This window comes from Sorangium sp. So ce128, from assembly GCF_051525245.1.
In the GTDB taxonomy this organism is placed as follows: domain Bacteria; phylum Myxococcota_A; class Polyangia; order Polyangiales; family Polyangiaceae; genus Sorangium; species Sorangium cellulosum_B.
The window spans coordinates 228,602-343,944 of the sequence record NZ_CP150313.1; the positions used below are offsets into that span (position 1 = coordinate 228,602).

The 115,343-nt window shown below is 72.3% G+C and carries 77 protein-coding genes, 2 pseudogenes and 1 riboswitch (2 of these 80 running past the window's edge); of the genes and pseudogenes, 29 read left to right on the top strand and 50 right to left on the bottom strand.

Annotated features, from left to right (window positions below):
• The 3 genes from WME82_RS00925 to WME82_RS00935 all read right to left on the bottom strand — a co-directional run.
• On the bottom strand, window positions 1–780 hold the 5' portion of the coding sequence (locus WME82_RS00925; RefSeq protein WP_438041281.1) for a PAS domain S-box protein. The gene continues 486 nt to the left of window position 1, outside the view; only the first 780 of its 1,266 coding nucleotides appear in the window; the start codon lies at window positions 778–780; its stop codon lies beyond the left edge, outside the window.
• Between the two features lie 234 nt (window positions 781–1,014).
• The gene (locus WME82_RS00930; protein WP_438041282.1) at window positions 1,015–1,770 is read right to left on the bottom strand and encodes a glutathione S-transferase; all 756 of its coding nucleotides are present in this window, start codon (window positions 1,768–1,770) and stop codon (window positions 1,015–1,017) included.
• A 102-nt stretch (window positions 1,771–1,872) separates the two neighbouring features.
• The gene (locus WME82_RS00935; protein ID WP_438041283.1) at window positions 1,873–5,013 is read right to left on the bottom strand and encodes a protein kinase domain-containing protein; all 3,141 of its coding nucleotides are present in this window, start codon (window positions 5,011–5,013) and stop codon (window positions 1,873–1,875) included.
• Between the two features lie 642 nt (window positions 5,014–5,655).
• Between WME82_RS00935 and WME82_RS00940 the strand changes: the two genes are divergently transcribed.
• Window positions 5,656–6,564, top strand: a complete 909-nt coding sequence (locus WME82_RS00940) for an MBL fold metallo-hydrolase (protein ID WP_438041284.1) — start codon at window positions 5,656–5,658, stop codon at window positions 6,562–6,564.
• A 60-nt stretch (window positions 6,565–6,624) separates the two neighbouring features.
• Here WME82_RS00940 and WME82_RS00945 read toward each other — a convergent pair whose 3' ends face one another.
• The gene (locus tag WME82_RS00945) at window positions 6,625–9,063 is read right to left on the bottom strand and encodes a PAS domain-containing protein (protein WP_438041285.1); all 2,439 of its coding nucleotides are present in this window, start codon (window positions 9,061–9,063) and stop codon (window positions 6,625–6,627) included.
• A 1,019-nt stretch (window positions 9,064–10,082) separates the two neighbouring features.
• Here WME82_RS00945 and WME82_RS00950 point away from each other — a divergent pair.
• From WME82_RS00950 to WME82_RS00960, 3 genes are all read left to right on the top strand, one after another.
• Window positions 10,083–11,003 carry a transposase gene (locus tag WME82_RS00950; protein WP_438045021.1) on the top strand — a complete coding sequence of 307 codons (921 nt, stop codon included), beginning with the start codon at window positions 10,083–10,085 and terminating at the stop codon, window positions 11,001–11,003.
• A gap of 377 nt (window positions 11,004–11,380) precedes the next feature.
• Window positions 11,381–12,589 carry an RCC1 domain-containing protein gene (locus tag WME82_RS00955; RefSeq protein ID WP_437859927.1) on the top strand — a complete coding sequence of 403 codons (1,209 nt, stop codon included), beginning with the start codon at window positions 11,381–11,383 and terminating at the stop codon, window positions 12,587–12,589.
• Window positions 12,590–12,615: 26 nt separating this feature from the next.
• Window positions 12,616–13,227 (top strand): hypothetical protein, encoded by a 612-nt coding sequence (locus WME82_RS00960; protein WP_438041286.1) that lies wholly within the window; start codon window positions 12,616–12,618, stop codon window positions 13,225–13,227.
• Between the two features lie 24 nt (window positions 13,228–13,251).
• On the opposite strand, the gene WME82_RS00965 is transcribed toward WME82_RS00960, so the two are convergent.
• Window positions 13,252–14,592, bottom strand: a complete 1,341-nt coding sequence (locus WME82_RS00965; protein ID WP_437859941.1) for a sigma-70 family RNA polymerase sigma factor — start codon at window positions 14,590–14,592, stop codon at window positions 13,252–13,254.
• Window positions 14,593–15,333: 741 nt separating this feature from the next.
• Between WME82_RS00965 and WME82_RS00970 the strand changes: the two genes are divergently transcribed.
• A complete protein-coding gene (locus WME82_RS00970) occupies window positions 15,334–15,693 on the top strand; it encodes an arsenate reductase family protein (protein WP_437743687.1) in 360 nt (119 codons plus the stop codon).
• 144 nt (window positions 15,694–15,837) lie between these two features.
• On the opposite strand, the gene WME82_RS00975 is transcribed toward WME82_RS00970, so the two are convergent.
• Window positions 15,838–16,482: a hypothetical protein gene (locus WME82_RS00975; protein ID WP_438041287.1), complete on the bottom strand. Its 645-nt coding sequence runs from the start codon at window positions 16,480–16,482 to the stop codon at window positions 15,838–15,840.
• Between the two features lie 162 nt (window positions 16,483–16,644).
• On the opposite strand from WME82_RS00975, the gene WME82_RS00980 reads away from it, so the two are divergent.
• Window positions 16,645–17,070 carry a hypothetical protein gene (locus WME82_RS00980; RefSeq protein WP_438041288.1) on the top strand — a complete coding sequence of 142 codons (426 nt, stop codon included), beginning with the start codon at window positions 16,645–16,647 and terminating at the stop codon, window positions 17,068–17,070.
• A gap of 170 nt (window positions 17,071–17,240) precedes the next feature.
• On the opposite strand, the gene WME82_RS00985 is transcribed toward WME82_RS00980, so the two are convergent.
• Window positions 17,241–18,128, bottom strand: coding sequence for a DUF4142 domain-containing protein (locus WME82_RS00985; protein WP_438041289.1), 888 nt, complete (start codon window positions 18,126–18,128; stop codon window positions 17,241–17,243).
• Between WME82_RS00985 and WME82_RS00990 the strand changes: the two genes are divergently transcribed.
• Window positions 18,018–18,560, top strand: coding sequence for a hypothetical protein (locus tag WME82_RS00990; RefSeq protein WP_438045035.1), 543 nt, complete (start codon window positions 18,018–18,020; stop codon window positions 18,558–18,560). The two genes, WME82_RS00985 and WME82_RS00990, sit on opposite strands and share 111 nt — an antisense overlap.
• A 510-nt stretch (window positions 18,561–19,070) precedes the next feature.
• Window positions 19,071–21,428, top strand: a complete 2,358-nt coding sequence (locus WME82_RS00995; protein WP_438041290.1) for an ATP-binding protein — start codon at window positions 19,071–19,073, stop codon at window positions 21,426–21,428.
• Between the two features lie 63 nt (window positions 21,429–21,491).
• Here the strand turns inward: WME82_RS00995 and WME82_RS01000 are convergent, their stop codons facing one another.
• The 5 genes from WME82_RS01000 to WME82_RS01020 all read right to left on the bottom strand — a co-directional run bounded on the left by WME82_RS01000 (window position 21,492) and on the right by WME82_RS01020 (window position 29,304).
• Window positions 21,492–22,712, bottom strand: coding sequence for an ABC transporter permease (locus WME82_RS01000; RefSeq protein WP_438041291.1), 1,221 nt, complete (start codon window positions 22,710–22,712; stop codon window positions 21,492–21,494).
• Window positions 22,713–22,830: 118 nt separating this feature from the next.
• The gene (locus tag WME82_RS01005; RefSeq protein WP_438041292.1) at window positions 22,831–26,451 is read right to left on the bottom strand and encodes a PD-(D/E)XK nuclease family protein; all 3,621 of its coding nucleotides are present in this window, start codon (window positions 26,449–26,451) and stop codon (window positions 22,831–22,833) included.
• 104 nt (window positions 26,452–26,555) lie between these two features.
• The gene (locus WME82_RS01010; protein ID WP_438041293.1) at window positions 26,556–27,410 is read right to left on the bottom strand and encodes a hypothetical protein; all 855 of its coding nucleotides are present in this window, start codon (window positions 27,408–27,410) and stop codon (window positions 26,556–26,558) included.
• The gene (locus WME82_RS01015; protein WP_438041294.1) at window positions 27,356–27,613 is read right to left on the bottom strand and encodes a hypothetical protein; all 258 of its coding nucleotides are present in this window, start codon (window positions 27,611–27,613) and stop codon (window positions 27,356–27,358) included. The genes WME82_RS01010 and WME82_RS01015 overlap by 55 nt, the downstream gene beginning before the upstream one ends.
• 242 nt (window positions 27,614–27,855) lie before the next feature.
• Entirely contained in the window at window positions 27,856–29,304 is a 1,449-nt protein-coding gene (locus tag WME82_RS01020) for a cytochrome P450 (RefSeq protein WP_438041295.1), read from the bottom strand.
• 562 nt (window positions 29,305–29,866) lie between these two features.
• Here WME82_RS01020 and WME82_RS01025 point away from each other — a divergent pair.
• Window positions 29,867–30,820: a S1 family peptidase gene (locus WME82_RS01025; RefSeq protein ID WP_438041296.1), complete on the top strand. Its 954-nt coding sequence runs from the start codon at window positions 29,867–29,869 to the stop codon at window positions 30,818–30,820.
• Window positions 30,821–30,875: 55 nt separating this feature from the next.
• Here the strand turns inward: WME82_RS01025 and WME82_RS01030 are convergent, their stop codons facing one another.
• The 7 genes from WME82_RS01030 to WME82_RS01060 form a co-directional block, all read right to left on the bottom strand.
• On the bottom strand, window positions 30,876–33,713 hold the full coding sequence (locus WME82_RS01030; protein ID WP_438041297.1) for a hypothetical protein: 2,838 nt from the start codon (window positions 33,711–33,713) through the stop codon (window positions 30,876–30,878).
• Window positions 33,714–33,994: 281 nt separating this feature from the next.
• Window positions 33,995–34,621, bottom strand: coding sequence for an L-2-amino-thiazoline-4-carboxylic acid hydrolase (locus tag WME82_RS01035; RefSeq protein WP_438041298.1), 627 nt, complete (start codon window positions 34,619–34,621; stop codon window positions 33,995–33,997).
• Between the two features lie 353 nt (window positions 34,622–34,974).
• The gene (locus WME82_RS01040) at window positions 34,975–36,204 is read right to left on the bottom strand and encodes a radical SAM protein (protein WP_438041299.1); all 1,230 of its coding nucleotides are present in this window, start codon (window positions 36,202–36,204) and stop codon (window positions 34,975–34,977) included.
• Between the two features lie 188 nt (window positions 36,205–36,392).
• Window positions 36,393–36,809 carry a GAF domain-containing protein gene (locus WME82_RS01045; protein WP_272097267.1) on the bottom strand — a complete coding sequence of 139 codons (417 nt, stop codon included), beginning with the start codon at window positions 36,807–36,809 and terminating at the stop codon, window positions 36,393–36,395.
• Window positions 36,810–36,876: 67 nt separating this feature from the next.
• Window positions 36,877–40,356 carry an ATP-binding protein gene (locus WME82_RS01050; RefSeq protein ID WP_438041300.1) on the bottom strand — a complete coding sequence of 1,160 codons (3,480 nt, stop codon included), beginning with the start codon at window positions 40,354–40,356 and terminating at the stop codon, window positions 36,877–36,879.
• Window positions 40,357–40,464: 108 nt separating this feature from the next.
• Entirely contained in the window at window positions 40,465–41,103 is a 639-nt protein-coding gene (locus tag WME82_RS01055; RefSeq protein WP_437743702.1) for a regulatory protein RecX, read from the bottom strand.
• 91 nt (window positions 41,104–41,194) lie between these two features.
• The gene (locus WME82_RS01060) at window positions 41,195–43,384 is read right to left on the bottom strand and encodes a DUF362 domain-containing protein (protein ID WP_438041301.1); all 2,190 of its coding nucleotides are present in this window, start codon (window positions 43,382–43,384) and stop codon (window positions 41,195–41,197) included.
• A gap of 363 nt (window positions 43,385–43,747) precedes the next feature.
• On the opposite strand from WME82_RS01060, the gene WME82_RS01065 reads away from it, so the two are divergent.
• Together WME82_RS01065 and WME82_RS01070 are read left to right on the top strand one after the other, a co-directional pair.
• Window positions 43,748–44,155 carry a hypothetical protein gene (locus WME82_RS01065; RefSeq protein WP_438041302.1) on the top strand — a complete coding sequence of 136 codons (408 nt, stop codon included), beginning with the start codon at window positions 43,748–43,750 and terminating at the stop codon, window positions 44,153–44,155.
• A 102-nt stretch (window positions 44,156–44,257) separates the two neighbouring features.
• Window positions 44,258–44,929 carry a hypothetical protein gene (locus WME82_RS01070; RefSeq protein ID WP_438041303.1) on the top strand — a complete coding sequence of 224 codons (672 nt, stop codon included), beginning with the start codon at window positions 44,258–44,260 and terminating at the stop codon, window positions 44,927–44,929.
• 31 nt (window positions 44,930–44,960) lie between these two features.
• Here the strand turns inward: WME82_RS01070 and WME82_RS01075 are convergent, their stop codons facing one another.
• The 8 genes from WME82_RS01075 to WME82_RS01110 form a co-directional block, all read right to left on the bottom strand.
• Window positions 44,961–46,523: a cobyric acid synthase gene (locus tag WME82_RS01075; RefSeq protein WP_438041304.1), complete on the bottom strand. Its 1,563-nt coding sequence runs from the start codon at window positions 46,521–46,523 to the stop codon at window positions 44,961–44,963.
• Window positions 46,520–47,458, bottom strand: coding sequence for an adenosylcobinamide-phosphate synthase CbiB (cbiB, locus tag WME82_RS01080; RefSeq protein ID WP_438041305.1), 939 nt, complete (start codon window positions 47,456–47,458; stop codon window positions 46,520–46,522). Before cbiB ends, WME82_RS01075 begins: the two co-directional genes overlap by 4 nt.
• Window positions 47,455–48,045: a bifunctional adenosylcobinamide kinase/adenosylcobinamide-phosphate guanylyltransferase gene (cobU, locus tag WME82_RS01085; RefSeq protein WP_437548783.1), complete on the bottom strand. Its 591-nt coding sequence runs from the start codon at window positions 48,043–48,045 to the stop codon at window positions 47,455–47,457. Before cobU ends, cbiB begins: the two co-directional genes overlap by 4 nt.
• The gene (locus WME82_RS01090) at window positions 48,042–49,535 is read right to left on the bottom strand and encodes a cobyrinate a,c-diamide synthase (RefSeq protein ID WP_438041306.1); all 1,494 of its coding nucleotides are present in this window, start codon (window positions 49,533–49,535) and stop codon (window positions 48,042–48,044) included. The genes cobU and WME82_RS01090 overlap by 4 nt, the downstream gene beginning before the upstream one ends.
• Window positions 49,535–50,086: a cob(I)yrinic acid a,c-diamide adenosyltransferase gene (gene cobO, locus WME82_RS01095; RefSeq protein ID WP_437743709.1), complete on the bottom strand. Its 552-nt coding sequence runs from the start codon at window positions 50,084–50,086 to the stop codon at window positions 49,535–49,537. The genes WME82_RS01090 and cobO overlap by 1 nt, the downstream gene beginning before the upstream one ends.
• Complete coding sequence (gene cobM, locus WME82_RS01100) at window positions 50,083–50,877, bottom strand: precorrin-4 C(11)-methyltransferase (RefSeq protein WP_438041307.1); 795 nt, start codon at window positions 50,875–50,877, stop codon at window positions 50,083–50,085. Before cobM ends, cobO begins: the two co-directional genes overlap by 4 nt.
• A gap of 235 nt (window positions 50,878–51,112) precedes the next feature.
• Window positions 51,113–54,022, bottom strand: a complete 2,910-nt coding sequence (locus tag WME82_RS01105) for a hypothetical protein (protein WP_438041308.1) — start codon at window positions 54,020–54,022, stop codon at window positions 51,113–51,115.
• 39 nt (window positions 54,023–54,061) lie between these two features.
• Window positions 54,062–55,990 carry a hypothetical protein gene (locus WME82_RS01110; protein WP_438041309.1) on the bottom strand — a complete coding sequence of 643 codons (1,929 nt, stop codon included), beginning with the start codon at window positions 55,988–55,990 and terminating at the stop codon, window positions 54,062–54,064.
• 512 nt (window positions 55,991–56,502) lie between these two features.
• Here WME82_RS01110 and WME82_RS01115 point away from each other — a divergent pair.
• Both WME82_RS01115 and WME82_RS01120 read left to right on the top strand, forming a co-directional pair.
• Window positions 56,503–58,344: a hypothetical protein gene (locus WME82_RS01115; RefSeq protein ID WP_438041310.1), complete on the top strand. Its 1,842-nt coding sequence runs from the start codon at window positions 56,503–56,505 to the stop codon at window positions 58,342–58,344.
• A gap of 34 nt (window positions 58,345–58,378) precedes the next feature.
• A complete protein-coding gene (locus WME82_RS01120; RefSeq protein WP_438041311.1) occupies window positions 58,379–61,288 on the top strand; it encodes a protein kinase domain-containing protein in 2,910 nt (969 codons plus the stop codon).
• Here WME82_RS01120 and WME82_RS01125 read toward each other — a convergent pair.
• The 3 genes from WME82_RS01125 to WME82_RS01135 all read right to left on the bottom strand — a co-directional run bounded on the left by WME82_RS01125 (window position 61,285) and on the right by WME82_RS01135 (window position 64,917).
• The gene (locus WME82_RS01125; RefSeq protein WP_438041312.1) at window positions 61,285–62,634 is read right to left on the bottom strand and encodes a formylglycine-generating enzyme family protein; all 1,350 of its coding nucleotides are present in this window, start codon (window positions 62,632–62,634) and stop codon (window positions 61,285–61,287) included. The two genes, WME82_RS01120 and WME82_RS01125, sit on opposite strands and share 4 nt — an antisense overlap.
• Window positions 62,635–62,781: 147 nt before the next feature.
• The gene (locus WME82_RS01130; RefSeq protein WP_438041313.1) at window positions 62,782–64,689 is read right to left on the bottom strand and encodes an FG-GAP repeat domain-containing protein; all 1,908 of its coding nucleotides are present in this window, start codon (window positions 64,687–64,689) and stop codon (window positions 62,782–62,784) included.
• A gap of 57 nt (window positions 64,690–64,746) precedes the next feature.
• Window positions 64,747–64,917 carry a hypothetical protein gene (locus WME82_RS01135; protein WP_437860041.1) on the bottom strand — a complete coding sequence of 57 codons (171 nt, stop codon included), beginning with the start codon at window positions 64,915–64,917 and terminating at the stop codon, window positions 64,747–64,749.
• A 119-nt stretch (window positions 64,918–65,036) separates the two neighbouring features.
• Here WME82_RS01135 and WME82_RS01140 point away from each other — a divergent pair, with 119 nt between their 5' ends.
• The 9 genes and pseudogenes from WME82_RS01140 to WME82_RS01180 all read left to right on the top strand — a co-directional run bounded on the left by WME82_RS01140 (window position 65,037) and on the right by WME82_RS01180 (window position 77,961).
• The gene (locus WME82_RS01140; protein WP_437860043.1) at window positions 65,037–65,270 is read left to right on the top strand and encodes a hypothetical protein; all 234 of its coding nucleotides are present in this window, start codon (window positions 65,037–65,039) and stop codon (window positions 65,268–65,270) included.
• A gap of 17 nt (window positions 65,271–65,287) precedes the next feature.
• Window positions 65,288–65,662 (top strand): annotated as a pseudogene (locus WME82_RS01145) (type II toxin-antitoxin system VapC family toxin); the annotation flags it as partial.
• A gap of 305 nt (window positions 65,663–65,967) precedes the next feature.
• On the top strand, window positions 65,968–67,725 hold the full coding sequence (locus WME82_RS01150; protein ID WP_438041314.1) for a sigma-54-dependent transcriptional regulator: 1,758 nt from the start codon (window positions 65,968–65,970) through the stop codon (window positions 67,723–67,725).
• A gap of 51 nt (window positions 67,726–67,776) precedes the next feature.
• Window positions 67,777–71,850, top strand: a complete 4,074-nt coding sequence (locus WME82_RS01155; RefSeq protein WP_438041315.1) for a TOMM system kinase/cyclase fusion protein — start codon at window positions 67,777–67,779, stop codon at window positions 71,848–71,850.
• The gene (locus tag WME82_RS01160) at window positions 71,850–72,698 is read left to right on the top strand and encodes a BMA_0021/BMA_0022 family TOMM bacteriocin (RefSeq protein ID WP_438041316.1); all 849 of its coding nucleotides are present in this window, start codon (window positions 71,850–71,852) and stop codon (window positions 72,696–72,698) included. Before WME82_RS01155 ends, WME82_RS01160 begins: the two co-directional genes overlap by 1 nt.
• Before the next feature lie 111 nt (window positions 72,699–72,809).
• Complete coding sequence (locus WME82_RS01165) at window positions 72,810–73,964, top strand: amidohydrolase family protein (protein WP_438041317.1); 1,155 nt, start codon at window positions 72,810–72,812, stop codon at window positions 73,962–73,964.
• Window positions 73,965–74,104: 140 nt separating this feature from the next.
• Entirely contained in the window at window positions 74,105–76,330 is a 2,226-nt protein-coding gene (locus tag WME82_RS01170; RefSeq protein WP_438041318.1) for a TOMM precursor leader peptide-binding protein, read from the top strand.
• Between the two features lie 26 nt (window positions 76,331–76,356).
• A complete protein-coding gene (locus WME82_RS01175; RefSeq protein ID WP_438041319.1) occupies window positions 76,357–77,178 on the top strand; it encodes an amidohydrolase family protein in 822 nt (273 codons plus the stop codon).
• Window positions 77,179–77,502: 324 nt separating this feature from the next.
• Window positions 77,503–77,961 (top strand): hypothetical protein, encoded by a 459-nt coding sequence (locus WME82_RS01180; protein WP_438041320.1) that lies wholly within the window; start codon window positions 77,503–77,505, stop codon window positions 77,959–77,961.
• 161 nt (window positions 77,962–78,122) lie between these two features.
• Here WME82_RS01180 and WME82_RS01185 read toward each other — a convergent pair whose 3' ends face one another.
• Window positions 78,123–78,407 carry a hypothetical protein gene (locus WME82_RS01185; protein ID WP_438041321.1) on the bottom strand — a complete coding sequence of 95 codons (285 nt, stop codon included), beginning with the start codon at window positions 78,405–78,407 and terminating at the stop codon, window positions 78,123–78,125.
• Between the two features lie 151 nt (window positions 78,408–78,558).
• Here WME82_RS01185 and WME82_RS01190 point away from each other — a divergent pair, with 151 nt between their 5' ends.
• From WME82_RS01190 to WME82_RS01200, 3 genes are all read left to right on the top strand, one after another.
• The gene (locus WME82_RS01190) at window positions 78,559–79,227 is read left to right on the top strand and encodes a YcaO-like family protein (protein ID WP_438041322.1); all 669 of its coding nucleotides are present in this window, start codon (window positions 78,559–78,561) and stop codon (window positions 79,225–79,227) included.
• 192 nt (window positions 79,228–79,419) lie between these two features.
• A complete protein-coding gene (locus tag WME82_RS01195) occupies window positions 79,420–79,707 on the top strand; it encodes a hypothetical protein (protein ID WP_438041323.1) in 288 nt (95 codons plus the stop codon).
• Window positions 79,708–79,842: 135 nt separating this feature from the next.
• A complete protein-coding gene (locus tag WME82_RS01200) occupies window positions 79,843–81,369 on the top strand; it encodes an RICIN domain-containing protein (RefSeq protein ID WP_438041324.1) in 1,527 nt (508 codons plus the stop codon).
• 277 nt (window positions 81,370–81,646) lie between these two features.
• On the opposite strand, the pseudogene cobJ reads toward WME82_RS01200, so the two are convergent.
• The 15 genes and pseudogenes from cobJ to WME82_RS01275 form a co-directional block, all read right to left on the bottom strand.
• Window positions 81,647–82,918, bottom strand: a pseudogene (cobJ, locus tag WME82_RS01205) (precorrin-3B C(17)-methyltransferase).
• Window positions 82,911–84,050, bottom strand: a complete 1,140-nt coding sequence (locus WME82_RS01210) for a cobalt-precorrin 5A hydrolase (RefSeq protein ID WP_438041325.1) — start codon at window positions 84,048–84,050, stop codon at window positions 82,911–82,913. The pseudogene cobJ and the gene WME82_RS01210 overlap by 8 nt, the downstream one beginning before the upstream one ends.
• Entirely contained in the window at window positions 84,047–84,847 is an 801-nt protein-coding gene (gene cobI, locus WME82_RS01215) for a precorrin-2 C(20)-methyltransferase (protein WP_438041326.1), read from the bottom strand. The genes WME82_RS01210 and cobI overlap by 4 nt, the downstream gene beginning before the upstream one ends.
• Window positions 84,844–86,181, bottom strand: a complete 1,338-nt coding sequence (cbiE, locus tag WME82_RS01220) for a precorrin-6y C5,15-methyltransferase (decarboxylating) subunit CbiE (RefSeq protein ID WP_438041327.1) — start codon at window positions 86,179–86,181, stop codon at window positions 84,844–84,846. The genes cobI and cbiE overlap by 4 nt, the downstream gene beginning before the upstream one ends.
• Complete coding sequence (locus WME82_RS01225; protein ID WP_438041328.1) at window positions 86,178–86,915, bottom strand: precorrin-8X methylmutase; 738 nt, start codon at window positions 86,913–86,915, stop codon at window positions 86,178–86,180. Before WME82_RS01225 ends, cbiE begins: the two co-directional genes overlap by 4 nt.
• A complete protein-coding gene (locus WME82_RS01230) occupies window positions 86,912–88,057 on the bottom strand; it encodes a cobalt-precorrin-5B (C(1))-methyltransferase (RefSeq protein ID WP_437914509.1) in 1,146 nt (381 codons plus the stop codon). The genes WME82_RS01225 and WME82_RS01230 overlap by 4 nt, the downstream gene beginning before the upstream one ends.
• A 17-nt stretch (window positions 88,058–88,074) precedes the next feature.
• Window positions 88,075–88,812: an FAD-dependent oxidoreductase gene (locus WME82_RS01235; protein ID WP_438041329.1), complete on the bottom strand. Its 738-nt coding sequence runs from the start codon at window positions 88,810–88,812 to the stop codon at window positions 88,075–88,077.
• 69 nt (window positions 88,813–88,881) lie between these two features.
• A complete protein-coding gene (locus WME82_RS01240) occupies window positions 88,882–89,256 on the bottom strand; it encodes a DUF3209 family protein (protein ID WP_438041330.1) in 375 nt (124 codons plus the stop codon).
• A gap of 23 nt (window positions 89,257–89,279) precedes the next feature.
• Window positions 89,280–90,467 (bottom strand): CbiX/SirB N-terminal domain-containing protein, encoded by a 1,188-nt coding sequence (locus tag WME82_RS01245; RefSeq protein ID WP_438041331.1) that lies wholly within the window; start codon window positions 90,465–90,467, stop codon window positions 89,280–89,282.
• Window positions 90,443–91,264 (bottom strand): energy-coupling factor ABC transporter ATP-binding protein, encoded by an 822-nt coding sequence (locus tag WME82_RS01250; protein WP_438041332.1) that lies wholly within the window; start codon window positions 91,262–91,264, stop codon window positions 90,443–90,445. The genes WME82_RS01245 and WME82_RS01250 overlap by 25 nt, the downstream gene beginning before the upstream one ends.
• Window positions 91,261–92,010 (bottom strand): CbiQ family ECF transporter T component, encoded by a 750-nt coding sequence (locus WME82_RS01255; protein WP_438041333.1) that lies wholly within the window; start codon window positions 92,008–92,010, stop codon window positions 91,261–91,263. Before WME82_RS01255 ends, WME82_RS01250 begins: the two co-directional genes overlap by 4 nt.
• On the bottom strand, window positions 92,000–92,341 hold the full coding sequence (locus tag WME82_RS01260) for a hypothetical protein (RefSeq protein WP_438041334.1): 342 nt from the start codon (window positions 92,339–92,341) through the stop codon (window positions 92,000–92,002). The genes WME82_RS01255 and WME82_RS01260 overlap by 11 nt, the downstream gene beginning before the upstream one ends.
• On the bottom strand, window positions 92,338–93,051 hold the full coding sequence (locus WME82_RS01265; RefSeq protein ID WP_437748147.1) for an energy-coupling factor ABC transporter permease: 714 nt from the start codon (window positions 93,049–93,051) through the stop codon (window positions 92,338–92,340). The genes WME82_RS01260 and WME82_RS01265 overlap by 4 nt, the downstream gene beginning before the upstream one ends.
• 98 nt (window positions 93,052–93,149) lie before the next feature.
• A riboswitch (cobalamin riboswitch) is annotated at window positions 93,150–93,357 on the bottom strand.
• A 906-nt stretch (window positions 93,358–94,263) separates the two neighbouring features.
• Window positions 94,264–95,091 (bottom strand): enoyl-CoA hydratase/isomerase family protein, encoded by an 828-nt coding sequence (locus WME82_RS01270; RefSeq protein ID WP_438041335.1) that lies wholly within the window; start codon window positions 95,089–95,091, stop codon window positions 94,264–94,266.
• 604 nt (window positions 95,092–95,695) lie between these two features.
• Entirely contained in the window at window positions 95,696–96,586 is an 891-nt protein-coding gene (locus WME82_RS01275; protein ID WP_437743751.1) for a 3-hydroxyacyl-CoA dehydrogenase family protein, read from the bottom strand.
• A gap of 251 nt (window positions 96,587–96,837) precedes the next feature.
• On the opposite strand from WME82_RS01275, the gene WME82_RS01280 reads away from it, so the two are divergent.
• From WME82_RS01280 to WME82_RS01290, 3 genes are all read left to right on the top strand, one after another.
• Complete coding sequence (locus WME82_RS01280) at window positions 96,838–108,057, top strand: tetratricopeptide repeat protein (RefSeq protein ID WP_438041336.1); 11,220 nt, start codon at window positions 96,838–96,840, stop codon at window positions 108,055–108,057.
• Between the two features lie 14 nt (window positions 108,058–108,071).
• Complete coding sequence (locus WME82_RS01285) at window positions 108,072–109,046, top strand: aminotransferase class IV (RefSeq protein ID WP_438041337.1); 975 nt, start codon at window positions 108,072–108,074, stop codon at window positions 109,044–109,046.
• Between the two features lie 152 nt (window positions 109,047–109,198).
• The gene (locus WME82_RS01290; protein ID WP_437860260.1) at window positions 109,199–110,032 is read left to right on the top strand and encodes a hypothetical protein; all 834 of its coding nucleotides are present in this window, start codon (window positions 109,199–109,201) and stop codon (window positions 110,030–110,032) included.
• A 113-nt stretch (window positions 110,033–110,145) separates the two neighbouring features.
• Here the strand turns inward: WME82_RS01290 and WME82_RS01295 are convergent, their stop codons facing one another.
• The 4 genes from WME82_RS01295 to WME82_RS01310 all read right to left on the bottom strand — a co-directional run bounded on the left by WME82_RS01295 (window position 110,146) and on the right by WME82_RS01310 (window position 113,993).
• The gene (locus WME82_RS01295) at window positions 110,146–112,419 is read right to left on the bottom strand and encodes a hypothetical protein (protein ID WP_438041338.1); all 2,274 of its coding nucleotides are present in this window, start codon (window positions 112,417–112,419) and stop codon (window positions 110,146–110,148) included.
• A gap of 54 nt (window positions 112,420–112,473) precedes the next feature.
• Window positions 112,474–112,860 carry a RidA family protein gene (locus tag WME82_RS01300; protein WP_437860280.1) on the bottom strand — a complete coding sequence of 129 codons (387 nt, stop codon included), beginning with the start codon at window positions 112,858–112,860 and terminating at the stop codon, window positions 112,474–112,476.
• 96 nt (window positions 112,861–112,956) lie between these two features.
• Complete coding sequence (gene recR / locus WME82_RS01305; RefSeq protein WP_438044850.1) at window positions 112,957–113,571, bottom strand: recombination mediator RecR; 615 nt, start codon at window positions 113,569–113,571, stop codon at window positions 112,957–112,959.
• 98 nt (window positions 113,572–113,669) lie between these two features.
• Complete coding sequence (locus tag WME82_RS01310; protein WP_437531181.1) at window positions 113,670–113,993, bottom strand: YbaB/EbfC family nucleoid-associated protein; 324 nt, start codon at window positions 113,991–113,993, stop codon at window positions 113,670–113,672.
• Window positions 113,994–114,383: 390 nt separating this feature from the next.
• On the opposite strand from WME82_RS01310, the gene dnaX reads away from it, so the two are divergent.
• On the top strand, window positions 114,384–115,343 hold the 5' end (the start) of the coding sequence (gene dnaX, locus WME82_RS01315; protein WP_438041339.1) for a DNA polymerase III subunit gamma/tau. The gene runs 1,458 nt beyond the window's last position; 960 of the gene's 2,418 nt are visible here — the first part of the coding sequence; it begins with the start codon at window positions 114,384–114,386; the stop codon falls past the right edge of the window.

The following is a 115,343-nucleotide window of genomic DNA, read 5'->3' on the forward strand; positions in this document are numbered from 1 at the left end:
GCGCTGGAGCGTCTCCCTGAGCTCGGCCTCCAGCCGCTTGAAGGGCGTGATGTCCCTGATCGCGATCGCGACACCGTCGCTCAGCGGGATGACCTGATGCTGGAGCCACCGGTCCTCGTGCCCTGGACTCTCGATCTGCTGCTCCTCGAGGAGCCTTTCGCCGGTCCGAAAGACGCGCGCGTACTTGTCCGGCTGGCCGAGGTGGCGCGCGGCGGGCGAGAGCTCGCTGAGCCGCTTGCCGACGATCTCCTCGCGGGGCATCGACATCCCCTCGACGGCCCTCTGGTTGGCGTCTGTGACCACGAAATCCACGAGCGTCCCGGCCTCGTCGAGCGCGCTCCGGAGCACGAAGAAGGCGTCCAGGCTCCCCTCGACCGCCGCCCGGAACCGGGACTCGGCCGCGAGCAGCGACTCCTCCGCGCGCTTGCGATCCGTGACGTCGCGAGCGACGAAATAGACGAGCTCCTCCTCCGGGTGAACCGACGAGTTCCACTCGATCCACCGGTAAGAGCCGTCGCGACACCTGTAGCGGTTCGTGAACGTCACGCTGCCGCTGCCGCCGAACACCTGCGCCGACTCGGCCAGCGTGCGCGCTCGATCGTCGGGGTGCACGAAGTCGATGAACGGCGTCGACAAGAGCTCTTCGCGAGAGAACCCGAGCGTGCGCTCCCACGCCTGGCCAATCCGCCTGAAGCGCCCGTCAAAACCGGCGGTGCCGATCAGATCCACGGACATCTCGAAGAAGCGGCCCACCTCGTCCGTTTGCCACGCTTGTTTCATGGTAAATTCCACCGCTACCAGATCCGGCGTCCATGATCGAGGCTTTGGCGCCACGCGAGGCCTGGCGCTGCGGACGCGCCTGCCAACGGTCGGGGGGTGCGCGCTGGACGACCGCGCTCCTGGTCAGTCGCCCTCAACGCCTGAAGGAGAGAGCTCCCCGATGGAGCGCATTGCCATGCTGGTTTCCCCGGGCTTCACCGCGCTCGAGATGCCGCGTTCGCCCGACCGGGCAGGTCAGCTCGTCCGGAAGGCGCGGTAGAGCTCGTCGCGCCACGCGACGAGGTCGTCGTAGCGATCGCGCAGGTCGGGGTCGGAGAAGCACCGGCGGCTGGCGGAGCCGAGCTTCAGCTGGGCGGGCGGCGCGACGTTCACGAGGACCTGGCTCATCGCGATATCCGCGAACGTGAAGCGGCCGAGGAGCGTCCGCGGCGCGTCTCCGGACGGCGCCGCCCGCGCGAGCGTCTCGCGGATCTCCTCCAGCACGGCGACCTGCGTTTGCCGGTGCGCCTCGCCGTCGGACTTGTCGCCGTCGTACTTGCGGAGGGTGCGGGCGACCCCCAGCGCTCCCAGCCGCGAGGCGAGGGGGCCGAGCGCGCGGCGGATCGGCCTCGGCGCCATCTCGGCGAGCGCCTCGTCGTCGGCCAGCATGCGCGTCAGCGCGCGGGCGCGCCCGGCCGCGAGGCCGCGCTCCGAAAGATCGATGAGCCGCGCGATGTCGGCCTCGTGCTCGACAGGGAACAGGGTCGGTCCCGCGCCGCGCCCGTCTGCCCAGCGCGCGATGTCGGCCGAGTCCCCGAGCACGCGCCCGTCGTCGGTGGTGAGCGCCGGCACCGAGACACGGCCCGTGAGCCGGCGGAGCTTCACCCGGAGCGCCGGCTCACCGATGAGCGGCTGGTAGTGCCGGAAGGTGTAGGGGACGCGCCGGACGTCGAGCGCCCAGCGAGCCTTCTCCGTCCAGGGCGAGAAAACGAGGCCAAGTAGCTCGGTCATGGCGCCGGCAGGCTACCACACACCGCCGCGCGCCTCCGGCCGATCGCTCGCGGGCCGAGGGCGCGGCCCGTCGGTGGGCCCTCGGGCTCACCGCGAGTGATCTCACGGGCAGGCGTCGTTCTCGTCGTTCTCGTCGTTCTCCACCCAGATCGACTCGGGATCGTCGAACCCCTTGAGCCGGAACGCGCCCGCTCGGCGGAAGTCCGCGCGCGACGGGTCGGGGAGCGCGGCGGCCGCGGAGCGCGAGAGCGTCACGCGGCCGGGGCGCGGCAGGCCGATCCCGGAGCTCGGCTCGTCCGCGCGATCCTCCTCGGTGACCGCCTCGATGCGGAAGAGCCGGTGGACCTCCGTGCCGATGACGTCGTGATCGCTCATGCGCACCCAGCCCCAGTGGACGACGAGGCGCAGCTGCGCGGGGTCGTCGACGGCGCGGCGGAGCACGCGGGCCGCGTCGACAGCGCGGGCCACGGTGGGATAGACCGCGAGGTACCCATCGCCGGTCCCCTTCAGCAGGCGCGGGTTCGTCGCCCCTCGGAGGGAGCCGCGGAGCCGGTGAAGGTGGTCGACAAAGCCGGTGTCGCCGATGCTGCGGATCATGTGGGTCGACCGGACGATGTCGATGAGCAGCATCGCCACCTCCACCCGGTCGGTCGGCTCCGTTTCCTCTCGCCGCTCGTCGGGGAAGAGCTCGAGGAGCGTGAGGTGGAGATCGTCCCAGTGGATTCGCTCGAGGTGCGCGCTGAGGCGGGCGAAGGTGGGGGAGGCGGCGATCGCCCGACGCGCGGCGTCGGGGCCCTCGCCGTCGGCGATCTCCGTCGCGAGGCGGTCGAGGAGGGAGAACACCGCCCCGCCGATCTCCTCGTCGGCGTCCGGGCGCCGGAAGAGCTCGCGCTGGACGTCGACCACGAGGTCCCAGTGGCGGGGCCAGGGCTCCCCGTGGCCGATGATCACGTGGCGAATCGCGTGGAACCGGCCGCCGCCGGGGAGCGGCTCGATCAACGCGCGGAGGGAAGGGTGGAGCAGGTAATACCGCGAGCGCGGCAGCTCGTGGCGCGAGCCGACGACGGCGTCGTGCGGCTGGCGAAAGCGCTGGACCTGGCGCTCGGCCCCCGGATCGGCGCCGAGCACCCCGAGGAGGCCGCACTCGAAGAGCTCGCGGAAAGGGTGGTAGACGTCGTCGGCCTCCCTGCCGTGGGCGTCGTAGAACGCGCGATCGACCTCATGAAACCTGCACCAGACCTCGACCACCTCGTCGTGGGTGAGGACGTCGCAGGGGAGGAGGCCGAGGAAGCGAGCCCGCTTGTCGCGGTGACAGAGCACCTCGAGGAAGACCCGCATCTCGTCGAAGATGTTGGCCACGAGGAGGCCGGCGCTGGTGCGCTGCACGATCTGCGTGAAGGTCCGCTCGTCGAGCGCCTTTCGGTTGCGCGAGATCTCCGAGGCGAGGATCACGAGGTCGCGCGGCCGCCCGAGGGTGTGGCGGTGGAGGAAGTCGAAGGTCGACTCGCCGCGGGCCGAGCGCCCCGCGCTCACCACGTCGAGGTGGATGAACTCGCGGAGCGGCAGCCGCTCGTAATAATACGTGAGCTTCTCGAGCAGCTCGAAGAGCTCGTGCTTGGCGTAGCGGAGCGTCGACGTCGCGCCGTAGAGGTTGGTCTTGATGTCGGACTCGTAGGCGGAGAACGCCTCTTCGCGGATGGTGGCGAAGATCTTGACGTGCCGGTTGGCGTTCATCAGATCCCACGCGGCCTCGAGCATCCCCGCTTGCATGTGGATCCACGCGGCCCGCGGGAGCCGCCGGAGCGCCTGATCGAGCTTGTCGATGAAGATGAAGACGCCGCTGTGGAGCGAGCGGAGCCGCCGCTCGAGCGGGCGCTCCATCGCGTCGACGACCTGGTTGATCTGGCGGACGGTCAGCGAGAGCAGCTCCTTCAGCACCATCGTCGGCTCGACCGGCCGGCCCTCCAGGAGCCCGCGCAGGCTCCGGGGGAGCGGCGCCAGATCCGCGGGATCGCCGGCGTCGGCGGCGGCGGACTGGTAGGAGACGATCGACATGCGGAAGCTGAAGCTCCAGAGCCGCTTGCACTCGTGGAGGCCCGACATGAGGTCGCTGCGGGTCTGATCGACGCTGGGCAGATCGCCCATCAGATCGAGGTACGGCCGCCCCTCCGGGATGAACTGCACGGCGGCGTGGCGGCGCTCGCGGCCGGTCGCCGCCAGGTAGATCTCGCTGAGGACCGAGCGCTTGTACGTGAGGAGGAGGGTCTTGCCGAGCCCCTTGCTCCCCGAGACAAAGTGCTTGTTGGCGCTGTCGAGGAACTCGCGGACCACGGCGTTCTTGAAGGTCAGGTCCTTGAGGGCGCCGATATCGATCTGGTTGGCGTCCGAGGCCCAGCTCTGGTTCGTGGGGGGTTCGGGCGGCGAGGGCCGGGGCAGGGGCAGGGGCGGCTCCGGCGGGCGCCCGGCGAGCGCCCGGAGCGCCTCGATGAGCTCGCGGGCGGAGGTGAACCGGCGGTCGAGGTCGCGGTGGATCGCCCGGGCGAACCAGGCGTCAAAGCCGCTCGGGACGTCTGCCAGGCGCGACGGCGGGGCCGGGACATCGAAGCAGATCTTGTGGACGAGCTCGAAGAGCGACTCGCCGCGGAAGGGCCGTTGCCCGGTCATGCACTCGTAGGCGATCACGCCGATCGACCAGAGGTCCGCGCGGAGGTCGACCCCACGGGCGTCGGCGATCTGCTCCGGGCTCATGTAGCTCACCGTGCCCAGGGTGGCGCCGGCGTCCGTCTGCGGGGATCCATGGGGGTCGAGCCCGAGGTCACCGAGCTTGACGATCCCGAAGTCGAGGACCTTGCAGAGCGGGCCATCGTCGTCCTCGACGAGGAAGACGTTGGCCGGCTTGATGTCGCGATGGATGATCTCCATGCGGTGGGCCTTGGCGATCGCGCTGCAGACATCGCCGAGGATCGCCGTCGTCACTTCATAGGAGAGCGGCCCGCGGGCGAGCCGCTGGGCCAGGTCCTCGCCGCGAAGGAGCTCCATGGCGATGTAGGGCACCTGCGTGGCTGCATCGACGTTGAACTCGAGGAGCTGCACGACGTTCTTGCTCCGCAGCCTCGCCGCTGTCTGCGCCTCGCGGAAGAAGCGGGCGCGCGCCCGCTCCGTGCCGACGATCGCCGGATCCATCAGCTTGAGCGCGACCGGCTCGCCGAGGCGAAGATCGGTTGCCCGGTAGACCCGGCCCATGCCTCCCTTCTTCAGGAGCTCGTCGATCCGAAAGTGCTGGCCGACGACATCCCCCGGGCCAACGCTCCTGGCCCCGGTCGAGTCGCTTCCGCGAGCGGATGGCTTGGTGGCCTGGTACGGACGGCGGGCACTCTCATCCGACATATCGCCCAGCGTACCAGCCTTGGCGCCTCAGGAAAACCTGCGCGCCTGCGCCTACCAGCTCGTCGCAACGCCGCCCCGGAAGTAGGGCTCCTGCTCGGGCGCTCGGGCGCGGGGAAGCGCGCGCCGCGGCGGAGCTCGGGTGGCGCGCGGTGGCGCTGGCGCGGACATGGGGGCGCTCCGGGTCAGGAAGTGTCCAGGCGCGGCACGAACGTCGAGGCGGCCCATCCCATCCAGCGCGCCTCCCGTGCGGGGCGCCTCCGCCCGTGGCAGGCGTCCGGTTTTCCGTCGTTTACGCCGTCCGGGGCCCGGAGATCGGCATACACCGTGCAATCACAGCGCCTCATGCGCTCCGGTGAGCCCTGGCTCTGGTCTTGTGATCTCCGGCGAGCGGGGCGCGATGAGCAGTTCGAGCGCACACCGCGCCGTGGGCTCGCGTCGGGGCCAGCTCGTCGAGCGGTCGTCGCGGGAGCAGGGTAGCCGCGAAGGGGGGATGCGTCCGTGCGAATCCATCATCTCAACTGCATCTCGACCTGTCCGGTCGGCGGCGCGCTGATGGACGGGCGGACCCTGGGGCTCCGCGGGCGGCTGACGTGCCATTGCTTGCTCCTCGAGACGGAGAGCGGCCTGGTCCTCGTGGACACCGGGCTTGGGCTGCTGGACGTCTCGATGGCGAGGAAGCGGCTCAGCCGGTTCTTCCTCTTCCTCGTGCGACCGGAGTTTCGCGCCGAGATGACCGCGCGCCGGCAGATCGAGCGCCTCGGCCTTCGACCCGAGGAGGTCCGCCATATCGTGCTCACCCACCTCGATTTCGACCATGCCGGAGGCCTCGACGACTTTCCTGGAGCGCAGGTCCATCTGCTCGCCGACGAGCGTGACGCCGCGGTCGCGCGGCGGACGCTCCTCGACCGGATGCGCTACCGGCCGGCTCAGTGGTCGACGCAGCCGAGCTGGATTGCCTACCCCTCGGGCGGCGGCGAGCGCTGGTTTGGCTTCGAGGGCGCGCGGCCGGTGGGTGGATTGAAGGACGAGGTGCTCTTCGTCCCGCTCATCGGTCACACGCTGGGCCACGCTGGCGTGGCTATCCGGAGCGACGGCGGCTGGCTGCTCCTCGCCGGCGACGCCTACTTCTATCACCGAGAGATGGACCCGGTTCGGCCGGCGTGCACGCCGGGTCTGCGTCTCTATCAGTTCATGATGGAGAAGGACCGCGGCGCGCGGCTCGAGAACCAGCGGCGGCTGCGCGCGCTGCGCGAGGAGCGCGGCCACGAGGTAAGGCTCGTGTGCTCTCATGACGTCGTGGAGTTCGAGCGCATCGCCGGACGAAGCCATGCTGTGCCGGCCGGTGCGGGGAGGGACGTGTCGGAGCCACCGCTGTGGACCCCCGCTCCGGTCGCGGGCGCGCGCTGACCGCGCACAGCAGGCCATCTCCGCTCGGTAGGCCGCCTCCGAGGGCCGGGCGGCTCGTGGCTACGTTGCATCCCGGCGCGGCGCCGCGCCCACCGGAAGCGTGAAATGGAACGTCGTGTGGCCCCCCTCGGGGCTCTCGACCCAGATCCGGCCGTCGTGGGCCTCGACCAGCCCCTTCGCGATGTACAGGCCGAGGCCGAGGCCGACCACGCGCTCCTCCTTCGCCTTTCCCCGGAAGAAGCGTTCAAACAGGAGCGGGAGGTCCCGGGCCGGGATCCCGCGGCCGCTGTTCCGGATGGAGATCTGCACCGCGTCGTCGCGCCGCTCCAGCGCCACCTGTATCGGCGTCTCGGGATCACCGTATTTCACGGCGTTGGAGATGAGATTGCTGAGCACCTGCTCGACGCGCCCGGCGTCCGCGTGCACGATCGGGATCTCCCCGCGGCTCTCGACGTCGACAACGCGCCCCTCGGTCTCGCTCTCCATCCGCTCGACGACCGCCTCCACGAGCGCGCGCAGGTCGATGGGGGCGCGCTCGATCGCGAGGCGACGCGACTCGATCTGGGAGATGTCCGTGAGATCGGAGACCATCCGCCCGAGCCGCTTGGCGCTCGCCAGGATGTGTCCCGCCCTCGTCTTCACCGCGGTCGTGACCTGGGGCTTCCGTTCGAGCTGGGTCGCGTAGCCGATGATCGTCGTCACGGGCTGCTTCAGGTCGTGCGCGACGACCGACGTCCACTCTTCCTTGAGCCGCTCGAGCTCCTTGAGCCGGGTGATGTCGTCGAAGACGACGACCGCGCCGAGCAGCTTGCCGTTCCCGTCGACGATGGGGCCAGCGCTCGCGAGCACCGCCAGCATGCTGCCGTCGGCGCGCCGGAGCGACAGCTCCCTCGAGCTCGTGACCTCGCCTCGCAGCGCGACCGCCGACGGCTGCTCCTCGTCCGTGAGCGGCTCCCCGTCGGGCAGGCACAGGCCCCATGCGCCCAAGGGCCCGGGCGGCGAGTCTGTCCCGGCGAGCTCCTGGGCGCGGCGATTCCGGGCGATCTGCGCGCCGGCCCGGTCGAGGAGGAGGATGCCGACAGGCGAGCGCTCGATGACCGCGTGGAGCCAGCGCCGCTCGGCCGCGAGCTGTCCTAGGAGCTGCTCGCGCTCCTCGTCGGCGAGCTTCTCCGTGGTGACGTCGCGCGAGATGCCGATCCCGGCGATCGGGTTTCCGTGCTCGTCGTGCTGGATCGTGATGTGGGTCGAGACCCAGCGGGTCCGGCCGCTCCTGTCGATGATCCGGAAGGTGAGCCGGCCGCCGGCCGCGGCCATGTGCTCGACGAACGCATGATAGCGCCCGACGTCCTCGGGATGGATCAGGGTGACGAACAGCTCGGGGTCCTCGTACCAGGCCGCGGGCGGATAGCCGGTGTGCTCGAGGACGGCGGGGTTGATGTACTCGTAGCCCCCCTCCGGGCCGAGCCGTATATGGAAGATGACGTCGCTCGCGTGCTCCGCGATCATCCGCAGGCGCTCCTCGCTGAGCCGCAAGGCGCGATCGGCGCGCCGCTGCTCGGTGACGTCGAGGGCCGTGCCGATCATCCGCAGCGGAGAGCCGTCCTCGGCGCGGATCACGTCCGCCTCGGTGTGGAGGGAGCGCTCTTCGCCGTTCGGGCGGACGATCCGGTAATCGACGCAATAGGGCAGGGTGCCCTGGAGCGCGAGGTCGACGGAGCGTATCACACCCTCGCGGTCCTCCGGGTGGATGCAGGCGAGGAACCGCTCGTACGTGAGCGCGCCGGCGTCGCGGGACAGGCCCAGCATCCGATAACACTCGTCGGACCAGAGCAGCTCGTTGCTCGGAATGTGCCAGTCCCAGTTGCCCAGCTTCGCCAACCTCTGCGCGCGGGCGAGGCTGTCCTCGCTCAGCCGGAGCGCGGCCTCCGTCTGCCTGGCTTCCGCGATCGTCGCGTGGAGCTGCTCGCGCGAGCGCTCGAGCTCGTGGTTCTCCCGCTCGAGCGCCTCGATCCGTGCGCGCTGGGCGTGCAGCTCGGGGGCGGTGAGCGCCATCCCGAAGAGGCTCGACAGGGCGCCCGCGATCTCGACCAGATCGGTCTGCGGGAGGGCGGGCTGCGCGGTGGCGCAGAGCAGCACCGCGCGCAGGGTGCCGGCGAAGGCGATGGGGATCGCGAACGCGCGGGTGCAGCCGCAGCGTCGGCGCAGATGGCCGGCGTCGAGGAGCGCGTCGGCGCTCTCGTCCTCGGGCGCGACCTGCGCGATGTTCAAGCGGGCGGCGGCGCCGGCGAGGCTCGGGGCGTCGAGCGGCAGGCGCCGGAGGGCGTCCAGCGAGCCCGCGCTGCCGCCCGCGCAGGCGACGAGCCCGAGCGTGTGCGGCACCTGCGCGACATCGTAGAGGCAGGCGATGTCGACGTGGAGGAGGCGCGCCGCCGCCGCCACGATCGCTTGCTGCGGACTGTCATCGCCGGCGCGCGAGAGGGCCGTCGACGCGTCGGCCACGGCGCGGGCGAGCGTGTCGCCCGACGCCGGCGGATCCCCGCGGTGTCGCTCCCTGGACGGTCCACCCCGTTCGGCTCCGCGCCCTCTGTCGTCGCTGTTCAATCCGCCCCTCGCGCCTTCTACCCGGATCCTGGTGGGCGCGAAGCGAGACTATCACGAGCCTCCGCGCCGCAACCTGGTTCACGAGCCTTCGCGCCGCAACCTGGTTCACGCGGCCGTCCAGGGCCCGGGCCGGTGCAGGCCGGCGGCGGCTCTGCCGCGCACGCGCTGGCTGAGGAGGACGCCGGGGAGGAAATGCGCGGCGGCCAGCGCGCTGGGGGGCGGCTACTGGGCGGCGTCGCCTCCTCGTGGCGAAGGCCAAGCGCCCCCGCACCTCTCGAAGTGCGTGGGCGATTTGCATACTGACGGCAACGTCTCATCGTCGCTGTAGGGGTCGAACGCCGTCGCGCGCACCCGGGCGTGCGGAGGTGGCCTACCTCGGTTGCGCCGCACAGGCGCGCGGGCTCTGGCTTCGTGATGGCCAATCACACCGGGACAGGGGCATTCCGGTGAACCATCGAGCCGAGAGCGGCGCTTCCACGCGGGGGTGCAGCGGCGCAACCCATGATTCACGCCATGCAGGAAGACCCCCGGCGTTTGCGCGGCGAGGTTCAGGTGGCTTTCATCCTCCCCCACTCAGAAGGGTCTTGGCGACCCGTCGATGCCATACGGCTGGGCGACATAGATGCGCAAGAGAAAACGTGAATTACAGTGCGAGTGTGAGCGTTGGGCGGACCCGACCCAGGTTGGTGACGCGGACCCGCGCGCGGACCCGACCCAGGTTGGCGGGGCGGATCCTGTGGACCGACCAGGTGCAGCGGATCCGATGCCGGTTGGCGGACTAACCGCAACCCAGGTTGGGCTAGTCGGCTCCAGCTCGGGTGGCGGCCCGCCAGGCGGCCGCCACCCACGAAGCTTGGTCGAGCCGCGAAATGATTGATGGAAATCCCTGGCACGGCGCTTGTCTTATTGCGCCTATCATGAGCCAGCCCCGCGAGATCGCTGCCGGAGCCACCTACCTCATCACCCGTCGCGTCTTGCGCCGGCACCTGCTCTTCCGCCCGGATGCGGCAATCACCCAGCTCCTGGTCTACGTCCTCGCGGTGTCGACCCGCCGTTACAGCATCGAGGTCCATGCGATCTGCGCCATGTCGACGCATCTGCACCTGGTCGTGACCGACTCGAGGGGCGTCCTGCCGCGGTTCTTGCAGTTCTTCCATCGCATCGTCGCGCTCGGCACGAAGGTGCTTCGCGGGTGGGAAGGCCCGGTATGGGACCACGAGGCCACGAGCGTGGTGCGGCTGCTGACGCGCGCTGCGGTGGTGGAGAAGATTGCTTACGTCATGGCGAATCCTGTCGCCGCTGGCCTGGTGCAGCATGCTCGCGAGTGGCCGGGCGCCAAGGTGGATGTGGACGAGCTCGGCCGCGGCGTGCTGCGCGCAGCACGGCCTTCGGTGTATCTCGACCCGGAAAACCCCCAGTGGCCCGAGGAAGCGACGGTCTCGCTCGCGCTGCCGCCGGCCATCGAGCAGGACAGCGCGGAGGGCTTTCGCCAGGACGTCTCTGCCGAGCTCGAGCGACACGAAGCGCGGGCCCGCGCGGAGGTGCAGCGGCGAGGACTTCGCTTCTTGGGCGCCGAGAGAGCCTGCGAGGTGTCCCCTCACGAGCGCGTGACGAGCTTCGAGCCGCTGCGCGACGGCAATCCGACGTTTGCGGTGGGTCGCGAGCAGGGAGATGCGTGGCGAGTCGCAGGTGCCGCTGTGCGTGCGTTTCGAGCGTCGTACCGTGCGGCGCTCGAGCGATGGCGTGCCGGCGTACGCAGCGCTGTATTCCCCGCGGGGACGTGGTGGATGCGCACGTTTCACGGCGCCAGCGTGGCCGACGTCGTGCTCACGGTGTAGAGCCACAGCGGTGGGGCGCTGCAGGGAGGTGGGCGGGACGGGCGAGGGCATCAGTGCCTTGTCGTGGGGCGCGTCCGTCTGGGACCGGCGGTGTACCCGTGCCTTCGTACCTCTGCAGGCGGTGCCGAACGCAGAGGAAGCGGCGTCAGGGGCAGAGTGCTGTACGCGATGGTTGGCCGAGCGGAATGATTCCTCTCGAAAGGTGGACCCATGGGATAGTCATTCCGGGGTGGGGTGCCGCAGCCCCCCGGCCGCAACGCAACCTGGCCGCATCGCAACGTAGGTCGGTCGTTTTCGGTCGTTTTCGCGTGCGGGGTGCGGCGCAACCTGGGTAGGGTCGTTTGGCCGTTCATGCAGGCACGCGCACGAGGCGAATGATGATCGGACGAAGAGGTCTCATCTCCCGACGGTGGGCGGCCGCCTCGCTGCTCATCACGGCGCCCCTCGCCGGTGGCTGCTCGGAGGACTACCACTTCACCCCCGTGCGCGTGAAGGCGCTCGAACCCGCGGCGCAGATCGTCGCCGGTGCCTACCATACCTGCGCGATTCTCAGGAACGGTAATACCGCGTGCTGGGGCGACAACGAAGCGGGCCAGCTTGGCGACGTTTCCATCGGCTCGCTGAGTACCTCCCCGAGGTGGGTCTCGCTCGCCGCGGACCCCGTGCGTCTCGCCGCTGGTCCGCGGCACACGTGCGCGCTGTTCGACGAGGGGAGGGTCAGGTGCTGGGGGGATGACGTGGGCGGCTCCCTCGGCGTCGTGCCGGCGGGCTGCGCCGACACTTCCGGGGGCGCGGACGTCGTGGCTGGTGGGCGTTGCCCGGTGCCACCGCGCGACGTGCCCGACCTGGAGGGCGTGGTTGAGCTCGCGGCCGGCGGGCTCGTGGAGGCGGATGACCCATCGCTCGGGTTCACGTGCGCCGTGCGCGGCGCCGACACCGTGGTCTGCTGGGGTGACAACCGGAGCCACCAGCTCGGCTCCGATCCCGAGACCGTCGTGAGGAGCGAGCCCGCGCTCGTCCTCGACCTGGGTGGGTTCCCGCTGCGCGGCGTGACGCGCGTCGCCGCCGGCGAAGCGCAGGCGTGCGCCCTCGACGCGCAGGGCGACGTGTGGTGCTGGGGAGACGGTGCCGCCGGAGCTGCCCGCAAGGAGGGCGTGCGCGGCGCGACCGACGTTGCGGTGGGCGGGCGCCACAGCTGCGCTGCCCTCGGCACGGGACAGGTGGCGTGCTGGGGTTGGAACCTCAACGGCCAGAGCGGCGGCGGGCCCATCGTCGACAGCGCCGACGAGGTTGTCGGCGTCACCCTCGTCGAGGGCGTTGCCGGTGCGAAGGCCGTCGTCGCCGGCGGGCGCCACAGCTGCGCGCTGCTCGACGACGGCGGCGTCGTGTGCTGGGGCTCCAACCAGAGCGGCCAGCTCGGCTCCGAGGAGGCCAACCTGGTCTCCGCGCCGGTGCAGGCGGCGCTCGACGTGCGCGCGGTCGCCCTCGCCGCCGGGCGAGAGCACACCTGCGCGCTCGACGAGGAGGGCGGGGTGTTCTGCTGGGGCAGCGACGGCCAAGGCCAGATCGGGACCGGGCGACAGTGACGCGCGCCGCGCGGTTGCTCGCGGCCGTGGCAGGGATGGCCGGCGCCCTCGCCCCTGGCGCTGCTCTCGCCGATCCGGTGCGGCCCTTTCAGATGGATCTCGCCTTCGGCGCGCGCGCGGGCAGCGGCGTACGGGTCTTCGAGGGCAGGCTGTTTCTCGGCTGGTGCGGGTCTACGGGCCCCGACAGCGCGTCGTGGGTCCCGTACTTCTCCGGGGGGCTCTCGGCGAGCGCAGGCTCGACCGACGTTGACGATCGCCGTGGCTTCGACGGCCAGGTGCGCGTCGCGCGCTACGCGCTCGGTCCCGAGCTCCGCGCCGGCTTTGCCGGCGAGAGCGGCACGATGAACCACTACGTTTATCTGGCCGTCGCGCCGGTCTACCTCTTCGCCGGGACGCTGAGCGACAGGCTCCCCGAGGCCGGTGGCGCGCTCGGCGCGCGCGCGGCCCTCGGCCTCGGCCTGCCCGTGAAGTGGCGCATGATCTTCGGGAGCCGGGACGAGCGGCTGTGCGACGGCAAGGACGATTGCCTGCTCGTCGACGCCCTGCTCTTCCTCGTCCCCAACCACGTCGAGCTCGCGTACGAGAACGCGGCCGGCTCGTCTCACCGGCTGGGCGGGGCGGTGGGGTACAGCTTCTGAAGCGCGCCGGCGCTTCCCGCGCCCTCACCCCTCGAGATAGGAGCCAAGCTCTCGCTGCCGCGAGCGCGTCCGGAGCTTCTCGAGCAGCTTCGCCTCGATCTGACGGATGCGCTCCCGCGTCAGCGAGAACGACTGCCCGATCTCCTCGAGCGTCTCGTCCTCGTTGCCGTCGAGGCCGAAGCGGCGCCGCAGGAGCTCGCGCTCACGCGGCTGCAGCGAGTCGAGCAGCTCGCGCGTCTGCTCGATCAGCCGGCGCCGGGCCAGCATGTCCGCGGGCGTGGGCTCGTCGTTGGCCAGCAGATCGCCGTACCGGGTATCGCCCTCCTCGCCGACGGGGGCGTCGAGGCTGAGCGGCTCGAGCGCGAGCTCGCTGATCACCCGCACCTTCTCCACGGTGAGGCCGCTGCGCTCCGCGATCTCCTCGACGGAAGGCTCGCGCCCCCGCTCCTGCACCAGATCTCGCCGGGCGCGCACCACCTGGCTCCGGATCGCGGTGAGGTGGACCGGCATCCGAACGGGCTTTCCCTGGTTGAGGATCGTCCGCTTGATCGCCTGCTTGATCCACCACGCGGCGTAGGTGCCGAAGCGGTGGCCGCGGCGGTACTCGAACTTGTCGGCGGCGCGGATCAGGCCGAGATTCCCCTCCTGCACGAGGTCCAGCAGCGGGACGCCGAAGCGCTGGTGCTCCCGCGCGATGGCGACCGCGAGCCGGAGGTTCGCCTGGACGAGCTCGGACTTCGCCTGCGCGACGGCGCGGCGCCCCCGGGCGATCGCCGCGATCGTGGCCTCGATCGCGGCGCGCTCCGCCTTGTCCGCCTCGGCCGCGGCTGCGCGAAGGCTCCGCTCGATGCGCTCCTCGAAGGTCGGATCGAGGCGCAGCTCGGCGAGGCCCGCGGCGAGGCCCGCGAGGGCGGTCTCCACGCCGTCCTCGGTGATCTGCCGGCCGAGGAGCGAGCGGGCGAGCGTGAGCAGCTCCGCGAGCCGCTTCGCGGAGGCGTCCGCCTCGGGATCACCCGCGTCGGCCTCGCACAGCAGATCCCGGAGGCTCAGCGCCCCGACCTGGACGTCCTCTGCCGTCGAGGCGAGCTCGCGCAGCGCGACGGGCGACCGGACCCACGCCTCGAAGCAGGCGAGCGCGCCCGCCTCGATACGACGGCCGATCGCGACCTCGCCCTCGCGCGTCAGCGGCTGGCTGCCGGCGAGCGACCGGAAGTAGAGCTCGGTCGCGCCGAGCGTGGCTTGCGCGCCGGTGGCCTTCGCGCGCCGAGCTGGCGCGCGCTCGCCCGCGCGTCCGCCCGCGGAAGCGATGGAAACGGGATGACTCGATTCGGACTCGCTCGTCGAGAGCGAGGGACGGAACCTCATTCAATGCGCTCCAGTGTTGCCGCTGCGTCGTACCCGACCGCGAAGGGTGTGAGGGGGCACGATCATCAATGCGCCTCGATATCCTAACCGCTGAGGACGTAAATAGGAAAACGAATCGACCGCCGACATGGCGCATTTCCACGGCGTTTTTCGGTGTTGCTGCCCCGCTCGGCGCGGCGCTTTCTCGTTGTCCTCGGATGGCGGCGCGCGCGTGTGCGTTGCCGGACGAGTGTACGTCGCCGGACGAGCGGATGCGTCCCTTTCGATCGCGCTGCGGGGCGGAGAAGCGGGCGTTGGAGGGCGCGACGTGAGGGCGCTGGCGGAGGGCCTCGTGAGGGGGCGCGCTCGAACCGACACGGGCGGCCTCGGAGGGGGCGGAGCGAGGTCGCGAGTTGCCGGGACCGTCCGGCGGGGCAGCGGGGCCGGTCGAGACCGGAGCGGGCGGCCTCGGAGGGGGAGCGAGGTCGCGATCTGTCTGGTGGAGCGGCCGCGACGGGGCGGGATCGATCCGAGACGGCAGCGGACGGCAACGTAGGTCGGAAGAATCGTAGGTCGGAAGAACCGACCCTTGCGCGCGGGGGCGCTGCTGCTGAGCCGCGCTTCGGGGCGATGCGCTTCGGGCACGACGCGGAGCGTCCTGCGCGCCGCTGGCCCTGCGCCGTCCGGGCAGCGGTTGCTATGCTCCACGCCCGCGCTGCCCTCCGGAGCGCGCAGTAGCCATTCGACCGAGGAGCGACGCGCATGATCCAGATCTTCGGCACGGCCAAGTGCAAGGCGACGCGGGCGGCGCAGCGGTTCTTCGCTGACCGGGGCATCAAGGTGCAGCTCGTCGATCTGCGCGAGAAGGGCCTCTCCAAGGGGGAGCTCGCGAGCGTAGCGCGCGCGGTGGGCGGCGTGCGCGTGCTTTACGACGCGGAGAGCGCGCGGGTGAAGGAGCGTGGCCTCCAGCACCTCGGCCCGAGCGATGCGCGGATCGCGGAGCTCCTCGTCGACGATCCGCTCCTGCTCCGCACGCCCATCGTGCGCGACGGGACGCGCGCCTGCGTGGGCGCGGCCGAGGCGACCTGGAAGGCCTTCGCCGATGCCGCGAAGGGTGGGTAGCGGGAGGGCGGACCAGGGATCGGGGGAGGCTGGGCCCGCGCGCGGGCCGAGGCGGCCCCGAAGGGAGCGCGGTCATGCCGCGACCCGCGTCGCCGCCTCGTCGCAGGTGCAAGCGCAACGTTTGTGCCAATGCCGAGGCGGCAGTCAGCGCTCGGGGCGCCTCTCCTCGACGTGGTGCCGTCGTCGCTCCACGCGATGCTTCTTCGCCGGCTTTGCCGGCTTTGCCGGAGTCGCCGGCCTGACCGAAGCCCCCGCCTTCACCGTAGCCCCTGCCCTGACCGAGGTTGCCGGCCTGACCGAGGTTGCCGGCCTGACCGAGGCCCCCGCCCTGACCGAGGCCCCCGCCCGGACCGTCGCTGCCGGCCTGACCGTGGTTGTGCGGTGCACGTGGTGATGGTGATGGTGATGGTGGCCGTGTCGCTCGAAGCCGACGCGGTAGCGGACCAGGGCGCGCGGCTCGTCGCGGTAGTAGACCCAGCCGTGGTGCGACGGGTAGTACCAGCGGCCGTCCACATAGTAGACGTAGGTCCCGCGGTAGTACACGCGCGGGTAGGTCTCGACGTGGACCGGCGCCGCTGCGATGTGAACGACCGGCTCCTCGTACACCGCGAACTCCTGGTACGTGACGGTCGCATGCGCCGGCGCAGCGGCCCTGGTGTGGACTTCTGCCGCGCACCCGGTCGCGCCGAGGAGCGCGAGCGCAACGAGCGCGGCCAGCACGGCGAGCCTGCTGCTGCGCTGCTGAGCGCGCGCCGCAGCTCTGGGGGAGGAAACATCGAGGACTGGCACGTTCATCTCCATGGGGGTTCACAGGAGCAACTGCGGTGCCACCCGGCGAAGGCGGAGCGCCGCCGCGTGGCGCTGCAGGGCGCCGCTCGCTGGTATAGCGCTTGCTGCCGTGCCGCGCATCGGCGCGACAGCGCCAGACTTGGATAAAGGAAGACGATCCCCATGAAACTTTCGAAGGTGCTCACCGGTCTCGCTGGCTGCGTCCTCGCCACTGCCTCGCTCACGGGGTGCATCGTCGTCGATCATGACGATGACCACGATCACCTCACGCGCGGCTCGCTCACCGTCGCCCTGACCATCGACGGCAGCGACGACCCGTGGGCGTGCTTCGATCACGACGTGAGCGGGATCGCGGTCAGCGTCGAGGACGAGGATGGCTTCCTCGTCCTCGACGCGGTGGGGGACTGCGATGATCTCGGCCTCACCATCGACGGCCTCTCCGAGGGGTACTATGACGTCGATGTCTGGCTCGTGGATTTCGACGGAGACGCGATGAGCGACATCGTGCGCGTCGAGAGCGTCGACGTGCTCGACGGCGCCGAGACGCTTGTGGAGGTTGATTTCCCGTGGACGTGGATCGACTCATGACGCGCGCGGCTCGCCTGAGCGACCGCGCGCACGCGCCTACTCGCCCGCGATCGCGGTCACGAGACCATGGGCGCGGTCATTGGATCGGGTAGGCGGGGTGGCGCTCGGGGAGCTCGGCGCTCGCGAAGGCCGCGAGCAGGCGCCGCCGCCCTGCGGGACATGAAGCCCTGTTACTGGGACTTCTGCGATTCCCCTTGCCGCTGCGCGTAGGCCTGGGGGCCTTGCTGCTGGCTGCGTTGCTGCTGGTCGCGTTGCTGCTGGCCGAGCTGGCCGGGCTGCATCTGGCTGACCTGTCCGCGTTGCTGCTGTCCGCGTTGCTGCTGGCCGAGCTGGGCGCCCTGCCGCTGGCCGGGCTGCATCTGGCTGACCTGTCCGCGTTGCTGCTGTCCGCGTTGCTGCTGGCCGAGCTGGGCGCCCTGCCGCTGGCCGGGCTGCATCTGGCTGACCTGTCCGCGTTGCTGCTGGCCGACCTGGATGCCCTGCTGCTGCTGGCCGACCTGGATGCCCTGCTGCTGGCCGACCTGGATGCCCTGCTGCTGGCCGGTTTGCGCCCAGCCGAACTGTCCGCGTTGCTGCTGGCCAGACTGGGTGCCTTCCTGCTGTCCGCGTTGCTGCTGGCCGCCTCCCTGCTGCTCGTGGAGCAGCAAGCAGAACAGCTGCTCGGCCTCCGTCAGGTGCTGCTCGACGTCCGCTCGCATCGCCTTCACGCTGGTTCGTATCCTGGCGTTCTCCGCGTTCGCGACGCCCGGCACGTCGAGGAGCTCGAGGGCGCGGCGATGGAAGGAGATCTGAGCCCAGATGAAGGCCGTGTCGAACTCGGCGCCTTCCTCCTCTTCCAGCGCTCCGCTCACCTCGGTCGAGCTCTCGTCGAGCTCCCGGCAGCGCGAGCACGACTCCATCCTGATACCTGAGCCCCTCGAGCCCGCGCCGAGCTGCTCGGACTGGGAGTGCTCCTCGACGATCTGCTCGGCGTAGCGCTTCACGTCCGGGGACTCGGCCTTGTCCAAGGCGATCTGCGACAGATCCACCTCCTTCTGGTGGATGAACGAGATCAGCATCGTGAGCTCAGCGTCCGACGGCTGCTGCGTCGCGCTGCGCTCTCCGCGGCCTCCCTGCCTGTCGCCCTGACTGCCGATCTGCCCGCGGCCCCCTTGCCTGCCGCCTTGATGGCCGGCCTGCTCGCCGCACATCTGCCTGTCGCCCGCGCGCTGGCCGCCGGCCCGTTCGCCGCCCTGTCTGCCGCCTTGATGACCGGGCTGCTCGCGGCCTCCCTGCCTGCCGCCGGCCTGCGCTCCACCGCCCCTCCCGGGCCCTCGCGCGCCGTCTCGGCCCGTCTGTCCGTGGCTCCTGCCGTCGGGGCCCGTGCCGGTCCGCTCTTGCCCATCCGCTCCATCGCGATTCGCCTCGGCGTCATCGTCGCTGCCCATGCAGCCGCCGGCCCCCGCGAGGACAAAGCTCCCAGCGAACATGATCGCCATGAGGCGACCTGAACGATTGCCCATCATTGCTTGCTCCTTGGCCGACACCGGCGCGCTGTCGCGCTCACCTGCCGGTTATCGGCCCCGAACATCTGGGTTCGGGAAGCGAGGATGGTGAGCGAGGTGGAGCCCTAAGCCTGCATCGTCATTTCCCCGAGCGCCCCTGCGCCCCCTGCGCGATCGCACCGAGAGTCGCAGTCCCGCTCGGCGTTGACCCAGACCCAGCCGGTGCGCAGCGGCCGGCCCGGCGCTCGACCTTGATCCCAAGGACCCGCTCGGGCACTCGCCCGCGCGACGGCGCGCCGCCGTCGGCGCCGTCCGCCCGCGCCTGCGCGGCGCCGGACAAGCTGCCAGGCGGCCGGATCGCCGCCAGGCAGCCGGGCATGCGCGCGCCGCGCGCTGAGGAACCCGCTCGGCCGGGTCGCGCCGCCTTCCGCCGCGCCATCGATGCGCGTAAGCTCCGGCGACGTCCGACCGAGCGCCGCCTCGGCCCTCTGCCGAGGCGCCGGTCGCCGTCATCCTATGAGAACCTCCGCGCACAACGGCCCGTCTCCCGGGCCCGCCGCCCGCGTCGATACGACGGACATCGAGGCCCTGAAGCGTGAGCTCGAGCGGCTCCGCGCCGTGGGGTCCCGGGATCGCGGGTGGCTCGACGCCGTGCTCGAGCACAGCCCGCACGGCGTCATCCTCTGCGACGCGTCCGGGAAGCTCGTCCTGCACAACCGGGCGGCGGAGCGCATCTGGGCCGGCAGCGCCTCGACCGAATCGATCAACGACTGGACGCTGTATCGCGCCTTCCACGAGGACGGCCGCCCGTACGAGGCGAAGGACTGGGCCATGGCCCGCGCGATGTCCGAACGGCAGGTCATCGAGAGCGAGGAGACCCGGATTCAGCGCTTCGACGGGACGTATGGCATGGTCCTCGGGAGCGCCGCGCCCATCATCGGACCTGGCGGCGAGCTCGAGGGCGGGATCTCGGTGTTCGCCGACATCTCGCGCCTCAAGCAGATCGAGGCCGAGCGCGGCGAGCTCGCCGCGCAGCTCACGAAGCGGGTCGAGGAGCTCGATCGCCGCGCCCGGCTCACCCAGGCGCTGCTCGCGGTCAGCACCGCGCTGAGCGGCGCCGTGACGGTCGAGCAGGTGTCCGCCGCCGTCGTGAGCGACATCCACCGGGTCCTCGGCGCCTCGACGACGATGATGTACACAGCGGATGAGGCGGCCGGCGTCGCGGCGCTCGTCGGCCACTCGGGCCTCGAAGAGCAGCGCACGAGCCCTTATGCGAGGGTGCCCCTCGACGCCCGACTGCCGCTCTCGGACGCGCTCCGGGAGCGCCGCCCCATCTGGGTGGACACGAGGCAAAGCCTGCTCGCCGCGTACCCCGAGCTCGCGGCCCTGCGGCCTGTCCGCGACGACGTGAAGGCGCTCGCCGTCCTGCCGATCGTCGCCCACGCGGCGCTGCTCGGCGGCCTCGCGTTCTCCTTCGCGAACGATCGGGCGTGGAGCCCCGAAGAGCGCGAGTTCCTGCTCAGCGTGGCGGCGCAGTGCGCGTCGGCGCTGGACAGGGCGCGCCTCCTCGAGCGGGAGCGCGAGGCCCGGGCGCGCGCGGAGATGCTCGCGGCGGAGCTCGAGCGGCAGCAGGCGACGCTCCGCCTCCTGAGCGAGGCGGGCGCCGCGCTCTCCGGCTCGCTCGACGTCGCGTCGCGGCTCACGCACCTGACCCACCTGGCGGTCCCCACCCTGGCCGACTGGTGCGCTGTCGACATGCTGAACGGCGATTCCATCGAGCGCGTGGCCGTCCACCACTGCGACCCCGCGAAGATCGAGCTCGCCGAGCGCCTCCGGGCGATGTCCCCGCCCCGGCCCGACGCCCCGGCGGGCGTGTCCGCCGTGATCCGCGCCGGTCGCTCCGAGTGGATGGCCGACATCCCGGACGCCGCCATCGAGTCCGCCGCGCTGAGCCCCGAGCACCTGCGCCTGATCCGGTCGCTCGGGCTGAGATCGTATGTCGTCGTCCCGCTCCGGGGGCGCGACCGGACCATCGGCGCGCTGACGCTGGTCCACGCGGAGTCGGGCCGCCGCTTCAGCCAGGCGGACGTCGCGCTCGCCGAGGAGCTTGCGAACCGCGTCGCCCTGCTGATCGACAACGCGAGGCGGTTCCAGGAGGCGCAATCGCTCATCCGCGCGCTGGAGCGGACCAACGCCGAGCTCGACCAGTTCGCGTACGTGACGAGCCACGACCTGAAGGCGCCCCTCCGGGGCATCGCGAGCCTCGCCCAGTGGATCGAGGAGGACCTCTCGGACAAGCTCACCGCGGACACGCGCCATCAGATGGAGCTCCTGCGCGGGCGCGTGCGGCGCATGGAGGCCTTGATCGAGGGGATCCTGGCCTACTCCCGCGCCACGAGGTTCCGCCAGAAGCCGGAGAGCGTCGACCTCGAGAGGCTGGCGAGGGAGGTGGTCGAGCTCATCGCCCCGAGGCCGCCCGCGCGGGTGACGCTCGACGTGCCGCCGGCGACCCTGCGGACCTACAGGGTGCCCTTGCAACAGGTGCTCATGAACCTCATCACGAACGGCCTCAAGCACGCGGGCCGCGAGGACGCGGCGGTCTCCGTGTCCGCCCGGGAGCAGGGCGACAGGGTCGAGGTCTCCGTGTCCGACAACGGGCCTGGGATCGCGCCAGCGTTCCAGGAGAAGGTGTGGGGGATGTTCCAGACGCTGCAGGCGAGGGACAAGGTGGAGAGCACGGGGATCGGCCTCGCCATCGTGCGAAAGATCGTGGAGAGCCGCGGCGGGCGGGCGTGGGTCGAGTCGGACGGCAAGAGCGGCGCGACGTTCCGGTTCACGTGGCCCAGGAGGGAAGAGGCGGAGGGCGCCGCGTAGCGGTCGCGCAGGCCGAGCTGCCCGGAAGGGTGCAATCAGCCGCGGGCGCAGGTGACGAGGTGCTCAGTTCGATGGCTTCGGCATCTGGAACACCACGGCTTCCTCTTCGGCTTCCAGGTCGTTGACGTTCCAGTAGATGGATCCGCAGTCGACGGCGATCTCGAAGAAGTACGGCTGCCCCGTCGCGAGGGTGATCATGTCCCCCTTGCCGAGGTGCGCCCTCCGCACCTCGCCTTGCCCCTCGCTGTTCATGTAAACGGTCCAGTAGACGAACTTGTCGTCCACCGCGAGCGACCTGGCGACGGCCTGCGTGTCGACCGTGGTGGTGAAGGGCGGGGCGCTCGGCGCCGCATCCGTCGCCTTCGACTGGACCGCGCCGGCGTTGTCGGTCACCCAGTGCACGACGCCGTTGGCGAGGACCAGCTCGGTCGGGTTGCCGTTCGTCTCCGCGAAGACCTCGGCGGTGTCGCCGAGCGGGTCCTTCGTCTTGCGCAGGATCTGGCTCGCCCAGTAGTTCGACCAATAGACGTGGGTCGCGTCGACGGCGACGCCGATCGGGCGGTCGGTGGAGGCGACCAGCTCGGCGACGGCCTGGCTGCCGTCGGCGTCGGGCCTGGCCTTGGCTCGCCAGATGGCCGCGGGCGACTCCGTTGCCCAGTAGATGCTGTCGCCGAAGGAGGCGATCCGGCCGTAGGCCGTGAGCGCCGGATCGCCATCCTGCAGCGGGACCTGCGCGATCCGGATCGGGCTGGAGCTCGGCGGCTCGATGGAGATCCCCAGCACGTCTCCGTTGCCCCAGTTGATCCAGGAGAGCTGCCCGCCCGAGTAGGTGACCCAGGCGGTGTCGCCGAACCCGTAGGTGCCCGGGAGCGTGCGCGCGGCCCCGCCGTCCTTCGGGATGGCGATGATGGCCTGGTTGTTGGCCAGGAGCACGAGATCCCGGGTGACCACCATGCCTTTCACGTTGGACCCGAGCTCCCCTTGCATTTGCGTCACCGGGCACTCCCCCACGGCGCAGTTCGACGGGGGGCACGAGGGCGTGCCCCCGGCGCTGCCGCCAGCGCCATCGCCACCGTCGCCGCCGGTTCCATCGCCGCCGTCGCCGCCGTCGCCGCCCGACGTCGTCTGGGCAGAGCCTCCGTCACCAGGTCCGGTGCTCGTCGTCGTCGAGGAAGCGGAGGAAGGCCCCTCCGTGCCAGGCTCGATGCCGAAAATGAGATTGCAACCGGTGCCCGTCGCCGCGAGCGCGAGCAGGGCGCAGGGCAAAGCGATCTTGCTGTGCATGATGGAGTGTATACATCCCCGGCCACGCCCGCGGCGATCGCGGGCCACTGTCCAGGGGCGACGCTTCCGTGCGACACCCGCGCTCACCAGGGGCGACGCTTCCGTGCGACACCCGCGCTCACGCGAGCCGGCGGAGCTGCTCCAGCCGCCGCCGCGGCTCGATGTCGCGCCGCTTGATCTTCCCGGTCCTGAGCTCCTCGTAGGGCCCGCACACCGGCCGGTAATCGCACTGCGCGCACGCCCCCTCCGCCGGCATCGGCAGGAGGGCCGCCTTGTCGATCGCGTCTCCGATGATCCCCGCCACCTGGGCGGCCGCGTCGCGCGCCCGCGCGTCCAGGTAGATCGGCACCTCCGTGAACCCGCCGGCGGAGGTGCAGTAATAGAGCCGCCCGGACTCGACCTGCGTGCCCGGAGGCATGAGCTTCTCCAGAGCGAGCGCGTAGAGGACCGGCTGGAGCGTGCCGCCGCCGCTCACGACCGCGTCGCGCGGCGCCCGCGCCTTGCCCGTCTTGTAGTCGGTCGCCCGCATCGCGCCCCACACGCTCCGCTCGACAAGGTCGATCGAGCCCCGGAGCCGGACGCCGCAGTCGAGCTCCACGGGCGCGTCCGAGCTCCCCGGATCGCGGGTGGCGAGGCGGCGTGGCAGCCCGAACGACAGCTCGAAATGGATCGGCTCCCAGTCGCGGTCCTCCGCGGCGCGCCGCAGCCACTCCCGGAGGTCGGCCCGCACCGACGCGATGCCGTCGTCCCAGACCCGCCGGATCGCCGGCGCGAGCTCGTCCGCGTAGCGCGCGGCGACGCGGTCGAGCGCCCGATCGAGCTCGGCCCGCGCCTCGTCGAGCGCTGGCAGGCCGAGCGGCAGCTTGCCTGCGTCGCGCAGGGCGACCAGCACCTCGTAGAGCACGTCGTGCACGAGCCGGCCGCGCTGGAGCGGGTCGAGCTCCTCGATCGCCTCGGGCGCCGGGCGCGGGGCGAGCTTGTGCACCGCGTAGAGGAAGAAGCGGTAAGGGCACGCGGCGAAGTGCTGGAGGGCGGTCGGCGAGAACGACCTGCGCCCGAACGCGTGCTTCGCGAGCGCCTCGCGCGCCTCCGCGATCGGCTTGAACAGCCCGTCGGCGCTCGTCCAGCCCGGGATCCAGCGCCGCGCGCGGAACCGGAGCGCCCGCGCGAGGTGGGGGTTGGCGTTGAGCAGGTAGCGCGCGGTGCCGACCGTCTGCGCCTCCGGCAGGCTGAAGAGCGTCTCGAGGAGCGCGAGGTCGTGCTCGGCCGCGTCGATGGCGTCCTCGGGCCGCGCGGGCGCGGGCCAGCCGATGCGCGCGGCGCCGCCCTGCTCGGCGCGGCGCTCGAGCTCCCCGAAGCCGGGCAGCCTGCCCTCGGCCGCGCGCAGGAGCTCGAGGCCGTAGAACGAAGGCACCCGAGGCCGGGACTGATCCATGTCCACGCGCGGGTACGACACGACGAGCCGCTGGCGGGCCGCGCCGACCGCGAGCCGGAGCGCGAGGCGCTCGCGCGCCACGCGGTCGTCGCTCGTGTCGAGGCCCGAGTCACCCCCGGCGATCGTCCGGCGCAGGGCGTCGCGGAGGATCGGGTCCTCGGTGACCTTCTGCGGGAAGATCCGCTCGGCGAGCCCGGGGACGAAGACCACGTCGAACGAGCGCCCGCGGGCGCCCTCGATGGGCGAGACGAAGAGGCGCCCGTCGCGGCGGGCGGCCGGGGGCAGCACGAGGTCGGTGAGGCGGCGCGCGAGGCAGAGGCGGATCTCGCCGAGGTCCACCGGGCCGACGTGCGCCATCGGCGCGAGCTCGGCGAGCACGGCGAGCACGCGCTCGGGCCGCCGGAGCGCGCGCGTCGCGAGGGCCGAGAGGCGGCGCTGCCACTCGCCGAAGGTCGCGCGCTCGCCCGGGCCGGGCAGCGCCGCGAGCAGCGGCAGCGCGAAGGCGCGGAGGGCCGAGAGGTCGGCGAGCGTCCGCGCGATGCGCGCGGCGTCGCGGTCCTCGGGGGCGCGGGAGAGCGAAAGCCGGAGCTCCCGCTCGAAGCCCGAGAGCCGCGCCTCCCACCGATCGAGCCCGCCGATCACCGCCGCGTCGACGAGGATGCGCTCCCAGCGCCGCGGGGCGCGCAGGGTGCCGTCGTGCACCGGGGCGTCGGGGCCCTGGGCTGTCGGATCGGGGGTCGGGGCCGTCGGATTGAGGTTTGAGGCTGTCGGATCGGGGTTTGGAGCTGTCGGATCGAGGTTTGGGGCTGTCGGATCGGGCCTCTGGACTGTCCGACCGGGGTTTGGGTTTGTCCGATCGGGGTTTGGGTTTGTCCGATCGGGGTTGGGGGCTGTCCGATTGGGGTTCTGGGCGGCCGGACTGAAGCTTTTCCCTGGCGGATCGAACCCGAGATCTTCCCCCGCCATGTCGTCGTCCGGAGGCGCCTCGTCGAAGCCGCCGCGCAGGAGCTCGGGGAAGAGGTCGTCGTCCGGCGGCACCCAGCGGTCGGCCTCGGGCGGGGCCGGCGGCGGCTCGCCCGCGGGCGTCGCGTCGGGGACCTGCCCGAGCGAGAGGTACTCCGCGAAGCGCGACGCCGACAGGTGCTCGGCGGCGCACGCGAGCAGCGCGAGCAGCGCGCGGCCCGCCGGGTCGGGCTGCACCGAGCCCTGCGCGAAGTGCGCAGGGATCCCGGCCCGGCGCAGCGCCTCGACGAGGTGCGCGCGGTACTGCTCGGGCGCGCGCAGGAGGATCGCCATCCGCTCGAACGGCACGCCGCGGGCGGCCTCGCGCAGCGCGATGCGCGCGAGCTCGACGCACTCCCGGCTCTCGCCGGGCGCGGAGAGGATCTCGACCTCGTCGCCGAGCCCGGGGGCCTCGTCGGTCAGCGGGTCGAACAGGTGCTCCTGCAGGCGGGCGAGCGAGGTGCTGGGCGCGACCGGCGGCGGCTCGTCGCCCGCGCCGTCGTCGGCGCCGTCGTCCACGCCATTGCCCGCGCCGGCGCCGTCGTGCGCGGCGGAGACCGCGGTCAGCGAGACCCGCCGCGGCGGCGATCGGAGCGCCGCCTGCAGGTGGCGCAGCGACGCGGCGTCGCCGGCCGGAACGGTGGCGAGCGCGTCCGGCGAGCGCGCGGCGACGGCCTCGAGGAGCTCGCGCTCCAGCGCGAACCGCACGGGCAGGTCGAGCAGGAGCATCGGCAGCCCGAGCAGCGGGTGGCGCGAGCGGGGGTCGCCGTCGTCCGCGGCCCGGGCGCGCTCGGCCGCGAGGCGCAGGACGATCGCGCGATCGGCGAGCCCCGCGTCGTCCAGGGCGGCGTCGAACGCGTGGGCGATGCGGTCGAGATCGGCCGGCGCGAGCGCGTCCGGCGCGACGCCGGAGAGCCGCGCCTCGTCGAGCGTCCGCGCGACGGCGCGCGGCAGCCCGGGTCGATCCGCGACGCGGGCGAAGCGGCCGAGCAGCCCGTCCTGCGCGAGCCCGTCGAGGGTGCGCGCGCAGAGGGCCTCGATGGCGAGCGGGCTGGCCGGAACGAGGCCGCGCTCGGCGAGCGCCGGCATCGCGAGCGCGGCGGCGAGGCGCCCCAGGGTCAGCCGGTGCCAGCCGAAGGTGGCGCGGCGGCCGCGGATCGACGCGCGGGCGAGCTCGCTCACGGCCTCGACCGAGGCGCCGACGAGGAGCACGCGCTCGGCGGGGCGCCGGCGGCGCAGCCAGCCCACGGCCCGATCGAGGCGGGCGGCGGCGCTGGGGGAGGTGATGACGGCGTGGGGCACGGGGTGGCTCGGGAGGCGGCGGAGGGCGATGGAGATTCGGTGGACGGCCCCGAAAGGGGTAAGGGGGATTAGCAGCTGGGCAGTCTGCCGCCGGCTGCCATCGCTCAGCTCAGGTCCGGGAGCACATCGGCGATCGATGCCGCGACGATGGCCCGTTCATGCCACCGTTCCAGGATCTCAGGATCCTTCTCGGCCAGGATGCGCTCACGCGCGGCGTCCGGCACGGCGATGCCGCGGACCCGGAGCGCGGTCAGCACGGCACGCGCCGCCTCCTCGGCGCGCCCCTGGGCGCGCCCCTCGTCACGACCTTCCTTCCGCTCCTCGGAGCGGAGCTTCTGCTCGTACTCCTTGAACCACGCCCGGATCTCTGCGCTCACATCGTCCTCCTCGTCGGTCGTCGGCTCCTGGATTCCGTGCCGGAAGTGTACCAGCAGCGGCGTGGCGACGCTCTTCTCCCAGGTATCGTCTGGCAGTGCCGCCAGATCCGTCAGCGCCTCGCGCAAGCGGCGGCCCGAGCCGAGCAGCCGCAGCAGCAGCGTTGTACGCGTCCGGGGCAGCTCCGCGAGCACCACCACGCGCATCACCAGGCCCGGTACGGCGTGGTAGACGCCGGCTTGCACCGGCTCGCACCGGTAGGCGTCGAGCACCGTTTCAGGACGCCCCGGGCTGATGACGACCAGCGCAGGGAAGGCGACCGCCGGTTGCGGTGGCGTGTCCGTGTCCTCGTCCGGCGCGACGGAGCGCGCTGCAGAGCGGGCGCGGCGCTCGAGCTCGTGATGCCACGTGAGCTGCTTGCGCAGGCAGTGCCGGATCTGACGCAGGCTCGGCGTGCCGTGGAACGGTTCGAATTTGTCGGCCGCACGAGATTTCCGGTCGGCTGTGGGGAATGAGCATGACGCGCAGCTCAGGGCCTTCCAGGCCAGTACCTGACGACCACGTGACAGTCGTCGACCTGCCACCCCTTGGCGGCATCCCAGCGCAGCTTGAACACCTCCCCGCTGGCGTCGAACTCGTCGTCGTATTCGCCCGCGTCGAGCTGCAGCAGCTCCGCGTCCGGGCCCGCGCGGCGGAAGGCCACCACCTGGAGCCGCGCGCTGTCGCCGGGCGAGTAGCGGAGCAAGGCCTCCGAGAACGCCCCGAGCTCCGTTAACGGTACTCCCACCTTGGTGCAGCCTCTCTTCGTGAACGGCTGCAGCTCCCCTAACTCCGGAAAGCCAGCGACGCGGACAGACGGCCTGAGAAACCATCCGAGCGCGAAGGAAACGACGGCGACACCGAGGACCAGGAGGTAGCGCAGCTTCGCGGCTTTGACAGAGGTATGCACGTCGTGTCCCGATGGGCTCAGGGCGTCTTTCTCGATGGGATCAACCCCAGCATGGCCCCGGAACGAGGCTCGATGGGGCGTCAGCGGCGGCGGGGGGTGAAGCGGACGAACAGCCCTTCCGGCTTCATCGTGAACCCGAGGAGCTCCTTCACGGGCCGCGCCGGGTCGACAAGCGATACATCGAAGTCGCGCGCGACCATGGCGCCCACCATGGCGCTCTCGACCATCGAGAGCGCGCGCCCGGGGCAGACCCGCGGGCCGCTGCCGAAGGCGAGGGCGGCGCGCGGGTCGTGCTTGCCGGCGCCCGCCGGCCGCGGGGTCAACCAGCGCTCGGGCATGAACGAGGCCGCGTCGTGGAAGTGCTCCTCCTTCAGGGCGATCTGCCGCGTCAGCAGGATCATCCGCGTCCCCGCCGCGAGCCGCAGCGAGCCGACCACCGTGTCCGCGCAGGCTTCCATGAACAGGATGGGCGCCGCGGACTTCAGGCGCAGCGTCTCCTGCGCCACCGCCCCGAGATAGCGCAGCCGCTGCGCGTGCTCCGGGCTCTCGGGCAGGTCCGCGTCGCCGAGCTCGGCGTCGACCTCGGCCCGCATCCGTGCTTGCACGTCCGGGCGCAGGGCCATGAAGTGGAGCATCCAGGCCATCGTGTCGGCCGTCGTGTCCTCCCCGGCGAGCAGCAGCGTGAGCACGTTGCCGAGCACCTCCTGCTCCGACAGCCGCGCCTTCGGGTCGTCGGCGTCGCGCGCCACGAGCAATGCCTCCAGCAGCGAGCGAGGCGCCGCGGCCCGCGCCGGATCCCTGTCGAGCTCCGCGCGCGTCGTCCGGAGGATGCCCAGCATCCGCGTGCGCACCTCCGAGAGCGCCTGATCGAGGGCCCGATCGGCGGGCAGCTTGACGTGCCGCCAGTACGGGAATGGCGCGAAGACGCGGCGGTTGAGCGCCGCGAAGACCGTCTCGAGCTGGTGCGACAGGGGGTCGGTGCCGCGCTCGATGAGGTTCATGTCGAGGCCGAACGCCACGGCGGTGGTGACATCCACCGTGTAACGGGCGAGGTCTCGGCGCGCGTCGACCGGCGCCCCCCGCGCGGCCGACGCGCGCCAGCGCTCCCGGAGCCGGCGGGTGATCGTGGAGAGCGTGCCGTGGCTCTCGCGCAGCTGCCCGGCGGTGAACGCGCTCATCACGAGCCGCCGCTGCCGCGTCCACTGGTCGCCCTCGGCCGAGAAGACGCCGCCGAAGCCCATCTCGTCGATGAGCTCCTGCAGCGGGCTCCAGCGGCGGAACTCCTTCGGCCTCTCGCGCAGGATGCGCTGGACGAGCTCGGCGCTGCCGACGACGACGACCGGCGTGCGGCCGAGCGAGAAGGTGTAGAGATCGCCATACCTGCGGTTCCAGCCCTCGAGCGTGAGGTGGAACTGGGTCGGCCGGATCTCGAGGAGGTTGCCGAGCAGCGGCAGCCTCCGGGGTCCCGGGAGCGTCGATAGATCGCGCATGCCCGCTGAAGGGGCGACTTCTGCTCTGGCGGTCTCCATGGTCTCCTCTCAGAGAGCGAAAGCGGTCAGCGCCGGCGCCGCCGCGGTCGAGGTGTAACGTAGCTCGTCCTGGCGTGTGCGTGGGCGCTCGCCGGCGCGCCGCCTTCGTCACGCGCCGGCATCGCGAGCACGGCGGCGAGGCGCCCCTGGGCGAGCGGGCGCGTGACGAAGGCGGCGCGCCGGCCGCGGATCGACGAGCGGGGGAGCTTGGTGGCGGCCGCTGCCCCGCCCCCGGTCCTCCGCTATCGTGGCATCGGAGAGCGCGCGATGGCCGCGACCGCGGCGCGATGGGCCGCGACCGCGGCGCCATGCCCTCTCCGGAGCGGGGCGAACGTCCGCGCGGTCCCTCCTGCGGTGCTCGCCCCGACGAGATCCCCCCGCTCGCGCGCCATTCCAGGACTCCCCGCCGCGCCCCGCGGCCGACTCGCGCGCTCGCCGAGCATGGCGCTGGCACTGCGCTTGTTATGCCCCCCGCGCGCCCGCGGGTCCGAGCGGCGCCGAACCGCGGGCGCCTCCGCAATCCGCCGCTCTGGACACCATTTCTGGACGGAAAGGTTGCAGTATGAAGAATGCCATCCCGATCGCGATCCTGTGCCTCGGCGGGCTCGGCTGCGCGGACGCACCTCCCGCGGGCGACGGCGAGCAGCCATTGCTCACGTCCCGGCAGCGCATCGTTGGAGGCGCTGTGGACACGACGCACGCCTATGTCGTGGGCGTGGGCAATCGGAGCCGGGCGTACTGCAGCGGGACCGTCATCTCGCGGCGCACCGTGATCACCGCGGGACACTGCCACGGCGCGCTCACGCGCGTCTTCTTCGGCCCGACCCTCGGGCGGCGGTCGGAGAGCGTGCGGATCGAGACGTCGCGGAGGCACCCCGCCTTCGATCCCGCAAGCCTCCAGAACGACCTTACCCTCCTCGAGCTGGAGAGCGACGCGCCCGTGCAGCCCGCGCCCCTCCTGCGCGAATCGATGGAGAATACCACCTGGTACGTCGGGCCGGACTACACCTTTGTCGGTTACGGTGTCTCCGACGGCGTCGCGGGGACGGGGTTCGGCATGCGCCGCGCCGTGACGTTCCCTATCGTGGCCGTCGGCCCCGCCCAGGTCGGCGGGACGCCGGGGACGATCGACGCGACCCAGTTCTATTACCAGGTCCCCGACATGAACACGTGCGCCGGCGACTCCGGAGGTCCGGCGTTCCTCGTGCGCGGGGGCGTCGAGCGCCACGCCGGCGTGACCTCGTTCGGCGACGACCCCTGCACGCTGGACGGGGTGCAGGCGCGCACCGATCTCGACCAGATATCTCAGTTCATCCAGCCGACGATCGACGAGTTCGAGGCGGACAACCCGTGCCGCGCGGACGGCCTCTGCGAGGCGGCGTGTGACGTCGGGCCCGAGATCGTCGACCCCGATTGCGCCGATCTCCACTGCGGCCAAGATGGGGTGTGCGCCCTCGCCTGCGCGTTCCCGGCCGACCCGGACTGCGCGCTCCGCGCCGGCGTGCAGGTGCGATGACGGGACAGGTGAGGGCCAGCGGGCGCCGGCCGCGCGCCGCGCCGCGAGGCGGAGCTCAGGGCGTGTCGGCCGGGTCCGCCGGGTCGCTGCCGGCGCTCCGCTCGTCGCCGTCGAGGAAGCCGTCCTCGTCGCGATCGAGGCCGATGCGGTAGCCGGAGCCCGGCGGCGTGCACGTGTAGGTCAGGGGTCGCCCCGTCGCGAGGGCGATCTGGCGGAGCACCGCGTCCGGGATCGGCGGCAGCGCCATCCGGTCGGCGACGAACTGCCCTGCTCCGGTGTGAAGGAAGCCGATCTCCTGCAAGGCCAGGTGGCTCTTCGCCACGAGATCACACTCGCCGGCGTCCGCCCTGGCGATCAGGAGATCGACGCGCGGATCGGCGGCGGCCTGGTTGCCGGTCGTGAGCGTGACCTGCTGGCCGACGATCGGCGCGACGTTCGAGTCGAAGGCGAGCAGGAACGACTCGAGCTGCCGGCGGACCGCGTCGCCCGCCGGCGAATCCGGCAGGCCGTTCGGGTTGTCCGGGAAGGTGCCGAACTGGTTGGTGAAGCCGGTGAACGGCGAGAAGCCCATCCCGCGGAAGAACCGGAACAGCGTGTCGAAGCTGCCGTCGTGCAGGAAGCCGAACCCCCGCACCTGGTCGCCCTTGGGATCGTTGTCGCCGGGCAGGATGCCGAACAGCGGGGCGGCCATCCCGAACATCCCGACCTTCTGGTACATGTTGCGCAGGTGCGGCGTCTTGATGAGCTGCGGCTGGAAGTCGAACGTCATGTTGCCGTTCGCTCCGAAGAATCCCGGCTTGTCGACGCCGGGATTGCCCTCCGGGTCGAGGACGTGACAGCCATTGCAGATGGCGGTGCCGTCCAGGTTGCCGCTCACGAAGGTGTCGCGCCCGGCCTGCTGATCCGGCGTGAGCGAGTTGTCCAGGCGGCGGATCGGGTTGGGCGGATAGGTCACCTGCAGGATGAAGTCCGCGAACGCCTCCATGGAGGCGGCCGGGATCGGGCCGCTCCGGCCGAGGAGGTCGGTGAAGCCGGCCTGGAACTTCATGAACGCGGCGCGCTCGTCGAACGAGCCGCTGTCCGGCTGCGCGGTGGGCGCGTCGTTGCCGCCGGTGCGATCGCCGCGCCAGTGCATGGGGCCGTGGTTGGCCATGCCGCGCAGGCTCTGGGTCGTTGTCGGGCCCTTCATCGGGTGGAACTCCTGGGGCATCGGCTGCTGCGTGAAGAGGTTGAGCAGCGGGCCGACGAAGGGGCCCGGGTTGGTCGTGACCGGCTCGTCCGGATTGCCGAGATCCCACCCGAGGCTGTCGAAGTCGCCGAAGATATGGCAGCTCGCGCACGAGGAGTCGCCGTGCGCCGAGCTCGTGCGCGCGTCATAGAGGAAGCTCCGGCCGAGCGCGACGCTCGGCGGCTCGGGGCTGTACATCGCGACGTGCGCTGTCTCGGCCCGGGTCGCGGTGTCGACGATCGAGATGGAGTTGTCGAAGCGGGTCAGCACGAACAGCTGGCCTCGCGCCTCGTCGAGCGCGAGCCCCGACGGGCCGCCGCCGCTCACCTCGATGTGGTCGGAAGCGTCGGGCACGAACGTGTCGCTCTCGAGCGCGGCCGTGCCGAGAACGCCGACCTTGCTCGACCCGAGCGCGGCCACGTAGAGCGTCGCGCCGTCGCTGGTGACGGCCATGTCGACCGGCTGGGCCAGGCTCGCCTCGCTCTCGGCGTTCGGCGTGGGGGCGCAGCAGGCCGAGTAATCGATGTGTTTGTTGAGGTGCCGCGGCGCGACGCGCGGGGGGGCGTTGCCGGGGCGGAGCACCGTGATCCGGCTCTCGTGGAGGTGGCCCCGCAGGCTCTGCCCCGCGAAGACGCCGGGGCCCTCGAACCGCTGCTCGTTCCGCGCGTCGGTGTTGGAGACGTAGACCTTCCCGTTCACCGGGTTGACGACCATGTTGAAGAGGATCGTCCCGACGCCGGTGAAATGGCCCGAGGGCCCGTCGATCGGCCGCGGGGGGTTCGCCATGGCGTTGATGGCGAACACGTCCTTGTCGGGCAGCGAGAGCCGCACCGTGTCGTCCCAGGTGCGGCCGAGCTCGTCGACCCAGTGCGCGCCGTCGAACTTCACGATGAGGCTGACCTCGGGCGCCGGGTCGCCGAACGCGTTGGTCATCGGGCCCGGCGAGCCGCCGTTCGCCGCGCCGCCGTCGGGCACGAGCAGCTCGGTGACGACGGTGCTCCGGTTGCCCGAGTGGAAGCCGGCGGCGTAGACGCGCGCGCCGTCGGGCGTGGCGGCGAGCGCGCGCGGCGTGTCGGTGAAGAGGGTGAGGATCGCGAGCGGCTCGCCGCCGAGCGACGAGCCCAGGTGGTTCGCGTCGAACACCCAGACGTCGGCCCGGCCCACGCCCGGCGTGGTGAGCTCGGGATCGTTCGGGTTGTTCTGGCCGCGGTGCGCCGCCGTGATGAACGCGCGGCGCCGCCCGGGGCCCGCAAATACGATGTCTCTCGGCTCATCGCCCACGAGCAGCGTGCGCTCGACGCGGCCGCCGTATCCGCCAGGGGACAGCTCGACGACGCTGACGCTGTCGGACAGGTGGTTCACGACCCACACCTCGGTGTCGCTCCGCGCCGCCACGGCGACCGGATCCAGCCCGACCGGTATCGAGCTCCGGTGGACCAGCGCGCCGTGATGGACGCGGAAGACCTCGAGGCGGCCATCCGGCGTGTTGAGCGCAAAGAGCAGGTTTCCGCTGGGAGCGAGCGCGAGCGGGCGCACCTGCCCGCTCTCGAAGAGCGTGGTTGACGGCTCGGCCAGGGCGGGGGCGCTGGCCGCGAGGACAAGAGACGACGCCGCGGCGGACAAAAGGCTGCCAGCGACCCTTCGCAGGGCGAACGGTGACTTCATATGACCTCCTCGAGAAAGCGACTTCAGGAGCGATCGGGGATCGAGTGATCATTCAACAACTAACACGGACACGCTCTTTGGGGATCCAGGAAAGAGCATTTATGTTTCAATGTTGAAATGCGCGCAGCGCACATCGTACACCGCCCCACGATCATGACCCTTTTCAGGGGTGCAGCGCGTCATGAGGAAAGCATTGAATGGCGACGCGCGCAGCCCACCGGCGCACCCGAGCGACGGGTGGTGAGCCCATGTGCGCTCTGCGCCGGCCGCGGAGCGCGACGTTACTTCTTCGCCGTCACGTACCGGAAGTCGCACCGCTCGGCGCCCGCGCCGAGGGTGCCCGTGCGGCGGAGCTCGACGCCGTGGAGCTCTTTCACCTTGAGGTCGTCGAGGCGGCAGATCATGGGGACGATCTCCGGCGCGCCGTGCCGTCGCGCGAACGCCACGATCGGGCACGCGCGCACGTCGAAGGCCAAGAGCGCGCCGGTGCCGCTGGCCTCGTCGAAGCGGATGCCCTCCGGCTCGTCCGCGCGCAGGCTCATCATGAGCAGGCTCCGCGCTGGTTTCAGCCGGAACATCACATCCATGGCGGCGCCGAGGAGCGGGCTCCGGTTCAGCTGCTTGCGGTAGAAGGCCAGCAGCATGTCCTCGGCGATGCGCAGGGCCGGCTCCCGATCCACGCCGAGGTCGTGCAGGAGCGCCTCGTAGATCGCGAGCACCGGCGGGCCGAGCTCGAAGAGCTTGCGATTCGTGCTGCTCCGGAACTGCGGCATCGTCGCCTCCAGCGCGAGATACCGCTGCTTGGCGTGCGTGTGGAGCTCCGCCGCACACGCTTCACCGAGCTCGCGAGTCGCGATGCCTCGGCCTTCCGCAAGGATCTGCGCGAGACGTTCGGACGGCGACGACATGGTGGAAATTTACCACATGCGGCGCCGCGGCAAGCCTCCTTGTGGGAGCTCTTGGATCGGAGTGGCCGGCTGAAGTGGCCTGCTGGCCGGCCAGTCGACTGGCCGGCCAGCAGGCCAGTCCGATCAGCGGGCGGAGCCTGTTCCAGCCGGCCTGTGCGGCCCGAGGGGCAGCGATGCTCCTGCGATCGGGGGAGTTCGGTAGGGACGCAATATGGCTCTGCCGGGATGTGCGGAGCACCGGACAGGGCGTCTGGTGAAATGAGGCAGAAACCTCTCAGCAACAGGCCCAGTCGGCTCCCGGGCGGCGATGCGCTCGCGGGCTCGGCAGGAGCCGGGCGTCCGCCTGTGCGGCGCTACGGCGCTGCCGGTCCCCACAGCCCGGGCACGCGCGTCCCGCAGGAAGGGCACGCGCCGCCGGAGAGGAGGACCTCCTGCGTCTCGTAGTTGAACCGCCGCACAACGACCTCGTGGCAGGCGGGGCAGCGTGTATGCGAGAGCTCACGGACACGGTCGGCCACGTTGCTGACGTAGACGTATTTCATCCCCCTCGCGTAGGCGACGCCCGCCACGTCCACGAGGAACGCCGGGTCGGTCGTCATGCGATCGCGCATCTTGTAACGCGGGTAGAAGGCGTTGAGGTGCCAGGGGATGTCGGGGTCGACCCCGGCGATCTCGGCGCCGAGGGCGCGGAGGCCGGCCGCCTTGTCGTTGAAGCCGGGGACGACGAGCGTCACGACCTCGACCCAGTAGCCGAGGCGCCGGGCCTCGCCGATCGCCGCGAGCACCGGCTCGACGCGGCCGCCGAGCGTCCGGTATTGATCCGCGCTCCACCCCTTCAGGTCGACGCGGAACACGTCGGCGACCGGGCGCATGTACGCGAGCGCCTCGGGCGTCGTGTTGCCATCCGAGATGAGCGCCGTGACGAGCCCCCGCCGCTGCGCCTCGGCGAAGACGGCGCGCGCCCACTCGGCGGTGATCATCGGCTCGTTGTAGGCGCTCGCGAGCACCCCGCAGCCCGCCGCGACGGCCGTCTCGACGAGATCAGCGGCGCTGATGTCGATGGGCTCGCCGTCGCCCTCCGGCTCGCGGAGGGCCTGGGAGACCTTCCAGTTCTGGCAATAAGGACAGCGCAGGTCGCACCCGAACATCCCGAAGGTGAGGGACCTCGCGCCGGGGCGCACATGGAAGATCGTGTTCGTCTCGACCGAGCGCACGTAATGGCGCGCGACGTAGCCGAACGGGACGCGCAGCTCGCCGTCCTTCTCGAAGCGGATCCCGCACGCGCCCGCGCGCCCCGGCGCGAGGACGCAGCGGTGCGCGCACGCGGTGCACCGGAGATACCCCGCCTCGGGACCGGGCTCGTAGAGCGCGCCCGGCACGGTGCGGCGGGCGAGCTTCGCCGTGAGGGGCTCGCCCATGGCGCCGCCCTCGCCAGGCCCGGCCGCGGCGCGCTCGCATGCGGGCTCGTTCGCGGCGCCGCGTACGAGGTCCTCCACGCGGACGTGCGGGCGGGCGTCCAGATCGCGCGCGTCGAGCGGAGCGTCGATCGCGGCTTTCGGGGCGCTGCGTCCGTTCGTCTCCATGGGAGAGCGGGCATCGCTAGCATCGCAGCCGCGAAAAACAAGGGCCTTGTGGTGCGGTGGCGTGGCGGTACAGCTGGGCAGCGGCGCTGCGGCGGGCAGCGGCGCGGTAGGACAGCGGCGCTGTGGCGAGCAGCGGTGCTGCGGCGCTGCGGCGGGCAGCGAGGTGGCCCGGCGCGGGAGCGCTCTTGTCAGGCCGGCAGCGCGCCAGCGCCCTGCGCGAGCCGATCGAGCTCGTCCTGACCGAGCTCGCGCTCGCCGGCGAACGCGATCCCCACGACGGCGCGCACGCTCGCGGAGGCGTCGCGCACGGGCAGCGCCACCGCCGCCTGCGCCGCGACCGCCCTGGCCCCGGGCCGCACGTCGCCGGACGTGTCCGTCTGCAGGTTGCACGTCTGCACGGGCTGGTCGCGCTCCCAGGCGAGCCCGGCCATCCCCTTGCCCCGCGGGACGCGGCGCGTGATCTCCTGCACCTTCTCGGGGATGTTCACGGCGGCGGCCAGCGCGAGCGCATCGCCCTCGACGAGGTGCACCGTGCCAGCGATACCCCCGTTGTCGGCGACGAAGCTCCGAAGCCACGGCTCCAACGACTCTCGGCGCGCATGCATGCTCGCACCTTCGGCCGTCGCGGGGCCTGCGTCAACCCGGGGCAGCTCGCGGGACGCGCCGGATTTGTCAGGCCTCGTCCTTCACCCGCTTGGGCCAGCGCACGATGAAGGTGGCTCCTGCGCCGGGGCGCGACGAGACGGACACGCTCCCTCCGCGGCTCTGCACGATCTTCTTCACGACGGAGAGCCCTATCCCGGTGCCTTCCACCTTGTCGCGCGACTCGAGCGTATGAAAGAGATCCCAGATGCGCTCGTGGTACTCGGGCGCGATGCCGGGCCCGTTGTCGCTCACGGCGAACTCGACGTAGGCACCGGCGTCCTCCCACGTCACCTCGACGCGCGCGTCGCTGCGGCGCGCGTGCTTCAGGGCGTTGCTGATGAGGTTCTGGAACACCTGCTGCATCGGGACGCGCTCCGCGGCGATCGTCGGCATCCCGGGCGCGATGTCGACCCGGGCCCCCTCGGGCGGCGAGAGCAGCTCGACGACCTCCGCGAGCAGATGGCCGGTGTCGACGCTGACCACGTCGCCGCGCAGGCGCCCTGCCCGCGAGTAATGGAGGATCCCGTCGATGAGCGCCTCGAGGCGGCGCACGCGCCCGCGCAGGAGGTGGATGTACTCCTGCGTCTCGCCGTCCAGCTTCCCCGCCAGCGACTCCTCGATCCACTCGGACAGGTTCGCGATCCCCCGGAGGGGCGCCTTGAGGTCGTGCGAGGCGACGTAAGCGAACTGGTCGAGCTCCTGGTTCGTCTTCGCGAGCGCTGCGATGAGCTCCTCTCGGTGCTGGCTCAGCTGCTCGATGCGGCGCCGCGCGAGCACCTGATCGGTGATCTCGAAGGCGACCACCATGACGCCCGAGACGGCGCCGGAGGGGTCGCGGATGGGCTGAGCGACGTAGTTGAAGACGGCCTCGTCCACCGCGCCGCCGCGCCGGACGGGGATGGTCAGCTCGGTCATGCGCAGCGGCTGGCCGGCCTTGAGCGCGCGGTCCAGCATCGCGATCGCCTCGTGCTCGCCGAGCTCAGGGAACGCCTCGCGCACGCTCTTCCCGACGAGATCCCGCCGGCCGACCATCTCGCAGTACGGCGGGTTCGCGACCTCGTAGCGGTGCTCGGGGCCGGCGAACACCGCGATGGGGACCGGCGCCTGCATGAAGAGGTCGTACAGCCGCTCGCGCTCGCGCTCGGCCGCTGCCCGCAATCGGGCGAGCTGGAGGTGCGTGGCGACGCGGGCGACGAGCTCGCGCGCGGAGAACGGCTTGGGGAGGTAGTCGTCCGCGCCCGCCTCGAGCCCCTCGACGCGCGACTCCTCCCCGGCGCGCGCGGAGAGCATGACGACCGGGACACCCCTCGTGCGCTCGTCCGCGCGCAGCGCGCGGAGCAGGCCGAAGCCGTCGAGGTTCGGCATCATCACGTCGGTGAGCACGAGATCCGGCGGGCTGCGGCGCGCCGACGCGAGCGCCTCGGCGCCGTCGGCGACGGCCTCGACCGTCCAGCGCTCGCGCAGCACCCGCCCGACGTACTCGCGCATATCGGCGTTGTCGTCCGCGAGGAGGACGCGCGCCGCCGGCCCGGCCTCGATCGCGGCGCCGTCGAACGACGTCCACGCCGCCGGGGCGAGGTGCTCGACGGCGTTATCTCCCTCTGCGCCGCGGGGCGAGTCGCCCTCTGCGCCGGGGGGCGGGTCACCCTTTGCGCCGGGGGGCGAGTCGCCCTCTGCGCGGGGCAGCCAGCGGAGCGCCTCCTGCACATAAGGCGCTGCGCCCGTCGTCGTCGACGCCAGCGTCCGCGCGGCGTTCACGCGGTCCTTCGGCAGGTGCCCGGCCCCGCGAGGCAGGGAGACCGTGAACGACGTCCCCACGGAGAGCTCGCTCGTGACGTGGATGGTCCCGCCGTGGAGGCGGACGAGCTCGTGGACGAGCGCGAGCCCGATCCCGGACCCCTCGTGCGTGCGGGATCGCGCGCCCTGGACCCGATGGAACCGCTTGAACAGGTGCGAGAGCTCCCGATCCGGGATGCCCGTCCCGGTGTCCCGCACGGTGAGGTCGGCGCGATCGCCGTGCGCGCGGAGCGCGATCGAGACCGTCCCCTCGAACGTGAACTTGAGCGCGTTCGAGAGGAGATTGAGAACGATCTTCTCCCACATGTCGTGATCGACGTAGATGGGCTCGGGCAGCGGCGGGCAATCGACCTCGAAGGCGAGCCCCGCGCGCTCCATCGCCGAGCGGAAGGCGCTCGCGAGATCCGCGGTGAGCGCAGAGAGATCGGTCGGCTCGTACGACGCCTGGATCCGGCCCGCCTCGATGCGCGAGAAGTCGAGCAGCGCGTTGACCAGCTTGAGGAGCCGGACCGCGTTGCGGTGCGCGGTCTCGAGATCCGCGCCCGACAGGCTCCGCTCCGCCGACGCGAGGGCGTCCTCGAGCGGCCCGAGCATCAGCGTGAGGGGCGTGCGGAACTCGTGGCTCACGTTGCTGAAGAACGTGGTCTTCGCGCGATCGAGCTCGGCGAGGGCCTCCGCCCGCCGCTTCTCCTCCTCGTACGCCTGCGCGTTCGCGATGCTGGCCGAGATCTGGCCGGCGACGAGGTGGAGGAAGCCGCGGTAATCGTCGTCGAAGAGGCGGAATGGATTCAGCCCGACGATCAGGACCCCGGCGCGCCCCGTCTCGCCCGAAGGGGAGATCGCGAGCGCGGCCGCCCGCGTCGGCGGCCTTTGCCATGCGCCGGTGGGGAGACCCCGGAGGTGAGTCGGTATCTCGACGACGCGGCAGGACTCGTGCTCTCGCAGCACCGCGGCGAGCGGCCACGGCGACTCGTCCGTGAGCGCGATCGTCTCGGGGGCCGCGGCGTGCCCCCGCTCGAACCCCGTGCTGCCCGCGAGCTGCACGCGCCGCCGGTCCGGGTCGACGACGTAGAGGAGCGCGAACGGGAGATCCTTCGCGTTGGTCGCGAGCGAGCTCGCGCTGCGCGCGCACACGTCTTCCCACGAGCGCCCGTGCGCGGTCCGCGCCGCGAGGTCGCGGAGGAGCGAGAGCTGCCGCTCTCCGAGGATTCGCCGCGTGTCGTCGGTATTGGCGCAGAGGATGCCGCCCGTGCCGCCCTGATCGTTCGGCACAGGGCTGTAGGAGAACGTGTAATACGTCTCCTCCTGGTAGCCGTTCCGCTCCATGATGAGGAGGAGCGCCTCGTCGTAGGTGCTCTCGTCGCGGCGCATCGCGGACGCGGCGCGCGGCCCGACCTGGCCCCAGATCTCGCGCCACACGACGGACGCGGGCTGCCCGAGCGCCTCGGGGTGCTTGCCGCCGACGATCGACTTGTAGGCGTCGTTGTACAGATTGATGAGCGAGTCGCCCCACCAGACGAACATCGGCTGGCGCGACGTCAGGACGATGCGCACGCACGTCTTGAGGCTCTGCGGCCACGACGAGACCGGCCCGAGCGGCGTCTTCGACCAGTCGATCGCGCGCATGCGCGCGCCCATCTCGCCTCCGCCGGCGAGGACCGCGCGAGCGTCCGCGCGATCCGGCGGCAGGCCATCCAGCTCGAGCGACATGGGCCCTTTGTAGCGTGCGGTGGGTGGCGGGAGAAGGGCAGAAAACAGGGCGTTTCGGCTGCTCAGGGGAGCCCGTACACCGCGGAGGGGCCGGCGCGCCGGCGCCGCTCACGGCGGCGCGTCGAGCACCGCGCGCAGCGCCCGGCGCGCCACGTCGGGCGAATAGCCCTGGCGCGCGAGGAAAGCATAGAGCTTCTGCCGTTGCTCCGCCGGAGCGAGCCCCGAGAGCGAGCGGAGCTTCTTGCGCGCCGCCCGCTCGGCCACGGCGGACTCGTCCGTTCCCTCCTCGGCCATGACCTGCCGTATGGCCGCGTCCGCCACGTCGCGCGAGACGCCTTTGCGGGCGAGGTCCTGCTCGATCCTGCGGCGCGACCGGGGCTTGCCCACGATGCCGGAGCGCGCCTTGGCCTCCGCGAAGCGCGCGTCGTCGAGCAGCCCGCTCGAGGTGAGGCGCTCGATCGCGGTCGTCACGTGCTCCCTGGGCTCGCCCTTCTCGATCAGGCGCTTCTCCAGCTCCCTGGCCGATCGCGCACGGAACGACAGGAGCCGCAGCGCCCGCTCGTAGGTCTTCTGCGCGGCCTCGCCGGCCTTTCGCGGCGGCTCTGCCGCGGCCCCGGGGCTCTCCTGGCCGGGGGTCAGGCCGGCGGCGGCCTGCTCGGGCACCGTGGCGAAGGGGACCCCATCCACCAGGATGACGACGTGGCCAGGCTTGTCAGGCGAGGGGGCGATTCCCGTGATGATCGGCATGCACGAGGGACGATGGCGCACCCCGCGCGGACCGCAAGCGCCAGCTCACCCCGCCTGCTCCCGGCCGCGGCGGGGCGCCCGCTGCCTTGTCTCACGGATCGAGCACGAGCACGCCAAACGCCTCGGGGACATGGAAGTTCGGCTTGCTCGTGCGGGGCGGGCTCCACGCGAGGTAATGCCGTGGGTCCTTGCCCTCCATCCGGTACAGGTTCATGGGCAGCCGCGCGTTCGGGGCGAGCGCGCCCACGATCCCCGGCGCCGCCAGCAGCGCCTCGATGACGGCCGTGCGCGCCTGCGCGTCCTGGCTCGTCGCGATCGTCGCGCCGCTCGACCACGCCGTGTCTTCCAGGCGCGCGTCGCGGTCGATGGCGATATCGAAGAAATGGCCGAACGGCCCGATCTCCACCTCGAAATACCGCCTTGGCGAGCCAGGGGCCGGCGTCAGGAAGAGCTCGATGCAATCCTCTTTATAAAGTCCCTTTCGCTCCGTGCCGACGGGCTTCGAGCGATCCGTGTTGAGCCCCGCGCTCGCGAGCTCGAAGAGCGCGTGGAGCCCTTGCTTCGACCAGAGGAAGCGCGCCCGCGTGGGGAACCCGGTGGGCTTGCCGGCATAGTCGGTGTCCCACTGCACGGCCTTCGCGCGGCTCCACGCCGCGTCGTCGGCCTTCCCGTCGAGCACGACCTGCTCTCCCGGCGGAAGAGGCGACGCGTGTGCCTCCGGCTTCGCGGGGCCTCCGTCCGACCCGCCGCCCTGCTCACCGCCGGGCGCCTTCTGCGAGGCCGGCGGCGCTGGATCGAGCCCCTTCGCGGTCCCGCCGGGCAAGGGCGCCTGTCCGGGCTCCCAGTCGAGCCGGAAGGGCGCCATCGCCTTGTAATGCACGGGCCTCGGGCTCTTCAGGAGATCTGCCCCGTCTCCCGTGATCGCCGTCGCCTTGAGATCCAGCCCGAAGCGCTTCGCCGCGGCGTCGATGAGCGGCGAGGTCCGGTGGCCGCCGAGCTCGCGCGCGAGCGCGGGGCTGTTCCAGACGCCGAGGAGCTCCGCCGCCACGCGGTCGACCCGCACCGGGTTCGTGCCGCCGATGGCCACCATCTCCGCCGTGGGGTAGAGGACCTGGAAGCCGTCTCCGCCCATCGCCGGCGCGCCGTCGCCGAGCACCGCGTCCGGCGCGGATATCTCGAGCACGTCGACCATGCGCTCGGCGAAGACGCGGAGCGACGATAAGTAAAGAGCTCTATCCTCCTGGCCAGCGGACTTCGTGTCCAGGTACGCCTTGAGCTCCCTGTGCATCCTCCACTTCTGCTTGTAGGCAGGCGCGCTGTCCGACAGCATGACCGTGCCCTGCATGCCCTTGATGCCGACGGAGATGACCGAGTACCGGTGCATCTTGAGCCGGGGGAGCGACAGGAAGAGCCCGTGGTCGAGGTGCTCTGCCAGCACCTTCGGCATCAGCAGTGTCGGGACGTGGGTTGTCTGGATGCCGCGGATGGCGAGGGGCTTTCCGGGCCTGTCCCCGGCGACGTCGTAGACCCCGTCGTCGTCCATCGCGACGAGCGCGGCGCCCTCCTCCGCGGCCATCGCCTCATAGCCGGTGCGCTGCGCGATGTCCTTCCAGAACTTGTGCGAGTGGCCGCAGCCCTCGGCGATCGTGATCTTCGTGTGTCCGCGCGCCTTGAGGCACTGGACGACGCCTCGAACGAACTCCGGCTGGGTGATCCGGCCGGTCACGCCGTCGTCGCCCTTCGACTTTGCAGGGTCCTTCACGCTGTCGAACCCGCAGATGTTCGGCTTGAGGAGCACGGGAGTCGCCGCGGGGCGCCTCGGCACCACCGCCTCGCAGATGCGCTTGCCGAGCTCGAGGGGACCCTGGCCGCGGAGCACGGTGACGGGCGAGTCGTCGGCCTTGATGCGCTCGACGTGCCGCTCCCTGAGGGCGGCGCCGTCGATGCTGTCCGACGCGATCACCGAGGGCCCGGCCTCGTACCGCTGCGACGCGCCCGCGACCACGTCGCTCGACGCGCTCGGCACCGCGGTCGGCACGGCCGGGTGCGCGGAGGCGGCGGCGAACGAGGAGGCGGCCTGTGCCGGCACGGGCGCCGGCGAGGACGCCGCCGCGTCGGGCGGCGGCTGCGCGGCGGCGGGGCCGCCGTCGCCGGGACCGCCGCCCGGCTGGGGTTGCCGGTCCCCGCAGCCCGAAAGGACGGCGAGCAGCGCCGGGAGCGACGCGATCGCGCGGGGAGCCCGCCGCGCCCGGCCGCCGTGGATCGTTCGTGCCCTGTTCATCCCGCGAGCACGATGGCGCGAAACGGCGGCGAGGAGAAGGCGCCACGAGACATCGTCGAAGCCAGGGCCTGCGCGGATGCCGGGTGGTGAGGGCGGCGCGGCCCCCACCTCGCCCCGCCGCCGGCGCCCGAATGAGCGCCTCGATGCGCGCTCGCCGGGGCGGCTCACGCCTTGCAGTGCGGGCGCGGAATGAGCGTTTGGCCTGTTCCTGGTTATGTTAAAATTGCTGTTCGTGCTGAAATTTTCGGGACTGCGGGGATGTTGTTCGCAGCGGCTCTTGTCGCCTGTGGCGGCGGTTCGAGCGGCGGGGGAGCTGGAGAGGGCGGGGGCGTAGAAGGGTACTCGGAGGCTCGGTCGACAGCGGTGTGCGAGGCCGCGTGCGACGTGTTCAGCGCCGGCTGCGCGCCGGAGAACTGCTCGATCGCGTGCTTCGTGGCGGTGGACCAGTACCCGACGGAGGCGTGTTTTGCCGAGTTCGACGCCTACCACGCCTGCCTGGCGGCCCAGGAGCCCGCGCAGCTCGCCTGCGGAGCAGACGAGAACTTCTTCGGTCCGTGGGCGCCGGCGTGCAGGCCGGAGTGGACGGCGTATTGGCAGTGCCGGAGGACCGGAGGCGCGGACTGCGCGGTGGTGGCCACGGACGTCGAGTCCTGCACCTACTTCGGCGACCCTCCGGACTGGGCGACGTGCAAGATAGGAAAGGAACCGCCCCCCGGGTGTGTACCGCTGACGAGCCTCGACTACTGTTGCCCGGAAGGTACGCTGCCGTGACAGCGCGATCAGGGGCTCCGCTTCGCTGCAAGCCATGACGCCTGCCGTGCTGTGCACGGCACGGTCGTGGAGGGGTCCTGTCTCGTTGCCATGGAGGATGCGATGAAATGGGTTTCTCGTGCGCGCTCGGCCGTGATCGTGACGACCCTGCTGGCGCTGTCCGCGTGCGGCGGCAGCGTCGACGACGAGGGAAACAGCAAGGAAGAAGGCCCCTCCTGCGGGCTGGTCGCGGCGTGCGGCGGCGACCCGACAGGGACGTGGACGATGGATGAGGCGTGCCTGGATCCCTCGATGTTCGAGGACCTCGACGAGGGGTGTGACGCGGAGATCGACATCAGCGGCATGGTGGTGAGCGGACGCGCCGAATTCCGGGCCGATAACACCCATGTCACGACCGTCACGCAGCAAGGGCCGATCGAGGTGGTGTACCCTGCGGCGTGCCTCGCGGCCGAGGACATCCCGATCACGTGCGCGCAGCTCAGCGTGAAAATGCAGCGGGCCGCGGCTGGGAAGGAGTCGCCCTTCACCTCGGTGGAGTGTGCTCATGCGGGCGCCGACTGCGCGTGTACGTTTGTCTTGGGGCGGATCACGACGACGTCGACGGGCACCTGGTCGGTCTCCGGCTCCATCTTGGCCATCGAGTCCGAGGGCGAGGAGCCCGAGGAGAACCCGTTCTGCGCGCAGGGATCCTCGTTCACGAGAGGCTTCCCGGTATCGGCGGGAGCGGACGCCTCGGGGCCCATCAAGCACTACATGAGGTTCACGAAGGAGTGAGCCGCGGCGAGCCCGGTCGTCGGGGCGCCGCTCAGCGCCGGTCGAGCCCCACGATGCGGTCGAGCAGCGCCCGGTCGAGGCTCGCCTCGACCGCCGTGGCGAGCCGGTCGTACTCCTCGTGCCGGCTCGGTATCGCCGGCTCGCCCGCGACCCTGGGGAGCCCCCTCCGCTCGCGCAGCGCCGCGAGGAGTGACCGCCGGAGCCCGTCGTTGTCGAGGATCCCGTGGATCATCGTGCCCACCACGGCGCCGTCCGCCGACACGGCCCCGTCGAGCGCCGGCTCGGCCTTGCCGCCCCTCGATCCGATCGCGAACGCCGCGGCCGCGCCGCCCACCCGCTCCACGCGGCCCATGTGGATCTCGTAGCCGGTCAGCTCTCCCGCGCCCTCGCCCTCGGCCTCTCCAGCGCTCGCCGCGCTCGCCGCCCCCAGGAACGAGCCGCCCGCGAGCCGCGCCCGCACCTGCGCCACCGTCTTGGTCCGCTCGAACCGCGTCCACACATCGAGCAGCCCGAGGCCCCGCGCCGCCGGCTCGGCCGACTCGACGCCTTCCGGATCCTCGATCGCCCCGCCGAGCATCTGGCAGCCGCCGCAGATCCCGAGCGTCCAGCCGCCCTGCCGGGCGCGCGCCGCGACCGCCTCCGCGAGGCCGCTCGCGCGCAGCCACGCGAGATCGGCCATCGTGCTCTTCGTCCCGGGGAGCACCACGAGGTCCGCATTCCCGATCTCGTCCGGCCGCTCGATGAACCGCACCACCACGCCGGGCTCGTGCTCCAGCGGCTCCACGTCGTCGTAATTCGATATCCGCGGCAGCCGGACCACCGCGATGTCGAGCTGCCCCGGGCCCGCGGGCCCCCGGCGCCGCCGGCCCTCCAGCGACACCGAGTCCTCGTCCGCGATGCGCAGCTGCTTCAGGTAAGGCACCACGCCGAGCACCGGGACGCCCGTCCGCGCCGTCAGCATGTCGAGCCCCGGCTCCAGCAGCTTGAGGTCGCCGCGGAACTTGTTGATCACGAACGCGGCCACGCGCGCGCGCTCGTCGGGATCGAGCAGCGCCATCGTGCCGACCAGCGCGGCGAACACGCCGCCTCGGTCGATGTCGCCGGCGAGCAGCACCGGCGCGTCGGCGACGCGCGCGACGTGCATGTTCACGATGTCGCGGTCCTTGAGGTTGATCTCCGCGGGGCTGCCCGCCCCCTCGATCACCACGACGTCGTGCGCCTCGCGCAGCCGCCCGAGCGAGCGGGCGATGATGTCCTTCAGCTCTCCCCGGTACGCGAAGTAGTCGCGCGCGTGCAGGCTGCCGATCGGCTTGCCGAGCACGATCACCTGGGAGCGGGAGTCGCCCTCGGGCTTGAGCAGCACCGGGTTCATGTCGACCGTCGGCGCGACGCGCGCCGCCTCGGCCTGCACCGCCTGCGCCCTTCCGATCTCGCCGCCGTCCAGGGTCGCGAACGAGTTCAGCGCCATGTTCTGCGACTTGAACGGCGCGACCCGGAGGCCCCGCCGCTGGAAGATGCGGCAGAGCGCCGTGCAGAGGAGGCTCTTGCCGACCGAGGACGCCGTGCCCTGGACCATCACCGTGAGCGCCGTCATCGGAAGAGCTCCTGTCCAAGGGACGCCGCCGCCAGGAGGGCCGCCGCGAGCCCGGCGAAGAGCAGCGCCGCGAGCAGCACGATCCGGCAGGCCTCGTCGATGAGCCCCCGCCGGAGCGGCTCCACGGGGTCGCCGAGGCGGTAGTGGCCGCGCTTCTCGAGCTCGACCCGGAGCAGCCCGGCCATCGCCGCCATGGGCCGGCCGGCGTTCGGGCTCTCGGTGAGGCCGCCGTCGCGCAGGAGCACGGCGAGGCCGCGGCGCGCGTCGGCGCCGCGGAGCCACCCGGCGGCGAGCAGGAAGAGCGCGGTGAGCCGCGCCGGCACGAAGTTCAGCGCGTCGTCGAGCCGCGCCGACGCCTTGCCGAGGTACTCGTAGCGGCCGTGGTAGCCGACCATCGCGTCGAGCGTGTTCACCGCGCGGTAGAAGAGCGCGCCCGGGAGCCCGAAGAGGGCGAAATAGAAGAGCGGCGCGACGAAGCTGTCCGACGCGTTCTCGGCGACCGACTCGACCGACGCGGCGACCAGCGCGGGCTCGTCGAGCTCCGACGGGTCGCGGCTGCAGAGGCTCCGCAGCGCGCCGCGGGCCGCGGGGAGATCGCCCGCCGCGAGGGCGTCGCGCACGCCGAAGGCCGCGTCGCGGAGCGCGCGGAGCGCGAAGGTGGGCTTCAGCAAGAGACCTGACAAAGCGAGCGCGAGGACGGGGTGCGGGGCGAGCAGCGCCGCGACGCCGGCGCCGAGCGCGGCGAAGAGGCAGGGGACGGCGAGGGCCATGAGCGCGCCCCAGAGGAGCTCCGCGGCGCGGCCGCCCGTGGGCGCGGCGCGCTTCAGGGCCTGGATCGCGGAGCCCATCCACACGACGGGGTGGACGGCGGCGGGGGGCTCGCCGCAGGCGAGGTCGAACGCGACCGCGACGAGCAGCGCGGCGGCGGCCGTCATCGCGCGTCCTCGCCGCCGCCGACGAGCGCGACCGGGCCGGGGCGCAGGCGCAGGATCGCGCCCATCACGGCCACGTAGAGCTCGCTGGCCGAGCGGCCGAGCCGCTGGTGCGCGCGCCCCGCGAGGTCGCGGAACGCCCGGCCGAGCCGGCTCTCCGGGACCACGCCCATGCCGACCTCGTTCGAGACGAGGACGACGTGCGGCGCCGCCGACTCGACCGCCGCGGCGAGCGCCTCGATGCGCTCCTCGATGGGCCCGAGCGCGCGGCCCTCGGTCTCGTCGCGGAGCAGCAGGTTCGACAGCCAGAGCGTGAGGCAGTCGACGACGACGACGTCGACGCCGGAGAGCGAGGCGATGCGCTCGGGGAGCGCGATCGGCTCCTCCACGGTGAGGAACGCGCCGCCTCGCTCGCGGACGTGCGCGTCGATGCGCGCCCGCATCTCGTCGTCGAACGGCTCGGCGGTCGCGATGAAGGCGCGGCGCTCGCCGAGCGAGCGCGCGAGGGAGAGCGCGAACGCGCTCTTGCCGGAGCGCACGCCGCCGCCGATGAGGGCGACCCGGCGCGGCGCCGTTCCCGGGCCGCTCATCGCGCGCGCTCCTTCCGGTGCGCGGCGGCGCTCGCGACGAGCCCCTCGGGGACGAGCGGGTTCGAGGCCCAGTGCGCGTGCACGTACGAGGCGAGGACGCTCCCCGCCCGGTACCCCTCGCGCGCGACCTGGCCGCCGCGCCGGCGCCGAACGGAGTAGGCGTGCTCGATCGGCAAGGGCGCGTGCTCGGCAGGCGGCGGCGCCTGCGCGGGCGGCGGCTCGGCGGGCGCCGCGGCCGGCTCGGCCGGCGCCGGCACAGCGCGCTGCGACGGGCGGAGCTCGGAGTAGCGGAACTGGTGCCCGCGGAAGCGGAGCCCCGCGCCGCCCAGGATCGTGCGCGCCTGCGTCTCGACCTCCACGTACCCGAGCGCCTGCAGCTTCTCGCACATCGCGGCCTCCGCGGGCACGAGCCCGACCATGGGGTGCGCGCGCCCGTCCAGCGTGCGGATCGCCTCGGCCAGGTACATGAGCCCGCCGCACTCGGCGTAGATCGGGCCCCCACGGCCGGCGAACGCGCGGATCTCGTCGCGAAGCGCGGCGTTTGCGGCCAGGCGCTCCGCGTGCACCTCGGGGTAGCCGCCCCCGAGGTAGAGCGCGTCGACGTCGGGCAAGCGCGCGTCGCGGATCGGCGAGAACCGCACGAGCTCGGCCCCGGCGGCCTCGAGGCGGCGCAGGTTGTCCGCGTAGTAGAAGTGGAAGGCCTCGTCGAACGCCACGCCGATGCGCGCCTGGCGCGGCGGCGCCGTCATGCTGGCCGCCGACGTCGTCGCTGCCACCTCCGGCACCGGCGGCGCCGCGCGCGCGATCTCGAGCAGCGCGTCGAGCCCGATCCACGCCTCGGCCTGCGCGCCCCAGTGGTCGAGGCGCTCCTCGGGGAGCGCGGCCTCGTCGGCCGTGCGCAGGCCGAGGTGGCGCTCGGGGAAGCGCTGCGCCTCGTCCCGCGGCAGGCCGCCGAGGACGGGCAGCGACCGGTTCACCTGCGCCTGCGCCTGTCGGAGGATGTCGAGGTGGCCGCGGCTGCCGACCTGGTTGCACACGACAGCGGCGACGCGCAGCGCCGGATCGAAGCCCGCGAAGCCCTGGACGAGCGCCGCGACGCTGCGGGCCATCCCGGACGCGTCGACCACGAGCGCGACCGGCGCCTCGAGCCACTTCGCGATCTCGGCGGTCGAGCCCTCCTCCCCGGTCGGGCTCGCCCCGTCGAACAGGCCCATCACCCCCTCGATCAGCGCGACGTCGGCGCCGGCGGCCTCCGCCGCGAACGTCGACAGGACCGCTTCCCGGCCCATCATCCAGCCGTCGAGGTTGTGCGATGTCCCGGCCACGGCGCGGGCGTGGTACGTCGGATCCAGGTAGTCGGGGCCGCACTTGAACAGCGCGACCTCGAGGCCGCGGGCGCGGAGCGCGCGCGCGATCGCCACCGTGGCGGTCGTCTTGCCGACGCCGCTCGCCGTGCCGGCGACGACGAGCCGGGGGATGGCCCGGTGCATCAGAAATCGACTCCGATCTGGGCCTTTTGCCCCTGCTCGAACGGGTGCTTCACCGATCTCATCTCCGTCACCAGATCGGCGAGCGCGAGGAGCGCGTCGGGCGCGTTCCTGCCGGTGATCACGACGTGCACGTGCGCGGGCCTCGCGCGCAGCGCCGCGAGCAGCTCGTCCTCGGCGATGAAGCCGTAATGGAGCGCATACGTGATCTCGTCGAGCACCACGATGTCCTGCTCGCCGCCCGCGATGAGCGCCGCGGCCTCCTGGAAAGCCGCGCGCGCCGCCGCCTTGTCGCGCGAGAGATCGTCGCTCTCCCAGGTGAAGCCGCGCCCCATGACGAGGAACGTCAGGTTGGGGAGCGTCTCGGCGAACAGCCGCTCTCCCGTCTTCCACTTCCCCTTGATGAACTGCACGACCGCGACGCGCATGCCCCGGCCGAGCGCGCGGAACACCATGCCGAGCGCGGCCGTCGTCTTGCCCTTGCCGTGGCCCGTATAGACGATGACGAGCCCTCGTCGACCTGCCGCCGCTCCGGCGCTCTCCTCCGCGCTCACGAGTCCTCCTCGGGCGTGCCAGGGACGAGGAGCTTCTTCTCGGCCTTGCGGAAGCGGTGGCTGAACTCCGGATCATAGAGCCGCGAGTCGGCGAAATCGGTGGAGGTGAGCACCCGGCCGACCAGGATCATCGACTGGGTCTTGATGCCCTCGGCCCGCACCTTCTCCCGGATGTCGGCGAGCGTGCCTCTCACGATCTTCTGATCGGGGCAGCTCGCCTTGTGGACGACAGCGACCGGGCAATCCGCGCCGTAGGCCGGGATGAGCGCCGCGGTCACGTCCTTGAGCAGGGTGATGCTCAGGAACAGGCACAGCGTCGCCTGGTGGCGGGCGAGCTCCTCGAGCCGCTCGGCGGGCGGCACCGGCGTGCGCCCCTCGGCGCGCGTCAGGATGACGGTCTGCGAGAGCTCGGGCAGGGTGAGCTCGCGCCCGAGCGCCGCGGCCGCCGCGGTGAAGGACGAGACGCCGGGGATGATCTCGTACGGGATCCCGAGCGCATCCATCCGGCGCATCTGCTCGGCCGTCGACCCGAAGAGGACGGGATCGCCCGTGTGGACGCGCGCCACGTCGTGCCCTGCGTCCCTGGCCTCGACGAGGACCTCCACGATCTGGTCGAGGGTCATGCCGGAGGAGTCGATGACCCGGGCGTCCGGCCGCGCGGACGCGACGATCTCCCGGGGGACGAGCGAGCCCGTGTACATGACGACCGGGCAGCGAGCGACGAGCTCGGCGCCGCGGACCGTGATGAGCCCGGGATCGCCCGGGCCCGCGCCGATGATGTAGACGCGCATGGGGTTCTTTCCTCGTTTCGTGCGCCGGCGATCCCGCCGGGGACTGCGGGCGCGCGAAGCTAGAGCGATCGCGAGGCGAACGCCAGGGGGCGGGGCGGGGCGGAGCCCCGAGGAAACGACCTTTGGCGCGAGCTCGAAGGATTCCGGCACGAGCACGAACGTCTCCGACGCGCGCCCGGAGCTTCATCGCGTGGCCTGTTCCCCTGCCAGCGGCTGCGTACACATCACGCCTGGATCAGCGCGGGACGATGCGGCGCACCGGTAGACCCGCGCCGAAGGCATAACCTGACGGCGTCGTGACGATGCAGCGGGGCGACGCGGGGTCGTCCTCGATGAGCCGGCGCAGCGCCCGCACCGCCGTGTGGACGCGCGCGTCGTGGCGGAGCCGGTGATAGCTCGGCTCCTGCCACGCGAGGCGAACGAGCGTCTCCTTGTCGGCCTCGCCGCCGTGCTCGGCGATGACCTCGAGGATGCGGAAGAGCAGCGGGCGTTCGGAGAGATCGACCTGGCGGTCCGGCAGCCAGACGCGCTGGGAGCGCACGTCGAAGGCGATGCCGCGCCCCTCGGCGCCAGGATCCCGCGCGCCGATCCTCTCGACGGCGACCCCGGTGCGGCGCCGCGCCGCCTCGACGACGGCGCGGTCGATGCGATCGAGCGAGGCCGCGTCGCCGAGCAGAGCGCGCGCCCGCCGGGCCGCCGCAGGCGCGACGCGATCGAGATCGGCGAAGCCCGCGAGGCGCGCCGGCGACAACCCCGCGGGCGACGCCAGCTCCCCGAGCAGCTCGGCGGCGATCGCGCATGGCATGGCCCCCGTGGTCCGGGCCGTCTCCTTGAGCTGCGCGGCCTCGTCCGCGGCCGCGGCCGACTCCGCCCCCGAGCACCAGAGCGCCTCGAGCGCGAGCGCGCGCGCCGCGATCTCGAGCGTGCCGTAGCCCTGCTCGGCGGCGCAACCGGCGGCGTCCAGCGCCGCGCGCCGCGCCGCTCCGGCGTCGCCCGCGGCCAGCGCGACGGTGCCTCGCGCCAGCGTCGCGAGCACGGCCACCTCGGGCATGTCGGGCTCCGCCAGCTCCGGCCAGGCGAACGGCAGCCCCCAGCGGCTCCGTTGAGCGACGCGCGCCAGAGCGAGCTCGTCGCCCCAGCGGGTCCGCTCGCTCGCGGGCGCAGGCGGCTCCTCCGCGGCGCCCGGCGGCGCGCCGAGCTCGATCGCCGCGCGCACGCGCAGCGCCTCCGCCGAGCACCGGAGCCCTGCGAGCGACGCCTCCGCGAAGGCGGTGAGCTCCTGGTCGACGCCGTCGAGGTCGCCGCGCAGGCAGCGCAGCCGCGCCGCCAGAAGGCGCGCGAACATCGCGTTGATCGGCGAGCGAGCGGCGAGCGGCACGAGCCTGTCGACCACGGCGGCGGCATCGGCGAGCGCGCCGCGATCCGTGGCGATCGCGCCCAGGAGCAGCAGCGTCCGTGCGGGCAGGGAGGCCTGCGCGCCGGGCGCGACCTCGAGGCGCGCGGCCGCCGCCTCGGCCCGGCGGACGGCGCCGAGCGCGTAGAGCGCCGAGGCGATGCCGAAGCGCAGCGCGAAGGAGCCGCCGGAGAGCGCGGCGAGGCGCTCCTCCACGCCGGTCACGAGCCCCAGCGCCAGCGCGCGCTGCCCCATCAGGGCGGCGCAGGCGGCGACGTCGATGTCGCGCTGCGCCGCGAGGGCCGGGGAGGCCGCGTCCAGCGCCTCGAACGCCTGGCGCGCCTGCTTGAACAGGCCGCGGTCCATGAAGCAGCGCGCGCGCGTGCGGCCGGCCTCGAAGGCGACGCGCGCGAGCCCGGCGGCGCCGGCCTTCCGCGTCGCCGCGAGGGCCTCCGCGGCGGCCTCGTCGTAGCGGCCCTGGTGGAAGAGCGCGAGCGAGTGGTGCGCGCGGTCGGCCGGCGTCGGCGAGGCCGGGAGCGAGAGGTCCTGGAGCAGCAAGGGATCGCCGGTCTCGACCGCCGCGCGCAGCCGCCACGACGACAGCTCCGGGATCGCAGCGGGTGCCAGGATGCGGTGCAGCGCCCGCGCGAAGCCGGCCTCGAGCAGCGCCTCGCCGTGCGCGTCGAACAGCGCGAGCGCGCGGGCAGGATCGCCGGCGTCCACCGCCAGGCGGAGCGCCTCGTGCCGCGCGCGCAGGCCGGGAGCCCCCGCCAGCGCCGCCGCGGCGTGGCCCTTGCGCGCGCGGAGCTCGTCCTCGCCGAGCTCGCCCGCGAGCAGCGCGCTCGCGAGGTCGGGCATGCGCAGCCCGTCCGGTGATCGTTCGAGCAAGCCGCGCCGCGCCAGCGATGCGAGGACCTCCGCGCCAGGCACCTCCGCGACGCGCGCGAGCGCCGGGACCGGCAGGGGGATCTCGATCACGCACATCGCACGGAGCAGCTCGGCCGCGTCCGCCGGCAGCCCGTCGAGCACGCTCCGCCCGTCCGGCTCGTGCATCGGCTGGCGGCCCGCGAGGAGCTGCTTGAGGCGCCACGGCGATCCCGCCGCGGCGCGCAGGACGCCCGCGTCGCCCGCCAGCGCTCCTCCCCACGCGCGCGCCAGCTCCGCCAGCTCGCCCTGCGGCATGCCGTCGAGCGCCACCGTCTGGCCCATGAGCTCTTCGAGCCCAGGATCCTCCCGGCTCACCGCGATCCATCGGCTGCTCCGCGCGTACTGCGCGAGGCGGCCGAGCACCTCGCGGACGCGCGCGGGCTCGGCGTGGTGCAGGTCGTCGAGGACGACGACGTGAGCAGTCGCGCCGGAGGCGGGCTCCGGCTCGGCGAGATCGATCGCGGCGGCGATGAGGGCGTCGCGATCCGTGACGATCGCCGTCCAGTCGATGCCCCGGACGTCGTGCACCTCGGCGAGCGCCCGTGCCACGGTGAGCAGGACATGATCGAGCAGCGCCCCGCGGCCGAGGCGCGCCATGACCGCGCGCGGCACCCGTTCGGCGAAGCGGGCGCGCAGCACGTGGCAGACGAGCGCCGTCTTGCCCAGCCCGCCGATGCCGGAGACGCAGCTCACCGGCGCGCGCCCGATCGCCTCCGCGAGCCGCGCCAACGCCGCGCTCCTGCCGGCGAAGAACGGCGGCGCGTTGGGGAGGCGCAGATTGAGCGGCAATCTCCCGAGCTTCGCGCGTGCGCCAGGCTCCGCCATGACCTGTCGCCTACGGGCGTTGTGCCGGGGCCGCCAGGGTCAGGGCTGCCAGACGCGCTCGAACGTCACGCCCGGGTCGGCGACGCTCCACGACAGCACGACGGAGCCGTCGGCTCGCTCAAGCACGTAGCGGTCGGTCCACACCCACCCTGCGTACCCGTAGTTCACATCGGGAGGAGCCGCCAGCTCGACGTCGATGACCTCCGGCGCCACCGTCGTCGCGCTCTGCGTGATGAAGGTGTCGAGATCGCGGCTGAAGGTCGAGGCCAGCGGGGCGCTCGATCCACCGAACGTCAGGGAGTCCGCGCCGGTCACGGTGAGCCCCATGGCGGTCTCGACGGTCGCCGCCGTCTCCTGCGTGTAGCCGGCCGTGAAGCTGGCTTCATACAGGGCGGGCGCCGGCGAGGCGTCCCAGTGCGTGCTGAACATCAACGTCCAGTAGCCGTAGCGGCTCATCCGGTAGTAAGGCGATGTCTTGACCTGCTGCGCCCGGTCGCCGTCCACCACGTAGAAGTAGGGGACGGGCGAGTCGCCGATGAGCTTCTGCGGGGTCGTCGCCGGGAAGGTCGTGTCGTACGCCGTGAGCTCCGGTACCTCGGCGTGGTCCCACGGCACGCCGTCCGGCTCCCGCAGCACCACGAACCGGCCACTTTCCGCCCGGGACGGCTGGGCGGCGATTAGGTGCCAGAGCTCCTGTCCGTTCGCCGGCCCGCGGCTGACGTCGTAAGGCACGGCGCTGGACGGCTGATTGGGCCGCACGTAGGTGCCGTCTCGCAGCGTCTGGAGCTTGAAATAACCCCTGTCGAGGTGCGGCTGCGGGCTCGACGCCGGATCCGCGGTGAAGATGGCCCACTTCTGGTTCCGGTCGCCGCTCGCAGACTCCAGGGTGACGTCCGGGATCGCCGGCGACCCCGAGCTGACGTCGGCCGTCAGGAACGAGGCGCCGGAGCGAGGCTGCACGGCGAACAGAGCGTCTCCGTCGGCCGTGATGTTCCAGCGCTGGGCCGCGGCGCCGCTCCACGCGACGGCGAGGAGGTCGGAGTCCACCACCTTGCCGGTCTCCCTTGAGCACAGGTGGTATCCTCCCCTGCCGTCGAACATCGGGGGCGCGACGCACTGGCCCGAGGCGAGCCGGATCTCCCCGATGGCGCAGGCCGACGGCGACGAGGCGAGGGACACCACGCCGTTGGCGTCCCCCATGTAGGTCCAGTCGTTGCCGGTGTTCGGCCCGAGGGCGCCGCGCTTCCACAGCTTGTTGTCCCAGGCGGCTGCGTAGAGGGCGCCGTTGTGAGCGGTCAGCCCGGTGAGGCTGTAGGCGTCCCCCACGTAGGTCCAGTCGTTGCCGGTGTTCGGCCCGAGGGCGCCGCGCTTCCACAGCTTGTTGTCCTTCGCGGCCGCGTACAGGCTGCCGTCGAGGACGGCGAGGCCGACGACCTTGATGGCGTCGCCGGCATAGCTCCAGTCGTTGCCGGTGTTCGGCCCGAGGGCGCCGCGCTTCCACAGCTTGTTGTCCTTCGCGGCCGCGTACAGGCTGCCGTTGTATTCGACCATGGCGACAACGTTGTAGGCCTCGCCGACCTCGACCCATTCGTTGCCGGTGCCCGGGCCGAGGGCGCCGCGCCTCCACAGCTTGTTGTCCTTCGCGGCCGCGTACAGCTCACCGTTGTAGAAGGCGGCGGCCGTGATCCCGTTGAAGGTCCCGGACCGATACCAGTCGTTGCCGGTGCCCGGGCCGAGGGCGCCGCGGCGCCAGATGCCGCCGTCGGCGAACGCGAAGATGCCGCTGCCGTCGCTCACCGCTTGCCGGGCCTCGCCGATCGGCTCGTCCGTCTCGACGGGGGTGCACGCGGCGGACGAGAGCGCCGCGGCGAGCGCGAGCGCCGCGGCGATGCCTCCGCGCAGCCGCCGGGAGCGAGCGCCGAGGGGAAGGCCCGAGTCGAGCCGATGTGTAAGGGTACGAGTGGACATGCGAGCTGTCTCCTTGAGAGGTCAAGATCGAGCGCACGACGGCGCGAGCAGCGGGGGGCGCGCTGCATGCGCGCCTCCCGCCACCGCTGCTCAGACGGGCTGGACGCGGCGGCGGTCTCGACCTCCTGCTGAGCCCTGCTGATCTCCGCTGAGCTGCCCCGGCTTCACACCCCGGGCGGGGCGAGCACCGCACGGAAACTTTCGCGCAGGGGCGAATGCTCTCGTCGCTCACGAGAGAGCAATACGTGGGTGCGCTTCGTGCGCCGGCGATCCCGGAAGGGACCGCGGGCGCGCGAAACCAGAGCGGTCCCGAAGCGGACGCCAGCGTTCATGGTGGAGCCCGTGCGCTCGGCGCGGAGGCCCGAGAGACACATCGCAGGCCCGAGGACACGAACCTGCGGTGTGTGCCGGAAGGCTCCCATCTTCTCGCGGGGACGCGCTGGTCCGCGGCCTTGCTCAGGGCATGCGCCTGTGATGCGATGGGAGGTCGCACCCCTCTTCAAGGAAACGCCATGGACCAGCAGAACGGAAGGTCTCAGCCCTCGGCGCCCATCCTGTGCGCGGCAGCCCTCTTCGAGCCGACGCTCCCGGCCGCGTGGGGACCCACGCTCGATCTGCTCGCCGACATCGAGGAGCTGCAGGACGCGACGAAGGGCAGCCGCGAGGAGCGGGAGGCGAGGGGGCGCGATCTTCGCGAGCGGCTGATGCGCGGCATCGACGCCCTGAGCGAGCCGACCCCGGACGAGTTCCATGCGGCGAGCGCGTCGTTCCGGGCCTGGTTCACCGAGGCGGTGCTGCTCTGGCTCCGGTTCGCCGGCAGCAGCTCCGCGCCGCTCATCGATACGATCGCGTCGCGCCCGCTCCTCGATTTCCCGCTCGATCTGCCGGAGGGCAGCGAGGGGATCCCGCGCGTCCGGCGGGCGCTGCGAGAGGCGCTCGGGTGGGACGAGGCGGAGCTGGCGCAGGTCGAGGCCGCGATGGATCATATGACCTCCAACCTCGCGGTGAAGCACGCGATCACGAAGGCGATCGCCTCGCAGCTCGCCGCGAAGGGGGGCGCGTCGCCCGCCGCGTGCGCCGAGCTCATGAGCGCGATCTACGGCCCGTTGCCGTGGCGCCCGGGCGACGTGGATCTGCTCATGACATCGACCGCGATCTTCCTGTGCATCCGCGCGTCGGCGCCGGCGACCGGCGCGGCGGGCTCCGGCGAGGCGCCGCGGCTCGAGGTGCCCGGCTGGGACGAGCGCCCGGAGGAGGAGCGGCGCGCCATCTCCGCCTTCATCGCCCGATGCGACGACACGAACACCGCGGCGACGGCGCGGTTTCCCGCGTTCGGCTACTTCGACCGCGCGGCCATCGATCCGGCGCTCGCGCGCTCCCTCGCGGACGCGGCCGCGGTCCCGACCGAGGTCGTCACACAGACCCTCGCCACCATGGTGATGGTCCTCCGGACACCGGAGGTCGAGGACTACGTGGTTCATGACGCCTGGGGCCATGCGTGGCAGGAGGCGCTGGCCGAGTTCGAGTGGGAGTACGCGGTGCTGCCGCGGATCGAGGAGCCCCTCGCGCTCGACACCGTCTTTCCCGGCGCGGTCGGCCCCGGCATCGCCTCGGCCTTCGTCGAGCGCGGGGGGCGCACCGAGCTCGACGAGGCGGCGCTGCTCCGCTTCGCCGAAGCCGACATCAGGGCGCGACTCCAGGTGGCCGCGAGCAACGGCATCGCCGAGATGCTCGCCGATTTCATGGAGAGCAAGTACGCCTGGCACAGGCCCTCCCTGAAGCTGCCGGACGCGTCGCTCCTCCCCATCACGGGGCTCAAGCTCGATCTGACGGTGGGGGACGTTCGCCGCCAGGTCGCCCGCTGGTCGAAGCCGTACCGCGCGCTGGCCGAGGACGAGGGGGCGCGCGCCCGCCTCGTCGACGCGCTCTCGCCGCGCGTTCCGGCAGCGGGGCTCAAGGAGGCGGTGGATCAGGCGGGCGCGCTGCTGTGGCGCGAGCTCGCGACGGCGTTCGACGACACGCTGCGGCCGGTGGCTGCCAAGGGCGGAGGGATCCGCGCGAGCGCGTGCCGCCGGATGGTGCTGCAGCTCGCGCAGGTCGCCGCGGTGCTCGAGCGGACGCTCGCCGCGTCGTGCGCTGACGGGCCACGGAGCGGGTCGCGGAGCGGGCCGCGGACGGAGCCCGCCTGGCGCGACCCGGCGCTGTGCGTGGACCTGCTCCTGGTGACGATCGCCCGGTTCTACGAGCACGAGCGGCAGAGGAACTTCTGGCACCTGGACCAGGTCCTCTCGACCGGGTTCGTCGAGGCCTGCAGCCGGCTCCGGGCCGCCATGGCGAACCCCGAGTCGCCCTGAGTCTGTCCTCCGGAGATGGCGTATACTCCCGCCGATGTCCGGCGCCCAGCGCGACGTATTTCGGCTCTGCGGGACCACGATCGACGGCAAATACCGTGTCCTCTCCGCCGTCGGCGCCGGCGGGTTCGGCGTCGTCTATCGCGGCGTGCACGAGGGGTTCGACGCGCCCGTCGCGATCAAGTGCCTCAAGCTGCCTGACGAGCTCTCGCCCGAGGCGCAGCAGGATTTCATTCGACGGCTGCGCGACGAGGGGCGGCTCCTGCTCCAGCTCTCACGCCTCTCGCCCGGCATCGTGCAGGCGCTCGACATCGGCGCCTTCACGACCCAGGACGGCGCTCGTGTGCCCTATCTCGTGCTCGAGTGGCTGGACGGCGAGACGCTCGCCAGCCACCTCGAGCGCCTGCGCGCCGGAGGCGGCGGCACCCTGTCCCGCCGCGAGGCGATACGCCTGCTCGACCCCGCGGTGCGCGCCCTCGCGGTGGCGCACGAGCAGAACATCGCCCACCGCGACGTCAAGCCGGAGAACCTCTTCCTCGCCGAGGCGGGGGGCGCGAGGACGCTCAAGATCCTCGATTTCGGCATCGCCAAGATCATCGGCGATCAGCGCTCGCGCACCGCGGCGCTCGCGAGCACCGCGGAGGGGCCGTCGGTGTTCACGCCCCGCTACGGCGCTCCGGAGCAGTTCGACAAGCAGCGGGGCGCGACGGGGCCATGGACCGATGTCTTCGCGCTCGCGCTCGTCTTCGTGGAGCTCGTGACGGGGGCTCGGGCGCTGGAGGGGGAGGGGATCGTCGAGCTCTATTCGGTGGTCGTCGATCCTGCGCTGCGCCCCACGCTGCGGGCGCGCGGCGTCTCGGCGCCGGACGCGGTCGAGCGCGTGCTCTCGCGGGCGCTCAGCGTCTCTCCGCGCGACCGGTACCCCGACGCCGGCGCGTTCTGGCGCGCGCTGATCGCCGCCGAGGGGCTCGAGGCCGAGCTGCCGAGCCTCCCGGCGCGCTCGCCGCCCGCCGCGCGAGAGGCCGAGACCCAGGTCGACGGCGCCAACGCGCGCCGCGGCCCTGCGCCAGGCGCCGAGCACGCGGGCACGCTCGCGGGGATCGGCTTCGCGCCGACCGTGCCGTACCGGACCGACCCGGCATCGCCGCGCCCCGATGGCGCGCCGCCCGCGCCGGCCGGTGCGGAGCCTGCGCCGCGGCCGGATCACGCGGCCGCGTCGGGCGAGGCCGTCGTGGTGCGGACCGCACGCGACGAGCGCGCGCGGCCGGGCCGGCGCGGGCTCGTCGCGCTCGCGCTGGCGGCCTCGGCGATCGCGGGCGCCACGGTCGCGGTGCTCCGGCGTCCCCCGGAGCCGCCGCCCCGGCCGAGCGGCGCGGCAGTCGTCGCCCCGGAGCCGCCGCGCCCCGCCTCGAGCAACCCGGAGGCCGCGGCGCTCTACCAGGAGGCGCTGCAGGCCTACCGTGACGGCGCGCCGGACGTGGCCGCGCGCACGATGGAGCGCGCCGTGGCGCTGGATCGTGGCCTCGGCGCCGGCCATCTGCGCGTGGCGATCTGGACGTTTCGACAGAGGCCGGCCGAGGCGCGCGAGCACTTCCAGCTCGCGACCCGGCACCGGGCCGCCCTCGGCGAGCGCGACATGGCGCTGCTCGACGCGGCCGAGCCGTACGTGCGCCAGCCCTCCGACGCCGTGTCATGGGAGCGGCGGCTCGAGGCCGCGGTCGCGAGGTTTCCGGCCGATCCGGAGCTCCTCGTGTACCTCGGTTCGGCGAGGTTCGCGCAGCTCCGGTTCGACGCCGCCGTCGAGGCCTACGATCGCGCGCTCGCCCTGGACCTGGGCCACGTGCTCGCGTGGGGGTTCAAGGGAGAGTCGCTCGGGATGAAGGGGGACGTCGCGGCGGAGCTCGCCGCCTACCAGGCCTGCGCCGAGACGGCTCCCGGCGCGACGCTCTGCCTCGCGAACCGGGTGCGCCTCCTCCATCGCCAGGGCGATTGCCGGCAAGTGGAGGAGCACGCGCGCCGCTGGCTCTCGATCGATCCGAGGGCGGCGCCGGCGCACCGGCACCTGGCGCTGGCGCTCCACGCGCGGGGCGCGCCGCGCGAGAGCGTGCTCGTGGCGCTGGAGCAGGGGTGGGCGGCGGTCCCCGAGGGCGAGCGGCGGGCGAAGGAGCTGCTCGATCGGAGCTCGCTCGCGGTCCTGGACGGCGATTTCGAGCTGGCGGTGGAGCACGCCCGCGCGTGGCAGCGCGAGGTCGCCGGCAGGAACGATCAGGACGCGCACGCGAGCCCGGCCCTCAAGCTGGCGGAGCTCTACCGTGAGATGGGTTTGCCGCGGGAGGCCGGGCGTGTGGCGGACGATTTCCTCCGCCGGATGAGCGCCTGGTCCGAGCCGGCGAGCACGGCCGACTGGACCATCGCGTTCTTGCCGTACAGCTTCCGGGCAGCGTCGATGACGCAGGAGGCGTACGACGCGGCGCGCTCGGCGTGGCTGGAGCGGGTCCAGTCGAAGTGGCGCGCCGCGGCGCAGGAGATCAAGCCGGAGCACCGCTGGCTGCTCTGGACCGAGGCGTACGCCGCCGGCGTGGAGACCGCGGCCGACGCGGCGGCGGCGTTCAAGACGATGCCGCTCGACCAGCCGCTCCCGTCGGAGAGCGGCCGGTGGCTCCTGCTCGATCTGCACATCGGCAAGGTGTACGCGCTCGCGGGGAAGGGGCAGGAGGCGATCGGGCCGCTGACGCGCGTGGCGCGCTCATGCGCGGCCCTGGCCGACCCGTTCTCGACCACGGAGGCGCGGCTTTATCTGGGCATGGCCCTGGAGGCGACAGGCGATCTGCGCGGCGCCGCGGCGGCGTACGAGGCTGTCCTCGAGCGCTGGGGCAAGGCGCGCCCGCGATCCATCTCCGCGGAGCAGGCGCGGGCGCGGCTCGGCGCGCTGCGGGCGCGGCGTTAGGGAGGGAGATCTCTCGCGCAGCGCGCGCTGGTCCAGGGGCCACGGACCGTCGGAGGGTCGGTGCCTCGGTGCGCGTTGCTCACCGTGTATTCATCCGAGGCGTAGTAGCCGCCTCGACGGGTGCGTTGATTGTCGCCAGCCACGTCCGAGAGCTGGGCCTTGTCGTTCCAGGGAACGGTGTAGTTGACGGCCCAGTCCAGCGCCCATTCCGAGACGTTCCCGCTGAGATCGAACTGGCCCCACCGTCCCCGCCCGAGCGGCAGCGAGCCGACCTCCAGGAGGCTGCTCAAGGTGCACGCCGTGCAGGCGTACGCCGCGTGGTCATGGGTGATCAAGTCGCCCCAGGGGAACTTCCTCTGCATGTTCCCTCCGACAGCTGCGTAGTTCCACTCGGCATCGGTGGGCAGCCGCCCGCGGTCCCAGATGCAGAACGCGAACGCTTCGTACCAGGTGATGCAGTTGATCGGCAGCGCCTCGTTGCGCCCAGCCGCGGGGGTCCACGTCGCGGTCGAGCTGGTGCAGCTCAGCGCTGCCGAGAGCGAGGTCGCGTCCGGGCGGAGCGCGTCGTTCCATGCGGACTGCCACCCGCTCCCAGGGATCTTCGGGTGCTCTCCCGCTACGGCGGCGGGCGGCGAGGTCCGCACGCCGTGCCCGCTCTCCATGAAGGCTCTGAATCGCCCCACGGTGATCTCGAACGTATCCAGATGGAAGCTGCTGACCGACGCGGCGAATGCAGCGTTGTTGTTCCGGTTGAACGTGCCGCCCGGGACCTCACGGCTGTCACAGCAGCTGATGCCGGGAGGAGGCCCGCAGAGGGGGCCTGTCTCCGGCGGGCTGGTGGCACAGCTCGGGGCGGTTACGCCGCCGCCAGAGCCGCCGCTGCCGCTGTCGTCGCTGCCGCCGGCGCCACCGCCGGAGCCGCTGGTGCTGGTGCTGGTGCTATTGCCACCGCCGGAGCCACTGCTGCTGGTACCACCGCCGGAGCCGCTGCTGCTATCGCCACCGCCGGAGCCACTGCTGCTGGTGCTATCGCCACCGCCGGAGCCGCTGCTGCTGGTGCTACCGCCACCGCCGGAGCCGCCTGTGCCGCTTCCGCCGCTGCTGGTGCCGCTGCCGCCGGCGCCGGACGCGTCGCCTCCGGCCGCTCCGCCGCCCCCCCCCTGCTCGGGGCCGCCACTCTGGCCACCGTGGCCGGATGCGGAGTCGCCGCCCGTGCCACCTCCCCCGTGTGCTCCGGGAGGCGTGTAGTTATCCCAGTCCGCGCCCAGGATCTGCGCACAGCCAGCAGCGAGCACCGCCGCGAGCCACCCCGCGGTCCACCGTGCTGCGCCACGCGCCTGAGGCATCGACACCAAACTCCGATCTTCGCCCGGCATTTGTCAAGTCACCTTCCGAACCGGGCGGATGACCCAGTTCGGGGTAGTGCGCCTTGAGCCCGCATTGGACAATCGACCCGCCACGCCGGATCGCGCCGATCTCGTTTACCACCCTCGTCAGACATCGTTGATCGTGACGCGTGCGCCCGAGGCGACGTCGTTGCGTGTCACCACGGAGCCGTCGGGGAACGTCACGCGGATATCGACCGACGCCGCGGCCCCCATCCCGATGATCAGCGGGAGCTGGCTCTGCTGCCGGTTGCCCCACTGGCCGGCGCCCACGAGGTAGGTCGCCACGCGATCGGCCCCTGTATAGCCGCCCGCGCGGAAGTCGCCGTCTCCGTCGAGGTCCACGTCGACGCGCGCGCCGATCGCGTCGCGATCTTCCCTCACGTTCGCGTCGGTCGCATTGCCGTCCCGATCGGTGAGCACGCGGACGACCGCGTAGCCCGGCGCGCGGCACGGCATTCCGGTCACGTCGCGGCGGTAGAGCGCCGTCGCCCCGAAGCTCGTGGTGAGGAGATCGAGGTCGCCGTCGCCGTCGACGTCCGCGAACGAGCCGACCTGCTGCGCGGTGATCCCGAGCGAGGCGCCGGCGGCCGCGAACGTGCCCGCGTCGTTGCGGTAGAGCGTGCCGCCCGCGTACGCGTCGAGGTCGCCGTCCTGATCCCAGTCGGCCCACACGCTCGCGCTCATGAACGATCCGTCTCCGAGCCCGACGCTCTCCGCCATGGCGGCGGAGAACGGCGCGCCGGCGCCGGCATTGTAATAGAGCAGATCGTCCGCGTCCCCGTCGCGCACCGAGAGGAGATCGAGGTCGCCGTCGGCATCGATATCGATCCAGGTCGCGCCGCCCCAGCGGGAGCTGGCCGCCGGCGCGTCCTCGAGCCCGGCCGACGTCGCGACGTCCGTCCAGCTCGGCGACGTGAAGCGGAAGAAGCGGTTCCCGTTTCCGGTCGAGCCGGTGGCCATGTAGAGATCGAGATCGCCGTCGGCGTCGGGATCGGCCCACGTCGCGCTGTCGCCCTGGAGGAAGGTGCTGAAGCGCGCGCTTTCATCGGCGAACGGCAGCGCACCGTCGTTCCGGAACATGGCGGACGTGCCGAACTCCGAGCCGAAGAACAGATCGAGGTCGTTGTCGCCATCGTGGTCGACCCACACCGCCGGGCCGGGCGTCGTCGTCGTGAGCTCGAGGTTGGCCGAGAGCGCGACGTTCATGAACGTGCCGCTGCCGTCGTTTCGATAGAGCCGATTCGGGATCGTGCCGTAGCGGGTGTCGTTGGCGACGAAGATGTCCATGTCGCCGTCGTTGTCGAAGTCGGCGGCGATCACCGGGTAGTGCTCGGAGGTGGTGCCGAGATCCCTGATGCCGCGCGCGGCGGCCCCCTCCGTGAACACGCCCGCGCCGTTGTTGATGTACAGGCCGCTGCCGCGCAGGAACACGTCGGGGTCGCCGTCGTTCTCGACGTCGAGCCACGCGACGACCGAGCTGCCTGTCGTCGCCGGCAGCCCCGAGGCGGCGGTCACGTCGGCGAAGCGGAGGCCGCAGGTGACCGCGGGCCCATCGGCGCACACCCCCATCGCGCAGCCGCCGCACACCCCGCTCGGGCACCCCGTGCACGCCGTGCCCTCCGGCGCCCGGTTCGCGACGCACTCGCCCGCGCCGTCGCACGTGTCGGCCGCGTCGCACTCGCCGGCCGCGGCCGCGCACTCGGTCCCCGCTCGCCGCGGCTCGGCGAAGCACCCGCCCTCGATGCACACGCCGCGCATGCAGCCGCCGTCGAGGCGGCTGCAGTCCACGCCGGCGCACAGCGGCCCGCCGCCGGTGCCCGCGTCACCGCCGCCGTCGTTCCCGCCGCCGCCGTCGCTCCTGCCGCCGGTGCCCGCATCGCCGCCGCTGTCGTTCCTGCCCCCGCCGTCGTTCCCGCCCGCGCCCTGGGGCTCTTCGCCGGAGAACGTCCTCGACTTCGCCGAGCAGCCCACCGCGAGCAACGCCGCCGCGAGGGCGAGGAAAGTCCGTTTCACGTTCGACCTCCGATCGTCGCTCCCGCGGTCGCCGCGGGAAAAGCGATCCGGCCGAGACTACAGGCAGCGCAGGACGTTGTCGCGCACGAGCTGCCAGATGGGCTCAGGGATACCGGCCAGCCAGCGCGCGTCGCGCTCGACGCGTGACCCGGCGCCGTCGAGCGGGGCGTCGGGGCTGTAGACGCGCCGCCACAGCCGCTCGCTCACCGAGCCGCTCCGGTCGATCACAGAGCGCTCGACGAGCTGCTTCGCGAGCTCCTCGCCCTCGACGTCGAGCAGCAGCGCCGCGCCCCACCGTCCGCCTCCGCAGGATGGACCTCCGACGCTCGGTGGCGCATCCTGTGCGCATGCAAGCCCTCAAGATCCACGTCGTGGTGGACGATTCCGTCGTCCGCGCTCTGCCTGCGCTCTCGCCGCTCCGTGGGCAGCGTGTCGAGCTCATCGCGCTTGGGGAGGCGGAGCCGCCGTCTCCGGTCGCGCCGGTCGCGGGCGGCTTGCTCGGGCAAATCAAGCTCAAGGAGGACTTCGACGCCCCACTCCCCAACGACGTCCGGAGTGCATTCGAGGGAGACGAGCCTTGAAGTGACTCCTCGACACGCACGTCGCAATCTGGTTCGCTGCCGATCCCAACCGCTCACGGCGGGAGGTCGTCGATGCGGTCCAGGATCCCGGTGCGCAGATACTGATTTCGGTCGCATCCTGGTGGGAGCTTGCGATCAAGCACGCCATCGGACGGCTGGAAGGCAGCCTGCCGCCGGAGCAGCTTCGGGCGTGGTGGCTTGGCTATCCGACGGTGCGGGAGCTGGCCATCGAAGCGGCGCACGTCTGGATGGCGACTTCCTATCCGCTGCACCACCGCGATCCGTTCGATCGAATGCTGGTGGCGCAAGCCCAGCTGGAGGATGCGACGCTCATCACTTCGGATGAACTACTGCGCGCATACCAGGTGCCCATCCTGTGGGCGTGCAAGTGATCGAGCAGGCGTTACTCCGCATCCGACCGTCAGAGGGCTCGCATCGTTCGGCGCTCGTCCCCCGCGGCGCTCTTCGAGGCACGAAAGGAGAACGCTCGACATGACCATGACGAACGAAGCGAGACCGGTGGGCTTCGGACCCGCGGCGGCCCCCGTGGTCCCTCGGGCAGGACGCCGGCGCTGCCACGGCCTCCGAGGCGAGAGGGGGCTCGCGTCCCGCCGGGACGCAGCGCGTCCGCAGGAGACGCGAGCCTGTTCGTTCCACCTGGACCCGCCCCGGTTCTCCTGCTTTCCTGCTGCCTACCGTGACCGCATCCCGTGACGAGAGCTTCATCTCCCTCGTCCCCCGCCTCGTGTCGGCCACGTACTTTGACGAAGCTGCCACGGCGGTCCTCCAGGCCATGTTCACCTGCGTCGAAGAGGCGCTCGCCGGCAGCCCGTTCGCCGGGCGCGCTCGGATCCTGCGTGGCGTGGTCCACCTCCGCCCCGAGGACAGCTACCAGCGCCTCTTCGGCATCGACCGCCTGAGCGGCGCGCGCATCGAAGGCACCGGCTATCTCACCTCCGGCAGCGTCTGGAGCTGGATCGAGAAGCACCGCTGTTCGGTCTCGATCGACGTCCAGCGCGCCTCGCTCCGCTCCTGGATGCCGGACGGGGCCATGGCGCTCCGCCACCCGCCAGCGGCGGCCGGCATGCCCGGCGACGCGACACGCGAGCGGATGCTCGGTCGCGACGCGACCCACGTCCATGTCGTCCCGCTGCGCGCGCCGGGCGGCAGCGTCGACGGCATGATCACGATCGAGGCGAGCTGCAGGGGGGCCGTCGGGCTCGAGCTCCCCTGGGCGGAGTGCCACGAGGAGCTGGCGATCCTCGCCAGCATCGCCGGGGCCTTCATCGCCGCCCGCGCGCTGCCGCTTCGCTCGGACGAGCCGGCGAGCCCGGACGAGTTCCTGCCGGTCGTCGGTCAGAGCACCGCGCACCTCGTCGAGCTGCTCCGCGCCTTCGCCCCGCGGGACGACACCATCCTGATCACCGGCCCGACCGGCGCCGGGAAATCCAGGCTCGCGCGCTGGTGCCACGAGCACTCGCAGCGCCGGGGCCAGCCCTTCGAATCGCTGGACCTCCTCGGCGTGCCCGAGGACCTGCAGATGGCCGAGCTGTTCGGCTGGAAGCGGGGCGCCTTCACCGGAGCGGTCAAGGACAACCCAGGCGCGGTCGCCCGCGCCGCGAAGGGCACGCTCTTCCTCGACGAGATCGACAAGCTCTCGCTCAAGGCCCAGGCGGGCCTCCTGCGCTTCATCGAGGAGCGCGCTTACCGGATGCTGGGCGACGACGGGGCGGGGGAGCGCCGCGCCGACGCGCGCCTCCTCGTCGGCACCAACGCCGATCTGCGCGCCGCCGTGCGCGCCGGCCGCTTCCGCGAGGACCTGTACTACCGCATCAACGTCCTGCCGGTGCGGCTGCTCCCGCTCGCCGAGCGGCTCGACGAGCTCCCGCGCTGGGCCGACTACATGCTGAACCGGCGCCATCAGGAGGCCGACGGCACGGGGACGGCGCGCTTCGAGCCCGACGCCATGAAGCTCCTCGTGTCCGCGCCCTGGCCGGGCAACCTGCGGCAGCTCGACAACATCGTCCGGCGCGCTTACGCGCTCCATCTCGCGGGGCAGAGCGGCCTCGGCGGCGATCTGGTGATCCAGCGGCGCCACGTCGAGCGCGCGCTCACCTTCGACAGCGACGCCGAGCCGAGCGCGCTGTCCAAGCTGCTCTGGCGGGCGGCGCTCAGCTTCGTGAACGAGGCCGAGCGACGCCGGGGCGGCAGCGCCCCGCTCCCGCTCGAGCTGACCGACGCCTTCCGGGGCATGGTCCTCGGCGCGGCGGTGCAGCGGACGGGCAACCGGGACGACGCCTTCACGCTGCTCGGCCAGGAGATGCTGCTCAAGAACCGCAACCATCATCGGACGCTGCGGCGCGAGCTCTCGCGGGTGCGCGAGGTCCTGGACCTGCTTGGAGGTGAGGTCGATCCGGATCTCCTGGCAGTGCTCGACGCCGACAAGGAGCCCTGAGGGAGCGGTGCCAGCGCTCTCCGAGCGCCTCCTGCGACCACGAGATCGATCATGCAGTGCTATGTCGCAAACGGTGCCGCGCTCGCGCCAGGCGCCACGTTCGACGGGCGTTACGAGATCCTGGCCAAGCTCGGCGAGGGCGGCTTCGGCGTGGTGCACAAGGCCCGCCAGCTCACCACCGGGCAGCCGATCGCCCTGAAGATCCTGCGCCTCGCCGAGCAGGGAGGCGTCGCGCAGGCCGACAGGCGGGTCACGCGCTTCCTGCGCGAGACGCGGCTCTGCGCCCAGCTTCACCACCCCAACCTCGTCCAGCTCGTCGACGCGGGGCAGGTGGAAGATGGGACCCTCTACGCCGCGTTCGCCTTCGCGCCTGGCGACAACCTCGCCGCCCTGCTCGAGCGAGAGGGCGCGCTCGCGCCGTCCGAGGCGCGGCACCTGATGCTCCAGGTGCTCGACGCCCTCGCGTGCGCCCACGCGGCGGGCGTTGTCCACCGCGACCTCAAGCCCAGCAACATCATGGTGATCCCCACGGGCGCCCGCCGCAACGCGCTGGTGCTCGACTTCGGGATCGGCGCCATGCTCGACGACGGGCGATCCACGCGCCTGACCGGCAGCCACGACGCGCTGGGCACGCCCGGCTACGGGGCGCCGGAGCAGTGGCGCGGCGCCGATGCTTCGCCGCGCGCGGATCTGTTCTCGTGGGGCCTCGTGTTCCTCGAGTGCCTGACGGGCAAGCCAGCCTACGGCGGCACGGAGGCCGAGATCTTCTACCGGCTGCTCGGCCCCGATCCCGTCCCGATCCCCGCCGCGCTCGAGCGCCACCCCCTGGGCGACCTGCTCGCCCGCGCTCTCCGCAAGGACGAAGGCGCGCGCGATGTGACCGCCCGTGGGCTCTTCGAGGCGCTCGAGGCCTGCAGCCTGCGCGGGCTCTCGCGCGAGGCGTTGCTCGGCGCCGGCGGCCCCCAGGCCAGCGCCGACACGCTGTCGCTCGCCTCGGCCGCGACGGTCGCCACGTCGCTCGACCGACGGAGGGCGCCCGCGCTCGACGGCGAGCGCCGGCAGCTGACGGCGCTCTGCTGTCACCTGAGGGCGCGCGCGGCCGCCGGGCAGGCCGCCGACGCCGAGGCGCTGGACGATCCCCTGCGCGCGGCGCTCACCCTCTGCGCGGACGTCGGGCGCCGGTACGGGGGGTACGTGGCCGCGGCGCTCGGCGACGATCTGCTTGTCTACTTCGGCTACCCCAGCGCGGCGGAGGACGACGCCAAGCGCGCTGCCCGCGCGGCGCTGGCGATGGCCGGCGCTGCGCAACCCGAGGACGCCGAGGACCCACGCAGCGCGGCGCCGGGCGTGCGGATCGACGTGAGCGTCGGCCTCCACACCGGCCTGGTCGTCGACGGGAATCTGGGGGATCTCGACGGCGCGTGCCTCGTCACCGGCGCCACCCCGCGGCTCGCCGCGCGGCTCGCCGCGCTGGCGCCGCCGGGAGCCGTGGCGGTCAGCGCCGCGTCGCAAGCGCTGCTGCGCGCCTCCTTCGACCTCGAGAGCGAAGGGGCCTGCTCCATCGAGGGAATCGCGGCGCCGGTGGAGACCTACCGCCTCGGGCAGGAGCACGGCGCTGCGGCGAGGTGGCCGACCCCCGACGGCTCGAAGGCGCCGCTCCCCGGTCGAGATGCGGAGATCAGGCTCCTCCTGGAGCGGTGGCGCCGCGCGTGCGAGGGGGCGGGCCAGTCGAGCCTCATCACCGGCGAGCCCGGCATCGGCAAGAGCCGCCTGGCGCGCGCGCTGCGCGATCGGGTAGCGCACGAGGACCACACCTTCCTCGAGGCGCGGTGCTCGCCCGCCACGCAAAACAGCCCCCTGCGCCCGGTGATCGAGCTCCTCGAGCGCGCGCTCGGGCTCGACCAGGAGCCCGACGCGGGTAGCAAGATCGCGCGGCTCGAGGGGGAGCTCGCCGGCCACGGCTTCGCGCTGGCCGAGTCCATGCCGCTCTTCGTGCCGCTCTTCTCCCTGCCCCTCGGCGCCCCGTACGCCCCGCTCGACGTCTCGGCGCAGCGGCAGAAGGCGCTGACGCTCCAGACCGTCGCGTCGCTGCTCCTCGCGATGGCCGACAGGCGGCCCGTCCTCCTGCTGGCCGAAGATTTGCACTGGGCCGACTCCACCACGATGGAGTTCCTTGCGCAGGTCGTTCGCGACGCGCCCGCGGTCCCCCTGTGCGTCGTCATGACGGCTCGCCCGGAGTTCTCGCCGTCGTTCTCGACGGCCGATGTGCTGCTGCTCCCGCTGAGCCGCCTCGAGCGCGCGCAGATGGAGGAGATGCTCACCCGGCTGGTGGGCAACAAGGCGCTGCCTCCCGCCGTGATCGAGCAGGTGGCTGGCCGCGCGGACGGGGTCCCGCTCTTCGCGGAGGAGCTGCTCCGGATGATGGTCGACTCGGGGCTCGTCGTGGAGCGGGAGGATCGCTACGAGCTCACGGGGTCGCTTTCGAGGGCAGCGATCCCGGGGACCTTGCGGGCGCTGCTCACGGCGCGCCTGGATCGGCTGGAGCGCGCCAAGGAGACGGCCCAGCTCGCGGCCGCGCTGGGGCGGGAGTTCAGCGTCGAGGTGCTCTCGGCAGCGAGCCCGCTCGGCCCAGCGGCGGTGAAGGACGACCTGGAGCGGCTGATGAGCGCGGGGCTCCTGCTGTTCAGGCGGCGGCAGAAGGACGCGGTGGGGGTGTTCAAGCACGCGCTGTTGCGGGATGCGGCCTATGAGTCGCTCTCCACGGGCGCGCGACGGAGAATCCACGCGCGGATTGCTGCGACGCTGGAGGAGCGGTTTCCGGAGGTGGTGCGGACGCGGCCGGATCTGCTCGCGGCTCATCACGCGGCGGCGGAGCAGAAGGGGCAAGCTGTCGGTTACGCGCAGCGGGCCGCGGAGCAGGCGCTGCGACGCTCGGCCTATGCCGAGGCCATCGTCCACGCCTCCAATGCGGTGGCCTGGGCCGAAGCGCTGGCGGGCGCCGAGGGGGCCGAGGCAGAGCTGGCCGCGAATGGCGTCTTGACCCAGGCGCTGATGGCGACCAGGGGCTGGGCCGATCCGCAGGTCAAGGCGACCGCCGATCGCTCGGCGAGCCTGTTGCAACGGCTCGAGCAGGACAGCAAGCACAGGGTGCCGACGCTGTGGTTCCTGTTCACCTATCACCACGTGGCCAGCAACCGCCGGACCGCGTGCGGGGTGGCAGAAGAGCTGGTCGCCATCGCCGAGCGCTCCGGCGACCAGGGGCTCCGCGCTGCCGCCGCGGCGCTCCACGGCCTCGCCCTCTTCATGGATGGCGACCACGCGGACGCGAGGCGCGCCGTCGAGCGCGCCGTCGAGCTCTACGATCCCGAGCTGCACCGGGACCATGGGGCGCGCTTCGGGCTGGACTCGCTCGTCCTGGCGAAGTCGTTCGTGGCCCTGCTCCGCTGGTTCTTCGGGGACACCGCCTCTGCCTTCGCGCTCATCGCGAGCGCCCTCGAGTGGGCTCGAGAGGTCGGCCACGTGCCATCGATCGCCCTCTGTTTGATGTACGGGGGCATGGTCCACCAGCTCGCCGGCGATCGGCGCGCGGTCACCGCCATGGCCGGAGAGCTCCTCGCCCTGAGCGGGAAATATGGGCTACCTGCCTACGAAGGGTACGGGGTGGTCCTCCACGACTGGGCGGCTGGCGACGAGGAGCGCCCCCGGGCCATCGTGCGCACCCTCTCGGACCTCGGGTGCAAGCTCGGCCTCTCGTACTACGCCTCTCTGGCCGCCGATACCCAGGCAGCCCGCGGCGAGCTCACCGCAGCCATCGAGTGCATCGACCGTTGCCTCTCCATGTGTCGCGAGAACGACGAGCACTTCTACGAGCCCGAGCTCCACCTCCGCCGCGCCATCGTCGCGGCGCGGCTGGATCCTGCGGCCGAGGGCGTGTGGACCTCGCTGGAGCAAGCGGCCCTCCTCGCGCGGCGCTTCGCCATGCCGAGGGTCGAGGCGCTGGCGACGCTGGAGCTGCTCCGGCGCTCCAGCGGCGACGGGCAGCGACGAGCGCGGCTCGACGAGCTGCACAGGCTTCACCCTGGCCTGCGAGCGATCCAGGCCGACAGCCACGAAGGAGCCGGTTGATGAGCATGGACAAGTTGATGGCGTTTCGCACGACCTACCTGCGCGCGATCGCGAAGGCGTGGGGAGATCCCGATTTTGAAGACAAGCTCACGAGCAATCCCACCGATACGCTGCTCAAATACTTTGGCTTCGACTGGGGGTCGTGGCAGAACGCATGCGCCCTCCACGTCGTGAGCGCCGGCCAGCCCGAGCAGCGCGGCAACCGCGCGAGCGACGATCTTCCCCCGGGGCGGTTCGAGTGGATCGGCGATGAATGGGTCTGGTCCAAGAACCTTCTCGACAGCTTGACGATGTACCTGCCGCTCACGGCCCCGTCCACGGAAGCGGCCGAGCAAGCCATGGCGCTCGCGGATTTCTACAGCCAGCGCGCGTCGCTGTTCAGCGACGACTGGGGGAAGGAGTACGGTCCGGCCGGGCAGAAACCACTCCTCATCACGCCGGCCGTGGGCACGCAGAGTCACGCTCCTGTCGGCGGTTTCGTCCCGACCGACCAGGGCTTCGAGGGGTTCAAGGTCGTGCTGCTCGCGGCGATGGCCAAGGCCTGGACCAGCGACGACTTCAAGCAGATGCTCCTCATCGACTGCGCCGCAGCGCTGCGGACCATCCGCGGCTACAAGCTGCCCTGGAACATGAACATCTGTGTCATGAATGACGACGGGGCCAGATGGACCAAGCCTGACGCGTCGAGCGACCCGCCGTCGAAGGGCCAGTCGTACTGGACGTTTTCTCGACCGCACACGCTCAGGCTTTACCTGCCCACGGTGCCGAGCGACGAGAGCGCCGAGCCCGTCGCGCTCGCCGTCTACAACGCCACGGGAGCAGAGTACCCCTTCACTTGCTGCTGCTGATGGAGGCAATGACGGCGTGAGGAGGAGCGATCGGGTGAGCTCGCTGAGGTGGCTCGCCGAGGGCGAGCTCAACCCGGTCCCTCTGTTCGTCTAGCTGCCGAGGATCCGCGCATGCGAGATGGATTCCGGATCATGGACGTGGACCGCCACGTCCTCGAGCCCATCGCCCTCTGGCCGGAGTACCTGCCAGCGCAGATGCGGGCGTATGCGCCGCGGCTCGCGCCGTTCGGCCCGCCCGAGACCCTGATCGAGCGGGTGAAGCGCCTGGGCGAGTACGCGCTCCTGCCCACGCCCCCCATCCTCACCGTGGCCGGCGAGCCGATCCTGCGCGTCCCCGAGGTGGCTTATCTCGAGCTCGGGCTGGTCACCGAGCGCCGCCGCGCGCTCCTCGCCGCCGCGGAGACGCCTCGGGGGCACCTCGCCGAGATGGACGCGACCGGGGTCGACGTTGCCGTCGTGCTCCCGACGTACGCGTCCTATCTCGTCCACGACGACGCTATCGACGCCGAGCGCTCGCGCGCCTACGCTGGCGCCTACAATCGATGGCTGCGCGATTTTTGCGCGAGCGCGAAGGAGAGGCTCCTCGGCCCGGCGCTGCTCTCGCGCCACGATCCGGAGGCCATGGTGGGCGATCTGGAGCAGGTGGCGCGCGACGGCGCGCGCGCCGTGGTGCTCCGGCCGAACCCGGTAGAGGGCCGCACGCTGAGCGCTCCCGCCCACGCGCGGTTCTGGGCGGCGTGCGCGCACCACGGCGTCACCGTGCTCCTCCACGAGGGCACGCACGCGCGCGTCGCCACGGCGGGGGCCGATCGCTTCGAGACGCGCTTCGGCCAGCATGCCTGCTCTCATCCGATGGAGGCGATGATGGCGCTGCTCTCGCTGATCGAGGGTGGTGTTCTCGAGGCCCACCCGACGCTGCGGGTGGGCCTGCTCGAGGCGGGGTGCGGCTTTTTGCCTTACTGGCTCTGGCGGCTCGACCACGTCGAGTACGCGCAGATGCGCGGCGAGGTGCGCGGCCGGGTGCGCCGTCCGCCCTCGGAGTACTTCCAGCGGCAGTGCTGGATCGCGCTCGAGCCCAGCGAGGTGATGCTCGACCGGGTGGTGAAGGAGATCGGCGCGACGCGGATGGTGTTCGGGACCGATTTTCCCCATCTCGACCATGGCCCTGGGATGGTCGACGAGGTGATGGCGCTGCGGGGCGCGCTCGGGGACGAGGCGCTGCGGACGATCCTCTGGGAGAGCCCCTGCGGCCTCATGGGGATGTAGGGGCACGGCCGCGTGCGGCTCCACTCCGCCCGGATCCTGATGGGTCCAGGGAGGCCCGGCGATCCCCGGCCATCCGGCGGTCGCTCTCCTCGAGCGCGCCACTTGCATGTGCTCCTTGGCGGGTGAAACCAGGAACGACGATGGATCCTCTGGAATTGAGCCAGGTGCTGGCGTTCAAGCCCACCCTGCGCGTCGAGCGCATGGATGCGGGCGTGGTCTTCCTGATCGGCGAGCGCGAGCGCTTCGTCGTGTCCGGCGCCTGCGCCGCCGAGGTGGCCGCGCTCGTCGACGGCCGGCGCACGGTGGACGAGATCCTGCGCGCCGCGCGCGATCGGTTCTCCGAGCCCGAGACCCTGTACGCCCTGAGCCGGCTCGCGGCGCGTGGCTACCTGGTCCCCGCAACACCGGAGCTCCCCTCCGAGCACGCGGCGTACTGGCGCGGGGTGGGTCTCGACGGCAAGGCGGCCGCCGAGGCCCTGAGCCGGACCCCGGTGTCGGTCCTGGCCGTTGGCGAAGCCGCTCCCGCCGGGTGGATGACCGAGGCGCTCGAACAGGCAGGCGTGCGGATCGACGGCGAGGCGGCGGTGCAGGTGGTCGTGGCCGACGACCATGTGCAGCCCGAGCTGGCCTCGATCAACCGCCGTGCGCTGCGTGAAGGGACGCGCTGGTTCCTGATCAGGCCTGCCGGCGTCCAGCCGCTCATCGGGCCCGTCTTCGAGCCCGGCGCCGGCCCCTGCTGGGAATGCCTGGCGTTCCGGATGCGCCAGAACCGCCCGGTCGAGGAGCTCGTTCGCCGGCGCCGGGGGCACGAGGGCCACGTCCCTCCCCCCAGGGCGGCCACCGAGGCGAGCGTACGGACCGCTTGCGGGCTCGGCGCCTCGGCCATCGCTCGCGCGCTCGCCGGGGAGGATACCAGCTCTCCCCGGGCGCTCGGTGCCCGGGTGCTCGCCCTCGATCTGGCCACGTTCCAGATCACCGCGCACGCGGTCGTCCGGAGGCCGCAGTGCCCGGCGTGCGGCGATCCGGCGCGGATGGCGGCCGTCGGCGAGCGCCCGATCGACTTGCAGCCGGTGGAGAAGGCGCATTACGAGGACGGTGGATACCGCCGGCAGACCCCGCGGCGGACCTACGAGCGCTATCAGCACCTCGTCAGCCCGATCACCGGAGCCGTGACGTACCTCGTGCCGATGCCGGGGCGGGACACCGAGCTCCGCGCCGTGTACGCGTCCGGCTACCTGGCCTGCCCCCGGGAGGGCGTCCCGCGCACCAACGTCTTCGACAAGAGCTGCGCCGGCAAGGGGCGCAGCGCGGACCAGGCCAGGGTGAGCGCGCTCTGCGAGGCGCTCGAGCGATACAGCGGCGTCTACCAGGGGGACGAGGCGCGCGTCCGCGGCAGCAAGGACGAGCTCGGCGCGGCGGCGCTCTCGCCCGGCGATCTGCTGAACTTCAGCGAGGCGCAGTACCGCGAGCGCGCTCACCTCAACGCGCAGGCAGCGGATCGTCGCCATTGGGTACCGGAGCCGCTCGACGCCGGCACCCGGATCGACTGGACCCCGGCCTGGTCGCTGAGCAAGCGCGAGCGGCGCTACGTCCCGCTGGCCTACTGCTACGCCGAGGCCCCGGCCGAGAGCGGCACCGCGTTCAGCGGCCCCTGCGGCAACGGCGTGGCGGCCGGCACCTGCCTTGAGGAGGCCGTATTGCAAGCCCTGCTCGAGCTCGTGGAGCGCGACGCCGCCGCCATCTGGTGGTACAACCGCCTCTGTCGCCCGGCCATTGACCTCGACAGCTTCGGGGACCCGTACTTCGAAGCCCTCCAGGCGGACTATGCCCGGTTCGGCTGGGCCGTCTGGGTGCTCGATCTGACGCACGATCTCGGTATCCCCACCTGCGTCGCGCTCGCCCACGAGGCCCGGGAGGATCGATTCACCATCGGGTTCGGCTGCCACCTCGACCCGCACCTCGCCGTGCAGCGATCGCTCACCGAGCTGAACCAGCTCTTCGAGCCCGGGGGCGCGCGCCGGGCGCCGTGGGACCTCGAGCGGCTGCCTGACCGCGCGCATCTCTTCCCCCACCCGGATCTCCCGCGGATCGCGGCCGGGAGCTTGCCTCGCATCTGCGGCCCCGATCTGCGCGCCGACATCCAGGAATGCATGAGGCGCCTCGACGAGGCGGGCCTCGAGCTCATCGCCGTGGACAAGACCCGCCCCGACATCGGCTTGCCCGTGGCCCAGGTGATCGTCCCAGGGCTACGCCATTTCTGGCCCCGGTTCGGTCCGGGGAGGCTCTATCAGGTGCCCTGCACGCTGGGGTGGCTCGCTCGCCCGCTCGCCGAGGGCGAGCTGAACCCGGTCCCTCTGTTCGTCTAGCCCCGATAGCCGCCGAGGAGCTGCGCATGCGAGATGGCTTCCGGATCATGGATGGGGACCCTCACGTCTCCGAGCCCATCGCCCTCTGGGCAGGCTCGCGCGCCTACGCCGGCGCCTACAATCGATGGCTGCGCGATTTCTGCGCGAGCGCGAAGGAGAGGCTCCTCGGCCCGGCGTTGCTATCGCGCCACGACCCGGAGGCCATGGTGGGCGATCTGGAGCAGGCAGCGCGCGACGGCGCGCGCTCCGTGGTGCTCCGGCCCAACCCGGTGCAGGGCCGCACGCTGAGCGCGCCTGCCCACGCGCGGTTCTGGGCGGCTTGCGAGCACCATGGGATCACCGTGCTCCTCCACGAGGGCACACACGCGCGCGTCGCCACGGCGGGGGCCGATCGCTTCGAGACGCGGTTCGGCCAGCACGCGTGCTCTCACCCGATGGAGGCCATGATGGCGCTGCTCTCGCTGCTCGAGGGCGGCGCGCTCGAGGCCCACCCGACGCTGCGGGTGGGCCTGCTCGAGGCGGGGTGCGGCTTTCTGCCTTACTGGCTCTGGCGGCTCGACCACGTCGAGTACGCGCAGATGCGCGGCGAGGTGCGCGGTCGGGTGCGCCGGCCGCCCTCGGAGTACTTCCAGCGGCAGTGCTGGATCGCGCTCGAGCCCGGCGAGGCGATGCTCGATCGGGTGGTGAAGGAGATCGGCGCGACGCGGATGGTGTTCGGGACCGATTTCCCCCACCTCGATCACGGGCCCGGGATGGTCGACGAGATGATGGCGCTGCGGGGCGCGCTCGGGGATGAGGCGCTGCGGGCGATCCTCTGGGACAGCCCCTCTGCGCTGATGGGGGTGTAGATATACTCCCGCTGCAGCGCCGAGCGCGGGTCGCATCCACCCGGATTCTGACGGGCCCGTGGCCGGTGAGCGATATCGGCGTTCAGCGGAGCAGCCGGGCCTGCGTCCAGGGGGGACGCGCCGTGTCCTGCCGAGACGCAGGCCTCCGATCGGTATTCCCCTGCTTTGAACGAGTGCTGGCGCTTGCCCGTGCGCTGCCGCGGTCGACGCTGTCCAGGCAGCCCGGTGGCACGAGCTTTGCGAACCTGAGCTTTGCGCTCCAACGACGGCACGAATCAGGGGCGCGAACAAGCCCACCAGCACACATTCAAGAGGAAACCAACAATGGAAAAGAAGCCCAACGTGTTTACGTCGGACGCCAACGTCGACTTCTCCCCTCTCTCTATCCGGATACCGCTCCCGGATCTGTCGTACAATGACGCGAAGCAGGTAAACGGCGGGGTGAAGTGCACCGCGCTGAACACCAGAATCCTTGCGAACAAGATCACTTTGACCGCAAGCGTTTCAGGGAATATCGCGAACGATTTCCAGGTCCTTTTCGCGGGCAAGGAGTTCGACGAATTCAAGCCCTCGATCACGCTGCCCTACCCCGATCTGACACGTGACGGGGGCGAGCAACCCTTGAGCTTCTATATCAACATCAATGGCATTCCTGGTGCCAGCGGAACCCCGAAGGATGGTCAGTACACAATCCATGTTCAAGCCACGCCCTTCGACGTGGTGACGACCGTCACGAATCAGGGCGGCGGAAAGGACACCCCGCCTGGGCTTATCCGCAGATAGCCTCGGCCGACACGGCGCGCGCCGCACCCCTTCGGCCCACTCCGAAGGGTAGCAACTGCGCTGTCCTTGCGCGCCCATCAACGGAAGCGGTGAACGTCAAGGTAATTGCGATCCCGCGCGCCTACCTTGACCATTCCTGGCCGGACTTCTGGCGGGCGGAGCTAAAGGCAGCGCAGGACGTTGTCGCGCACGAGCTGCCAGATGGGCTCGGGGATCCCGCCCAGCCAGCGCGCGTCCCGCTCGACCGGCGCCTCGGCGTCGTCGAGCGGGTCGTCGTGGCTGTAGACGAGCCGCCACAGCCGCTCGCTCACCGAGCCGTTCCGGTCGATCACGAAGCGCTGGACGAGCTTCTTCGCGAGCTCCTCGCCCTCGACGTCGAGGAGCAGCACCGGCGCCGCCACCTTCACCTCGCGGAGCGGCTTCAGCCGGATATAGGCCCCCTTCACGAGGTCGACCTCGTCCGGGGGCTCGAACCCCGCCTCCCGGAAGTTGACCGGCGCCTTGGTGTTGCCGAGGCCTCGGCCGAGAGCGGCACCGCGTTCTGCGGCCCGTCCGGCAACGGCGTGGCGGCCGGTTACCTGCCTCGAGGAGGCCCTGTTGCAAGCCCTGCTCGAGCTGGTGGAGCGCGACGCCGCCGCGGTCTGGTGGTACGACCGGCTCGCTCGCCCGGCCATCGATCTCGATGGCTTCGCGGATCCGTACTTCGATGCTCTCCAGGCCGACTACGCTCGTCTCGGCTGGGTCGTCTGGGTGCTCGATCTGACCCACGACCTCGGCATCCCCACCTGCGTGGCGCTCGCCCACGAGGCCCGGGCGGATCGGTTCGCCCTCGGGTTCGGCTGCCACCTCGACCCGCGCCTCGCCGTGCAGCGATCGCTCACCGAGCTGAACCAGCTCTTCGATCCCGCCGGCGCCCGCCAGGCGCCGTGGGACCTCGAGCGGCTGCCCGACCGCGCGTATCTCTTCCCCGACCCCGATCCGCCGCGGGTCGCCGCCGAGCGCTTGCCGCGGCTCGGCGGCGCCGATCTGCGCGCCGACATCCAGGAATGCATGAGGCGCCTCGACGGGGCGGGCCTGGAGCTCGTCGCGGTGGACAAGACCCGCCCCGACATCGGCTTGCCCGTGGTCCAGGTGATCGTCCCGGGGTTGCGCCGCTTCTGGCCTCGATTCGGCCCGGGGAGGCTCTACCAGGTGCCGTGCGCGCAAGGATGGCTGGCCCGCCCGCTCGGCGAAGGCGAGCTCAATCCGGTCCCTCTGTTCGTCTAGCCGCCGAGGCGCTGCGCCGGGCCGCGAGGGGGCAGGGCGGCCGGACGCCCGCCGTGTCCGGAAGGGACGCAGCGCGTCCGGGAGGGACGCAGGGCCGTCGAGAATAATCCTCGCGAGGCCATCGTCCCCTGTGCCCCTCTCTCAGCGCGCGCACGCAGGAGCATTCCCGGAAGCCCGCCTCGGTTTCCATGGGTGGCATACGTTGTGCTGCTTCACAGCTCTGACCAGCAAGGGCCACTCCATGACCGTCCCACACTGAAGCACTACTGGACGTTCGACGAGACGAGCGGCACCATCGCCGCGGACTCCACCGGCGACGCGAAGATCACGCTCGACCGCCCTGATGGCTGGGTCCCCGGCAAGTTCGGCAACGCCGTCCGGCTCAACCCCGGCGGCGGCGTGAAGCTGGCGACGGTGTTCCAGTCGGAGGCGGCCAAGATGGCGCCGCCCCGGACCGCCGCCTTCTGGGTGCAGAATTGACCTTGCGAACGCCACGTTTCCATGACGTCTAGCCCCCGGGGGGGACGTCACGTGTTCGGGTCATCAGCTCATACGAGGAGAAGAGGAGAGCCTGTGGAAAGGAACCTTATGTCACGCGCTTGTCGTGGAAGCTCAATGAAGGGACGTACCCATGCGCAGAGCACCGCGCGTCGTCGTCCGATCGCCGTCGCAGCTTGCGTCGGCCTGTTATTGACCTTGCTGGCCGCTGGCGGCGAGGCCGTCGCCGCCCCGGTCACGGTCACCAATGGAGTGCAGTTCACCGACACCGCCGGCAACGTGGTGCGCGGGCACGACGGCGGCATGATCAAGGTGGGCAAGTACTACTACTGGTTCGGCGAGAACCCCCGCCGCGACAACAGATTCCAAGAAATCTCGGTGTACCGCTCGACCGACCTGCATACCTGGGAGTTTCGCAGGCACGTGCTGACCGCGGCCTCGGCCCCCAAAGCGCAGAATCTCCAGCGGCCCAAGGTCATCTACAACGCCCGCACCGGGCAATACGTACTCTTCATGCGCTACGAGAACCACCCACACCCCTTGGAGTGGAACCAGGTCGTGTTCGCCACGTCGCCCACGGTGGACGGCGACTACACAATCGGGGAACCCTTCTATCCCGACGGAGATAAATCCTTCGACGTGAGCGTGTTCCAGGATGATGATCGCGACCGCACGGCGTACCTGATCTCGACGACCGGTGATAAGCAGCAGCACCTCATCATCTACCGCCTGACCCCCGACTACCTCAAGGTCGCCGCCAAGGAGCACGTTTTCTCCAACGTCACCCGGGAAGCGCAGACGATGTTCAAGCGCAACGGCGTCTACTTCCTGTTGACCTCGGGCGTCACCGGCTGGCAGCCCAACCAGACCAAGTACGCCACCGCGACCAGCATCAAAGGCCCCTGGAGCGCCATGGCGGACCTCGGCGACAGCATCACCTACGGCTCGCAGCCCACGTTCGTCCTGCCGATCCAGGGCAGCAACACGACCTCCTACCTCTACATGGGCGACCGGCATGGGAACGCCTGGGACGGCGGCATCATAGGCAGCGATTACGTCTGGCTGCCGCTCCAGTTCCCGACCAACAGGTCGCTGTCGATGCGCTGGCACCCGCGCGTCTCCATCGACACCACGACCGGCGAGGTGAGCGGCGTCGGCTCCGGACACGCGTACGAGCAGCTGCGAGCCCAGCACAAGGACGAGTGCCTGGCTGTGCGGCGCTTCACCGATGGCTCCGTGATCGTGGACGACGACGCGAAGAAAGACGGGGTAGGGGTGACCCAGCGATCCTGCGGCGACGCCGCGGCCCAGAACCAGCACTGGCAATTGCTCCACCTGGGAGCCGGCTACCACCGGATCGTCGCCCGGCACAGCCACAAGTGCCTCACCGTGCCGTCGTCGTCCACCGCCGACAACACACGGGTGACACAGTCGACCTGCGGCACCGGCGAGAACCAGCAGTGGAAGATCACCGACCTCCCCGGAGGCGACCTCCGGATCACCGCCCGGCACAGCGGCAAGTGCCTGACCATCGCCTACGATCCGGCCATCAAGGGCCCGAAGGCCATCCAGTTCACCTGCAAGGGCACCGCCAACCAGCGGTGGAAGCGAGCCGGCGCCCCCTACCCCCCCTACCGACCCTAGAGCCAATGCCGCGTCGAACCGGCGGCCCGAAACTGCGAGGGCCGATCCCATGCCTCAGCGGGGTACTGATCCCAGTACCCCGCTGAAGTGAGATCAGATGCCCGGATAGTCAGCTACACAGCGGTGCGCAGGGGACTACGGACACCCATGCAGCCGACTTCGGAGGCCGACTCTCGCCGGAACTCGTGACGAAGCTTGAGGGCCTTGCGGGTAGCCCGGCCGCGACACCGCAGCGACGAGCGGGCTGGCCTCGCTTTTGCCGGGCCAGGAGCCGAGATCAGAGGCAGCGCAGGACGTTGTCGCGCACGAGCTGCCAGATGGGCTCGGGGATGTCGCCCAGCCAACGCGCGTCCCGCTCGACCGGCGCCTCGGCGTCGTCGAGCGGGTCGTCGTGGCTGTAGACGAGCCGCCACAGCCGCTCGCTCACCGAGCCATTCCGGTCGATCACGAAGCGGTGGACGAGCTTCTTCGCGAGCTCCTCGCCCTCGACGTCGAGCAGCAGCACCGGCGGCGCCACCTCGATCTCGCTCGCGTCGCGAAGCGGCTTGAGCCGGACATAGGCCCCCTTCACGAGGTCGACCTCGTCCGGCGGCTCGAACCCCGCCGCGCGGAAGTCGCACGGCGCCTTGGTGTTGCCGACGAGGTAATACGCCCCCTGGGTCTCGGCGAGGATCGCGCCGCCCAGCCTCCCTACGCGTGCCATCTAGACCTCCTCCGCGGTGCCGCTCTCCTCGGAGAGCACGAGCGAGCGCCCCGGCGTCTGGCCGGGGAGCGCGGCTCCATCCCATGTGTACTTGTTGGTATACCCGCGCGGGGTGACCATGTACCCCTCGAACATGAAGGTGTTGGTCGACCCGACGAGCACCGTCGTCAGCATCCCGATCTCGTACTCGAGGAAATGGTCGAGATCGGTGAGCACGGCGCTCTCCAGCTTGCGGTAAGCGCTCTTCACCAGCGCGACCGGCGTCGTGCCCGCGCGGTGCTGGCGGATGATCTGCTGCGCCCGCACGATCTGGCGCGTGCGCCGCCCGCTCGCCGGATTGTAAAGGCCGATGACGAAGTCGGCCCCGGCCGCGGCCTCGAGCCGCCGTTCGATCACGGGCCACGGGGTCAGGAGGTCGGAGAGGGAGATGGCGCAGAAGTCGTGGCCGAGCGGCGCGCCGACGAGCGACGCGCACGCGTTGAGCGCCGTCATCCCGGGCACGAGGCGGAGCTCCGGCGACTCGCCCCGCTTCCAGCCGATCTCCTCCAGCACCTGGAAGACGAGCCCGGCCATGCCGTAAACGCCCGCGTCGCCCGACGAGATGATCGCCACGCGCGCCCCGTCCCGCGCCCGCTCCACCGCGGCGCGCGCCCGGCCGATCTCCTCGGTCATGCCGGTCTTGATCACCTCCTTGCCCTCGATCAGGTGCTTCACCAGCCGGATGTACGTCGTGTACCCGACGATGAGGTCCGAGGCCGCGATCGCCTCGAGGGCGGCGCGGGACGCGTGCTCCTCGGCGCCGGGGCCGATCCCGACGATCGACAGGACTCCTTTGCTGTCACCCATGGCTCTCCTCCACGTTGCGCTTCGAGAAGGGGACGCGCGCCACCGCGAGCGTCATGGACCGCCCCACGCCCTCCTCGGTGTACGCCCGCTTCGGCACGAGCAGCCTCGCGGCCCCCGCCGCCCGCAGCGCGGCCGGCTCGGCGACGCCCCGGGCGCCGACGTGCTTCTTCACCGTCTCCGACGGGTTCTCGATGCCCTCGGTCGCGTCGAGCTCCTCGGGCGTGAACGTGACGAGCGGCCACCCCCGCCGCGCCGACAGCGCGAGCAGCGCTTCCTCGTCGGCCTTCTTGTCGATCGTCGCCAGCGCCTTCACCGATCTCGCCGATAGCCCGTGCTCCTCGAGCAGCCGGTCGACGCCGCGCTCCACCATGTCGAGCGGCGCGCCGCGATCGCAGCCGATGCCCAGGACCAGGCTCTTCGGCCGGTAGACGACGGCGCGCTCGACGATCTCGGGGTGCGAGCGGGAGAGATCGCGGTCGCTCGCGACGAGCAGGATCTCCCACGCGCCGGGGTCCACGCCGTCGAGCGACGTCGCGTAACGCACGCCCGGCGGCAGCGGCGTCGCCTCGGGCCAGAACGAGGGCTCGCCGGTCTCCTGGACGAACAGCACCGGCGCGGCGTTCACGACGGCGGCGCAGCCGCGCGTCACGTTGCGGTCGGGATCGTCAAGGGTCCACCCGAGGTCCCGGCCGAGGATGTCGACCGTCAGCGTCCCGAGCGCGTCGGACGCCGTGGTCACCACCGGCTGCGCGCCGAGCAGCCCGGCCACCTTCTCGGTGAACGCGTTGCCCCGCCCGACGTGCCCGGAGAGCACGCAGATCGAGAAGCGCGCCGTGTCGTCGACGCACACGACCGCAGGATCGACCTTCTTGTTCTTGAGCAGCGGCGCGATCATGCGCACGACCGCCCCGACGCTGATCACGAAGACGTGGCAGTCGTAGGCCGTGAACGCCTCGTTCAAGAGCGGCCCCATCGGCAGCGGGAGCGGCTTCGCCCCCGCCGGCGCCCCGTCGAACAGCTTCTGCGACACGTAGAGATCCGCGCCCGGCAGCCCCTCGATGAGCTTGCGCGCGATGGAGATCCCGTGCCGCGTGATGGCGTAGATGGCGTAGGGCTTGCGCTCGGCGATCATGGGGCCTCCGGTTCGGTAACAGCCTTGTCGAAGCCGCCCGGCGGCGAGGCCGGGGCCTCCCCGACGAGCAGCCCGCTCCGCTCCCCGCGCGTGACAACGACCATGGCGAAGCAGTCGCCCCGCTCGCCCTGCGCGGCCCGGAGGTCGCGGACGATCCGCTGCTCGGGCATCGTCGCCTTGGACACGAACACGGCCCGATCGAGGAGGCCAGCGCGCGTGAGCGCCTCGGTCACCTTCGGCATCTCCGAGCCGATCTTCATGAGGACCACGGTGTCGAAGCGCTGGAGGACGTCGGTCAGGTCGTCGACGCCGTACGTGGCGGGCAGGATGGCGATCCGCTCCTGCCCGTCGGCGAGCGCGAGCCCGCTCACGGCAGGGACCGCCGTGACCGAGGTGACGCCGGGGACGACCTCGACCTCGAGCCCGGGGAAGCGGCGGAGCGCCTCGCGGCGCACATAGACGAAGGTGCTGAAGAGCGACGGATCCCCCTCGGTGGCGAACGCGACGGTGAGGCCGCGCGAGAGCCGGTCGCCGATCTTCTCGACGGCCGCCTCCACGTAGGGGCGGACGCGATCCGGATCCTTGCTCATGGGGAAGGTGAGGAGCAGCCGCTCCTTGTCCCGCTGCTTGCCGACGACGGGCTCGAGGATCCGGTAGGCCATCGAGGCGCCGAAGTCCGAGCTGCGGGGGAGCGCGAGCACGTCCGCCTCCTGCAGCACGCGCACGGCGCGCAGCGTGAGCAGGTCCGGCGCGCCGGGGCCGACGCCCACGCCGTAGAGCTTGCCGAGGCCGCTCATGACGCCTCCGAGGTGGACCGCGGCGTACCGGAGGGCGCTGGCCGGGCCGGCGCCGCGCCCTCCGCCGCTTCCGCTCCTTCCGCTGCTTCCTGCGCCTTCGCCGGCTTCGTCGCGGCGAAGATGTGGATCGGGTTCAGCGCCTCGTACCGCACGTAGCGCGCGAGCGGGACGCCGCGCGAGACCGAGAGCAGTGTGACCTCGGGGTCGAGCCCCCGCGCCCGCAGCGCGCGGTACGTCTCGGCGACGTTCTCCATCGTGATGGCGTTGACCACGAGCCGGCCGCCGGGGCGCAGCCGATCGAGCGCCACCGTGACGATCTCCTCCATGCTCCCCTTGCTCCCTCCGACGAACACCGCGTCCGGGTCCTCGAGCGCCGCGAGCGCCTCGGGCGCGCGGCCCGCGACGACGCGCACGTTGTCGACCCCGTGCGTGCGGACGTTGTCGCGGCAGATCTCCACGCCCTCCGGGTCGACCTCGATCGCATGGACCCGCCCGAGGGGGCAGAGCATCGCCGCCTCGATCGAGACCGACCCCGAGCCGGCGCCGACGTCCCAGACGACCGCGTCGGGGCGGATCGCCATCGACGCGATCGAGAGCATGCGCACCTCGCGCTTCGTGATCAGGCCGTTCTTCGGCATGCGCTTCGCGAACGCGTCCTCGTGCAGGTAGGGGACGGCCGGCGGCGGGCGCCACGCGGGATCGCTCCGCAGGAGCAGGAGCACGTTCAGCGGCCCGATGTCCTCGCAGGCGGCGAGCGCGGCGAGGTCGAACGCGCGCACGCGCTCGCCGGCGCCCGCGAGGCTCTCGCAGACCCACGCCTTCCAGCCGGCGTCGCCGTGCTCGAGGAGCCGCGCCGCGAGGCGGGCCGGGCTGTTCTCTCCGTCGGTCAGCACCGCGACCTTCGAGAGCCGGCGGAGGCGCGTCGCGAACCCCTCGGGGGAGCGCCCGTGGACCGAGACGAACGCGGCGTCGTCCCAGGCGATCCCGGTGCGCGCGAACGCCCACTGGACCGAGCTCAGGCTCGGGATGATCTCGACGTGCTCGCCGCCGAGCTTCCGGACGACGAGCGCGCCGACGCCGAAGAACAGCGGGTCGCCCGAGGCGAGGATGCACACGTTCTGCTCGGCGGACAGGGCGTCCACGCGGTCGAGCGCCGCGGACAGGCCGCCCTTGAGGGCGATCTTCTCGCCGCGGAACTGCGGGAAGAACTCGAGGTGCCGCTCGCCCCCCACGAGCACCTCGGCGCGGGCGATCGCGGACGCGGCGCGGCTCGACAGGCTGGCGCACCCGTCGTCGCCGATGCCGACGACGGTGACGGCGCGGCGCGCGCTCATCTCGCCACCTTGGCCGGCTCGGCCGGGCCGGCGGAGCCCGCGGATCCTGTCGATCCCGGCGATGCCGCCGATTCCGACGACAGGAGCAGCAGCGCGTGGACGATCGCGACGGCGATGGGGCTGCCGCCCTTGCGGCCGCGCGCCACGATGGAGGGGAGCCCGGACTCGAGCAGAGCCTCCTTGGACTCCGCCGCCGACACGAAGCCGACCGGCACGCCGATCACGAGCGCCGGCCGCGCCCCCTCCTCCCGGGCGAGGCGCACGACCTCGAGCAGCGCCGTCGGCGCGTTGCCGATCGCCACGATCGCCCCGTCGAGCAGCCCGAGCCGGTGCGCCTTGCGCATCGACTCGATCGCGCGGGTCGAGCCGGCCGCGGAGGCGGCCTGGATCACGTCGTCGTCCGAGATGAAGCAGTGGATCGCGCAGCCGTACGACGCGAGCCGCTGCTCGTTCAGGCCGACGCCGATCATCTTCACGTCGACGAGGACCGGCGCGCCGCCCCGGAGCGCCGCGATGCCCCGCGCGATCGCCTCGGGGTGGAGCCGCATGAGCGACGAGAACTCGAAGTCCGCTGTCGCGTGGATCACGCGGCGGACGACCTGCCACTCGGCCTCCGGGAAGCCGTGCGCGCCGACCTCCTCGTCGATGATCGCGAAGCTCTTGTCCTCGATGCGCCGCCCGAGCGCGGTCATCTGCCGCATGTCGTTCACCGCGCGCACCTCATCACCACTCATGGCTCCTCCGCCTTCTCCGCTCTGTCCGCACCGATGGCACCGGCGTCGCCGGCCGGATACCGGCCGAGCAGCGCCCCGTTGAAATCGACAAGGCAGGCGTGCACCTCGAGGGCGCCGCCCGCGTGACGCGAGGTGTGCTCGACGACGCGCCGGCAGATCCCCCCGGGCACGCCGGTGAGCCCCTCGCGCTGGCACAGCTCGAGCACGTGCCGCGCGGTGTTCGCCTGCCGGATCTCGGCGGCGATCTCCGGCCGCGCGCCGAGCTCCTCGGCGATCTGCGCGAGCAGCTCCATGCTCACCTCCGAGCCGGCGGCGTGCGTCATCATCTTGCCGTCGGCCATCTTCGAGAGCTTGCCGATCATGCCGACGATGATCGCGCGGGCGATCCGCCGCCGCGCGGCGTGGCGGACCCCGGTGCCGATGAAGTCGCCCACCTGGATGAACGCCTCCTCCGGGAGCTCCGGGTAGAGCTTCATCGCGTACGCCTCGGATTTGCCGCCGGTCGTCAGCGCGAGCGCCGCGATGCCGCGCTCTGCGGCGACGTCGATCGCCTGCACGACGCTCGCGCGGAACGCGGCGGTCGAGTACGGCTTCACGATCCCGCTCGTCCCGAGGATGGAGATGCCGCCGATGAGCCCGAGCCGCGCGTTGATGGTCTGCTTCGCCATCTCCTCGCCCTGGGGGACGCTGAGGGTCACCGTGGCCCCGGCGAAGCCCGATCCCTCGAGCTCCTCGAGGACCATCTCGGTGATGTTCCGGCGCGGCACGGGGTTCACGGCCGGCGCGCCGACGGGCAGCCCGAGCCCCGGCTTGGTCACCACGGCGACCCCCGCGCCGCCGCGGATCTCGACGCCGGGCTCGAGGCGGAGCTCGACCTCGGCGACGAGCTCGGCGCCGTGGGTGCAGTCGGGATCGTCGCCGGCGTCCTTGATGACGCTGCACGTGGCGCGCGGCCCATCGCGATCGCAGCGCCTCAGCGGGAAGGTGACCTTCTGCCCGTTCGGCAGGGTGGTCTCGATGGCGTCGACCGCCGCGCCGCGCGCGAGCACGCGCGCCGCCGCCTTGGCCGCGGCGGCCGCGCACGCGCCCGTCGTGAACCCCTCGCGCTGCCCCTTCGGGTCTCTCGGCCGGACCTCTACCATCCAGGGATCCTGAACGATTACGAGGACTTCTTCATCGGGTTGTTGAAGAAGCTCTCCAGGAGCACGCTGCCCTCGGGCGCGCCGAGCGAGGCGAGCCGGTCGCGGAGCGGGTAGAGGATCGCGCCGTCGCCGGCGCAGAGCACGGCGTCGTGGGGCCCTGCCGCGAGCTCTCGCTCCACGAGGGCGCACGCGCGTGCCGGCCGCTCGGGGTGGCCGATCGGGGGGAGGTCGCGGGCGACCGCGAGGCGGACGGCGGCGGGGAGGCGCTCGCGGACGAACGGCTCGGAGGCGAAGGTCTCGCCCGGCTCGACGAGCCAGAGCAGGTCGAGCTGCGCCGCGCCGGCGGCGGCCGCGCTCCGGGCGATCCCGAGGGCGGCGGTGATGCCCGTATCGGTGGCGATCACGAGCGCGCGGCCGGAGAAGCCAGGCGCGAGCCGCAGCTTGCCCCAGGGTCCGCTGAACTCGAGCTCGGCGCCGACGGCGATGTCGTTGAGCACGTTCGAGCCCGGCCCGGCCCCGATGCGCTTCACCGCGATCTCGACCGTGCGCTGCTCGGCGTCGCTGGAGAGCAGCGAGTAGGCGCGCTTCGCGAGCCTGCCGCCGGGCAGGGTGACGCCGGTGTTGATGATCACGTACTGCCCGCCGGCGAAGCCGACCTCCGCGCCGTCGACGCGCTCGAGCCGGAGCAGCCGGGCGGCGTCGCCGAGCGGCGTTGCGTGGGCGATCCTGATCTTCGGGTTGCCTTGTGTTGCCATGACGTCGCTCCTGTCTCCGCGCGGTCGCAATCACGCGCCCCATGGCCGCTCCGGTGAGCGGCCCGCGCTTCACTCGGCCGGGTAGATCTCGTGCACGAAGTCGTGCATCTCCTCGAGCTCCCGGTAGAGCCGGCCGAGCCCGTCGACCTGGGCGCGCAGGTCGAGCTCGACCTGCTTCGTGAGGATGAGGAGCGAGCGCAGGTAAGGCAGCTTCGGGTCGCCGGCGGCGGTCTTCGCGACCTTCTCCTGGAGCTCCACGAGCGACCCCTCGAAGAGGCGCGAGAGGTTCTTCAGGTCCCCGGCGCGCAGCATCGCCGAGACCGGCCCGGGCTCGGCGGCCGCGGCGCCGAGCTCGGCGAGCTCGTGCGCGCGCTCGCCCGGGTCGTCGATCCCGAGGATGTTCATGAGCCCAAGGCGGAGCGCGGCGATCTCGTGACAGGCCATATCGGTTCTCTCCTATCCATCCTTCATTGCATGATGTCGTCGACGAGCCGGGCCACCAGCCGGTCGCCGAGCAGGTGCTCCTCGACGAGGTCCTTCGCGTCCTCCTCGCGGACGCCGCGGTACCAGACCCCGTCGGGGTAGACGGCGACCGTCGGCCCCTCGCCGCAGCGCCCCATGCACGACGTCCTCGTCACGCGGATCTGCTGCTGCTGGCCGGCCTGCTTCACGAGCCTGCGCACCGACTCGAGCAGCGCCAGGCTGCCGCGGTCCACGCAATCGGCGTTGCCGCAGACGAGCACGTGCTTGCGCAGCGAGCGGTGGGCGTGCGGGTGGTTCGACGCCTGCGTGTGCGTGAGCGTGTGGCGCACGCTGTAGAGCATCGCCTTGAGCCCGCCGACCTCCCGGGCGAGCCCCGGCAGCGCGGTGCGGTACATGCACGTGTCGCAGGGGAGCGGCGCCTCACCGGCGAACGCCTGGCGCGCGCGCTCGTCGATCAGGCCCTCGAGCGCGCTCGACCGGCCGAGGTGCGGCGCGAGCGACGCCCGGATCCACGGGTATGTCGACGAGAAGCGGTCGACCTGCTCGGCGAGCTTCGTCATGAGCCGCCCGGCGAAGAGGAAGTAGGGGACCACCACGACGCGCTCCGGCCGGTGCCGCGCGACCCGCTCCAGCGTCTCCTCGACCGAGGGCCGGGTGACGCCGATGAAGGTCGGCTCGACGAGCTGGAGCCCGCGGCCCTCGCCGATGAGGCGCGCCGTCTTGCAGAAATCGCCGTTCGCGTCGGGGTCGCTCGACCCGCGCCCCACGACGACGAGCGCCGACCGGGCCCGCGCGGCCGGGTCGGCCGGCAGCGCGGTCGCGGCGCGCTCGAACGCGATCTCCGCGAGCGCCGGGTGCACGCCGAGCGGCCGCGCCGCCGAGAAGCGCACGCCCGGGTGCGCGGCCCGCGCCCGCTCGAGAGCGAGGGGGATGTCGTTCTTCACGTGCCCCGCCGCGAACAGGAAGAGCGGCACGACCGCCACCCGCGACGCCCGCGCCGCGAGCGCCGCGAGCGCGTCGGCGAGGTGCGGCGTCGCGAGCTCGATGTAGCCGTGCTGCACGGCGATCTCGGGCCGCGCCGCGGCGTAATCGGCCACGATCGCCTCGAACTCGGCGTTCGACGCGGCGTCGCGGCTGCCGTGGCCGATCAGCAGGAGACCGTCGTCATGCACGCGAGCGCCTCCTCCAGGGTGAGCGGGAGGCCCGCGCCGCCCCGCGGCGGCGCAGGGCTCATCCGGGTCCAGAGCTCGGCGACCCACGGCCGCCGCACCCGCGCCCGCGCGAGGAGCTCCCCCCGCGCGAACACCTCCCGCGGCGGCCCGTCCGCGAGGACCTGACCGTCGCCGAGCAAGACCGCGCGCGAGGCGAAGAGCGGCACGAGATCCACCGCGTGTGTCGCGGTGACCAGCGTGGTCCCCTGCTGCTCGGAGAGCGCGCGCAGCGTCTGGCACAGGGCGAGCTCGCCCTCCGGGTCGAGCCCCGCGGTCGGCTCGTCGAGCAGCAGCACCCGCGGCCGCATCGCCAGCATCCCGGCGATGCACGCGCGCTTGCGCTCGCCGAAGCTCAGCGCCTCGATGGCCCGATCGGCGAGGTGGGCGATCTGCACGGCGGCGAGCGCCGCCTCGGCGCGGCGGCGCGCCTCGGGCGCGGGCAGGCCGAGGTTTCGCGGGCCGAACAGGACGTCGTCGAGGAGCGTCGCGCCGAGCAGCTGGTCGTCCGGGTCCTGGAGCACGAGCGCGGCGCCCGCGGCGACGGCGTCCGAGGGCGAGGCCACGCGGCGGCCCGCGATCTCGACGCCGCCGCCGGGCGCCGGGAGGAGCCCGACGAGCGTCCGGAGCAGCGCGGTCTTGCCGGCGCCGTTGCCGCCGAGCACCGCGACGGACTCGCCCTCGGCGACGTCGAGGCGCACGTCGCGCAGCACGGGCTCGCCGCGCCGGTAGCCGAGCCGGGGGGCGCGCAGCGCGATCATCCGGCCTCTCCCGCGGCGACGCTGAGCCCGAGGGTCGCGAGGGCGGCGGCGGCGAACGCGACGTTCGCGGCGGGCGCGCTCGTCCTTCGGTCGGCGACGGGGAGCTTCCCCTGGTAGCCGCGGAGCTGCATCGCGAGCGCGGCGCTCTCGGAGCGCTCCAGCGTCCGGAGCGCCACGACGCCCGCGACGGCGCCGGCCGAGCGCGCCGCAGCGCCGAGGCGCGTGAACCCACCGCGGAGCGCGGCGGCGCTCCACGCGCTGTCGGCCGCGCGCTGGAGCACGCCGGCGAAGCGCCGCGTCAGCGCGAGCAGCTCGACGAGGGCCGCGGGGACGCCGAGCCCGGCGAGCGCCGCCTCGATCTCGGCGGGCGCGGCGGCGCCGGCGAGCCACCGGAGCACCGCGGCCGCCGCGAGGACGCGCGCGCCGATGGCCACGGCGCGGCGGGCCCCCTCGGCCGTGATCGCGTCGGCCGGGAACGGCGCGCCGGGGAGGAGCGGCGCCCCCGGCGTGAGCGCGAGCGCGAGCGCCGCCGCGACCGCTCCGATCCACGCGGCGGGCGCGGCGGCGCGGAGGACGGCGCGCGCCGGCGTGCCCTGGAGGCGGAGGGCCGCGCACGCGAGGAGGAGCAGCGCGGCCGGCGTGACGGGCGAGCGCGCGCCCGCGGCGACGCAGCACGCCGCCACGGCGGCCCCGAGGCGGAGCCGGGCGTCCACGTCGCGGAGCCGCGCGGGCGGGTCAGTCCGCACGGAGGCCTTCGCCGACGGCCTTGCCCGCGGGCGCGCCCGCGCGCTCGACGAAGAGCACGCGCGAGAAATAGCCGAGGGCGAAGCCGGCGAGGAGCCCGGCCCAGAGGAACGCGAACAGCAGGAGGTCGCCCTCGAGGCCCGCGAACAGCGGCCCCGTGTCGTGGCGCCCTGCGTCCTCGGCGACGCGGCGCACCACGGCCTCGTCGACGCCGTCCCAGGACGCGTTGCCGCAGGCGGCGAGCCAGAATGAACCGGCGAGCTGGAGCGCTGCCGCGCACGCGCGCCGCGCGGGCGGCGCTGACAGCGGGCGCTGTCCGAGCCGCCGCGTCACGACACCCCCGGGGCGAGCCGGACGACCTGGAGTCGGTCCAGGATGTCGGGCCGCCGGGCGCGCAGGAAGGCGAGCGCCCCCGCGGTCATGACGCCCTCGAGCAGGCCGAGCGGGAGCTGGGTGGGGACGAAGGCGAGGGCGACGCCCGTGAACATGGACGTCACCGAGCCCTCGCCCGAGAGCCCGAGCGCGAGCGCGAGCGCCGTGGTGGCGTAGGTTGCCCAGTCCGACGTCACGCCCGCGAGGAAGCCCGCGACCCAGAGGTTCGCGCCGCAGCGCCGCGCGACATGGAAGGCGAAATATCCGGTGAAGGCGCCCGCGATGCCCATCGACGCGACGTCGGCGCCGAGCGTGGTGAGGCCGCCATGCGCGAGGAAGAGGGCCTGAATAAGGAGCGCCACCACGGTGACGAGGACGGTCATCCAGGGGCCGATGAGCACCGCCGCGAGCCCTGTGCCGCACGGGTGGGAGCAGGTCCCGGCGGTCGGCACCGGCACGGGCATGCACGAGATCGCGAAGACGGCGGCCGCGATGAGGCCGACGAACGGCTTGTAGAAGGCGTCCTGCTCGGTGCGGCGCCGGAGCAGGTGGAGGGCGATCGCGACGAAGGGCAGGGCGAGCGCGTTCCAGAAGGCGCACCAGCCGAGCGGCAGGACGCCTTCCGCGAGGTGCATCGCGGCCGCGGGCCGGGGCGCGAGGAGCGTCCCCAGGGACACGGCGGCGATCGACAATGCGCGGCCGTGAAGACCGATTTCGGCGCTCCGGGTGAAGTCCGCACCCGAACGCCACGAAGACGTGCGCAAGCTGCACCTCGTGGGAGGCTCGGGTAGGTCTCCCGGCTCATGGGTTCAGGGAGCTGATCGAGCTCCCAGCGCTGCGTCCACCTTCCCAGGCCTCTTCCAATGGGGCCCAGTGGTCTTCGGAGGCAGCTCCCCACTCACGGTGGCGGGACCGCGCCGGTTTTGCACCGGCTTCCCTGTTATGCCCCGGAGGGCACCCGAGGAATGGATTGTCAGGCCGGTGCTCGGTAATCCCGTTTCGTGCCCGGCGTCAAGGACGTCGCGCCCCGATCGTGGAGGAGGGTGCTCGGCGGTGATGCCTGCGCTGGTGGACACCCCGCCCTCGGGGGCGCTGCCGAGGCGCACGAGGCCATCGCTGCCGAGGCGCGTCGCGCGCCCGTCGGCGCCCCCCCCATCGAGCGGCCATGGGCGCCGACGAGCGATCGAGGCCCTGTCGTGCGGTGGCCCGAGGCCGAGAAATTGACCCAGACGCATCACGCGAAGAGTCGTCGAGCACACGTCTTGAATTATGTCCACCTTAGATAAAACCTGTTTACTTTGTCGCCGCGCGGTCGCAGCCCCCGTCTCGGTCTGGGCCCGCACGAGGGCCTCTCGTGCGCTTGAATACAGGAGCCGGCGCGTTCCTTCCGCAGTGTGCTTTGTTCGTCCTGGCTCTTTACTCGGGAGCAGGTGTCCGGTGTACGGCCTGCTGCCTCGTGGCCTCTCTTATTGAAGAGATGAGGGATTTCGTGTTCGCTCGTCTCGGAATGCGAGACGAACGCTGCGCTGGGCGCTGTCTCTGGTGGAGGGGTATGCCCGGCTCGAACGTGAATCCCCGCAGATCGGGTGTGTGTGGGTCGCGCGCCCGCCTGGCTGCCTTCGCGCCCGGAGCGCTCTGCTCGCTCGGCGTGCACGCGTTGCACTTTGTTATCGACAATGCGCCTGCGGATGCCACAATCTGACTACCGCATGCGCACCGGCGCGGACCCCCCAGCCCGGAGCGCATGCGGTCTTTCTTCTGCACCGTGGCGGACGTTCAAGACTCCGGCGCGGTTTCCCTGCCGCGGTCATTCTGGGCCCCCCTCCAGCGTGATGCGCGGTATTTTTTTGCCCTCGAGCGCGCGGTTCGCGTCTTCCGAGGTGTCACTTTCCGGTGAACGTGGCCTGCGATTTCGCCAGGAACGCTTTCATTCCGAGCTGTTGATCTTCGCTGCCGAAGAGCGCCGCGAATGCCTGGGCTTCCAGCTCGTTGGCGGCGGCGAGGTCGAGGCTCTCGCCGCGCAGGAGGACGCGCTTGGCGGCGGCGACGGCGAGCGGGCCGCGCGAGGCGATCTTGAGGGCGGTCTCGCGGGCGCGTGCGAGGAGCTCGGTCGCCGGGAAGACGGCGTTGACGAGCCCGATCGACAGCGCCTGCTGGGCGGTGATCATGTCACCTGAATAGACGAGCTCGCGCGCGCGTCCGGGCCCGACCCGTCGCAGCAGCCGCTGGGTCCCGCCGAACCCCGGGATGACGCCCAGGTTCACCTCGGGCTGGCCGAGTTTGGCGCCTTCGGCGGCGTAGATGAAGTCGCAGGCGAGGGCGAGCTCGCAGCCGCCGCCCAGCGCGAAGCCGTTGACGGCGGCGATCACGGGGAAGGGGGCAGTCTCGATGAGCTCGGCGAGCCGGTGGCCTGCGTCGGCGAACCGCTTCGCGGCGATGCTGTTCATGGTCGCCATCTCCGCGATGTCGGCGCCGGCGACGAACGCCTTGCCGGCGCCGGTCAGCACCGCCGCGCGGACCTCGTTGCCCTCGGCGGGCGCGAGGAGGTCGCGGAAGGCCGCGGTGAGCTCGCCGAGGACGGCGGGGTTCAGGGCGTTGAGTTTGTCGGGCCGCTGGATGGTCACGGTGGCGACGTGATCCGCGCGCTCGACGGCGACGAACTGGAGCGTACCGCGAGCAGGGGCCCCCGGCTGCTGTTCTTGAGCGGTCATGGAGCGTGGTTAGCAGCGCCCCGCGCCGGGGGGAAGCGCCTGCCGTGGGCCAGGGAAGGCGTCATTCCGTGTCCTCCCGATCCCGCTGTGTCGAGGCCGTTGCCGAGCCGACGAGCGAGCGATTTCCAAGCGAGCGATTTCCAGGCGAGCGATTTCCAGGCGAGCGATTTCCAGGCGAGCGATTTCCGGAGGAGTCGCGCGCCTGTTCCGGGACACGGCCCTTCGCTCGATCCGAACTCACCGCTTGAGTGCGGGTGTGCGCGACATGACGGTCCTGCCGCGAGCCCGCGTGCAATCGTGGGCAGTCGGGCAGACCGCCCGTCCTCCGAGCCGCACACCCGTGTTCGCCTCGCGCGGCTACCGTCGTCGCTCCCCCGTCATCATCCCCCTGGAGAGAGCCAGGGAGGGAGGGGGTGCCGCGCGGGGGGCCGGCGGGGTAGGGCCCCACGAACCCGAGCGCCGGCCTGCTCCGTGCGACGCCCTCCCGGATCGGCCCTGCCGCTCAGCCGGCCATGGCCCCCCAAAAGGCGCGAGTTCGTGGGAGGGGCCCCCGCCGGCCCCCCGCGCGGCGCCCCCTCCCTCCCTGGCTCCGTGGCAGCCTCCTCTACACCGCCCGTCCGCTCTTCTGCCCCTTCTCGTCGTACACGTAGAACCCCCGCCCGCTCTTCTTCCCGTACCACCCCGCAGCCACCAGGTTCCGGAGCAACGTGGCCGCCCGGTACTTCGAGTCCCCGAACTCCCGGTGCAGCACCTCCGCGATCGACAGCACCGTGTCGAGCCCGATCAGGTCCGCGAGCTCGAGCGGCCCCATCGGGTGGTTCAGCCCGAGCCGCGCCCCTGCGTCGATGTCCTCCGGCGTGGACAGCCCCTCCTGGAGCGCGAAGCACGCCTCGTTGAGGAAGGGGATCAGCATCCGGTTCACGATGAACCCGGGCTGGTCCTTCGAGGTGATCACCGTCTTGCCGAGCCCCACCGAGAGCGCCCGGACGGCCTCGTACGTCGCGTCCGACGTCTGGACCCCACGGACGAGCTCGACAAGCTTCATCAGCGGCACCGGGTTCATGAAGTGCATCCCGATGACCAGCTCAGGCCGGCCGGTCACCGCCCCGAGCCGCGTGATCGAGATCGACGACGTGTTCGACGCCAGGATCGCGCCCTTCGGCAGCGCCGCGTCGGCGAGCTTGAAGATCCCGCTCTTCACCTCGAAGCTCTCGGTCACCGCCTCCACGGCCAGGTCGACCCCGGCCAGGCCTGCCATCCCGTCGGCCACCGCGACGCGGCCGAGGAGCGCCTCCCGCGCCTCCGCGGCCAGCTTGCCCTTCTCCACCTGCTTCGCGAGAATGGCGGCGATCTGGGCCTTGCCCGACTCCGCCAGCGCCCTCGAGACGTCGCACAGGACCACCTCGAGGCCCGCGGCCGCGGCGACCTGGGCGATGCCTCGCCCCATCTGGCCCGCGCCGATCACCCCGAAGCGCTTGATCGTCGTAGCTTCCATGGCCGCGGTTGATAGCCGAAGCCGAGAGCGCGGTGAACCGCCCTCGCCCGCGGCCCGACGGCCCGCCCGCTCGGACGTCCACGCGCCACAGAAGCAGAAGCGCGCGAAAGCTCCGCCCGACCTTCCAGGCCCGCGGGGGCGAGGAACCTTGAAACCGTGTCGTCCGCCCGGCTATCTTCGCCCGGCCCGTGAACGGACCGGACCGAATTCGCGAGGTCCGCGGAGATACGATGAGCGTTGAGACGATTCGGATGGCCCTTGGGCGTCTGCAGGATGAGCCCGAAAACGAGGCAGCCTGGAACGAGCTCGCGGAGGCCGTGACCGCTCCGAACAACGGCGCGGGCCCCGGGGACGTCGAGCGCCTGCTCGGCGCGGCGCGCGGGCGGCACGAGCAGCGGAAGGAATGGCAGGCCGTGGCCCGCCTCCTCGAGCTGGAGATCGCCCTCGCCGCAGGCAGCGCCGTCGAGCCCGCGATGCAGGCCGAGCTCGCCCGCGTCTACCACGAGGAGCTCATCGACGTCGACCGCGCGGCGGCCGCGTACAAGCGGCTGCTCGAGCTGCGCCCCGACGACGACGCCGCGGCCGAGGCGCTCGAGACCGACGCCTCGAAGCGCGAGCGGTGGCGCGACCTCGTGGACCGGTACGTGGCCGAGGCCGAGGGCGCGACCGACGGCGCCTTCAAGAGCGCGCTCTACACGAGCGCGGCCGACATCGGCTACCGCTACGGCCGCGCCGAGCTCGGCGCCAGGGTGGCCGAGCTCATCGAGCTCGCCCTCATGCTCGACCCGAAGAACCTCCGCGCGGCCAACCTCGCCGAGATCGCCTTCTCCTCCGCGGGGGACTGGGACGCCGTCGTCCGCGTCCAGTCGCTCGTCAAGGGCGAGGCCCAGCTCAAGGAGGACCGCATCGCGGCGGCCGTCCGCGCGGCGCGCACCGTCAAGGCCCGCCTGAGCGATCCGACCCGCACCGTCGCGGCGTACGAGGAGCTGCTCGACCTCTCGCCCGGCCAGCCCGAGGCGCTCTCGTTCCTGACCGAGGCCTACTCCGCCGCGGGCGACTGGGATCGCCTCGTCGCCCTCTACGAGGACCAGCTCCGCAGCGGCGGCGTGAAGCCCGGCGAGGAGCTCGGCATGCTCGTGCAGATCGCCATGGTCCACTGGCGCATGCGCGGCCAGCCCCAGGCGGCCGAGCCCTATTTCGACCGCGTGCGCCGCGCCGACCCCGCGCACGCCGGGATGCTCAACTTCTACCGCGAGGTGCTCGATCAGCGCGGCGACAAGCCGCGGCTCACGACGATCCTCACGGACGCGCAGCGCGCCGTGCCCGACGGCCCCGAGAAGCGCGCCATCGCCACGGAGCTCGCGCGGCTCGCCGAGTCGCAGGAGAACGCCGCCAAGGCGATCGAGCAGTACAAGTCCGTGCTCCGGACCGACCCGGAGAACCGCCAGGCGCGCGACGCCCTGAAGCGCCTCTACCTGCAGACCGAGGGGTACAACGCCCTCGTCGAGCTCCACCGGCAGGACCTGGAGCGCACGCCCGCCGACGACGTCGCCGGCAGGGTCGCCGTGCTCCGCGAGATCGCCGCGATCTACCGCGATCGCGCCAAGAACGACGCGGCCCTCGTCACGGTCCTCACCCAGATCGTCCAGCTCGACGACAAGGACGTCGACGCCGTGCGGGAGCTGACCCGCATCTACGAGTCGCTCGGGCGCTGGCGCGACCTGCTCTCGTACCAGCAGCGCCTCGCCGAGCTGACCGAGAGCCCCGCCGAGAAGGCGGGGCTCTACCGCGCGGTGGCGCGGCGCTGGTTCGACCAGTTCTCCAACGTCCAGAACGCCATCGCGGCGTACGAGGCGCTGCTCACGGTCGAGCCGATCGACGAGGAGGCGCAGCAGAAGCTCCGCGAGCTGTACCTGAAGCGGCGCGCCTGGCCGCAGCTCTACTCGCTCTACGAGCGCAAGCTCGAGGGCGCCGAGGGCGCCGCGAAGATCGAGCTCCTCGGCGAGATGGCCAAGCTCGCCGCCGAGCGGCTCGACCGCGGCGCGGACGCGATCGCGCTGCAGAAGCGGATCCTCGAGCTCGACCCGAGCGCCCCCGGGGTGCTCGACGCGCTCGAGAAGCAGGCCGAGCGCGAGAAGGACTTCGCCACGGTCGCCGAGGTGCTCGAGCGCCGCGTCGACCTCGCGCCCGACGACGCGGCGCGGCTCGTCTCGCTGCAGAAGCTCGGGGCCGTGTACGCCGAGCGCCTCAAGGATCCGGCCCAGGCCGCGCGGACGTGGCGGCGCGTGCTCACGCTCTCGCCGGGGCACGCGCGCGCGCTCCGCGTCCTGCGCGACGCGTACTTCGCCGCGGGCGACTGGGACGGGCTCGAGGAGCTCTACGCCTCGCAGAACGACTGGGAGGGGCTCGTCGACTTCCTCTCGGGCGCGGCGGACAAGGCGACCGATCCGGCCACGAAGCTCGACATCTCCTTCCGCGCGGCCCGGATCTTCGAGGAGCAGCTCAAGGCGCCCGAGCGCGCGGCGCGCTCGTACGAGCGCGTGCTCAGCGTCTCGCCGAAGGACGCGCGCGCCGCGGCGGCGCTCGTGCCGATCTACGAGGAGGAGGAGAAGTGGGCCCGGCTGCCGGCGCTCTACGAGATCCTCCTCGACGCGACGGACGACGCCGAGGCGCAGGTCGGCATGCTGCGCAAGCTCGCCGCGGTGACGGGCGGGCCGCTCTCGGACAAGCCGGGCGCGCTCGGCTACGCGCGCCGCGCCTACGAGCAGAAGCCGGACGACGAGGGGCTCGATCTGCTCGAGGCCTGGTCGCGGGCGGCGGGCTCGTGGGGGCCGTTCGTCGAGGCGGTCGAGGGCCGGCTCCGGACGGCGGAGGACCTCGAGACCGACGTGCAGCGCACGCTGCGGCTGAAGCTCGCCGAGGTGTACGCGCGCGAGATGGGCAAGCTCGACGAGGCGGTGATCGTCTACCGCGGCCTCGTCGAGGACGACCCGTCCGACGACGACACGGTGCGGGCGCTCGACGCGCTCCTCCGCGCGAACGAGCGGCAGGCCGATCTGCGGTGGCTGTTCGAGCTCAGGGCGAGCCAGGTCGGGGGCGAGGACCGCGCCGAGATCCTCGAGGAGTGGGCGACGCTCGAGGAGGAGGTCTTCGGCGACCCGGCGAAGGCGATCGAGCTCCTGCGCAAGGTCATCGCGCTGACGCCCGGGCGCATCAACGCGCTGCGGGTGCTCTCGCGCCTCCTGAACGCCGCGGGCGAGTACGAGGCGGCGTCCGTGATCGTGGCCACGCACCGCGACGTCAGCGAGGGCGACGAGCGGGCGCGACGCGAGATCGAGCTCGCGACGCTCTACCTGGACCGGCTGGATCGGCCCGCGGACGCGTTCGAGGCGGCGGTGCGCGCGCTCGATCTGTCGGCGCACGACCCGGACGCGATCGCCGTCCTCTCGCGGCTCGTCGAGCGCCCGGAGACGCGCGTGCGCGCGGCCAAGGTGCTCGCCGTCGAGTACGCCGAGACGGGCAACCACCGGCGCGAGGCCATGGCGCTCCGGGTCATCCTCGAGTCGGAGCGGGATCCGGCGCGGCGGCGGGAGCTCTACGTCACGCTCGCGAGCGTCGAGGAGACGAAGCTGCACGCGGCCGGGACGGCGTTCGACGCGCTCCTCCGGGCGCTGCACGAGTTCTCGGACGACATCGAGCTCTGGGATCGCGCCGCCGAGCTGTCGCGGCGCGCCGGCCGCCCGACCGACCTCGCGGAGGCGTACCGCGTGCACCTCGTCGCTGGGCGCACCGAGGGCGACAAGGTGCTCGGCAGCTCCGTGGAGGTCGAGCTCTGCGAGCGCGCGGCGAGCCTCCACGACGAGCAGCTCGGCGACCCGGAGGGCGCGAAGCCCTACCTGGAGCGGGTGCTGAGCCTCGATCCGAACAACCACCGCGCGTTCGAGCGGCTGAAGCAGATCCTGACGGCGGCCGAGCGGTGGGGCGAGCTCGAGGAGCTCTACGACCGCGCCGCGAAGGGCACGACGGACCAGAGCGAGCGCATCGAGCTGCTCAACGAGGTGGCGCTCATCGCCGAGGAGATCATCGGCGATGCCGCCAAGGCGATCGGCTACTACGAGCGCATCCTCGAGCTCGATCCGTTCTACACGGCGGCGCTCGACTCGCTGGAGAAGCTCTACGAGCGCGAGGGCCGCTTCCGCGACCTCGCGGCGCTCCTCGAGCAGCGCCTGAAGACGGCGACCGAGGCCGAGAGCGTCGAGATCAAGCTGTCGCTCGGCAGCATCTACCTCGACCGGCTGCACGAGCCCGATGGGTCGCTCGGGCACCTCGAGGACGTGCTGCGGATCCGCCAGAACGACCCGAAGGCGCGCGAGCTCGTCGAGCGGCTGCTCGACATCGGGGCGCTCCGGCTCCGCGCGGCGCGCGTGCTCGAGGCGGTGTACGAGGCGCGGGACGAGATCCGGCAGCTCGTGCGGGTCCTCGAGATCCGGCGCCAGGGCGCCGAGACCGAGTCGGAGCGGCGCGAGCTGCTCCGCCGGGTCAGCGTGCTCCAGGACGAGCGGCTCAGGGACGACGCGGGCGCGTTCGCCAGCCTGTCGGAGCTCCTGCCGCTCGAGCCGGAGGACCTCGCGGCGCGCGAGCGGCTCATCGAGATCGGCCGGCGCCTCGGCGAGCACGAGCAGGTCGCGGAGGTGCTCACGGCGGCGGCGGACGCGTGCGGGACGGCCACCATCCGCGGCGAAATCCTGATGGAAGTCGCGAGGATCTGCGAGGATCTCCTCGGCGACGCCGACCGGGCCGAGAAGGTCTACCGGCGCGTGCTCGCCATCGATCCGACCGATCCGACGCTGGTGATCCCGGCGGCGCAGGCGCTCGGACGCATCTACGCCGCGAAGGAGCAGCACCAGGCGCTCGCGGGCGTGCTCGCGATCGAGGTGCGCCTCGAGGAGAACGTCGAGACGCGGCGGTCGCTCTACGAGCGCATCGGGACGCTGCACGAGACGGTGCTCGACGATCCGGCCAAGGCGATCGAGGCCTGGCAGGCGCGGCTCGGCGACGACGGCGCCGACGTGGCGGCGCTCGCGGCGCTCGAGCGGCTCTACGAGCGGACGTCGCAGTGGCGGGAGCTCGTCTCCGTGCTCCGGGCGCGGGAGCAGTCGACGACGGAGCCGGAGGAGCGGCGGCGCGCGATGACCAAGGCGGCCGAGACGCTCGCGCAGAAGCTCGCCGACGTGCCCGAGGCGATCAACGCGTGGCGCGCGGTGCTCGACGAGTTCGGCCCGGAGCGCCCGACGCTCGCGGCCCTCGAGGAGCTCTACGAGCTCGACGAGCGCTGGGTCGACCTCGCCGAGACGCTGGAGGTGGACCTGTCCCTCGCGGTGGAGACGCCCGCCCGGCTCGATCTGCTGGCGCGGCTCGGCGACGTGCGGCGTCTGCACCAGGCCGACGCGACGGGGGCGCTCGAGGCGTACCGCCAGGCGCTCTCGCTCGACCCGTCGAACGCGCGCTGCCGCGCGGCGCTCGAGGCGATGCTCGAGCGGGAGGACGCGCGGCGCGACGCGGCCGAGACGCTCGAGCCGCTCTACGAGGCGGACGGCGACGCCGAGCGCCTGCTCCGGGTCCTGGAGATCAAGGTCGAGACCTCGGATCTCCCGAGCGAGCGGCTCGCCACCCTGCAGAAGTCGCTCCGCACCGCGGAGGGCCCGCTCGGCGACACGTCGCGGGCGTTCGGCTACGCGCTCCGCGGGGTGCGGGAGGCGGCGGGTGAGCCCGAGGTGACGACCTGGATCGCCACGGTCGAGCGGCTCGGCGAGGCCACCGGGCGCTGGTCCGAGGTGTGCGAGCTGTTCCAGCGCATCGCGCCGGACATCCTCGACGGCGACGTGCAGCAGAGCGTGCGGCTGCGGGTCGGCGAGCTCGCGCGGCACAAGCTCAACGACCGCGAGCTCGCGGTCGAGCAGTACAAGAAGGCGCTCGAGGCCCGCGGGGACGACCGGCGGGCGATGATCGCGCTGGAGGAGCTCTACGGGGAGGCGCGCGACGCCGGGCGGCTGCTCGAGATCCTGAAGCTCCGGGTCGAGCACGCCGAGACCGACGAGGAGAAGACGGGGCTGCTCTTCCGGATCGCCGAGCTCGAGCGGGGCCCGCTCGGGGACCAGGCCGGCGCGATCGCGACCTACGAGACGATCCTCGACATCGCGCTCCACCCGGACGCCATCGCGGCGCTGGACGGCCTCTACCGCGAGGCGGGGCGCTTCCAGGACCTCATCCGGCTCTACGAGCGGCAGCTCGACGTGCGCGCCGGCGACCTCGCCGAGCTGCACGTCAAGATCGCGCTCGTCGCGCACCGGCACACCGAGGACCTGCAGCGCGCGTTCGACGAGCTCTCCGAGGCGCTGCTCATCGATCCGGCGCACGAGGGCGCGGTCTCGCTGCTCGAGGCGATCCTCGAGGGCTCGGCCGAGGCGGAGCACCGGGCGCGCGCCGGGGAGATGCTCGAGCCGGTGTACCTGCGCCGGGCGGACTGGAACCGGGTGAAGATCGCGCTCGACGCGCGCCTCGCCGCGAGCCAGGACCCGGTCGAGCGCCGCGATCTGCTGCAGCGGCTCGCGACGCTGCACGAGGAGCAGCTCGAGGATTACCGCGCGGCGCTCGAGACGGTGGCGAAGCTCCTCCACGAGGACCTCACCGACGAGGGGGTCTGGGCGGAGCTCGAGCGGCTCGCGAAGGTGGCGAGCGCGGAGCGGCGGCTCGCGGAGATCTACGCGGCGGAGCTCGGGGAGCTCACCTCGGACGACGCGTCGAGCGCGAAGCTCAGCCGGCGCACCGGCGAGCTCTACGCCCAGCTCGGCGACGTGGCCGACGCGCTGCGGTGGTACCGGCGCGCGCACGAGTTCGAGCCGGACTCGCGCGAGCTGTTCGACGCGATCGACGGGCTGCTCGTCAAGGAAGGGCGCCACGCGGAGCGCATCCAGCTCTACCGCGCGGCGCTCGACTACCGGAAGGACGAGGACCGGCTCGACGCCCTCCACACGATCGCGCGCCTGGAGCGGACGGAGCTCCGCGAGCCCGCGCTCGCGATCGAGACGTACCGCGCGGCGCTCGACGTCGACGAGAACGACGCCCGGGCGCTCGACGCGCTGACGGAGCTCTACCGCGAGCTCGACCGGCCGCGCGACCTCGCCGACCTCTACCTGCGCCGGGCCGAGGCGGCCCCGAACGGCGAGCGGGCGGCGCCCTACCGGCTCGCGCTCGCTGCGCTGCTGCGCACGCGGCTCGAGGACACCTCGGGCGCGATCGATCAGCTCGAGGCGATCGTCGGCGAGGTGCCCTCGCACGCCGAGGCGATCCGGGCGCTCGAGGCGCTCATCCAGGACCCGCAGCACAAGGCGCGGGTCGTCGAGATCCTCGGCCCGCTCTACGAGGGGGCGGACGACTGGCGGCAGCTCGTCCGGCTGAACGACGAGCGGTTCGGCCTCGCCTCGGACGCGCGCGAGAAGGTCGCGGTGCTCCGGGAGACGGCGAAGCTCTGGGAGACGCGCGGCAACGACGAGCTGCGCGCCTTCGACGCGACCCGGACGGCGTTCGGCCTCGATCCGGACGACGGCGAGACGCGCGGCGAGCTCGAGCGGCTCGCCGAGCAGCTCGGCGCCTGGGAGGAGCTCGCGGACAGCCTCGAGGCGGGGGTGACCACCACGTCGGACGAGCTCACGAAGCGCGAGCTGCTCTCGTCGCTGGCCAGGGTCTACGACACGCGCATCGACGACCCGCGCCGGGCGCTCCGCGCCTACGCGCGGCTGTCCGCGCTCGACCCGAGCGATCCCGAGCCGCTCGAGCAGATGGACACCCTGGCCGTGCTGCTCAGCGACTGGGACACGCTCATCTCCGTCCTCGAGAAGAAGAGCGAGATGGCGTCGGACGAGGAGAACGCCTCGATCTGCCGGCGCATCGCCGAGACCAAGCTCGAGATGCTCGAGGACACGGAGGGCGCCATCCAGGCGTACGAGCGGGCGCTCGAGCTCGATCCCGAGAGCGCGATGACGATCGACGCCCTCATCGAGCTGCACGAGCCGCGCGGCGCCGCGAGCCGCCTCGTCGAGCTCTACGGCCGGCGCGTCGAGCTCGCGGGCCCCGACGAGGAGGAGCTGCGCTACGACCTCAACGTGCGCGCCGCCGAGCGCTACGAGCGAGATCTCTCGAGCCCGCGCGACGCGATCGCGGCGCTCAACGCGGCGCTCGAGGCGAAGCAGGGCGATCCGGCGGTGCTGTCCTCGCTGGAGCGGCTCTACCGGGCCGAGCGGATGTGGGACGAGCTCCTGTCGAACCTGATGCTCCAGGCGAGCGCGGCCGCGGACAGGGACGCGCGCATCAAGCTGCGGACGGCGATCGGCGACCTCTACGCGGGGGAGCTGGAGAGCCCGAGCGACGCGATCGAGCAGTACCGGCTCGTCCTCGACGAGGACGCGGTGAACGACCACGCGATCCAGGCGGTCCGCGCCATCGGCGAGGGCCGGGAGGAGCTGCGGCTCGACGCCGCCGAGGTGCTCGAGCCCGTCCTCCGCGCGGCCGGCCGCCACGAGGAGCTCGCGGCCGCGCTCGAGCTGCGCCTGCGCGCGCAGACCGAGCCGACCGACCGGGCCGCGACCCTCCGGGCGATCGCCCTCGTGCAGGACGTGCAGCTCGGGCGCCCGCTCGAGGCGGAGCAGGCGCTGCTCCGGGCGCTGGAGGACGCGCCGGACGACGCGTCGCTGCACGGCGAGATCGAGCGGCTCGCGGAGCGCACGGACGGCTTCGGCCGCTACTGCGACGCGCTCGCGCAGCGGGCCGCGGCGACGTTCGACGCGACGATCGCGAAGGACCTGTTCCTGCGGATCGGCCGCATCGCCGAGGAGAAGCTCGGCGACGACCGGCGCAGCGCCCAGGCCTACGCGAAGGCCGTCGAGCACGCCGGCGACACGCCGGAGCTCCTCGAGGCGCTGGACCGGCTCTACGGCCGCCTCGCCGACGAGCGGTCGCTCGCGGACGTGCTCGAGCGCCGCGTCGCGGTCACGCCCGGCGATCGCGATCAGGCGGATCTCTTCTACCGGCTCGCGGTGATCCAGATCGGGTCGTTCGGCGACAAGCCCCAGGGCCTGAACACCCTGCGGCAGGCGCTCGATCGCGCGGTCGATCACGAGCGGGCGAGCGGCGCGATCGAGGCGCTCACCGAGGACCCGGCGCTCTTCGACGAGGCGGCCGAGGCGCTCGAGGGCGTCTACCGGACGCGGGGCGACAACGCCGCGCTGGCGCGCCTCTACGAGAAGCGCATCCGCTTCGCGCCGGGCGGCGCGGAGCGGATCCGCATGCGCCTCGACCTGGCGAAGGTGCTCGAGGTGCGCTCGAACGACCCGAGGGCGGCGCTTGAGACCCTCGAGAAGGCGCTCGCCGACGACCCGTCGGACCCGGACGTGCTCGGCGAGATCGAGCGCCTGGCCCCGCTGACGGGCGGCTGGGCGAGCGCCGCCTCCGCCCTGGAGCGGGCGGTGCGGGCCGGGACCGAGCTCGACGGCGACACGGCGCGCGACCTCTGGATGCGCATCGCCGAGTGGCAGAAGAACAAGGTGGGCGACGCCAAGGCCGCCGAGGCGGCGTACGAGGCGGCGCTCACGCACGATCCCACGAGCGAGCACATCCTGCGGTCGATCGAGGAGCTGCAGCGGGCGCCGGGGCGCGAGCGCGACCTCATCGGCACGCTGCGCCGGATCGCCGCCCTCGACGGCATGGAAGGGAGCGCGGGCGAGCTTCGCCGCGAGGCGAAGGAGCTCGCGGAGCGCGCGCTGGGCGACCGGGAGCTCGTCGAGGCGATACTGCGCGAGATGATCGCCGCGGACGAGGGCGACACCTGGGCGCTCGCCGAGCTCACGAAGGTGCGGGAGGAGGCGGGCGACCACAAGGAGGTCTTCCGGCTGCTCGTGCGCCAGTCCGAGCTCTACGCGGAGGCCGAGCGCATCCGCGACGCGCGGCACGCCGCCGCGGCGGTCGCGCGCGAGCGGCTCGGCGACGACGCCGCGGCGATCGAGCTCTACGAGACGCTCTTCGAGGCGGATCCGGGCGACGCGCGCGCCGCGACGGCGCTGCGCGAGCTCTACGCGAAGGCCGGCAAGCACAAGGAGCTGCTCGCGCTGCTCGAGCGGCTCACCGACCTGGCGGAGTCGCCTGAGGCCCGCTCGGCGCTGCGCCTCGAGAGCGCGGAGATCTGCCTCTCGCGGCTCGACGCGGTGAGCGAGGCGACCGAGCACCTGCGCGCGGTCCTCGACGAGCAGCCCGACAACGAGAAGGCGACGGTCCTGCTCGCCCAGCTGCTCGAGAAGACCGGCCGCGATCAGGAGCTGTCGGACCTGTTCGTCACGCAGATCGAGCGCGCGAAGGACCGCGGCGACGTCGCGGCGGAGCTCTCGTACAGCGTTCGCCTCGGCGAGGTCTACGAGGCGCGGCTGAACGACACGGCGCGGGCGATCGAGACCTACCGCGCGGTCCTCGAGCGCGAGCCGCGCCACCACGGCGCGCTCCTCGCGCTGGCGCGCCTGCACGAGCAGCGCGGGGAGAAGGCCGAGGCGGCGCAGCGGCTCGAGGTGATCCTCGAGGACGCCCGCGCCGCGGAGGCGGTGGGCACGGCGCTCCGGCTCGCGGATCTGCACCGGTCCCTCGGCGACGAGGGCGCGGTCCGGCGCGTGCTCGAGCGGGGGCTCGCGGCGGACGGGTCGGCGCAGGAGATCAGGAAGCAGCTCCTCGCCCTCTACGAGAAGCAGCAGGCCTTCACCGAGCTCGCCGATCTCATCACCGGCGACGCCGAGGCGGCCGCGCAGCCGGCCGAGAAGGTGGCGCTCTACCGCAAGGCGGCCGGCATCCACCTGGCGAAGCGGGACGATCCCGGCCGCGCGGCGGACCTCCTGGTCAAGGCCACCGAGCTCGTGCCGGGCGACCGCGAGCTCCTGCTCGCGCTGTGCGACGCGTACAGCGCCTCGGGCCGCGGCCAGAAGGCCGCCGAGGCGCTCCAGCAGATCGTCGAGTCCTACGGCGGCCGCCGCTCGAAGGATCTCGCCGCGATCCACCACCGCCTCGCCAAGGCCTACCTGGCCGAGGGGCAGCGGGAGCGGGCGCTCGCCGAGCTCGACATCGCCTTCAAGATCGACCCGGGCTCGATCGCCATCCTCCGCGACCTCGGCGTGCTGGCGCTCGATCTGTCGGAGTCGGGCGACGACGCGGCGAAGGCGGCGCACATCGATCGCGCGCAGAAGACCTTCCGCGCCCTGCTCCTCCAGAAGCTCGACGAGGGCGCGCCGATCAGCAAGGGCGAGGTCTTCTATTACCTCGGCGTGATCAGCCACCGTCAGAACGACGACAAGAAGGCGATCCAGATGCTGGAGCGCGCGCTCGACAACGAGCGGGACTTCGCCCCGGCGAAGGAGCTCCTGGCGCAGCTCAAGAAGTGACGTAATCTCGCCGCGTGACGCGGCTAGTCAGCATCGATGGTGTCATCCACCGGCCGGAGGAGGCCAGGGTCTCGGTCTACGACCGCGGCTTCCTCTACGGCGATAGCGTCTTCGAGACCATCCGCACCTACGGCGGCGAGCCGTTCGCTCTGGAAGAGCACCTCGCCCGCCTCGAGCGCTCGGCCGAGCGGATCGCGATCGCCCTGCCGATCCCGCGCGACGAGCTCGGCCGCGAGGTCGTCGCGCTGCTCCGGGCAGCGACGGCGGCCGGGAGCGCCGGGGCCGCGGCGGGCTCGGCGTCCGCCGCGGGCTCGGCCGCGCCGCTCGAGAGCACCATCCGTGTGATGCTGACGCGCGGCAGCGGCCCGCTCGGGCTCGATCCCTCGCTCGCGGGCGCGCCCCTCCGCGTCATCCTCGTCGAGCCGCTGAAGTCGCTGCCTGGCGGGCTCTACCGCGAGGGGATGTCGGTCATCACGATCCGCACCCAGCGGGCCGGCGACGCGGCGCCCGGCGCCAAGGTCTCGAACTACCTCGAGAGCCTGCTCGCCCTGCGCGAGGCGCGGGCCGCGGGGGCGCACGAGGCGCTGATCCTCGACCCGTCAGGTCATGTCGTCGAGGGCACGACGTCCAACGTCTTCCTCGTCGAGCGGCGGCCCGCGGCGCACGAGGGCGCGGAGGACCCGGGGCACCTGCTCATCACGCCGCCCAAGGAGGCAGGGATCCTCGTCGGCATCACCCGGGCCCACGTGATGCACGTCGCGGGCGAGCTCGGCATGCCGGTGTGCTGCGAGCCGGTCACGATGGCCCGGCTCCTCGCCGCCGAGGAGGTGTTCATCACCTCGAGCCTCCGGGAGATCGTTCCGGTCGTTCGCGTGGACGCCCACACGATCGGCGCGGGTGTCCCCGGCCCGAAGACCCGGGCGCTGCATGCGGCTTTCCGCAGGAGGGTGGGCGCTGGTGCGATGCCCCTCCCGTGGGAGACGCCCTGAGCCCGCTGCGGCCCGGCTCGACAGCGTCGAAATCTTGCGATCCATGACGTGCCGCTCGGAGCGCGCGTCCAAGGAACTGGTCGGCACGTTCCCTGCGCGGGTCGGATGGGGCTCGCACTTTGCCCGCCGTACAATCTGCCCGAGAGGAATCCATGATGAATCGCTCGCTTCGAATCGCCTGCTTCCTGGTGTGCTCCGTGTCCGCTGCAGCGACGGCTGGGTGTGCCCTGAGCATCGACGACAACTCCATCACCGCCGAGACCCTCGTGCGTTACGAGGGCACCAAGGAGCGCGCTCGGGTCGAATACCTACCAACCCAGAGCGTCCGCATCGTGAGCGAGAACGGGGACGTCGAGGTCGTCACCGGGGACGTGAGCGAGGTCGAGGTCAGCTTCTCCCCGTTCACGATGCGCAAGAAGGACGAGCGGGAGGTCGCGGTGGAGGAGATCGAGAACGACCTCAAGCTCGCCGCGATCATCGACGGCGATGTCGTGATCTCGACGCGGCGCGTCTCGGGCGGGTGGGGAGGGCTGGGCGCCGACATCCAGGTCGTCCTGCCCGCCGCGTTCGACGGCGGGCTCCGCGTCGAGCAGGACAACGGCGGCGTCGAGATCAACCTGGATGGCGCCCCGTCCCGCGGCACCACCGTGGTGAGCGACAACGGCAGCATCGACGTGGTCGGCGCGCGCGGCGCGATCGACGTGGCCACCGACAACGGCCATGTCTTCGTCGACCTTGACGCGTGGAGCGCCTCCGATGGCGCGATCAGCTCCGGCAACGGCGCGATCGAGCTCGCGGTGCCGGCCGGGGTGGACGGGACGATGACCGCGCACACGCTCAACGGCGACGTCGTGGAGCAAGGCATCCCCTCGACGTGGGCCACCGCCGGCGAGGGCAGCGCGACGTCGTACACGATGGGGGACGGCGACGGCGGCCTGCTCGAGCTGTTCACCGAGAACGGCGACATCACCATCGCGGTGAAGTAGCTCCACCAGGACAAAAGCCGAGAGGCGAGCGCCGGGTCGCCCCGGGCTCGCCTCCTGGTCCTTGGGTCACCGGCTTCGCGTCGCCGGCGCGCCGGCGAGGCCGGCGCTCCCGATCAGCCGCCGGTCGACGGCTGGGCCTCGGGGCCGGAGCCCTCGGCGGGCTCCTCGCCGCCCGCCGCGGCGTCCCTCGCGGGGGGGACGGCGCCGGCCGGGACCGGGATCCGCAGCTGCCCGCCGCCCTGCTGCGCCAGCACGCCGAGCGCCTTCTGGAAGAAGGCCGCCAGGAAGGGGATCTCCCGCGGCGGCGAGGTGATCAGCCCGGCCTCCTTGATGGCGCGCGCGACGGCGAGGGCGGTGGTGGCCGCCGCGTCGCCCTTGCGCGCCCGCAGCGACACGGCGCTGCTTCGCATCCGCGTCGCCAGCTGCCCGCGCACCTCGGGCGAGAAGAAGCGGTCGGTCGCGAGGTCGATCTCCTCCCGCAGGGCCGTGTTCACCAGCCCGGGATCGCGCATCCCGGCGGCCCCGAGCCGCTGGCCGACCTTCTGCAGGAGCTCGTCGAGCGCCGGCCGCGAGGGCAGCCAGTGCCGGAACTCGGGCTCCTCGTGCAGCGCGGCGGAGCCAGCGATCTGCGTCGTCGCCAGCTCGTCCGTCAGGCTCTCTTCGAGGTCCGCCACCGGGTGCCTCGGCTCGGCGTCCGGCGCGGGCTCGATGAGATCGCGACACCCCTCGAACCCGAGCGGCACGACCTGCCCCGACACCGCGTTCTGCCGCTTCGCGGCCGCGATCCGGTGGCGCGCCCACTCCAGGGAGACCGGCACGGGCGCCGTGCCCAGGTTCTCGTACGCGCGCGCGCGTCCCTCCTTGATCTGCGAGCCGCTGAGCCACCCCGCGCCGGCGTGCAGCACGCCGACCGAGTCGCGCACGATCACCTCGGCGATCCGGTAGCGGCCGCTGGTGTCGCGGCTCGTGATCGCGATGGCCTCGGTCCCGCTCGAGTCGGGCGGGATGAGCGTCGCCTCGACCACCTCGGCGCGCTCCTCCGCGAGCCGCACCACGCGCGGGCGCGTCGGGATCGTCACCCCGCGCGACTTGATCACGTTGAGCGCGCGCCGCGCCGCCTTCCGCGCCGCGCCGGAGGCGTCCTCCGACTCGGCGGCCGCCGCGATCGCCTCCGCGTTGGAGGCGCCGAGCCAGGCGTCGACGAGCGCCGGCGCGGCGTCGCCCGCCGACTTCAGCGCCTCGAGCGCCCGATCCCAGCCCGCCGCGAGCACCTCGGCGTCGAAGTCGACCTTCGCCGCCCCGGCGCTCGGGCTGCCTTCCGGGCGGGCGCCGCTCTCGGCCTTGCTCTTCGCGGTGGCCGCGGCCTGCTGGGCCTTCGCGGTGCGCGCGCCGAGCGCCTCGCGCGCCGTGAGCGCCGGCTTGTCCGCGGTCGCGACCGGCTTCGCCTTGGCCGCCGGCAGCGCGAAGAGGAGGTGCGCCGGCTTGGCCGGGCCCTGCGGCTGCCGGGCGCTCTTGCCCGTCACGACCGTCGCGGTCGCGCCCTGGCCGACCACGGTCACCATCCGGTCGCTCTGCTGCTGCTTCGCCGCGGCGGGCGCTCGTCCTTCGGCGCCCCCGGGGCCCTGCGGCCGCCCGCCTTCTGCTCCCGGCCGCGCCGAGAAGCCACGGTCGGGCCTGGGCCCGCGCTCGGGGCGCGGCCCGCGGTCGGGCCTGGGTCCACGGTCGGGCCTGGGCCCACGATCGGGCCTGGGCCCGCGGTCGGACCAGGGGCGGTCGGGGCGCGGCCCGCGGTCGGGCCTCGCGCCCTGCTCTGCGCCTGCCACCTGCGCCGCTCCAGGGCCCTGCTCGGGCCTGGGTCCACGGTCGGGCCTGGGCCCGCGGTCGGGGCGCGGCCCGCGGTCGGGCCTCGGTCCACGGTCAGGGCGCGGGCCGCGATCGGGCCTGGGCCCGCGGTCGGGCCTCGGCCCGCCGGAGGCCACGGCGGGCCGCTCGGGCCTGGGCGCGCGGTAGTCGCGCACCACCCGCGGCGCGGCGGCCGGCGGCGGCGCGGCGTCCTCGGTCGTCGGCGGCGGCGGCGCGTCTGCGAGCGCCGGCCGCTTGCGGGGCGCGATGACGTCCAGCAGCGAGCCCTGCGGTTCCTTTGCGGCGGCCTTCGACGAGGGACGCGGCGCCTCGCCTGCGGGCTGCGCCGACGCGCCCTCGGAGGGCTCGTCGGTCCGCTTCACGCCGCTCGCGCCGCTCGCGGCGACGGACGTGCTCGCCGAGCGGACGACCCTCCGCGCGCGCGGCTTGTCTCCGCTCTCTGCATCGGGGGCGCCTTCGCGCGCAGATTCGGGAACTGCGCTGGCGGTCCGCTCCGTGCTCTCGCTCTCGTTCTTTGTGCTCATGTCGAGGCTCCCGGGGACATAGTGGAGATGGGGACCGCGGCCGCGGCTCCCCGATTATCGCGAAAGATGGGCAACAGCTTCGATCTCGACGGCGGCGCCCTTGGGCAGCGCCGCCACCTGCACCGTCGCCCGTGCGGGCAGCACGCCGCCGACGGCTGCTCCGTACACCTGGTTGACGATGGTGAAATCCGCGAGGTCCGTCAGGTAGATCGTGGTCTTCACCACGTCGCTCCAGCTCGCGCCGGCCGCGGACAGCACCTCGGTCAGGTTCTTGATCACCCGGGCCGTCTGCTCCTCGATCCCCCCGGCGACGAGCTCGCCCGTCGCGGGATCGATCGGGATCTGGCCGCTGCAGAACACGAGATCTCCGGCCTTGACGGCCTGCGAGTAGGGGCCGATGGCGCGCGGAGCCTGATCGGATGTGATGGCGATTCTGGACATGTCGACCTCTGAAGTTCGTGAGCGCTTCGGCGTGAAGAACGCCCGCCCGCTCCGCCCCTCGCTTTCGTGGGCTGGGGCCGATTCTCGCGTTTCCTGCTAGCCGAAGCTCTTCCGGCCTTCGATGGCTCGCCCCAGCGTCACCTGGTCGGCGAACTCCAGATCTCCCCCGTGCGGCACGCCGCTGGCGATCCGCGTGACCTGGACCCCCATCGCGCCGAGCTCCCGCGCGAGCAGGAGCGCGGTCGCCTCTCCGTCGACGGAAGGCGGGGTGGCGACCAGCACCTCCCTCACCGGCTGCTCGGGATCGCGCACGCGCGCCCGGAGCGCCTCGAGCGGCAGCTCCTCGGCGCCGACCCCCTCGAGCGGCGAGAGGAGCCGGCCGAGCACGAAGTACCGCCCGCGCATCGCCCCGCTCCGCTCGATCGCCAGGAGGTCCTGGACGCGCGCGACCACGCACAGGAGCGCGCCGTCGCGCCGCGTATCCAGGCAAATGGCGCAGAGCGCCCGGCCGCCGTCGTCGAGCTCGGCGATGTGGCCGCACCGGACGCACGGCCTGATGTGATCGCAGAGCTCGACGAGCTCGCCCCCCAGGTCGCGCGCGGTTTCCTCGCCGGCGGTCACGAGGAAGAGGGCGAAGCGCTGCGCCGTCTTCTCGCCGACGCCCGGCAGGCGCGCGAGCAGCTGAGCGACCCGCGACAGCCGGCCGGGCAGGCCGCCGGGCGCGCTCCGGAAGCCGGCCGCGGGCGCGCCCCGGTCGCCGTTCGGGACCTTCGAGGAGCCGGGGAGCGACGCCGGGGAACGCAACGCCGTCAAGTGTGCATGCCGGGGAGCTTGACGCCGCCGGTCACCTTGGTGATCTCGGTCTCGACGAGCTTGTCGGCCGCGTCGAGCGCCGAGTTCGATGCGGCCACGATGGCGTCGAGCGCCATCTCCAGGCCCTCGCTCGCGAGGAAGGCGGGGTCGACCTCGATCCGGCGCACCTTGCCCTCGCAGGAGACCACGACGGTGACCTTGTCGCCGGCGGCGGTCGCGCTCACCTCGCGGTCCTTCAGCTCGCCCTTCACCTGGTCGATCTTGCGCTGCACGCGCGCCGCCTGGCGAACCAGCTCGTTCATTCCGCCGCGAAATTGCATATTCAGATCGGCGTCTATGCCGTGAACCGCGCCGCGCCGCAACCGTGAAGGGGAGGGGGACGGGGACGAGGAGGGGCGCGGGACGCGCGGCCCGCCGACGCAGCGCGCGGCCGTTCGACGCAGCGCGCGGCACCACGGGCGTCGCCCTCCGGGGCCGCCCGCCGCGGGCGGGCTCCTCCGTCTCTTCAGGGGGCTCGTTGGCGCGCTCTCCAGGGCTTCTTGGCGCGTGCGGTGGCGCGGTTCCGGCCGATTCCGGCCGGTTCTGGCCCCGGCGCGGGCGGGGTGCATTTTGTGCGGCAATTCTGGCAAACTCTCCGGAATGCAGGGCGACTTCCGTACCGGCCACAGCCGCGGCGACGCGCCCGCGAGAAGGTGCTAGTCGAGCAGCGTATGAGCTACGTCGTCCTCGCGCGGAAATGGCGCCCGCAGTCCTTCGAGGATCTCGTCGGACAGGAGCACGTCTCCACGACGCTCGCCAACGCCATCGCGCGGGATCGCGTCGCCCACGCGTTCCTCTTCACGGGCGTCCGCGGGGTCGGCAAGACGACGAGCGCCCGCATCCTCGCGAAGGCGCTGAACTGCGTCCACGGGCCGACGGCGACGCCCTGCCAGACGTGCGCGCCGTGCGCCGAGATCACGGTCGGCGCGGACGTCGACGTCCAGGAGATCGACGGCGCGAGCTACAACGGCGTCGACGAGGTGCGCAAGCTCCAGGAGAGCCTGCCGTACCGGCCGGCGCGCGACCGGTTCAAGATCTTCATCGTGGACGAGGTCCACATGCTCTCGAACGCGGCGTGGAACGCGTTCTTGAAGACGCTCGAGGAGCCGCCGCCGCACGTGAAGTTCATCTTCGCGACGACGGAGGTGCACAAGGTCCCGGTCACCATCCTGAGCCGGTGCCAGCGCTACGACTTCAAGCTCATCGGGGCGCAGGCGATCGCGGCGCGGCTCCGCTGGGTGCTCGATCAGGAGAAGATCCCCGCCGACGACCCGGCGCTCAGCGCGCTCGCGCGGGAGGCGGCGGGGAGCATGCGCGACGCGATGAGCCTGCTCGACCAGGTGATCGCGTGGGTGGGGACGAGCGGCGATCGCATCACGGCCGAGGGGGTGGCGAAGGTGCTCGGCGTCGCCGACCGCGTCGTGCTGCACCGGCTCGCGGGTGCGCTCGTGGACGGCGACCCTGCGGCGTGCGTGCGCATCGTCGGCGAGCTCGCGCAGGAGGGGTACGATCTGCCCCACGTGGCCCGCGATTTCCTCGCGCACCTGCGCGATCTCGTGGTGGCCAAGGTCTGCGAGGATCCGGCGCCGCTCCTGGATCTCGCGGACGAGGAGGTCGCCGACACGCGCGCG

Bases quoted from the DNA above. Each gene is read 5' to 3' on its own strand.
- WME82_RS00930 (WP_438041282.1), bottom strand. From the start codon at position 1,770: ATGACCGAGCTACTTGGCCTCGTTTTCTCGCCCTGGACGGAGAAGGCT.
- WME82_RS00935 (WP_438041283.1), bottom strand. From the start codon at position 5,013: ATGGGCCGGGTCTACCGGGCAACCGATCTTCGCCTCGGCGAGCCGGTC.
- WME82_RS00950 (WP_438045021.1), top strand. From the start codon at position 10,083: ATGAGCCAGCCCCGCGAGATCGCTGCCGGAGCCACCTACCTCATCACC.
- WME82_RS00955 (WP_437859927.1), top strand. From the start codon at position 11,381: ATGATCGGACGAAGAGGTCTCATCTCCCGACGGTGGGCGGCCGCCTCG.
- WME82_RS00965 (WP_437859941.1), bottom strand. From the start codon at position 14,592: ATGAGGTTCCGTCCCTCGCTCTCGACGAGCGAGTCCGAATCGAGTCAT.
- WME82_RS00970 (WP_437743687.1), top strand. From the start codon at position 15,334: ATGATCCAGATCTTCGGCACGGCCAAGTGCAAGGCGACGCGGGCGGCG.
- WME82_RS00980 (WP_438041288.1), top strand. From the start codon at position 16,645: ATGAAACTTTCGAAGGTGCTCACCGGTCTCGCTGGCTGCGTCCTCGCC.
- WME82_RS00985 (WP_438041289.1), bottom strand. From the start codon at position 18,128: ATGCTGATCTCGTTCATCCACCAGAAGGAGGTGGATCTGTCGCAGATC.
- WME82_RS00995 (WP_438041290.1), top strand. From the start codon at position 19,071: ATGAGAACCTCCGCGCACAACGGCCCGTCTCCCGGGCCCGCCGCCCGC.
- WME82_RS01000 (WP_438041291.1), bottom strand. From the start codon at position 22,712: ATGCACAGCAAGATCGCTTTGCCCTGCGCCCTGCTCGCGCTCGCGGCG.
- WME82_RS01020 (WP_438041295.1), bottom strand. From the start codon at position 29,304: ATGGAGACCGCCAGAGCAGAAGTCGCCCCTTCAGCGGGCATGCGCGAT.
- WME82_RS01025 (WP_438041296.1), top strand. From the start codon at position 29,867: ATGAAGAATGCCATCCCGATCGCGATCCTGTGCCTCGGCGGGCTCGGC.
- WME82_RS01030 (WP_438041297.1), bottom strand. From the start codon at position 33,713: ATGAAGTCACCGTTCGCCCTGCGAAGGGTCGCTGGCAGCCTTTTGTCC.
- WME82_RS01035 (WP_438041298.1), bottom strand. From the start codon at position 34,621: ATGTCGTCGCCGTCCGAACGTCTCGCGCAGATCCTTGCGGAAGGCCGA.
- WME82_RS01040 (WP_438041299.1), bottom strand. From the start codon at position 36,204: ATGGAGACGAACGGACGCAGCGCCCCGAAAGCCGCGATCGACGCTCCG.
- WME82_RS01045 (WP_272097267.1), bottom strand. From the start codon at position 36,809: ATGCATGCGCGCCGAGAGTCGTTGGAGCCGTGGCTTCGGAGCTTCGTC.
- WME82_RS01050 (WP_438041300.1), bottom strand. From the start codon at position 40,356: ATGTCGCTCGAGCTGGATGGCCTGCCGCCGGATCGCGCGGACGCTCGC.
- WME82_RS01055 (WP_437743702.1), bottom strand. From the start codon at position 41,103: ATGCCGATCATCACGGGAATCGCCCCCTCGCCTGACAAGCCTGGCCAC.
- WME82_RS01060 (WP_438041301.1), bottom strand. From the start codon at position 43,384: ATGAACAGGGCACGAACGATCCACGGCGGCCGGGCGCGGCGGGCTCCC.
- WME82_RS01070 (WP_438041303.1), top strand. From the start codon at position 44,258: ATGAAATGGGTTTCTCGTGCGCGCTCGGCCGTGATCGTGACGACCCTG.
- WME82_RS01075 (WP_438041304.1), bottom strand. From the start codon at position 46,523: ATGACGGCGCTCACGGTGATGGTCCAGGGCACGGCGTCCTCGGTCGGC.
- cbiB (WP_438041305.1), bottom strand. From the start codon at position 47,458: ATGACGGCCGCCGCCGCGCTGCTCGTCGCGGTCGCGTTCGACCTCGCC.
- cobU (WP_437548783.1), bottom strand. From the start codon at position 48,045: ATGAGCGGCCCGGGAACGGCGCCGCGCCGGGTCGCCCTCATCGGCGGC.
- WME82_RS01090 (WP_438041306.1), bottom strand. From the start codon at position 49,535: ATGCACCGGGCCATCCCCCGGCTCGTCGTCGCCGGCACGGCGAGCGGC.
- cobM (WP_438041307.1), bottom strand. From the start codon at position 50,877: ATGCGCGTCTACATCATCGGCGCGGGCCCGGGCGATCCCGGGCTCATC.
- WME82_RS01105 (WP_438041308.1), bottom strand. From the start codon at position 54,022: ATGGCGGAGCCTGGCGCACGCGCGAAGCTCGGGAGATTGCCGCTCAAT.
- WME82_RS01110 (WP_438041309.1), bottom strand. From the start codon at position 55,990: ATGTCCACTCGTACCCTTACACATCGGCTCGACTCGGGCCTTCCCCTC.
- WME82_RS01115 (WP_438041310.1), top strand. From the start codon at position 56,503: ATGGACCAGCAGAACGGAAGGTCTCAGCCCTCGGCGCCCATCCTGTGC.
- WME82_RS01120 (WP_438041311.1), top strand. From the start codon at position 58,379: ATGTCCGGCGCCCAGCGCGACGTATTTCGGCTCTGCGGGACCACGATC.
- WME82_RS01125 (WP_438041312.1), bottom strand. From the start codon at position 62,634: ATGCCTCAGGCGCGTGGCGCAGCACGGTGGACCGCGGGGTGGCTCGCG.
- WME82_RS01140 (WP_437860043.1), top strand. From the start codon at position 65,037: ATGCAAGCCCTCAAGATCCACGTCGTGGTGGACGATTCCGTCGTCCGC.
- WME82_RS01155 (WP_438041315.1), top strand. From the start codon at position 67,777: ATGCAGTGCTATGTCGCAAACGGTGCCGCGCTCGCGCCAGGCGCCACG.
- WME82_RS01160 (WP_438041316.1), top strand. From the start codon at position 71,850: ATGAGCATGGACAAGTTGATGGCGTTTCGCACGACCTACCTGCGCGCG.
- WME82_RS01165 (WP_438041317.1), top strand. From the start codon at position 72,810: ATGCGAGATGGATTCCGGATCATGGACGTGGACCGCCACGTCCTCGAG.
- WME82_RS01170 (WP_438041318.1), top strand. From the start codon at position 74,105: ATGGATCCTCTGGAATTGAGCCAGGTGCTGGCGTTCAAGCCCACCCTG.
- WME82_RS01175 (WP_438041319.1), top strand. From the start codon at position 76,357: ATGCGAGATGGCTTCCGGATCATGGATGGGGACCCTCACGTCTCCGAG.
- WME82_RS01180 (WP_438041320.1), top strand. From the start codon at position 77,503: ATGGAAAAGAAGCCCAACGTGTTTACGTCGGACGCCAACGTCGACTTC.
- WME82_RS01200 (WP_438041324.1), top strand. From the start codon at position 79,843: ATGAAGGGACGTACCCATGCGCAGAGCACCGCGCGTCGTCGTCCGATC.
- WME82_RS01210 (WP_438041325.1), bottom strand. From the start codon at position 84,050: ATGATCGCCGAGCGCAAGCCCTACGCCATCTACGCCATCACGCGGCAC.
- cobI (WP_438041326.1), bottom strand. From the start codon at position 84,847: ATGAGCGGCCTCGGCAAGCTCTACGGCGTGGGCGTCGGCCCCGGCGCG.
- cbiE (WP_438041327.1), bottom strand. From the start codon at position 86,181: ATGAGCGCGCGCCGCGCCGTCACCGTCGTCGGCATCGGCGACGACGGG.
- WME82_RS01225 (WP_438041328.1), bottom strand. From the start codon at position 86,915: ATGAGTGGTGATGAGGTGCGCGCGGTGAACGACATGCGGCAGATGACC.
- WME82_RS01230 (WP_437914509.1), bottom strand. From the start codon at position 88,057: ATGGTAGAGGTCCGGCCGAGAGACCCGAAGGGGCAGCGCGAGGGGTTC.
- WME82_RS01235 (WP_438041329.1), bottom strand. From the start codon at position 88,812: ATGGCAACACAAGGCAACCCGAAGATCAGGATCGCCCACGCAACGCCG.
- WME82_RS01240 (WP_438041330.1), bottom strand. From the start codon at position 89,256: ATGGCCTGTCACGAGATCGCCGCGCTCCGCCTTGGGCTCATGAACATC.
- WME82_RS01250 (WP_438041332.1), bottom strand. From the start codon at position 91,264: ATGATCGCGCTGCGCGCCCCCCGGCTCGGCTACCGGCGCGGCGAGCCC.
- WME82_RS01270 (WP_438041335.1), bottom strand. From the start codon at position 95,091: ATGACCGCTCAAGAACAGCAGCCGGGGGCCCCTGCTCGCGGTACGCTC.
- WME82_RS01275 (WP_437743751.1), bottom strand. From the start codon at position 96,586: ATGGAAGCTACGACGATCAAGCGCTTCGGGGTGATCGGCGCGGGCCAG.
- WME82_RS01280 (WP_438041336.1), top strand. From the start codon at position 96,838: ATGGCCCTTGGGCGTCTGCAGGATGAGCCCGAAAACGAGGCAGCCTGG.
- WME82_RS01290 (WP_437860260.1), top strand. From the start codon at position 109,199: ATGATGAATCGCTCGCTTCGAATCGCCTGCTTCCTGGTGTGCTCCGTG.
- WME82_RS01295 (WP_438041338.1), bottom strand. From the start codon at position 112,419: ATGAGCACAAAGAACGAGAGCGAGAGCACGGAGCGGACCGCCAGCGCA.
- WME82_RS01300 (WP_437860280.1), bottom strand. From the start codon at position 112,860: ATGTCCAGAATCGCCATCACATCCGATCAGGCTCCGCGCGCCATCGGC.
- WME82_RS01310 (WP_437531181.1), bottom strand. From the start codon at position 113,993: ATGCAATTTCGCGGCGGAATGAACGAGCTGGTTCGCCAGGCGGCGCGC.